This window comes from Bradyrhizobium nivariense (assembly GCF_029846695.2).
In the GTDB taxonomy this organism is placed as follows: Bacteria; Pseudomonadota; Alphaproteobacteria; order Rhizobiales; family Xanthobacteraceae; genus Bradyrhizobium.
The window spans coordinates 1-96,831 of record NZ_JARWCR020000027.1 but is presented as its reverse complement, the minus strand read 5'-3'; the positions used below and the strand labels follow the sequence as shown (position 1 = coordinate 96,831).

Sequence of the window (96,831 nt, the reverse complement as noted above, 5' to 3'; positions counted from 1 at the left end):
GCCCGCCCCCGCCGCGCAATGCGCGCGCGCCCTACCTCGTCTACGCCAGCGACGACACCGGCGACGTCGTGCTGACGTTCTTTCGCGCAAAACCCGGCTATGTCGAGAAGCTGCTGCCGATGGGCGAGAAGCGCTACGTCTCGGGCACGCTGCAGATGTATGACGGTATCCCGCAGATCGTACATCCGGACCGGGTGCTGGACGAGGAGGCGATCTCAAAACTCTCCGGCATCGATCCCGTCTATCCCTTGACGCAAGGCCTTGCGCTCGGCTCGCTCCGCCGCGCGGTCGCGCAGGCGTTGCAGAAGCTGCCGGCGCTGCCGGAATGGATCAGCCCCGAGGTGCTGCGCCGCTGCAGCTTCCCGCCGGTCGCAGAGGCGCTCACCCGCGTGCATCAGCCGGTCGAGCTCACCGACATTCTGCCTGACCAGCCGTTCTGGTCGCGCCTCGCCTTCGACGAACTCCTGGCCGGGCAACTCGCGCTCGCCCTGATTCGCGCGCAATTGCGCCGCCCGGCCGGCGTGCGCAACGCCGGCGACGGGCACCTTCGCAACAAGATCATCGATGCCCTGCCCTACGCGCTGACGTCCTCCCAGCGCGACGCGGCGGCGGCAATCGCGAGCGACCTGCAACAGCCGGTGCGCATGTTGCGCCTGCTCCAGGGCGACGTCGGCTCCGGCAAGACCGTGGTCGCGCTGCTCGCCGCCGCCGCCGTCACTGAGGTCGGCAAGCAGGCGGCGCTGATGGCCCCGACCGAAATTTTGGCGCGCCAGCACATCAAGACCATCGCTCCGCTCGCCGAGCGCGCGGGAATGCGGGTCGCGATCCTCACCGGCCGCGAAAAGGGCAAGGAGCGGCAGGAACTGCTGGCACAACTCGAAGCCGGCGAGATCGACCTGCTTGTTGGCACCCACGCGCTGATCCAGGACGACGTGATCTTTAGCGATCTCGCCCTCGCAATCGTCGACGAGCAGCACCGTTTCGGCGTGCGTGAGCGGCTGGCGCTCACCTCGAAGGGCGAGGCCGTCGACGTGCTGGTGCTGAGCGCCACGCCGATCCCGCGCACGCTGGTGCTGACCTATTTCGGCGACATGGACATCAGCGAATTGCGCGAAAAGCCGGCGGGCCGCCAGCCGATCGAAACCCGCACCATATCGATCAGCCGCCTCGACGAGGTCACCGATAGCATCGGCCGCGCGCTTCTATCAGGCAAGCTGGTCTACTGGATCTGCCCGCTGGTCGAGGAATCCGAGGCCGAGGGTACCGAGCACCTGACCAATGCGACCAAGCGTTTCGAAAGTCTGCAAAAGCGTTTCGGCGACCGCGTCGGCCTCGTCCACGGCCAGATGAAAGGCACCGAGAAGGACCGCGTCATGGGCCAGTTCGCCGCCCACGAGATCGGGCTGCTGGTCGCGACCACCGTGGTCGAGGTCGGTGTCGACGTGCCGGCGGCGACCATCATGGTGATCGAGAACGCCGAACGCTTTGGCCTCGCCCAGCTTCATCAGTTGCGCGGCCGCATCGGGCGCGGCTCGGAGGCCTCGACCTGCCTGCTGCTCTACTCCGAGCCGCTCGGCGAGATGTCGAAGGCGCGGCTGAAGGTGATCCGCGAGACCACCGACGGTTTTCGGATCGCCGAGGAAGACCTGAAGCTGCGCGGCGAAGGCGACGTGCTCGGCGTGCGCCAAAGCGGCCTGCCCGGCTACCGCATCGCCCGCTCGGAAGTGCATGGCCAGCTCATCACGCAGGCCCGCGACGAGGCGCTGCGCATCCTGAAGGACGATCCCAAGCTGAAGGGCGAGCGCGGCGAGGCGCTGCGATGCCTGCTGTATCTTTACGAGCGGGACGAGGCGATTCCGTTGATCGGGGCGGGTTAGCTGGCCGCTCTCTGTCGCCCAACCTCATAGGCCGCCACATGCGCGCGCGCCAAATTCAATAGCGGCGTGTCGATACCCAGCGCACGGGCCCGGTTGGCCATATCGCCAAGTATATGTTCCGCCTCGGTCACCGAGCCGCGCTCGATGTCCCGCAGCATCGAGGCCTTGAGCGGCGAGTTCGCCGTTGTGAAGAGCTTCCGATCGAACTCGATGAACGGCGCTCGTGGCTCAAAACCTGAGGCGCTCGCCACGGCACAGCATTCCGCAAACAGGCGGAAAATGAACTCCTCGCCGTTCGGCACGGCCAGAATGTCTCCGATGCTTGCACGCATCAGGCAGGTGATGCCGGCGAGCGTGCTCAGCTGGACAAATTTCTCCCACATGTCCTGCATGATCGATTCGCTGGCGCGCACGTCGATACCGGGGATCTCGAGCAGTGACTGCAACGCGCGCGCCCGCTCACTGATCGCCCCCTTGACCTCACCGAACACGATGGTCTGATTGGCCATGAACTGAACGACACGACCATCCGCATCGAGCCCGGCACTGACGTTCGCGAGCCCGCCGAGGACGTGCGCGGCGCCGAACCGCGCTGTCAGGGCGTCGATATGTTTCAACCCGTTGAGGATCGGCAAAATCATCGTGCTGGCGCCAACGGCCGGTGAAAACTGGCTCATCGCGTCATCGAGCGAATAGGATTTCACGCCGACGAGCACGACGTCGAACGGCTCCTTGAGATCATTCGCCAGAAGGATCTTCGGCTGCAGGGCAAAGTCGCCGTGCGGGCTCACGATCCTCAATCCATCCCGCCGCAATTGCTCCGCCCGTCCGGACCGCACCAGAAAGGTCACGTCAGCGCCCGCTCGGACCAGGCAAGCTCCGTAATAGCCTCCGAGCGCTCCCGCGCCGATCACGAGCACCCTCATTCGAACTCCCGCGTGAAATCACATGTCATGCTTCGCGCATTCAGCCATCGCCCACTTGGCAGGGCAAGCAGATTTCGCTTCAGCCCAGGCCCGCTTCAGTGCGGCGTTGACCTTCGCCCCGAATGCGCCAGCAAAAACCTGCCGTGCTCGGCTTCGGTCGCCTCGTTGGCGGGGAACATGCACTCGAGCCGCAGCTCTTCCGCAGTCACCGTCTGCGGCGTTCCGACCGTCGTGATCAGGGAGAAGTAGTCCAGCATCACCCCGTCCTTGACGAAGGACAGCGGGATCATCGGCATTGCATCAGAGGCCGACGGCGCACGCCATTCCGGCTTCACGCCGGGGTATTGCGACAACTCCCCCAGCAGTGCCTTCGTCCTGATATCAACGACGTGCCCGACCGCCTCGCGATACACCCTTGCGAGCAGTCCGCGCGCGGTCTGCGGCCAGTTCGCGATGAAGGGGCGCATGCCGTCCGGATCGAACATGAGATGCAGCAGGTTTCGTGGCGCCGGTCGCGCCGACATGTCGATGAAGCAATTGAACAGAAGCGGTGCAGCCTCGTTGGTCATCAACACGTTCCAGTACCGGTCCATGACGATGGCGGGAAACGGCTCGTGCTGACGCAGCATGCGTCGCAGAGCGCCATTGATGCTCGTCATGGCCGGCGTGTCGAGCGCGGGATCGGAATAGGACGGCGCGTAGCCGGCGGCTAGCAGCAGCTCGTTGCGTTCGCGCAAGGGCACATCGAGGGCTTGGGCAAGATCGAGCAGCATCTGGCGGCTCGGAACGCTGCGACCGCTCTCGACGAAGCTGATGTGCTTCTGCGAGACGCCGGCGTCGAAGGACAGGTCGAGCTGTGTCTTGCCGCGAATGTCCCGCCATTGACGCAGGAGCGCGCCCGCGGAGCTGGCGCGTATCTTGAGGGCGCTGGCCGTCGCTTTCATGGTCAGTCGGTCCTTCCCGTCGATCTGCGGCATCGTCAACGCGCATCGGCGGCGGTGCGCCGAGGCGCCGCCGCCGATGGCAGCAGGTTGGATTCGATCAACCGAAAGCGACCGGCCCTACGGCGCCGACCCAGTGCCGTACCTTGGTATCGTCCGTCTCGTCCATGTAGAAGAAGTGCGTCATCGTGGGATGCACCGTCTTCATCGAGGGATCATCGGGTGTCATGTCCACGACCCCGCGAAACACCTTCAGGGAGCCGGCATCCCAATATTCGGTGACGTGATGCAGCGCGGTGAAGCCGGTGTCGATGAAGGCCTTCAGATTGGCGCGGATCGCGTCGCGCCCCTTCCAATCTGCGACGCCGAGATTGCAGACGGCATCGTCCGTAAAACAGTCGAAACCCTGGCCGAAAGTCTTGTCGTCGATCTCGTGCCACATGTCGAGCAGCCATTGCGGCGGCTCCTTCTTCGTAAACACGACTTGCATATCTCTCTCCTCATGCACTGACACACGCGCGACAGGAGGCTTGATTGAATGCTTCCTGTCGGGTGGATGACCGGAAGAGTAGTCAAGCTGCGAGTTGGCTCAATTACATGCCAGGTAATAAAGCGCGTCCAGGAGGCGTCCTCTTTCCCTGGGCCCGACTTTATGGAACCCTACGGCGATGCGCCGGATCATCGTCGTTGGCAGCCAGGGTAGCGGAAAGACGAGCCTCTCCCGAAATCTCGGGCAAAAGCTCGGGCTGCCCGTGGTGCATCTCGACGTGCTCTACTGGCGGCCGGGCTGGAAGCCGTCCGACAAACCGAGCTTCCGGACACGTGTCGCTGATGCGATCGCGGGCGACGAATGGGTTGTCGACGGCAGCTTCTCGGGACTTGCCTTCGATCTCACGCTCGCGCGCGCCGACACTCTGGTCGTCATCGACCGCCCGCGCTGGCTCTGCCAGTGGCGCATTCTCCAGCGCTCCGCCTTCGATCGCCACAGGACCCGGCCTGACCTCCCGGAGGGGTGCCCCGAACAATTCGACTGGAAAATGATGCAGGAGGCGTGGCGCTACGACACCGAGCGCGCGCCTGTCATCGAGGCCGAGCGTGTGCAATATGGCGCTGACGTCCCGGTCGTACGCTTGAGACGCGATCGGGACATCCAGGGTTTTCTGGATTCGGTGCACGGCCAGTGCGCGATGGCCGTGACATAAGACCGGACGATCAGGATTTCTTCTGCGCGATACGCGCGGCGAATGCCTTCATCAGGTCTGCGTCCGCCGCCTCGCCTTTCGCGTCCTCGGCGAGATGCTCGAACCAGCGCGCAAAGCCCTCGTAGATCAGGCCGGCCGGATGATCGGGGCCGAGGAAGCCGGAAATCTCCCGCATCTCCGCAACCCAGCGATAGGCCTTCGGGATCATATCCGGCAGCGCGACTTCCAGCCGGGCCAGGACCGCGGGCTGGCTCAGTGCGAGCTCGTCACGCAGCGCATCGGCTGCGCCCGCTTTCGTTGCCGCGACCACCATCGCCGAGCCGATGCCGGCGAGGCCCTTGACGATGCCGGCGTAGGACATTTTCAAAGCCGACGCCGCTCCGACCGGGCCCTCGACGATCCGCACGTCGAGCCCGAGGTCCTTCAGCACAGCGACCTCTCCGGCATGCTCGCCGGACATGTAGAAGGCCGGGCTCTTGCCGCCGGGCTGGGGTGGGAATCCGATGATGCCGGCATCGACGAATGGCGCCTGTGCCGATCCGATGATCTCCTCGATCCTCATCACGGTATCGACGTTGACGGCATTGCAATCGACCACGACCGGCTTCTTCTCGCGCCGGACGATCAGGCCCGCCAGCCGCTCGGCGAGCGCCACGGCTTCGCCCGGCGGAACGATCGAGAGAATGATGTCGGCGTCCGCGATCGCGTCGTCCTCGGCGCCGATCATGCCGGCATCCGCCGCGCGCTTGCGTGTCGCCTCGCTCCGCCCTTTCAACGACGTCAGCACGCGCGCACCGTGCTCGCTGAGGCGGCGGGCCACCGCGCTGCCCATGGCACCGGGCGCGAGGATCGCAATGGTCTTTGACGTCGTTTTGGACATCGTGCACTCCAGGTCGGATTCCGAGCGACGCGCTCAGTTCAACCGGAGACTAGCAGAGGACGGGACGCCCGCGTGACCGGCGGCCATCCCGCAGAGGAATGGCCCTACTCCACCTTCGCAGGCTGGGGCTGGAGCGCCGAGGCGTTGGCAATGCGCGCGGCATTCGCCATGCCCGCCAGCGCGGCTGCCTTCTTCGGATCCGGCGTCGAGCCGGGCTGCACCACGCCGGCCGACATGATCAGGGTCGCGGCATCCTCGGTGCTCATGTCGACCTCGACAATCTTGCTCTTGGGCACGTAGAAGAAGAAGCCGGTGGTCGGATTCGGCGAGCACGGCAGGAACACCGAGACGTGCTCCTCCTGACCCGGCAGGCTGCGGGAGACGTCCTCGTTCGGCGATTGCGAGATCAGCACGATCGACCACATGCCCGGCGAGGGAAACTCGACCAGGCCGACTTTGCGGAAGCTCGAGCCCTTGCCCGAGAACAGCGTCTCGAACACCTGCTTCAGGCCGCGGTAGATGGCGCGCACCGCCGGAATGCGGCCGAGAAAGGTCTCGCCGACATCGACCAGCGTCCGGCCGATCAAATTGGCCGCAAGGAATCCGACCAGCGTCAGTGTGAAAAATGCGACGATCAGGCCCCAGCCGGGAACGACGTAGGGCAGATAGGTCTCGGGCCGATAGGCCAGCGGCACGAATGGCCGCACCACGCCATCAACCCAGGTGACGAACCACCAGACCAGATACAGCGTGATCGCAATCGGCCCCGTCACGATGAGGCCGGTGAGGAAATAATTGCGGAAGCGGCCGATCAGGCCAGTATGCGGCTCCGGCACGGGGTCGAGAGGCGCAGGCGCGTCGTCACGGGGGGTCATTCGGGTTCCAGGTCGGTCGCTTCATTCAAGCTAGGGTCTTCTAGCAGGTTTTGGAAGACCACGAAGCGTTCCGGCCCGCCCCTTCTGTCTATTCCACGGTCACCGATTTCGCGAGATTGCGCGGCTGGTCGACGTCGGTCCCCATGATGACCGCCGTATGATAGGCGAGCAGCTGAACGGGGACGGCATAGACCATCGGCGTGAACGCCGCCGCCATATCGGGCATGACGATGGTGACAAGGGACTCGACGGTCGCCTCCTCCGCGCCCTTGGCGTCGGTCATCAGGATGATCTTGCCGCCGCGGGCAGCGACCTCCTGCATGTTGGAGACGGTCTTTTCGAACACCCGGTCGTAGGGCGCGATGACGACGACCGGCATGGTCTCGTCGATCAGCGCGATCGGGCCGTGCTTGAGCTCCCCGGCGGCATAGCCCTCGGCGTGGATGTAGGAGATCTCCTTCAGCTTCAGCGCGCCTTCGAGCGCGAGCGGGAAGCTGGTGCCGCGGCCGAGATAGAGCACGTCACGCGACTTGGCGATCTCGCGGGCGAGCTTCTCGATCTGGAGTTCGGTGGTGAGCGCATCCGACATCAGGCGCGGAATCTCGACGAGGCCATGGACCAGCTTGGCCTCGTCCTCGTCGGACAGTTCGCCACGCGCCTTGCCGGCTGCAATTGCAAGGTTTGCCAGCACCATGAGCTGGCAGGTGAAGGCCTTGGTCGAGGCGACGCCGATCTCGGGCCCGGCCAGCGTTGGCAGCACGGTCTCGCTCTCGCGCGCGATCGTCGAGGTCGGCACGTTGACGACGGCGACCGTGTGCACGCCCTGGTCCTTGGCGTAACGCAGCGCGGCCAGCGTGTCGGCGGTCTCGCCTGATTGCGAGATGAAGATCGCGAGATCGCCCTTGCGAAGCGGCACCTCCCGGTAGCGGAATTCGGAGGCGACGTCGACCTCGACCGGCACGCGCGCAAAACGCTCGAACCAGTATTTTGCGACGAAGCCGGCGTAGCTCGCGGTGCCGCAAGCGGTGATGTTGATGCGCTGGATGTTCTTGAAGTCGAACGGAAGCTGGACCGGCAGCGAGACGCGCTCGGTCGCCATGTCGACATAGCGTGCCAGCGTGTGGCCGACCACCTCCGGCTGCTCGTGGATCTCCTTGGCCATGAAGTGGCGGTAGTTGGCCTTGTCGACCAGCGAGGTCGCGGCGGCGTGCTTGATCTTGTCGCGCTGGACGGCGTGGCCGTCCTTGTCGAAGATCGCAGCACTTTTGTGGGTCAGGACGACCCAGTCGCCGTCCTCGAGATAGCTGATGATGTCGGTGAACGGGCCGAGCGCGATGGCGTCGGAGCCAAGATACATCTCGCCGTCGCCGTAGCCGATCGCGAGCGGCGGCCCGTTGCGGGCGCCGATCATCAAATCGTCCTCGCCGGCGAAGATGAAGCCGAGCGCGAAGGCGCCGCGCAGCCGCGCCAGCGTCAGCTTCACCGCCTCGACCGGCTTGTTGCCGCGCGTGAGCAGATCGTCGACGAGATGCAGCACGATCTCGGTGTCGGTCTCGGTGTGGAACACCGTGCCCTTCTTCTGCAACTCCTCGCGCAGCTCGCGAAAATTCTCGATGATGCCGTTGTGGACCACGGCGACGCGTTCGGTCGCATGCGGATGCGCATTGTGCACGGTCGGCTTGCCGTGGGTGGCCCAGCGGGTGTGACCGATTCCGGTCGTGCCCTTGAGCGGCTCGGCTTCCAGCCGCTTCTCCAGATTCTTCAGCTTGCCCTCGGCGCGGCGGCGCGCGAGATGCTTGCCTTCGAGCGTGGCGACGCCCGCGGAGTCATAGCCGCGATATTCAAGACGTTTGAGCGAATCCACCAATTGCTCTGCAACCGGCTGGCGCCCGAGAATGCCGACAATCCCGCACATGCGGATCAATATCCCCCAAATCGTCGAAAAATCGCCTAAACGACGCGCTCGGTTTTTAGCGAAGTTCCTAAGGAACCAGATACTCAATAATTATTGCTGATTGAGACAGCACCAGCGGCAATGAGCCTCGCCTGCGTCGAACTGGCTGGCCTTAAACCGCGCGCATTAACTTGTTGTCAACAAATTTGACCAACCCTTGCGTACCGAGGAGAGAAGGCTATGAAGGGCTCATCCGACCGCAAAGGTCTGTCACCGATGTCCATGCGTGCCAGCGAGACCTCGGGTACGCACCTTGCGCATTGGCCGCCGCCCCAACGCGGCAAGGAAAGCAAGCCCGTCTTCGTCAAGCACACCGCCGGCGAACCGGCGAAGCGCGCCAAGCCGCGCGGCTGGCGCCTGACGCGTGCGATCTTCTCCGAATTCGCCGACGACGAATAGCGCCGGCTCACTTTTCCGGGTTCTTTTCAGGTTCCTTCCCCCGCGTTTTCATCTCGCGATAGCGCGCAGCGCCGCCTTCCCTGATGGTCTGTGGGCTGCGCTCCAGCGCCATGGCGTCATCGGGCACGTCGCGCGTGATCACCGAGCCCGAGCCGATATAGGCGCCGTTGCCGATTGTCACCGGCGCGACCAGCGAGGAGTTGGTGCCGACGAAGGCGCCCTGCCCGATGATCGTCTTGTGCTTGTTGAAGCCGTCATAGTTGCAGGTGATGGTGCCGGCGCCGATGTTGGAATTGGTGCCGATGGTGGCGTCTCCGATGTAGGAGAGATGGTTGACCTTGACGCCGGCCTCCAGCGTCGCGGCCTTGGTCTCCACGAAATTGCCGATGCGCGCGCCGTCGCCGAGCGAGGTGCCGGGTCGCAGCCGCGCATAGGGACCGATCGAGACGTTCCTGCCGAGCGTGGTCTGCACGATGTGCGAGAACGAGTGGACCACCGTGCCGTCGCCGATCGAAACGCCGGGGCCGATCACCACGAACGGCTCGATGGTGACGTCCTTGCCGAACACGGTGTCGGCTGCGAGATACACGGTCTCGGGCGCGATCAGCGTCACCCCGGCTTCCATCGCAGCCTTGCGCAGCCGCGTTTGCATCACGCATTCTGCCTCGGCGAGCTGCGCCTTGGTGTTGATGCCGCGCACTTCGTCCTCGCTGGTTTCGATCACCACGGCGTCCCATCCCTGTTCGCTGATAATGCCGACCGCGTCGGTCAGATAATATTCGCCCTTGGAATTCGCATTGCCGATCTTGTCGAGAATCGCGAGCGCGCGGCGCCCGTCGATCGCCATCACGCCGGCATTGCACAGGTCGATCTTGCGCTCCTCAGTGCTGGCGTCGGCCTGCTCGCGGATCGCGACCAGGCGGTCGCCCTCGACGATGAAACGGCCATAGCCGGCGGGATCGGCGGCGCGGAAGCCGAGCGCGGCAATTGCGGCACCTTTGGCGAGCGGCGCGCGCAGCCGCGCAAAGGTCTCGGCCGAGATCAGCGGCGTGTCGCCGAAGGCAATGAGCAGATCATCGACGCCGCGCGCGATGGCCGCGCGCGCCGCCAGCACCGCATGCGCGGTGCCGAGCCGCTCACCTTGCACGAAGGTCAGCACGTCGGGACGGATGCGCTTGGCTTCATCGGCCACCACTTGATGGTCGGGTCCGATCACGACCGCGAGCGAGGTGCCGGTTCCCTTGGGCGCCGCGGCGAGCACGTGGGCGAGCAGGCTCTGGTGTGCGACGGGATGCAGCACTTTCGGCAGGTGTGAGCGCATGCGTGTGCCTTCGCCGGCGGCGAGCACGATCGTGAGGCTGGAACGGGCGGTCATCGAAATCCTGTCAAATACGGCCGAATCAATTGGCGCTATGGACGGCGAGCCGCCCTCGGACCCTCCCGCCTTGCTACCCCCGCAAACGCCCGGAGTTCAAGTGCGACACGCTTTTCCTGTTAATGTTCCCTGATTGATTCGGGGAAGCCGGACAGGGGCTGGACACTTAACGTTCATGGCAAAGGATTCCGACCCACTGGCGGATGCCTTCGGCACCAAGGAGACCGGCGGGCTGTTCTCCGGACTTGTGGCCGAGGAGAGTTCGTACGATCGCGGCATGATGTGGCGGCTGGGCTCGTGGAGCGTGGCGGCGGTCGGCGCCGTGGTGATTGCCGTGTTGGCCAACCAGGCCCAGCTTGGCTGGCGACGCGACCAGGTTGCGTCCGCCGATCTCACACGCCAGGCCGAGCGGCTCCAGATGCTGACCAAGGAGAGCCAGAACGAGGCCCGCCGCCTCGCCTCCGCCATCGAGACGCTGAACACCGATCGCGACCGGCTCTATTCGCGCGTCACCGTGCTGGAGCAAGGGCTCGATTCCGTCACCGGCGCGATCGCCAAGCAGACCGCCGCGCAACCGCCGCAGGCATCCGCAGCGAAGTCGCAAGATGCGCCAGCCTTGATCGGGCCAACGGCACCCAGTGTCGCGCCTGTCGCCTCTACGCCCGCCCCAGCGAACGACAAGCCGCGCACTGAAGTCGCGAAGGATGCTCCGAAGGAAGCTGCAAATCCGAAGGAAGCTGCAAAGGAGCAGTTGATCCCGCCGCCGCAAAGCGCGGCCGCGGCCTCGCTCGTGCAGCAGTCACCGCTGACGACGTCGGCACTGCCGATGCTTCCGCTGGTGCCGTCCAAGTCGATCATGGCGCCGCCTGATCCCGCCGCATCGAAACTGATTCAACCCGATACGAGCGAGAAGGCCGCCGAGAAGAAGCCCGAGCCGACGCCCGCCCCGACTGAAGTCGCCGCAATACCCGCCAAGCCGCCGGAGGCGACGACTGACAGCGAAGCGCCTTCAATCGCAGTCCAGCAGACACGCTTTGCGATCGATCTCGGCGGCGCCAACTCGCTCGACGGCCTGCGCGCGCTCTGGCGCGGCGTAACCAAATCCCATCCTGAGATCGCAGCACTGCGCCCGATCATCATGATCAAGGAAGGCGCCACCGGCCTCGGCATGCAGCTTCGCCTGGGCGCCGGCCCGCTGGTCAACGCCGCCGCCGCCGCAAAACTCTGCGCCGGCCTTGCCGAAAACGACCGCCATTGCGAGACCACCGTGTTCGACGGCCAGCGCCTGTCGATGCGCGGCGGCCAGGAAAAGGGACAGGAAAAGGGTCAAGACAAGGGACAAGAAAAGTCTCAGGACAGGGTTCAGGAGAAGAACTCCGAGAAGAACCAGGACGCCGTGCCGCAAGCCGAGACCGCCCCGGCGCCTGCGCCGAGTGCAAAACCGGACAAGCACCGCCGCAGCTATTCCTCAAAACGCTCGTCGAAGCGCGAGGAGCCCGCGCCGGCGCCAGTGGCGCAGCCGGCCGCCCCGGCGAAGCCGGAGACCGCGTCAGCGGGATCGACGTTGTCGTCGTTCTTCAGGCGGTAGCTTACCTCGCGGCAGTTCATGCGCGTAGTGGCTGAAGGTTCTCACGCAGTCGCGAGAAACTTACACCTCCCCTGTTGCCCGCTCCCTCCATCCCGACCATATTGCGCCCATGACAAAAAAGCCCTTCCGCCTCTCGCCCTACCAGGTGCAGTTCCTGATCGTCGTCGGCTTCGCCAGCGTCGGCTATGCGCTCTATCTGCGCTACCTCGGAATCGAAAACTCGCAGGTCGGGCTCGCCTGCGACGCCGGGCTCCAGACCCTGATCTGCAAGGCGCGCTCGGTCTCGACCGTGCTGTTCAAGAATTCGGTGTTCGGCATCGTCGCGCTGGTGGTGGCGACGCTGAACCTGATGCGGCCGTCGATCGTGCTCCTGACCGTCGGCATCATCGTCGCCGGCCTCGGCATCGTGCTCTACAATGTCGTGCTGTCGGGCCTGGCGATCGGCCTGTTCATTCTTGGATTTGCTCGGCCCGCGCCCGCCACAGCGTGAGCGCGAACAGCAGATAGATCGCGCAGGTCCACAGCGACTGCCAATTGTCGCGGCCCTCGTTGACGAGCACGTACGCGGCCGACAGCGTCAGCACGCCGGCGAATACCGACTCCGCGATCGGACGCTGGCCGATCTGCGGCCGGTTCGCCATCAACAGCGCGAACGGCACCACCGCCATCGTCAGCGCGGCGTAGGGGAAGTCGCGGTAGCGCGGGTCGAACACGAAAGCGAGCGCGGTCTGCGCCGCGATCACCGCGGACGCCGCCAGCGTCAGGCCGAGCACGGCGGTGAGCTTCGACCATTTCCGGCCCTCGCGCGGACCCAGCAGATCGAGGAAGGTCGGAAGGCTGCGGCCGATCACCATCGCCTGCGCGCAGAAGATCGGCGACAGGATGCCGGCCGCGAGCAGCGTGCCCCACAGCAGCCAACCGCCGATGCCGTAGCTCTCGTAGTACACCTTGTCGGCACCGATCCCGAGCAGGGTCCCCGCCGAGGTCGCCGAGATCGCCACACCGAGCCAGGCCGAGAAGCGCGGCGTCCAGGGCCTGCGCCGCAACGTCAGGCCGGCGACCGCGAACACCAGCACGCAGAGGCCCATGCCGGCGCCCATGTACCATTTCCAGTACGGGAAATTGCTGATCGGCTCGCCCGGCGGATATTTCAGGCTGCGGCGCACCGAGTCATACAGGCCCCAATAGCCGCCGACGGTGCCTTCCAGCCTGCGCTTCCACGGCTGGTCGTAGGACTCGATCAGATTGACGCGGAATTTCTGCGCTTTCGCGAGGCCCAGGATTTCGGAGACGACCCGCGCCTGGTTGGTACGCGACGGCAGCGCGCCATCGCGCATGCGCCCTTCGCTCGGCCAGCCGGTTTCGCCGATCAGGATTTCCTTGCCGGGGAACGCCACCGCCATCCGCTCGCGGATCGCCTCGACATGGGCGGCCGCGAATTTCGCGCGCACCGGATTGTCTTCCCAATAGGGCAGGATGTGGATCGTGACGAAGTCGACGGCCTCATAGACCTCGCGATTCCTCAGCCAGAACTCCCAGACATCGGCATAAGTCACGGGCACGCTGACCTGCGCCTTCACCGAGCGGATGATGGAGACGAGGTCCGCCGTCGTCATCTCGCCGCGCAGCAGCACCTCGTTGCCGACGACGAGGCTGGTGATGATGCCGGGGAAATCCTTCGTCAGGCGGATCGCGAGCGCGGCCTGCTCAAAATTCTTGGTGCGGTTGCTGGAGAGCCAGATGCCCTGGAGCACCTTCAGCCCGCCGATCCTGGCGGCGATCGCCGGCACCTGGTCGAGGCCGTTCTCCATCGAATAGGTGCGGACGCAGTCGGTGATCTCCTTGAGCTGGCGCAGGTCCTGCTCGATCTGGTCGGCCTCGATATGGGTCCATGCGTCCAGCGGCGACTGCTCGCCGCGGAACGGCGCGTAGGAGACGCACTGGACCTTGTCGGCGGGGTCGATCGGGGCGCGCGCGAGCGTGATCGGCGTGGCAAGCCACCACCACACGGCAGCGATCGCACCCAGTGAAACGAGCAGAAGCGCCAGTGGCGTACGAAGAGAAATCGGTTCCGTCCTCCGCGAAGGGCCGTCGATTACCTGCTCGCACGCCATCTGCCAAGGGGGGGGGTGACTCCGGTACGGATCCATCCCTCCCCCTGAGGAATTTACCTGCGGCCGTTCGCCAGAGGCCTAGGATCGTGACTTTGCTGGACAAAATTCGAAATTCAGGCCATGGGATTTTGCGGGACTTTTCCGCCGCATTGGAGACCCATTTGGACGCCATCACCGGCGCGTCCGCGAGGTCCTGATGCGGACGGTCAGCGGATATATTGGGGAATTTATGCGGCAGCGGGTGTTCGAGTTACGAAATGCGGTCCTGCGGCAGTCCGCCGCCACCTTGGCCGTCTCCTCCCTTGTCATCCTGATCGGTATCGGTGCCGCCTCCGCCCAGAGCGGCACGCCCGCCCCGGACCAGAGCAAGGCAGCCGCCCAGCCCGCCGACGCCGCCAAGGATGCCGCCCAGAACCAGCGCCGCACCGACGAGTTCGCCGAAGCAGCCCAGGTCATCAGCGGCCCGGCCGGCAACCCCGAATGCGTCTGGCTCGGCCGGCGCGTGGTGCGGCTGATGTGGCGGGATGACCTCGATACCGCATTCCGCCATCTCGACCTCTACGACCGTTTCGGTTGCCCCGGCGGCCACATCCAGGCCGCCTTCCGCTGCCTGACCCGCTTCGGCGGCCAGATCGATCCCAAGGTCGCCGAGACCCTGGACAGCCGTGTGCACGCCTGCTGGATCAACCCGGCGTCGCAGCCGCAGCAGGCGGCGGCCGCGCCCTCGCAGCCCGCCGCGCCGACCGCCGGCAATGCGCAGCCGCAGCCGGCCGCGAGCCCCTCGCCGGCGGCAAGCCCGTCACCGGCGCCCCCGAAATAGCCGCGATTGTTTCAGCCTGCGTTCAGGAACGATTGGCGATAGAAGCGGTTGGCACTGCCGCGTATTTCGAAATGCCCTCATACCGTCATGAGGCCATGACAGTTGTGAAACCGCGCGGCAGAGGTATGCTCCATTTGCCGCGGACTCGGTCGGATCTCGGGGTCGGATCCGCTTCCCTGCCACCTCAGCCCCTTTTGGTTTAGCCGCGATGCGCGTTGTCGCCGCCGTTCTGTTGCTCGTGTCCGTGCTCCACGCCGGCCTCTGGGGAGTCCTGCGCGACAAGGAACCCGCGCCTGACTTCAAGGGCCTGTTGCCGAGCCTTTCCTACACTCCGTTCGAACCCGGCCATGTCGTCGACAGCAATGTCGATCCCGACAAGATTCGCGCCGACATGAAAAAGCTCTCCACCATCTCGCGTGCCATCCGCTCCTACTCGGCGACGGAAGGCAACGAGTTGGTGCCGCCAATCGCCGCCGAATTCGGCATCAAGGTCACGGTCGGCGCCTGGATCGACAAGGACCCGGATCGCAACGAGCGCGAGATCAAGGCCGCCATCGAGCTCGCCCGCAAGAACAGCAACGTCAACGGCGTCGTCGTTGGCAACGAGGTGATCTACCGGGGCGAGCAGAAGGTCGAAGACCTCATCGAGATGATCAAGAAGGTCAAGGGCGCGGTCCGCGTGCCCGTGACGACCGGTGAGATCTGGAACATCTGGCGCGACAACCCCGACCTCGGCTCCAACGTCGACTTCATCGCCGCCCACGTGCTGCCTTACTGGGAAAACTTCCGCTCGGACCAGGCGGTCGACCAGGCTGTCGACCGCTACAATTTGTTGCGTAACCTGTTCCCCGGCAAGCGCATCGTGATCGCCGAGTTCGGCTGGCCGAGCGCGGGCTACAATTTGCGCAACGCCGACCCGGGTCCGTTCCAGCAGGCCCTGACCTTGCGCAACTTCGTCAGCCGCGCCGATGCCATCGGCATGGAATACAACATCGTCGAGGCGATCGATCAGCCCTGGAAATACTTCGAGGGCGGCGTCGGTCCGTACTGGGGCATCCTCAACGCCAGCCGCGAGCCGAAATTCGCCTGGACCGGGCCGGTGGAGAATCCCGACTATTGGAAGCTGATGGGTGTAGCGCTCCTGGTCGGAATCCTGCTGTCGCTGCCGATCCTGCGGCTGGAACAGCCGACGGCGAAGCAGGCGTTCCTGCTGTCGGCCACCGCCAATGGTGTCGGCGCCTGGGCCGCCACCGTGTTCGCGTTCTGGAACGGGCACTATTTCATCTTCGGCTCGGCCTTCGCGCTCACGCTCGGCATGATCCTGCTCGTTCCCCTCGTCCTCATAGCGATGGCGCGCATCGACGAGATCGCGGCCGTCGCGTTCGGCCGGTCGCCGCAGCGGCTGCTCACGAAGGGCAAGCCGGTCGAGAGCGTTCCGGAGAATTACTTTCCAAAAGTCTCGATCCACATCCCGGCTTATTTCGAGCCGGTCGAGATGCTCAAGCAGACGCTCGATGCGCTGTCGCGGCTGAACTACCCGAACTACGAATGCGTCGTCATCATCAACAACACGCCGGATCCTGCCTTCTGGCAGCCGATCCAGGACCATTGCCGCACGCTCGGTGAACGCTTCAAGTTCATCAATGCCGAGAAGGTGCAGGGCTTCAAGGCCGGCGCGCTGCGCATCGCGATGGACCGCACCGCCGTCGATGCCGAGATCATCGGCATCCTCGATGCCGACTACGTCGTCGATCCCGACTGGCTGAAGGACCTCGTGCCGGCGTTCGCCGATGCGAGCGTCGGTCTGGTGCAGGCGCCGCAGGAGCATCGCGACGGCGATTTGTCGATCATGCACTACATCATGAACGGCGAATATGCCGGCTTCTTCGACATCGGCATGGTCCAGCGCAACGAGACCAACGCCATCATCGTGCACGGCACGATGTGCCTGATCCGCCGCGCGGCGATGGACATGGCCGGCGGCTGGTCGTCCGACACGATCTGCGAGGACTCCGATCTCGGCCTTTCGATTCAGCAGCTCGGCTGGACCACCCATTACACCAACCACCGCTACGGCCAGGGCCTGCTGCCCGATACCTACGAGGCCTTCAAGAAGCAGCGTCACCGCTGGGCCTATGGCGGCCTCCAGATCGTCAAGAAGCACTGGCGGAACTTCCTGCCCGGACGGAGCCGGCTGACGCCCGACCAGAAGCGCGAATATGGCCTCGGCTGGCTGAACTGGTTAGGTGCCGAAAGCCTCGGCGTGGTCGTGGCGCTGCTCAACCTCGTCTGGGTGCCGATCGTCGCCTTCGCCGACATCGCCATCCCCGACAAGATCTTGACGCTGCCGATCATCGGCGCCTTCATCGTCTCGCTCGCGCACTTTTTGTCGATGTACCGTGCGCGCGTCGCGATCAAGCCGGGCCAGATGCTGGGCGCCATGATCGCGGCGATGAGCGTGCAGTGGACGGTGTCGCGCGCGGTGGCGCAAGGACTGATCACCGAGCACATCGCGTTCGCGCGCACCTCCAAGGGCGGCCTGTCCCGGATGTCGATCGAGTTCCAGGCGTTCTGGGAGGCCGTGATCGGCGCCCTGCTCCTGATCGGCGCCGGCGTGCTGGTTGCCTCCAACAGCTATCGCCAGATCACCGAGATCTACATCTTCGCCGGCGTGCTGGTGCTCCAGAGCCTGCCGTTCCTGGCCGCGGTCGCCATCGCCATCCTCGAGCTCAGCCGCATCAACTCGTTCCAGTTCTGGCGCGACAGCGCGATCCGCACCGCCGAGCTGATCGGCCTCCGCCCGGTCGCGCTGCCGACCCCCGCCGGCACACCGCAGCCGTTGCCGGTGCCGAACGAGGTCCGGCGGGAGACGAGCTGAGCGCAGCGGCAAACCATCCTCGCTCTTCGGCGTGGACGACAGCTCGCCAATCGGGTTGAAAATCCCGGCTTAAGCTGCGGATACCGCGAGTAAATTCCCGCTCCTGCCGCGAGTTTCGGCAGCCGCCCCCGCTATTGACCTCAGCGCCCCATCCCCCTACACAGCGCGAGCCGAAAGCATGATCCGGAAACAGCCGGTTTTCCCCGCGACACTAGTTTGGGCGTCGCGGCAAGACATGCTTCTCGAATGTCCGAAGACGATGGCGATATCTTCAAAGCCATCAGCGGCCATGGGAGCGCGTAGCTCAGCCGGTAGAGCACGTGACTTTTAATCACGGGGTCCTGGGTTCGAGCCCCAGCGCGCTCACCACTGATAAGATCGAAAATTTCAACTTCGACATTTCGAACCAAAGATTTCGGTGAGCACACCGAAGCACTGTCCGGCGTCCGCAATTTCTGCGCTCCGGCCCTTCGGCATAGCTACTGCCAAAGGGGGCGAGTGATGTTGATCGACGCGGAGACCGGTATGCCGACCAAGATTCCAATGATGCCGTAAGAGAGTCCGAGCATCGTTGCGCTGTTCGGGCCGGAACTAGTGCCGACGCCATAGAGCACGCCGAGACAACCACAGGCCGCAGCGGTCACGATCATGTCGCGGTCGTTACGGGCTTCAATGCCCGCTCAGCACCAACGTCTTTATCGGCAGCACCAGCGCCTGGATGCGCAGCAGCATGGCGTGCACGACGCCGGTCGCGTCGACGGCGTGCAGCGCAAAGCGCTTGAGGGCGCCCGTCTCTTTCGCCTCAATCACATCGTGATTACTTGTGTAGGCATTAGCGATACAACTACTGCCAGGCGTCACGCCCTCCAGCCCGCCCTTGTAGATCGGCTCCATGAAAACGAGAATGGTGCCAGGGCGGGCGACCTGCTGCGCCTCGATCAGTTGTTCGCCACCCCTGAACTGGCCCGCCGCGATGTAGTCTTGCACGCTGGTCACCACCATCGGAATGACCGTCCACGGCTTGGAAATGCAGGTGGCTTCGGCCACCATTCCGACCTTCATCACCTGAGCCTCGATTTGCCCAAACCCGGCCATGAGAGCCCGGCGTCCCGCGCCTTCCGGGATCAGAACGCCGGCCGATCGAATCATGGGATTGACGATATCACCCGGCCTCAGCCCGAACTGCTCGACCCGCCCGTCGACACCGGCGCGAATATAGGTCTTGTCCAGATCGACCTGTGCTTCGGCCAGCGACGCCTCTGCGCTTGCCTTTTCCGCCGGCAGCAAAGCGTTCAGCCGCGTCATCGCGGATTCTCTGGAAGCGGTCGCGGCATCGAGGGCGCCTTGGCGACCCGCGACCGCGACTTGTAGCTTTTCGATGTCGCGTTGCGGAACGATGCCGGGGTTGCGCTTCTGCAACTCGCTCTTGGTGTCGAGTTCGTCCGTTGCCTGCTGCAGCGAGCCCTTGGCTTCCTGAAGCTGACCTGCCGCCTTCATAATATCGGTTTGCGCCGCCAGCATGGCGGCATCGACTTCGGCGATTTTGCGCTTGGCCGTCAGGAGCGAGGCTTCCTGCTTGGCGCTGTCGAGTCTGAAAAGCACGTCGCCTCGCTTGACAGTCGCGCTGACATCGACGTGAACCTCCGCGACCCGACCAGTGACCTCGGACACTATTGGAACGGTCCGATAGAACAACGTCGCCGATGTGGTGGACGGATGAAAGTAGAAGATCATCGTGATCAGCGAGACCGTCAGCATCAGGCAGGCGATGATGCCAAATCGCAATTCGAACCAGACCGAGTAGAGCGTGATTTCGTGCCCGAAGCGCTTGCCCTGCCGATAGCGCCGGTAGAGATAATCCGGCAGGATCGTGAAGGTGGCGCAGAGGAGAAGTTCAAGCATCGCCCGGCGCTCCCCGCTTGAGATCTTGCTCGATCCTGCTCCTGATCTCGTCCACGGCAACGCTGGTCTTCACCTCGTCTGACACGTTAGCCGCGCGAGGGGCAGCATGGTCCGGCGCTTCGGGAGCATCCGGCTCCGGTGCAACACCGGCCATTTTTTCGACTGACCCAGCGATCTTCCGCAGCGGCGTGCTGAAGTCGGGCAGGTCGATCATGGCAAGGAACAGGCCGATCACCCAGAACAAGTGGTTGTGCGTGAACAGCGCCAGCAGTCCCAGCACGGCCACTATTTCAAACTGAAACTTCTGCGACTTGTGGGCCATCCGCTCCGGCATCGTGTGCAGGTGCAAATAGAAGTTGCCGACCATCAGAACGGCGCCGACAAGAATAACGCCAACAACCACCATAATAGTATCGGTGTCACCTGGAGCGGTGATGAAGCCCGGTAGATGATGGGGCGCAGCCGGATGCAGGTCGCTCACGCACCTCTCCTCCGATTGCCGGGGCAAAGTTAAGACTGAACTTGGCGCCTGCATACTCGCATAATGAAGATACTTGGCAAGCAGGCTTTGCAGCGCCAACCTCGCAAGGGTCGGGGTCGGTAGGAGTGGGCGGACCTCACGCTAACCCCGATGGCGATCGATCTTAAAGCCCCCAGCGGACATGGGAGCGCATAGCTCAGCCGGTGGAGCACATGCATTCCCGCGTATTTTGTTCAGGAGCTCCATTGCCGTGCGTGACGCGGCATTCCAGTTGCCGTCGACGCGTCCGCTGTTGCAGCCAACACGACGAAGTTCTGCCTGTCCCAAGTGTTTTGCTTGACCCATCTTCAGCTCTCCGGAATTACGGTGACTGTCACCGTAATTTATTTCTACTGGGACGACGTCGCGGGACGGCGGCTCGCGCCTAACCTGTTGACCGGGGCACGGCCGCCTTGTGGAGGTCTGAACTTGATGGGCTAGTTCACCAGGGAAGATAGAATGTCCCGAACAGGATTAGAGCAATCACAGCTATCGACCACGCGACAGGGCTGTTGAGGTTCCGCATGGTCCGACCTTCCAATTTGGCTGCCGCCTGCCGACAATCACGGGCCACCTCGAGCAACCCCGCCCGCTCGCATTTCATCGTGGCAAGCTCGGCTTGAGCAAGACATATCCGCTCTAGCCGGCGAAACTCTTTCAGGTCTCGATCCATGCGTCCGCCCACACCAGCAGTAGGTCAACGGAGGTCAGCACAATCTAAGCGTACACTGGTCAACCTTTCCTTATCAAATGCGAATATTGCCACTTGTTCCCGACCATTGAGGGGCCGCCAGCGAGAACCGGCCGTCGCCGCAAAGTCTTGCATTGTGGCAAAAAGCCGGCCCCAGAGGATGAGTCCTGAGGCCGGAAGTTCTACGCGTCCGCTCCGAGACACTGCCCGGAGCTGGAGGCGAACGCCGCCCGATTGCCGGTTGTTCCCGGCTCTCGCGGACTGCAAAGAGGGAAAGGCCCGCCAGCGTGAACGGCGGGCCGTCCGAAGATGGCCCCTCGATAAAAGCGCTTGCTCAGCTTTGCTTTCCGTGCATGCAGGCCATGACAAACTCCCGCTTCGCGTGCCCTTGTCCCTTTGCTCTTCCGCCCGCACTCGAAAAACCACGTTCGGTAGCGAGCTGCTGGCATCTTTCCAATTTTTGAGGGTTGCGAGGCGCGCCCTGCTGAGCCTGTACAGCGCCGCCGACCAGAACCAGAGCAACGGAAGCAAATAAAATCGGCCTAATCATTCTGCGGAATCCCAACTATCACGCTGAAGTAGAGCGCGGAGCATAGCCCCGCGCCCCGGTTTCGTCACTGCCTCAGCCGACGGCGATGCGTCATCAGCCGCTGCCGGTCGCGCTTCCTGTTGGTTCTGCGGCGGCGCTTCATGCTCGCCTCGCGACGATCGTTCGAGCGAGCCCCTTCAGGTCGCCACAGATCAACCAGGCGAGGCTGATGCGGTACTTTTTCGGATTGCGGTGATAGTGCATTCAACTCGGCCAAGCACGGAGCCAGTCTTTCGGGTTGAGTGCACTGTCACGAAATTCCAAAAGAAAAAAGAAGCATTGCCGATGAACGCCGCTATGCCGATGCCAAAGCGGCAGCCCAACCCCTGTTGCGGACATGCAGGCTCGCTCGGCGCAGGATGCGCGACATGGGCCGGTTAGCTCATCTGGTAGAGCCCGGCTTACAGGCAGGATGTCGGCGGGTTCGAGCCCGTCACTGCCCACCACGCCTGCTTCTGTTCTCATAAGACGGCGGGTGCAGTCCGTAGTCTAACCCCGTGGTGTCCTAAGCTGAATTTGGGAGTGTCCTAAATTCGCTTGAAGCGGCAGCAAAAGAAAGGAACGCCAGCTCCCAAGGCTATGGAACAATCGGCTTGGCCGAGCGTCTGATTCGAAGCTTCCAGCCGAAAGGCGCCCCCCCGACTGCTGGAAGAAAACCCGTCTCATTCGGGTTGGCGGCCCCCCGGTTGGGGCCGTTTAAATTCGGCAATTAGGAAGTGAATTGCGGCCGCCTCGCAAAAATCGGCCCCAACTCCGAGGCTGGCTGGAAGCTGAGGTCGAGGCACCGGACCGTTCGAGGCTTCGCAACGGCCCAAGAATATTATGCGTCCATGACAACACGCGAGCTACCGTGCAATGGATTTACCTCCGATTTTCCGAGTGTCCTAATTTCCCGAAATGACTGTCGAGTTAGGCCAGTACCAAGTAGGACGGCCTCTCGCCGCATTTTGGGAACCGCGACCTGATCACCTGAGTTTATCAGCGGGGCGTACATGGAGATCATACCATGTGGACGCTGCTGGCACTGATCGGGACCGTGTTGATGACGATCGTCATTGTTCTCGGTCTCTTTAAAGCGGCTGGGCTAAAGCGGCTGGAAGATTTGATCCCCGCAAAGACGGATGATCGGGACCGTCTCCAAGAGGATAAAGCTCCAGGAGGATAAGGCCCCTCCAGCGGTCCTTGTCCACACCTACGACCAGCAGTAGCTCGCGACCAGCAGTAGCTCGGCGCTGTTCCGGCCTCCTACCTTTCGATAATTTGCCAGCCGCGCGGAGTGCCGCTTTGATGTCGCCATGCGGCCCCAAAAGATCACGTTCGGCGAGATGCGCGAGATGGCGTGCGCGGCGTCCTGATCTATTGCACCGACTCTTCATCTGCGCCGCCTGCGGCAGACGCGGCACCGAGGTCCGGCGGGGGCAAAGACGGCCCCGGCCATGGGGGGCTTCTGAGGTGTGGAGGCCGGGGCCGCTGGAGGTGCTCGGACCTTGGGGAAGGCCAAGCGTCCTGAGACTAGGAAAAACCGGCAATCAACACTGTTCGCTTCCGCACATTGGCTATAGGGTTCCATCGGCGGGAACTGAGTAAGCTGCAATGAAAGACATGCAGGCTCAGTTGGAAAAGCTTCGCAAGGATGCGGCAGAGTGCGCGCTGATCCGAGACCTCGCAACCGATCCGAAGAAACGAGAGCTTTTCACAAAGCTGGCTGACCACATGACTGTGCTCGCCTCAGAAGTTGAACGCGCGATCGCGGACGGGGGGAAGCGCACAGGATGAAGGCCCATGGCTGGGGGCGCCTTTTCCAGCGAGCCGATGAGGCGAGGCTGCCCTTCGGACGGTCTTTTCGGGAAGTTCGGACACTCGGAAAATCGGAGGTAAGCCCACTGCACGATCGCTCCAGCGCTGTTCTGGGCGCATGTTTAATTCCTGACTGGGGCCATTTCTGCATCGCGAAGGGGAATCAGGACACTGGATTTTTCGGTCGATTGTGAAAGGTCGGAACGTGAAAAAGCGGATCGGTTGGACAACTTGCCCCTCGATTGGCGGCAAATATGCAGTGGCCGAGCTTCTTGAAGGAGGCGTTGTCGGGAATGGCCTGATTACTTTCCCGACGAAGGAAGCGGCCCAGCAATTCATTGACTCTGGCAAGGCAGACGAGCTGGGAGCTCGCGGGGGCAAGCCCTCTGCTCCGTCGACGTGATGCCGCTAAAGCATGATCCGGAAAAGTGCGAAGCGGTTTTCCGAAAAGATCATGCTCAAACAACAACCTAAAGCGCGATGATGATTCATCCTCATCTCATCGCGCTTTAGCAATCAGATAACCCTCTCTGGCCGCAAATCGCACCAGGATTTTTCCACGAGGCCGCTCCGAAGTCACCAAGTGATTTGCTTGACCTATCCTCAGCTTTCCGGAGCTGAAACAGTAACCGGCGTGCTCAGCGGCGCTCCTCCAACTGAAACCGGCCCTATAGATTTCGACTGCCGCGCGATCCGCTTGCGCATCGCTGCGGACAGTCCGTAGCGAGCATGCGCTCTTCGAATGGAGGACGTGACGTCCGACATCATTGCACTTTGCAGCGTGTCGATCTTCGCGATGAGCGTGGACAGCTGCGAAGATATCTTCTTCACATCGACCCGTTCGTCCGTGATGCTCTGTCGCAGAGAAAGCAGCACCATCGAATCCCCCTGCAGCACAGCCGCATTTTGCTGCAATGCGTGGTTGCTCTCCTGCAGCGAAGCCGTGTGTTGCTGCTGGGCCGACTGAATATCCTTCAAGGCCGCGACAACCGGATCCGGTTTTGGCGCGGAAACCTCATGCCGCGGTAGCAGTTCAGCCAGACTGCTGACATGCAGCGATGGAAAGCCGGACGGCGATGTGTAGATGGCGGCCGAGCCATTGATGGCTAGGGCACACACCGACAGTGCCAGGACCGATTTCCGGCTGGACCGCTTGAGCGGTACTGGAGCTTCCGGGGCTGCGGGTTCGTGTGCCGCGATTGCCGCTGCAAGTGCTGCAGGGTCGAGTTGTTCGACAAGGCCTTGCGCTTCGGATGTCGTGGTCACGTGCATTGACCTCAAATGAGCGAGCAAAAGGAAGCCGACGCTGGAACGTCCTCGCGACGAGTCCTCTACGCAGCACCCGCTTACAACTGCCAAAAATTATGGGCTTTTCCGCTTAATTTCACGTTAGCGGCCTGGCCGCCTGGCATGCCCGGCCACCCCGGTCGATTACGGGGCTATGCGATGGCGATGACTCGAATGCTCAAGTGCCCATGCTCTCGCAGCTGCAAACGCCCCTCCCCCGAGGCCGGGAAGGCAATTTTTCTCCGCAGCGGATTTTCCGAAGATGGCAGAATGCCACTGTTTTGCCCGACGCGTCAAACGGCGTTTCCGCCGGATGCAAGAAGGCATTGTGCCAGCAGGACTTAGCTACTGTGCATGGGGTTGTTTTCGCATTTTTGGCCAGCGCCTGATCATGCGCCGGGTATAGGACGCCTCGTCGCTGGTGCAAAAATGTTCCAAGCGTCCCGTCCCAAAAGCCGGGAGACAACCCGCTCAAAAAGTGTAGGATTCAGCAAAACAGGAGGAGCGGCATGTTTGAGATCAACGGTTTCGACACGGCAGGCGTCGTCAGTCTCAAGCGGCTGTCCCTCACCGCCGCCCTCAAGAAAGCCAAAGAGCTGATCGCCGACGGGTGCTGGGACGTTCAGGTGGTTGATCCAGGTGGCCAAGTCTACACCTCGTTTGAGGAGCAAGCCGCTTAGTCGCGCCGCCTTCGGCGCTTTTCAGAAAGCACCCGCCCATCCGATCGCGCTTCGCGCGCTCTGGCCGTGGCGGTGATCGACATGAAAACCCCGGCGCCTGGTGGGGCGCCGGGGCGTTTTCGAAATATCAATCGGTAAAGCAATGAGGCCTTCATAGCAGCGGCCTCGACAATCGCGTGTGAACCGCTTCACACGGCTCGGCCGATCTATCCACGCCCTGTGGCTATCCGCCCCGGCCGGCGTTGGACGAGGCGTTATCGAGCCAGCGCCGCGTTGCTTCATCGCTCCAGCCGGGAACCGCGAAGCGTGCGCGGGAGTTCACTTCGGTACCAGAACGATCGACCGGAGGATGGCGTGCCGCTGCACCGCGCGCACGCGCGTGATGCACCGTTGCGGCGTTTGCAGACGCGCACAGGACGATCAAGAGGCCCACGGCCAAAACAGAGCGCATCGTATCGGCTCCAACGAGCAACCGCTCGGGCTCATGTGATACGCCGGCCGTCCCACCGCAATCCGACCCAGCTTCACAGCCAAGAGATCGAAGCGCGAACCGACGCTCCGCTCCCGCGCGTCACACCGTTGCCAATCAACTTGTTTGGGAGCACGCTCTCTCCAGGCGCGCAGACGCCGCTCAGGGAGAAAGCCATGAAGGAAACGGGCCTGGATAGTCGCCATCGGGACAAGGATGGCGCGATCAGCAAGAAGCACGGCAACACGCTGGTCGGTACCTTGCGCAAGATCTACGGCAAGGGTTTTGCGGCCGGTTATCCGGATACGACCGAACTCAGCGAGGTCTTGCATCAGTTGAACGAGACGTCCCTGAGCCAGTTGCGTCGCGATCACGACACCGGGCATCTCGGGCACAAGATCGACCACGTCCCGAAGTGACGGACTTCACGCGATCAACTTCAGGTCGTCGAACCAGCTCCGCCCTCGGCAATGATCCCGTGGAGGGGCAGTCACAACCGCCTCGCTTCTTTCGAGAGTGGAGGTGAGCCGTGAGCCGCGTTACCTTGGACGATATGGAGCGCAACACGGCCGGGTGGCGCATCCAGGATGTGGAGACGATTTGCGCCCTGCATGGCGCAAAGGCTCCCCACCGCGCGGCGGAGGCTCGCACTACAAGATTTCCAAGCCTGGAAAGGTTGAAATCCTGACTGTGCCTTTCAAGCGGCCCATTAAGCCGATATATATCAAGAAGCTGGTAGCGTTCCTGCGAGATTGAGACCACATGGACGAGCGTCCTCACTACAAGATCATCATCGAGCCGCTTTCGGAGGAAGACGGCGGCGGCTTCGTTGCGACCGTACCTGACCTTCCCGGCTGCATGTCCGACGGCGCGACCGAATTCGAAGCGGTGCAGAATGTGCAGGACGCAATCGCATGTTGGATCGAGGCTGCCGAGGAAGATCATCGTCCCATCCCCGTTCCCCCACACCTGCGACGAGCGGCGGCCGGCTAAGCTCTATCGACGACGCCATCGCGAAGAACTTCACTCGTCGCCCGATCTGTGTAGGGCCGCCGCTAGAACGGAATACCGCTAGCCGGTTTGAGCGTTTCGACGCCGCGCGCTAGGATGCCTCGTTTTACGGAGGCTCATTTGAAACAGCTCATTATCATCACCGCCATTGCACTCGCCGTGACGGCTCCCGCCCGCGCGCAGGCGCTGGTCGACCCCAACAAGGTTGCTCCCGAATATCGCGAGGCAGCCGAGAAGCGGCGGGCCGAGCAGATGCGGCAGCGCGAATGCGCGCTGAAGGCGGATCTCGAGAAGGTGCTGCCCAGGGATCGCACCGTTTATCTCAACCATTGCCTGGACACGATCGCGGCCAAGCAATAGCGGCTGATCAAGCGGTTTGACGACCTCGGCCTGCCGCCCGTCGCGGCGGACCGATCACACTTGGCTGCGCGGGCTTTTGCGAGCACCGCCAGCGCAGCGTCGGCAGAGGCAGGACCTGCCGGTGAAGTCCCGGGCGCATTCAAGCTTTCTTCAGACATTTGGGCTCACCTGACGATCCATTTCCATCAGTCATTGTCGACCGCGCATGAGTTTCGTCCAGATTCAGTGGACGCGCTGCAAGACCGTCTTCCGCGACCGCGCCGGACGGTTGCAGGACGGCTATTCCAGGCAATGTCCGAGTTGCGAGGTGGTGCTGTTCTTCGCGGAGGACTCGCCGAACCCTCAGGTCAAGCAGGCCATGAAGCGCGCGCGCAAGGCCCGCAAGGAGCAGCGCGAAACCGAAATGGCCAAGGCATCCGCGCCGCAAGCGCGTGCCAATGTTTCGCGCTCATACGCCGGACGGACGCAGCAGGCATCGGCAGAGGACGAGGACTAGCTTAGCCCCGCCGCGGCTTCCTCGGAAACAGCCTGTCGCGGATGTAACGCGAGGTCGGTGTCAGGCGGATGCCGCGCGGCTTCTGCCAGGCGGCGCGGTCGATCTCGTTCTTGTCGCCGATCGCGAGCCTGCCTTTGGCGCCCTTGGCGATGAAGATCGCGTCGCTCATCTTGCGGCCGGAGCGCTTGTTCCTGGCCGTCACTTCCTTCCAGAGGCTGATCCGGCCGAGCTTCAGCCTGGGCAGCTCTTCCTTGATCTCCCGCCGCAGGCAGTCCTTGTCGGACTCGCGCGCACGCTTGCGGCCGCCGGGGAACATCCAGAGGCCGTCCGACCGGCGTCTGACCAACAATACCTTGCCGCGCTTGGCGGCTACCAGCTTGGACGACTTCGCCATTTCCGCCGTAATCGAAAACAGAATCGAGCCAATGGTAACTTGTCTAGTCGAATAGACAAGTTCGGGACGCATCTTGATCACAGCCAGCGAGGCCGTCAGGTCTGGTGGGACACGGCAGGCCGATCGCGCCGTTCGAGGCGCGAGATCAGGCCTCGCCTGCTCTTTCTCCCGCTTTTGCCCCCGCCTCTGCCCGGTCCTCCGTCCTGATCCAGGCCATCATCATCTCCCAGGCCACGGACAGGATGATCGGCCCGATAAACAGGCCGACGATGCCGTGGGCGAGCGTGCCGCCGATCACACCGACGAAGATCACGATGGTCGGCGTGGTCAGGCCGCGCCCCATCACGAGCGGCTTCAACATGGTGTCGAGGAAGCCGACGAGGACAAGAAAGACGGTGAGCAGCAGCGCCGTGGTGACGTCCTTGGCGGTCCAGATCCAGATGATCACCGGCAGCAGCACCAGGAAGGCGCCGATCTGCACGATCGAGAGCAGCAGCACGATGAAGGCGAGCAGGCCGGCGCTCGGCACGGCGGCGAGCTTGAAGCCGATGCCGGCCAGCAGCGCCTGCACGATCGCGACGCCGATCACGCCCTGCGCCACGGCGCGGATGGTCGCGCCCGCGAGCCCCAGGAAATGCTCGCTCTGCTCGGGCACGATGCGAAACAGGAAGCCGCGGCCGGCGGCAACCAGCCGCGGCCCGTGCGGAAACAGGAATCCGGCGACGAACACCGAGACCAGGAACTGGAGCGTGCCGACGCCGGCATCGCCCGCGAGCGACAATAGCGGTCCCGCCAGCGGCTGGAGATACGGCGCCACCTCGCGCAGCACAGCGCGGATGTTGTTGTAGGCCTGCTCCCAGAGGTCGTAGAGCCAGGGACCAACGAGCGGCCACGATTTGAGCTGCTCCGGCGCCGACTGAAGCGCGAGGTCGCCGGTGCCGAGCTGGCGCGCCAGCTCGCGCACGCCGTCGACGGCACTGATGCCGAGCCAGGTCGCCGGGCCGATGACGATGCCGAGCGTGATCAGGGTCAGGATCGCCGCTGCGGTCTTGGGCCGGCCGCCGAGGATCTTGGCGACCCAGCTGAAGGCCGGGTAGAACGCGACAGCGAGTACGCCGCTCCAGGCCAGGATCGGCACGAAGGGACGGATGATCAGGAAGGTCCAGATGATCAGCAGGCCGAGCAGGCCGAGCCGGATCACGAGCTGGATGATGTCCTCGCCCGTCAGGAGCTGACGGAGACTTTTCACGGGCACGGCTTTCCTTGCGGCATTGACGCGGGTTCCGGCACTTGCGCGGTCCAGCGTTATTGCCAGCCGCGCATCCGGCGTCAAGACGACGGGGCCGGCCCGAGCCCGGCGATTAGGCGTGAAATCTAGCTGCCGGATCAGGAACGCGCTTGGACCTGTCGGCGGAGTGGCTTGGGCTGACGGGCGCGGCACATATCGGGAAAAACCTGCAAGACCTGCAACCGAAGGTCGGGTTTGGCTAACGACGATTAACCGGATTTCGGCCGACCGGTTTACGCCGATGCAAAGGCATGCACCTACGCTCCCATCGAGGTCCCCCAAACCACTTTCGGTGCAATGGCCAACAGCATCTGGACGATCGAAGAATTCACCTGCGCGGGTTGCAGCATGAACTACACCGCGACCCGCGAGGAGCACACCGAAGCGCATTCCGGCAGCTTCAAGTGCAGCATCTGTAGCGGCGTGGTGCACACATGGTCCGGCAAGCATCATTTCTTCGGCTGGGAAGCGGTAAAGACCAAGCCGCCGGTGTTCGGAAGGCGCTGGGCCGGAGCCGGATGGTAGGCTGAAACGACGTTTCTCAGCCCTAGCCTGGGAGCGAAGCGATACCGGGGACAGTCGCGCCAGATATCCCGAATGTTCTTCGCTCATCCCGGCTACGTGGCTCGTCGTAGCGCGAGCGCTTACACCCCGTCATTGCGCCCAGCGAGAACTGCGGCTTCTGGTCCGCTGCGGCAGCAGATAAACTCCCCTTCCCTGCAACTGAAGTCGATACGCAATGACCGCATCGTTCGTCCCTCAGATCGCCCTCTACCGCAATTGGCTCGCCGAGCAGCGCGGCCTCACCTTCGCCAGCTACGAGGACATGCGGCAATGGTCGGTGCGCGATCTCGACGGCTTCTGGCACAGCATCTGGGACTATTACGATCTGCAATCGCCGACGCCGTTCCAGGCCGTCATTACCGAGCGCAAGATGCCCGGCGCGGTCTGGTTTCCCGGCGCCAAGGTCAACTATGCCCGGCAGGTGTTCCGCCATGTGGACGCGGCCGACGCCGCCGGCCTGCCCGCGATCGTCAGCTGTGGAGAGGACGGCAGGCTTGGCGAGACGAGCTGGCCGGAGCTGCGGCGCAAGGCGGCTGCCCTCGCCCTGCATCTGAAAGAAAAAGGCATCAAGCCCGGCGACCGCATCGCCGCCTATCTGCCCAACATCCCCGAGACGATTATCGCATTCCTGGCGAGCGCCAGCATCGGCGCGGTCTGGAGCGTCTGCGCGCCCGACATGGCTGCGCCCGCCGTGATCGACCGCTTCAAGCAGATCGAACCGAAAGTGCTGATCGCCTGCGACGCAGTCACCTATGCCGGCCGCCGGCACGATCGCAAAGACGTCCTCGCCGAGCTGCGGCGATCGCTGCCGACGGTCGAGCACGTCATCCTGCACAGCGAGGCCGCGCCCGCAGCGCCGGACGCCCTGCTCTCCGATATCGTCGCAACGACGGGTGCTGCGATCGACGCGTTCGAGCCGGCCTGGCTGCCGTTCGATCATCCGCTCTGGATCGTCTATTCCAGCGGCACCACCGGCCTGCCGAAACCGATCGTGCACGGCCATGGCGGCATCGTCATCGTGGTGCTGGCGTTGCTGGGCCTGCACAACGATCTCGGCTGCTCCTATCACCCAAACTCGTTCGGCGAGCGCTATCACTGGTACAGCTCGACCGGCTGGATCATGTGGAATTCGCAAGTCGGCGGCCTGCTCAGCGGCACCACCTGCTGCATTTTCGACGGCAGTCCCGGCGGGCCCAAGGACAAGCCGGACTGGACCACGCTGTGGCGCTTCGTGGCACAATCGAAAGCGACCTTCTTCGGTGCGGGCGCGGCATTTTTTGCGAACTGCGCCAAGGCCGAGGTCGATCTCGCAGCCGGCGATCTCTCGCGATTGCGTTGTCTCGGCTCGACCGGCTCTCCGCTGAGCGCCGACACGCAAGCCTGGTTCAACGACCGCTTCGCGGCGCTCTCGAAGACCAACGGCAGCAAGGCGCAGGCTGATATCTGGTGGGCCAACATCTCCGGCGGCACCGATTTCGCCGGCGCCTTTATTGGCGGCAATCGCGAACTGCCGCAGACGCCGGGCGCGATGCAGTGCCGTCTGCTGGGTGCTGCCGTGGAAGCCTTCAGCGAACAGGGCCACGCCGTCACCGACGAGGTCGGCGAGCTCGTCTGCACCGAGCCGATGCCGTCGATGCCGCTCTATTTCTGGAACGACAAGGGCGATGCGTGCTATCGCGCGAGCTATTTCGAGACCTACCCGGACAATTTCGACGGCAGCGGCCGCGGGCCGGTGTGGCGGCACGGCGACTGGCTCAAGGTCAACCCGGACGGCTCCTGCATCATCTATGGACGCAGCGATGCCACCATCAACCGGCACGGCCTGCGCATGGGCACGAGCGAACTCTACTCCGCGATCGAAGCCTTGCCGGAGGTGCTCGATTCCCTCGTCGTCGATCTCGAATATCTCGGCCGTGACAGCTACATGCCGCTGTTCGTCGTGCTACGCGAAGGCGTCGCCTTCGACGGCGCGATGCAGGCGAGGATCAACAAGGCGATCGAGGCCGGCCTCTCCCGCCGATTCCTGCCCAACGAAATTTTTGCCGTCGCCGAGATTCCGCGCACGCTCTCGGGCAAGAAGCAGGAGCTGCCGATCAAGAAGCTGCTGCTCGGCCAGCCCGTCAAGAAGGTCATCAACAGGGAGGCGATGGCCAATCCCGCCTGCCTCGACTGGTATCTCGCCTTCGCGCGCGACTATCTGGCGCGGACCGAGGCTTGAGGGGAGATCGGCCCAATTGCGCCGATGCCGTTTGGACTCCGTTCACCGATCGCCGCTAGAGCAGGATGGATCTTCCGCAACGAATGCGCGCCATGGCCGATCTCAACGCCGTCCTCACCAGGCTCAACGACCGTCTGCTCCGCCTCGAGGGCGAGCTGTTCGTGCTGCGCTCGCTGGCCCGCGCGACGCTGACGGCGGGCGATGACCATGCGGCGCGGATGCGCAAGCTGGTCGAGGCCGCAAAGGTCGCGCTCGACGACGAGGCGACGCGCCCTCTCGACAAGCCGACGCGCAAATATGTCGATGCGGCGACCGCGCTGGTGGAGGAATTGCTGGTCGAGCCGACCTCGGCACGGCCGTTGTTCACCGTCATCGACGGCGGCCGCCGCGACTGAGCGATAAACGCGTCAGCACTGCGACCGGTTAGCGCCCGTACAGGCCGGGCGCACGTGCGCGATTGGGAAAGCACTGTCCGCTCGAATAATTGTAGTCGTAGCCGTCGGGACAAAGTCCGCCGCGCCCTCCGTAGGAGTCCGGGCGCCCATAAGCGCCGGGCGCGCGCGCACGGTTCGGATAGCATTCGCCGTTCGAGTAATTGTAGTCGTAGCCGTCCGGGCAGAGGCCGCCGCGACGCCGGTAGGTCGGTTCGGGGGCCGTGTAGGTGCCGGGCGCATGATAGTCGTTGGGATAGCAGCGGCCGTTCGAGTGGTTGAAATCATAGCCATCCGGACATTGCCCGCCGGGCCCCCCTCTGAATTGAACTTGCTCCACCATCGGTGCTGGCGATGCCGCAGGCGGGGTTGCAAACGCAAGCAGGCCGACCAGCGCAAGCTCGATCATGATTTCTCCTCCAAATTACAGGGACAAGCCTAGCAGGATTTGTGTCCCATGAAACGACCTGCTGATTGACGCATGACCGGGCTGAACCCTGCGTGAACCGGAATCGGCCTGCGACGACGCGCCGTACCCAAGTCCTCGCATGAGCTCGCCTTGCAAAGCCCCGCTAGACCGCCTTGGAATTTCCCGCCTTGAGCCGGCTGAGGCCGGCTTCGATGATCGCGATCTCCTCGTCGATCTGGCCGATCGGCAGGCTGAAATCGTAGCCGGACCTGCTCTTCAGATCGACCGCGAGCCGCTGTCTGTGCATCATCAGCTCGTCGAGGCCGCGCCGGTTCTTCAGTCGGACATAGATGTCGACGATCTGCTCAATCGCGCTCGGCATGGAATCGGTCCCGGCGAAAAAGCCCGCGCGGCGCACCCACGCCGGCGGGACAATTTCGGTGTCGCGGTACGCAATACAAATCCGCGACGGATTCGTCGATACGCCAGGCTGGTTGAGAACGCGTTACTGTTCGATGATTTCGTGATGCGCGGCATGAAAAAGCCGCTGGCAACTATGCCAGCGGCCAAAGCCGGGTTCGAAAACGGATCCGGAATGAAATGTCGCCAGCCCCGGTAGGGCCAGATACTAACGGCGAGGCGAATTCCTTCTGTCCGAAATGAAACATAGGAACCGTCGCATTGATGATTTGCCGTTCGGTGGTGCTCTGCGGCAACGCTAGTCCGTCACGCAAAAATACGTTCGCGGCAGCCTGCGGTAGGCGCTGTAGCGGTAGTACGGCCGGTACGCGTAGCCGCGATAGAGCGCCGGGGGCTCCTCGCCGTAATAGGCGCCGTGATAGAAATTGACGACCGGTCCTTCCGCGCAGCGATAGGTGTCCCAGGTCGGGCCGATGAAGGGCGCCACCCCAACCTCAGGCGGAACCGCTGGATATGGCGGTCCGCCGGCACGCGCCGAAGTGGTCGCGATCAGTGCCGCCAGAAGGACAAACCACGCGCTCCGCATGCGCTCGCTCCAGGCCGGTGCCATGTGCGCATGGAAGCACCGGACCGGCCGGCTCCGCAATCGCGGAATTTATCGGGCACTCTCGCCCGGTGCATTGTTGATAACCGGCGTAAACGCCGCGCGGGTGGTGACAGGGCGTCCGGACGTGTTATCGGGGATGACGCAGTTGCGAGACGGATCGGACACCCATGCGCATTACCCTCGTCGGCTCCCGCCATTTCGGCGTGACCACCCTGAACATGCTCCGGGAGCACGGTGTCCCGGTCGTGCGGATCGTAGTGGCCGACGCCGACGATCGCCTCGCCGCGACAGCCACAGCGGCGGGCATCGACGTCGTGGTCCAGGCCAATCCCAAGCTGGTGGTGGCCTCCGAGATCGCGCCCGACACCGATCTGATCGTCACCGCGCACAGCCACGCTCGGGTCGGCAGGGACGCGCTCGCCGCGGCGAAGCTGGGCGGGATCGGCTATCATCCCTCGCTGCTACCGCGCCATCGCGGCAAGGCCGCCGTGGAATGGACCATCAAGGAAGGCGATCCGATCGCCGGCGGCACGATCTATCACCTTGCCGACCGCATGGACGCCGGCGCCATCGCCGCCCAGGAGTGGTGCTTCGTCAAGAAGGGCGAGACGGCGCGGGAGCTGTGGGAGCGCGCGCTCGCCCCGCTCGGGCTCAAATTGCTGGCCGACGTGATCGACTATGCCAAGGTCCATAAGGCGCTGCCGTCCAAGACTCAGGACGAGCAGTTCGCGACCTCCGCGCCAAGTCTTTCCTGAGTCCCTCTCCTGACGTTTACCCTTAACGTGAAGGGGCGTTGATTCTGCTTCGAAAATTGCAGCCGGAAACGCAAATAAACCATTGTTTCCACAGGAACAATTTTCGATTTGGCATTGCAACAAATTTCCGTCACATTTTGTCCTAATAAACGTCAGCATATCAGACAAATTCAAGGACGGAATTCATGCGTTTTGCTCGCATTGCGGCGTTCTGTGCCGCTTCAGTTATCACCCTCGCCGCTCCCGCTTTCGCCCAGACCCCCTATGACGGCAACTGGCAGGTCACCATCGTCACCAAGAGCGGTTCTTGCGAGCCAACCGCAAGCTCCTTGCTGACGGTTGCCGACGGCAAGATCACCGCTCCCGGCGCTAACGTTTCCGGCACCATCGGCCGGGAGGGTCTTGTGAAAGTTTCGATCAATGGTGCATATGCCAACGGTCAACTCAGCGGCAACGCCGGATCGGGGAAGTGGAATGGAGCATCTGCAGGCATACCGTGCAGCGGGCGGTGGGAAGCATCGCGCCAATAGGCAATTTGGGACCGGCGTCCCAAGCCGGCGGCTACTGATCGCGGCAGCGGTTTTGTTTGCGGCGGCGATTGCCAACTCTGAGAGCAAGGCCCAGTCCGGCCCGTTCGCCCCGCTGGCCGGCAGCTGGAGCGGTTCAGGCATTGTCATCCTGGATGACGGCTCGACCGAGCGGATCCGCTGCCGGGCCAAATACGCTCCGATCGGACCGACCTTGGAGTTGTCACTGACCTGCGCCAGCGACGCCTACAAGTTCAACCTCGGCGCCAGCGTCAAGGCTGAAGGCAGCGCCATCGCGGGCAGCTGGTCCGAGGCCAGCCGCAATATCAGCGGCTCCCTTTCGGGCCGCGGCGCCGGCGGAAACTATGAGCTGCTCGCCTCCGCCGCCGGCTTCAACGCCAACATCTCGCTGAAAACGTCCGGCAACAAGCAAGTCGTCACGATGCGCGCCGACAGCCAGTTCCGCGGCGCCAACATCACGCTGTCGCGCTAAGCGGATCCGCCTAGATTTACAATCGACCCGGCGATCTCGCCGGGTCGATTTTTTATGTGCCGGGCACGAACGCCGTGACCTCGATCTCGACTTTGGCCCGGTCGTCCACGAGACCGCCGATGTAGAGCAAGGTCGAAGGCGGGAAATTGCGCCCCAGCGTTTCCTTCCAGGCCGCGCCGATGCCGGCCCCGGCTGTCTCATATTCGCTGCGGCTGGTCAGGTACCAGGTCAGGCGGACGATATGCTCGGGGCCGGCACCGGCCTCGCCCAGGAGGTTGATGATCCGCTTCAGCGCGGCTCCGACCTGCGCCGCCATGTCAGGCGCGTAATTGCCGGTCTCGTCGCCGCCGGTCTGCCCGGCCAGCACCACCCAGCGGCCCGGCCCCTCGACCACGACACCATGGGAAAATCCGCGCGGTTTTTTCCATTCCGCCGGCTGCAAGATCTGCATGAGCGAAGCCCTTCCGTTTTTTGTCCTTGTTCGCTGTTGGCTTAGCACGCTGCCCTGCATCGCTGCATCCGCAGATTTGGCCGTTGCAAACGGCGGCGATGTCGCCGATACCGACCACCCCTTCAGATTTCGCCCCCGCATCCCGCCCCAATGACCACGACACCGTCCAAGACGATGGCTGCACTGTGGATGACCGGATGGCTGTCACTGACGTTGGTGATGGCGGTCGCGGGGCGCGAGGCTGTGCGCGAGATGAACGTCTTCCAGGTGATGGAAGTGCGCTCGCTGCTCGGCCTCTGCATGCTCTATCCGATGATCCGGCGCGCCGGCGGCATCGGGACGCTCAAGACGACGCGCCTGCCTCAGCACATCGCGCGCAATCTGATCCACTATGTCTCGCAGCTCGGCTGGTTCTTTGCGCTGACGCTGATTCCAATCGGCCAAGTGGTGGCGATCGAGTTCACGATGCCGATCTGGACCGCGATCCTCGCCGCCAGCTTCCTGTCCGAGCGCATGACATCGTGGAAGATCGCCGCCATCGTGCTCGGCCTCGTCGGCGTGATCGTCATCGTGCGGCCCGCGACCGGCGAGATCAATCAGGGCCAGTTGATGGCGCTCGGCGCGGCGGTCGGCTTTGGCGTGTCCATGGCGTTGGTCAAATCGCTCACCCGTACCGAGAGTGCGCTGGCGGTCCTGTTCTGGATGCTGGTGGTGCAGTCGGTCGCAGGCTTCCTGCCGACGCTCTATGTCTGGGCCTGGCCGCCTACCCATGTCTGGGGTTGGGTCTTGATAATCTCGGTCTGCGGCACGTTCGCACATTATTGTCTCGCCAGTGCGATGCGCTATGCCGACGCGACGGTGGTGGTTCCCATGGACTTCCTGCGGGTTCCGCTGACCGCGACTGCCGGCTGGCTCTTGTATTCCGAGCGGCTCGACGCCTGGACCGTGCTCGGTGCGGCACTGATCCTGTTCGGCAACCTGCTGAATCTGAAGCCGGCCGCCCCGATTCCGGCCCGCGCGCAGTGAACCCGCGCACGGCCTCGTGCGACAAACAAAGTGGTCGAGCGTGATTTGGATCACGTTGGAGGGGCATTCCACCGTGCACATTCGGCCGCGAGGCAATGGGTTGGGCGAACGGTCGTTTTGCTAGCGCGAAACCGGGCGTGTCGTGTAAGTTCGCCGCCAATTTGTTGCCGCCCATTATTCGATTCTGTTGGGGATTTCAGATGCGCACTCTCACCCTCCTCGCTTCGCTGATGTGCATGGCGTTGTCGGTCAGCGCCGCAAAGGCCGACCGCCGCGTCGCCTTCGTCGTCGGCAACGGAGCCTACAAGAACGTCGCACAATTGCCGAACCCACCGATCGACGCCAAGGCAATGGCGGCGACGCTGCGCAATGTCGGCTTCGAGGTGATCGAAGGTTCGAACCTCTCGCGCGACCAGATGACGGAGAAGCTGCTCGATTTCGGCCGCAAGGCGCAGGGCTCCGATGTCGCGGTGTTCTATTATGCCGGTCACGGCATTGCCGTCGGCGGCTCCAACTATCTCCTGCCTGTTGACGCCGACATCAAATCGGAGATGGACGTCAAGCTCGGCGCCGCCATCAACATCGACCTGACGCTCGACCAGACCATGGGCGATGCGAAGGTCAAGCTGGTCTTCCTCGACGCCTGCCGGGACAATCCCTTTGCCGCCAAGATCAAGTCCAACTCCGCGACCCGCAGCGTCAACGTGCAGAGCGGTCTTGCCGAGATGAAGTCCGGCGAAGGCACGCTGATCGCGTTCGCCACCGGCCCGGGCCAGACCGCGCTCGACGGCCAGGAAGGCAACAACAGTCCGTTCACCCGCGCGCTGATCGACAACATCACCAAGCCCGGCATCGAGATCCAGCAGGCGATGACGTCGGTCCGCGCCCAGGTCAACGAAGAGACCCACAAGGGCCAGCTTCCCTGGGGCCACACCAACCTGATCGGCGCCGTCTACCTCAACCAGGCCCCGACGAACCAGATTGCCAACGCGGCACCGACGGCGGCGGGCAGCGTGCCTGCGGCTGCGACCTCCGGCAGCTCGGAGGGCGTCGAGCTCGAGTACTGGCGCTCGGTGAAGGAGAGCAACAAGCCGGAAGAGCTCAACGCCTACCTCTCCGCCTATCCGAACGGTCAGTTCAAGGCGCTGGCGCTGGCACGACTCGCTGCGATCAAGAGCGGCCCGTCGACCACGACCCGCAACCTCAACGCCGGTGTCGATCCCGCGACCTTCACCGACGACGCCAGCCAGCTCACCGAGGACCAGATCGGCCTCGACAAAGGCCAGCGCCGCGACGTGCAGCGCCGCCTGACCGGGCTCGGCTTCGACACCAAGGTCACCGGCGCCTTCAGTGAGGACACCCGGACGGTGCTCAAGCGCTGGCAGGCGGCCCGTGGCTATCCGTCGACCGGCTATCTCAACAAGCTCCAGCACAAGGCCCTGCTCTCCGAGATCGTGGCGACCACGCCGACGGCGAGCGACGACAGCGCGAAGCCGGCCCGGCGTGCCAGCGCCCCCTCCCAGAGCGCTCCGGCACAAAATCGCAGCGGCGGCGGCGATCCCGGCGCGGCCTTCGTAGGCGGCGTTGTCGGCGGCATGATGGGCGGCATGTTCCGCCGCTGAGACTGGCGCGTTACGAAATACAAAAGCCCGGCTCGCGCCGGGCTTTTTTGATCCCAAACCCTCATCCTGAGGAGCTTGCGCGGCAAGCGTCTCGAAGGATGACGGCGGAGCGGCTTCAGCCGGGCCTTCATGATTCGAGACGGCGTGACGCGCGTCCTCACCATGAGGATTTGGCGTCTACTTCCCCGCCGCCTTGCGCAGCGCCTCGTTGATGCGGTCCTGCCAGCCGGGGCCGCCCTCCTGGAAGAACGCCAGCACGTCCTGGTCGATCCGCAGCGTGACCTGCTCCTTGATCCCCGGCGCCACGTTCTGCTTCGGCGGCGCTATGACGACCTTGGCCGTCACCTTCTTGAACGCCGCCTCGGCCTCCGTCCTGGCATCGCCAAGCGTGCGCGGCCGCCTCGGTGGTTGATCCGCCATGTGCTAGATTCCCTCAAACAGAGCCGTCGAAAGATACCGCTCGGAAAAGGACGGCACTATAGCCAGGATGGTTTTTCCCGCAGCTTCCGGCCGTTTGCCGATCCGAAGCGCGGCCGCGATGGCAGCGCCCGAGGAGATGCCGCCCGGAATGCCTTCATGCCGCGCCAGCGCACGCGTGGTCTCGATCGCCGTCGTCGAGGTGATCTTCACGATTTCGTCGATCACGGTGCGGTCGAGGATGTCAGGGACGAAGCCTGCGCCGATGCCCTGGATCTTGTGCGGCGTGTGCTGTCCGCCGGACAGTACCGGGCTCTCCTCAGGCTCGACCGCGACCACGTGCAGCGAGGGCTTGCGCGGCTTGAGCACCTGGCCGACGCCAGTGATGGTGCCGCCGGTGCCAACGCCAGCGACGAAGACATCGATGTTGCCGCCGGTGTCATTCCAGATCTCCTCCGCTGTGGTGCGGCGGTGCACCTCGGGATTGGCGAGGTTCTTGAACTGCTGCGGCATCACCGAATTCGGCGTCGTCTTCAACAGCTCTTCGGCCGTCGCGATCGCGCCCTTCATGCCCTGTGCGGCCGGTGTCAGCACCAGCTCCGCGCCGAGAAAAGCCAGCATCTTGCGCCGTTCGATCGACATCGACTCCGGCATGACCAGCTTGAGCCTATAGCCGCGCGAGGCGGCGACGAAGGCCAGCGCGATGCCGGTATTGCCGGAGGTTGGCTCGATCAGCACGGTGTCGGGCTTGACGATGCCGGCCTTTTCCATAGCGATGATCATGGCCGCGCCGATGCGATCCTTCACGCTTGCGGCGGGATTGAAATATTCAAGTTTTGCCAAAATGGTCGCGTTCACGTCGTGCATGCCCGGCAGCCGGCGCAGGCGGACGATCGGCGTGTCGCCAAAAGCATCGACGATCGAATCGTAGATCCGGCCGCGACCGGGTTGGTGCGCTGCACCCGTGGTGGACGATGCGTCCATGATGAACTCCCTGTGACGACAAATTTGCGCTTCTATTGCAGCTCTCGCGCAGTTACGGACAGCTTGCGGCGACACGCAAGCGACATTGCGGCACATGTTAAATACGCTGCATCGCAAAATCGCGTGAGCGCTAATTATCAGAAAACCAACGCATTTGTGTTGCGACCTCGTCAACTGATTCTGCTTATGTTAGACTTACGTCTCAAAGCAGGAAGGTCACCACGATGTCAGCAGTTGCTGAAGTGTTGTCGACCGTCGCACGCAACGGCGATCCGCGTTGTAGCGCGTTGCCCACCTGTCCCGTCTGCGCCGACTCCATGGTCGCCGCCGAAGCTTCTGCGTATGTGTCCGACCACGTCATCAGCTATCTCTGGACCTGCGACAATTGCGGCTACGGCTTCGTGACCAAGCACGCCGTCAAGCAGCGCTTCCTCTGCAACTGACCTTGTGCAATTGACCTAGCGCGGGGCGATGTCGCCCCTCGCCCAGTTCTCGCGCGTACGCTGGTAGAACTCCTCGAACGTTCCCTGTGCGATCGCGTCCCTGATGCCCTGCATCAGGAACTGGTAATAAGCGATATTGATCTCGGACAGCAGCATCGCACCCAGCGTCTCGCCCGCCTTGACGAGATGGTGCAAATAGGCGCGCGCGTAGCTGCGCGCCGACGGCCAGGAGCTCTCTTCGTCAAGCGGACGCGGATCGTCGGCATGGCGCGCGTTGCGCAAATTCACCTGGCCGAAGCGTGTGAAGGCAACGCCATGCCGGCCATTGCGCGTCGGCATCACGCAATCGAACATGTCGATGCCGCGCTTGACCGCTTCGAGGATGTCGTCCGGCGTGCCGACGCCCATCAGATAGCGCGGCCGCTCCCTCGGCAGCAGCGGCGCGGTCTCGTCGATCATCGCCAGCATCACGGCCTGCGGCTCACCGACGGCCAGGCCGCCAATCGCATAGCCGTGGAAACCGATCTCGATGAGGCCTTGCGCGCTGGCATGGCGAAGCTGCGGTATGTCGCCACCCTGCACGATGCCGAACAGCATGTAGCCCTCGGGCGCGCTCTCGAAGGCGCGCTTGCTTCGCTCGGCCCAGCGCAGCGACAATTGCATCGCACGGTCGATGTCGGCGCGCTCGGCGGGCAGTCGCACGCATTCGTCCATCTGCATGGCGATGTCGGAGCCAAGCAAACGCTGCACCTCGATCGAGCGCTCCGGCGACAGCTCGACCTTGGCGCCGTCGATATGCGAACGGAACGTCACGGCGTGCTCGCTGACCTTGCGCAAATCCGCCAGCGACATCACCTGGAAGCCGCCGGAATCCGTCAGCATCGGGCCGTTCCAGCCGGTGAATTTCTGCAAGCCGCCGAGCGCCGCGATCCGCTCTGCGCCGGGACGCAGCATCAGATGATAGGTGTTGCCGAGCACGATGTCGGCACCGGCATCACGCACCTCGCGCCAGTGCATGCCCTTCATCGCGCCGGCGGTGCCGACCGGCATGAAGGCGGGCGTGCGCACCACGCCGTGCGGCGTGGTCAGGCGCCCGGTGCGCGCGGCGCCGTCGGTGGCGAGCAGTTCGAAATGATTGGGCAGACCAGTGTCAGGACGATTCATGACGGTGCTTATTGCGTGTCGGAGAAGGCCGATCAACCCGCTCAGGCGATGCTTCGGCCGGCTTATGCATCAGACTGGGACACAACGGACACGGATATTTGCGCCTGCAGCACTTGTTAAACAAAACGATACAGTGTAGTTTTATCTTGGGGGCTGGACGAGATGCCGCGGCGATGTTGCCGGCGGCGGTATGCGTGATCGCCAGCCACCGACAATGCCCTTCCCTTCAAGTTCGACCGACATGTCCAGCCGTTCGCATGGCTGGACAAGGCAGACAGGCGCCCGCCTGATCGGATTCCTGGTCCTGACGTGCAGCCTGGCGCTCGGCGCCTGCACCTCCCTGCCCCGCACGCCCTATACGGCCACTGAAGCCAGCACATCGCGCGTGCTCGATATCGACGGCCTCCGGCGCTACGCCGACGAACCCATCACGAAATTCAGCTTCGAGAAGGACACCGGCACCGCGACGAAGTCCTACCTGGCGCTGTCAGGCGGCGGTGCCGATGGCGCCTACGGCGTCGGCGTGCTCAACGGCTGGACCGCGGCCAGAAGCCGTCCCACCTTCTCGGTCGTCTCGGGCGTGAGCACCGGCGGCCTGATCGCACCCTTCGCGTATCTCGGCTCGCAATATGACGACACGCTGAAGGAGGTCTACACCAGCGGTATCGCGGAGAGCCTGTTGAGCGATCCCAGCATCATGCGCGTGCTGTTCGGATCCGGCCTGTTCGGCAACACGCGGCTGCGCGAGCTCGTCGCCCGCTATGTCGGGCCGGAGATCATGGCGCAGGTCGCGCGTGAAAACGCCAAGGGCCGGCGGCTGTTGATCGTGACGACCGATCTCGACACCCAGCGGACCGCGATCTGGGACATGGGCAAGATCGCAGCGGTCGGCTCGCCCGAGGCGCTCAAGCTGTTTCGCGACGTGATGGCAGCCTCCGCCAGCATTCCCCTGGTGTTTCCGCCGATCATGATCGACGCCGAAGGCCAGGGCCGCAGGTTTCAGGAGATGCATGTCGACGGCGGCGTGACGGCCCCGGTGCTGACGCTGCCGGAAGCCCTGCTTTTCCAGGGCAGTCGCCTGCCCGGCAATGCGAAGATGGACATCTACATCCTCGTCAACAAGAAGATCGAACGCAACTTCGAGCTCGTCTCCAACAGCACCATCGACGTCGCCTCACGCAGCCTGTCGTCGATCACACAGTCGCAGACCCGTTCGATCATCTTCTCGACCTATGATTTCGCCAAGCGCAACCGCCTGGGCTTCCATCTCTCCTATATCGCGCGCGACTATCCGGCGGCGGCCTCGGAAGGGTTCGACACCGCCTATATGCGGGCGCTGTATCAGTACGGATATGAGAAGGCGGCTTCAGGCCAGGCCTGGGCTTCGACGCTTCCGTGAGGCCCTCACGGAGGAACGAGGTCGTATCGAGACCATTGACGATGCGGCCAATTCGGCCAGATTCGCCATGACGCCCCGGCTGCTGCGCGGTATAGAGCAATGACGACTGTCAGGAACGCGCAGGAATCATTGGGCATGGGATTGACTGCGACCAGGACAAGACCCGCGGCGCCGCGGCGCGAGGTGCCGAAATCGCGCGGCGGTCGGCCGACGAAAAGTGCCGCGATCGAGCGTGATCAGCGGCTGATCGAGGTCGCCACCCGCCTGTTCCTGGATCGCGGCTTCGACGCCACCTCGCTCGATGCGGTTGCGGAAGCGGCGCGGGTGAGCAAGCCCACCGTCTATGCCCGTTACGGTGACAAGCGCGGATTGTTCGCCGCCGTGCTGAGGCGCGAGATCGCGCGCTGGCTTGCACCGCTGTCCGCTGCGGCCGAGACGCAGCTCGGCAGTGCCTCGGATATTTCGGTCGAACAGCGGCTGGTCGAGATCGGGCGCGAGATGCTGACATTCACCTGCGGTCCCGATGCTGTCGCCTTCAGCCGCATGATGACGTCGCAGGCCATCAACTTTCCCGACATCGCCAAGCTCGGCAAGGAGGAAGGCTGGCTGAAGGCCGTCGCCACCACGGCACGCTTCTTCGACCATCTGGTGGCGCAAGGCGCGCTCGACGTGGACGACACCACCATTGCAGCCGAGGTGTTTCTCGACGTCGTTGTCGGTCACAACCATCGCCTGGCGACGTTTGGAACGCCGCCGGAGATGAAGGTCGCGGAAAAGCGCATGCGCGCTGCGATCAAGCTGTTCCTGGCCGGCGCGCTGGGATCTGCGGACCGCGTCCAGAGCACTGCCAAGGGCACGCAGCGGCGACGCCCGTCGCGCTGACAATTCCGTGAGGTTGCGATCTTTTCCAAGGGGACCCGCGCCCGCGTCGTTGACCAAAACAAAACGATACGGTATGGTTTAATTACAAAGGCGATGCGGATCGCTTTTTCACCAGCCCCAAAGAGGTCCGCACCGCTCGATCGCCGCGGCGGGTACAGCCCGTCACGACGCTCAGCGGCCGACCGATGCCCAAGGTCGGCCGCAAATTCTTTACGATCATCCGGCACACTCGCTGGCCGAGGGTTTCGAGCATGACGACAGCCAAACGATGGACCTCGGGATTGCTTGCGATCGCCCTGTCCGCACTCCTCCTCGCAGCGCCCGCGCGGGCGATCGTGAGCACGGGCACGCCGACCGCGCTTCACAGCGACACAGATGGTGACAGTGAGGCCGATCGCCAAGCGGTCAGCCGCGAGATCGAGCGCTTCCACAGCTCGTCGATCTCGATCAGCCAGGCCATGGCGATTGCGGAAGCCCGCCACGCCGGTGCCACGACGGCGGATGTGAGTTTCGACGGAGCCTCCGGCGTGCCGGTCTACCGGGTGAAGACCCTGCACAACGACCGGATCTGGCGCCACACCATCAATGCCGCGACCGGCGAGCTCGTCGGCGGGGAAGCCGCCCTCCCTCTCGCCGAGCTCGATCTCGACGACCGCAGCAACCTCGTAGCGCTCGGAGCCATCAAGCACCGCCTTGCGGATGCTGTGCACGTTGCCGAACGTGCAGCCTCCGGCAAGGCGATCAGCGGCGGGCTGGTGCGCGAACGCGGCCGGCTGAATTTCGCGATCGTCGTCATCAGTGGCGACAACCTCAAGGAGGTCATCCTCGAGCCGCCGGGCGCCCGGGCCAAATAGCTGCGGCCACAATCCCGCCGAAAAGTCATTGACGGGCGCAAAACTCTCCCGCATAAGCTCCCGCCATGTTCACGACCACCAAACGCACGACTAAAACCACCACGGCCTTCGGGGTCCGGGGAGGCGTGCGCGTGTAGTCGTCGACTAGAACGCAATCCACTCTACCGAAGCCCCGCCCTCGTTGGTCCGGGGCTTTTTTGTTGTCTAAATTCTCAATTCAATGGAGGACAAAGTGAGTAACGATCCCGTCGTCGCGATTGTCGGCGTCACCGGTGCGGTGGGCGCCGAATTCATCGCCACCATGGACAAGCGCGGCTTTCGCGTCGGCAAGCTCAAGGCGCTGGCCAGCGCCCGCTCGGCCGGCAAGACGGTGTCGTTCCGCGGCAAGGACGTCGTCATCGAGGAACTGACCGAGCGCGCCTTTGATGGCGTCGACATCGCCCTGTTCTCCGCCGGCGGCAGCATTTCGAAGACGTATGCCCCGATCGCGGTCAAGGCAGGCGCCGTCGTGGTCGACAACTCCTCCGCCTTCCGGATGGACCCGAACGTGCCGCTGGTGATCCCCGAGATCAACGGCAACCGCATCCGCGACCACAAGGGCATCATCGCCAACCCGAACTGCGCCGCGATCACGGCGCTCGTGCCGCTGTGGCCGATCCATCAGAACAACCGCATCAAGCGCGTGATCATCTCGACCTACCAGGCGGCCTCCGGCGCCGGCGCTGCCGCGATGGAGGAGCTGGTCGAGTCCACCCGCGCCAGCCTCAACGGGCAGGTTTATACGCCGAAGGTGATGCCGCATCCCTACGCCTTCAACCTCTTCAACCACAACACGGCGGTCGATCCTGACACCGGCTACAACGACGAAGAGACCAAGGTCATCAACGAAACCCGCAAGATCTTCGAGGACGACAAGATCGCGATCGGCGTCACCTGCGTGCGCGTGCCGGTGCTGCGGGCTCATTGCGAGGCCATCACCTTCGAATGCGAGAAGCCGATCAGCGAGGACCAGGTCCGCGCCATCATGGCGCGAGCGCCCGGCGTCAAGATCGTCGACGACCGCGCCAGGAATTACTTCCCGATGCCGATCGACGCCTCGGGCCAGGATGACGTCCTGGTCGGCCGCATCCGCAAGGATCTCAGCGATCCCAGCGGACATTCGATCTCGATGTTCGTGGCGGCGGATCAGCTGCTCAAGGGCGCGGCGCTGAACGCGGTGCAGATCGCGGAGCTGCTGCCGCAGCGCGTGATGGCGTAAAATCCCGACCCGTCCTGAGGTGCGAGCCTGGCGGTGCAACGCACCGCCGGGTGAGCCTCGAAGGATGGACGGCCGAGATGCAGCAGTCGGGCCACCGCCCTTCGAGGCTCGCCGAAGAGGCGAGCACCTCAAGGGTGACGGTGAGAGAGTAGCGCTTACCGCTTAATCCACCGCTCGAAACAGCAGGCAGGCATCGCCATACGAATAGAACCGGTAACCGTGTGCGATCGCATGCGCATAGGCCTGCTGCATCGCCTCAAGCCCGGAGAAGGCCGACACCAGCATGAACAGCGTCGACTTCGGCAAATGGAAATTGGTCAGCAGAATATCGACGGCGCGGAAGCGATAGCCGGGGGTGATGAAGATGGCCGTCTCGGCGGCGAATGGCTCAATGGTGCCATCCTCGCTGGCTGCGCTTTCGAGCAGCCGCAATGACGTGGTGCCGACGGCGATGATCCGGCCGCCGTTCCTCCGCGCGGTGTTGAGCCGTTCGGCGGTCTCGGCCGAGATCGTGCCCCACTCGGCATGCATCTTGTGGCCTTCGGTATCGTCCACCTTCACCGGCAGGAACGTCCCTGCCCCGACATGCAGTGTGACGCGGTTGAGGCCGACGCCGCGCGCGTGCAGCGCCTGCTCCAGCGCCGGCGTGAAATGCAGGCCGGCTGTCGGCGCGGCAACGGCCCCTTCATTCGCCGCGAACATGGTCTGGTAGTCGGCGAGGTCCTGATCGTCAGGCGTGCGTTTCGAGGCGATGTAGGGCGGCAGCGGCGGGCTGCCGAGATCGGCGATGGCCTGATCCAGTGTCGGGCCGTGGAAGGAAAATGACAGCGTCACCTCGCCTTCCGCGCCCTTGGCCTCGACCTCGGCGTCGAGATGGCCGAGCAGGCAGACCTTGCCTTCGTTGCCGAAGCGGATGCGGTCGCCGGCCGTGAGCTTCTTCGCCGGCTTCACCAGCGCCTGCCAGCGCGAGCCGTCGAGGCGCTTGATCAGCGTCGCCTCGATCTTCGGCTCGGTCTCGCGGCCGATGCGGCGGCCCTTCAATTGCGCCGCGATCACCCTGGTGTCGTTGACGACGAGCTGGTCGCCCGGCTTTAGCCATTGCGGCAGCTCGGCGATGACCCGGTCGCGCAACGTGCCGTTATCGACAACCAGCATCTTCGCGGAGTCGCGCGGGCTCGCCGGGCGCAGTGCGATACGCTCGGCGGGCAGGTCGAAATCGAAGAGATCGGTGCGCATATCAGGCTCAGCGCCACACAGTCACACCTCATCCTGAGGAGCGCGGAACGCGCGTCTCGAAGGATGAAGGCCCCGCTGCTGCAGCTCGGCCTTCATGGTTCGAGACGGCGCTACGCGCCTCCTCACCATGAGGGGAAACGCCTACTCCGCGTCAGCCGCCATCCGCGCCTTGACGATCTTGTCGGGGTTCTGCACCGGCTCGCCGCGCTTGATCTTGTCGACGTTCTCCATGCCCTCGGTGACCTTGCCCCATACCGTGTACTGGTTGTCGAGGAAGCGGGCGTCGTCGAAAACGATGAAGAACTGGCTGTCGCCGGAATCAGGGCTCGCCGCACGGGCCATCGAAGTGACGCCGCGCACATGTGGCTCCTTGTTGAACTCGGCCTTCAGCTTCTTGCCGGAGCCGCCGGTGCCGGTGCCCTGCGGGCAGCCGGTCTGCGCCATGAAGCCGTCGATCACGCGATGGAACACGATGCCGTCGTAGAAGCCTTCGCGCACGAGCTCCTTGATGCGCGCGACGTGGCCGGGCGCCAGATCAGGCCGCATCTCGATGGTGACGGGCCCCTGGGTAGTCTCGAGGATCAGTGTGTTTTCGGTGGCGCTCATACTCGTCTCTCTTGTGTTGGGGGTGAAGTCTTCCGGTTGCGAAACTGGATCGCGAATGGACGCCCCGCAGCGGCGCCGGCCATCGCATCGGTAAATGGCATCGGCGTGCAGCGTTGCAATGCCTCCATCACCGCGACCCGGTATTGCAGCCGGTCATCGTCGGAGGCCTCCGCGGATTCATAGGTAATCCTCGGATGGCCCAGAATGTTTCCGGCCCGGTTAAAGCTCACGACAACGGTGATGTCGATGGGGCGGGCCCTGCCGGCCGGGGGCGGCTTCCAGCAGGTGCGCAGATGCCGGAAGATGTCCTGGATGGTGTTGACCTGCACGTCCTCGGCGGCCGCTCCGGAGACGCCGAGCAGCAGCGCCGCGGCAACCAGCAGGAACTTGCCACCGCAACGCGCCATCGTCTCTCCTATTTGATGTCGGAAGCGACCTGCACCTTCACCATCTTGTCGGGGTCGGTGACGGTGCCGCCGCTTGATCCGGGAGGCGCCTTCTTCAGCTTGTCGACGACGTCCATGCCCTGCACCACCTCACCGATCACGGTGTACTGGTTGTCGAGACTGCCGCCGTCGGCGAACATGATGAAGAACTGCGAGTTGGCGGTGTCGACGCTGTCGCCGCGCCGGGCCATCCCGACGATGCCGCGGGCAAAATGCACCTTGGAGAATTCCTGCTTCAAGTTCGGATATTTCGAGCCGCCGGTGCCGTTGAATTTCTCGCCGTCGCCGGTCTGCGCCATGAAGCCGTCCATGACGCGATGGAACGGCACGTTGTTGTAATAGCCCTCGCGCGCGAGCTGCTTGATGCGCTCGGCGTGCTGGGGCGCCAGATCGGTCCTGAGCTTGATGACGATGCGGCCCTTGGTGGTGTCGATAACGATGGCGTTGGCCTTGTCGAGGCCGGCCGGCAAGGCTTGCGCGAAGGCCGGCACCGCGAACAGAACCGCGGCAAGAACTGCGAGAATTCGGATCATGACAACTCCGGATCAGAGATGAGAGAGGAAACGCGCCGCAATCAGGCGAATTTTGCCTTGAGCTGTGCCGCGACCTGCGGCGGGACGAAGGCCGAGACGTCCCCGCCCATGGCGGCGATCTGGCGCACCAAAGTGGCGGTGATCGGGCGGACCATGGGAGAGGCCGGCAGGAAGACCGTGTGCACCTCGGGCGCCATGGCTTCGTTCATGCCCGCAAGCTGCATCTCATAGTCGAGGTCGCTGCCGTCGCGCAGGCCCCGAATCATGATGGTCGCACCGTGCTTGCGCGCCGAGGTCACCGATAGATCGTCAAATGTCACAGCTTCGAGCACGCAGCCGGCCTGGGCCGCCACCGGCCCGCAGACGTCATGAAGCATCTTCAGCCGCTCCTCGGTCGAGAACAGCGGCTTCTTACCGGGATGGACCCCGATCGCGACAACGAGCCTGTCGCACAGCGACACACTGTGCCGGACCACGTCCAGATGGCCGTTGGTGATGGGGTCGAAGGAACCTGGGTAGAAGGCAATACGCGGCATGGCCACGTCCTACCGCGCCCGGCCCGGGCCGGCAAGCCGGGCAGGTTCCTTGGCCATTTCCAGCCGGTTTTCGCCAAATGTGCCGCCGGCCATGTCGGCGATGGCCGGTTTGTTTCGTCCTCGGGGCAGCCACGAAACAAAACGGAGCGCGAACGAAACCATTTCGCCCATCCGCGAAGACGTCCGGAAACCGGCCATGGTTACTAATCCGGCCAACGAATGACGGGCCGCACACTGGGCGTAGCGGCCGCATCACAGGGGACTGTCAATGATCAAGGCTCTCTCGGCGATCGCCATCTCTGCGTGTGTTGCTGCCGCCCTCACCCTCCTGCCCGGCTTCGCCCCGACCGTCGAGGCCAGCGTGCCGCAGCCGCTTGCCAAGAGCGACCGGCTCGATATCCGCACCATCGGCAAGGACTGCTCGCAGCAGGCCTGGCCGAACTTCGAGGCGTCCTGCCTGCGCCAGGCCGGCACCAAAGCCAACATCCACGAGGCTCGCCTCGTGACCGCCGACCGCACCCCGTAGCCGGGTCTGTCAGCTTCGCGTCAGGTAACCCCAAGATAATCCCCATGGATATTTGCGACGTCCCGTCGCAGACTGCCTGATGCTCGCGCCCGTCGGAATGTCCCGTCGGGCGCGATCCCATCGGGGGTCGCCATTGTCCAGTACGCCCGCAGTCGCCTCCGGCCACCATCCTGATCCACTGCCGCTTGCCATGACCATGGGCGCCCTCGGGGTGGTCTATGGCGATATCGGCACCAGCCCCCTCTACGCCCTGAAGGAAGCCGCCAAGGCGGCCGCCCACGGCGGCACAGTGACCAACGATGCTGTTCTGGGCGTTGCCTCGCTGATCCTCTGGGCGCTGTTGCTGATCATCTCGCTGAAATATGCGCTGTTGATCCTGCGTGCGGACAACCGCGGCGAAGGCGGCATCGTCGCGCTCCTGGCGCTGCTGCACGCGCGCAACGCCCAACCCGGCACCTGGCGCGCGCATTTGCTGGTCGTCGGCCTCGTCGGCGCCGCGCTGCTGTACGGCGACGGCGCGATCACCCCGGCAATCTCGGTGCTCAGCGCCATCGAAGGCCTCAAGGTCGACGCTCCCTCGCTCGCGCCGGCCGTGGTGCCTGTCACCATCGTCATCCTGGTCGGCCTGTTCATGATGCAGAAGCAGGGCGCCGGCTTCATCGGCCGCATCTTCGGACCGGTGATGCTGGCCTGGTTCTTCGTGCTGGCCGCGCTCGGCATCCACGGCATCGTCAAGGCGCCGGCGGTGCTGGCGGCGCTCAGCCCGCTCTATGCCTTCGATTTCCTGATCCACCAGGATTTTCACATCTCCTTCGCGATCCTGGGCGCGGCCTTCCTCGCCGTGACCGGCGGCGAGGCCATGTATGCCGACATGGGGCATTTCGGACGCTTCCCGATCCGGCTGGCCTGGTTCGCCGTCTGCCTGCCCGCGCTGGTACTGAACTACTTTGGCCAGGCCGCGCTGCTGATCACCGATCCCGGCATGATCGAGAATCCGTTCTTCCAGCTCTGCCCCGACGCCCTGCACTACCCGCTGGTCGCCTTCTCCGCGGTTGCGACCGTGATCGCCTCGCAGGCGATCATCTCCGGCGTGTTCTCGCTGACGCAGCAGTCGATCCAGCTCGGCTTCCTGCCGCGCATGCAGATCCGTCACACCACGAGCGACGCGATCGGCCAGATCTACGTGCCCCTGGTGAACTGGCTGCTCGCCGCCGCAACGCTCGGCGCTGTCCTGAGCTTCGGCACTTCGGAGGCGCTGGCCGGCGCCTACGGCATCGCGGTGTCGCTACTGATGGCGATCACCACGCTGCTCGCCGCATTGGTGGCGATCCAGTGGGGCTATTCGCCGTGGCTCGTGGTGACCGTGAACGGATTCTTCTTCGTGATCGACGTGATCTTCTTCTCGGCCAACTCGATCAAGCTGTTCGAGGGCGGCTGGTTTCCGCTGCTGCTCGCGGGCTTCGTCGCCTTCCTGATGCTGACCTGGCGCAGCGGCGTGAAGCTGGTCGAGGCCGCGCGCGGAAAACTGCGCCAGCCCGAGGAGGATCTGATCGAGACCGCGGTCAACAAGTGCCGCGCCCGGCTGCCCGGCACCGCGGTGTTCCTGGCCTCCGCGCCGAACGGCGTGCCGCTCGCACTGACGCAGTTCGTCAAGCATAACCACGTGCTGCACGAGCGCGTGCTGCTGGTGACCGTCCTGATCGAGGAAGCGCCGCACATTGCCGACGAGGAGCGCGCGGAGGTGATCGAGATCATCCCTGGCATCACCCGCGTGGTCCTGCATTACGGCTTCATGCAGAACCCGACGATCTATGACGGGCTGACGCTCACCTGCCGCCAGGGCAAGCTGCCCGGCATCGACCTCTCCGACATCACCTATTACGTCGGCCGCGAAACCATCATCCCGCGCGAGGACGTCCCGGGCATGTGGGTCTGGCGCGAAACCCTGTTCGCCTTCCTCCAGCGCAACGCCGAGCGCTCTGCCGCGTTCTTCGGCGTGCCGACCAAGCAGGTGGTGGAGTTCGGGACGGAGTTGGAGATTTAGGGCGCTTACTCATAAATCTTCGTCGATGTCCGGTTCGCCCCGACACCGACCGCCTTTGTGCAACCGCAGCAAATGTCGCGGTGGGCCAATTAGCGACATAGCTCATCTTCACGTTCGTTATGGAACCGGGCTAATGACCCGACGTCAATTTAGGAAGGTACAACGAAGCAACTAGCGCATTCATTCCTCCGGCATGCCGGCTTTACGCAAGCCTTCTAAGAGGCGGGGGAATTGGTCCTTCCGAGCCGGAAGGTCCACGTAAGGATCTTGCGTCTTGAACTGGGCGATGGTTCTGGGAATGTTACCCGGCAGCGCGAGGTACCGCCTCAAACTCTCTTTTGCATCTTCATCATGTCCCGACATCGCAAGTGACGAGATCAAGCCCGACCAGGCGACCGTAGAATTGGGAATAGCTGTAACCGACCGTCTCAACAGACTATTGGCTTCGTCGTAGCGCGTGAGAAGGAAGGAAGACTTTCCCTTGATAATAAGCAGGAGGGGGATGCCGGGATCGTGGGGAAATAAGCGCAGCGCCCGATCGGCGACGTCGATCGCTTTCTCTGGCTGCCCCGCCAAAAGATAGCCGGCGGCAATTACGAAATAGGCCGGCGCAAAGCTCGGGTTCAGTTCCACCGAATGGTCGGCCTCCTCGATGGCTCCATCGGGTCGTGTGAACAGCAATACGGTCGCTTTAGCAAAATGTGCTGAATAGGAATTCGGATCGACCGCGAGCGCCCGCGCCAGCAACTCTCCGGCACGATCCCGGACTGCTGAAGGGTCGGCGTTTCGATACGATGTGAGTTCGCCACTGATCGCGACTGCAAGATTTTCGAGTGCCCGAACATTCTTGTCGTCGATCTGTAGGGCACGCTCGCAAGCCTTGATACTATCCGGCGCTTCGATTAGCGCGCGCGCCGGCCCCAATCGTAGGACGGCCGCTTGGCATTGCATGGCCAAATCGTCCGCATTCGGATCGTTCGCCCTGGTGCGCGCGACGCGGCTGGATTCGATGGTGGTGAGTTCGATCTGGAGCGCCCGGCCCAGGCGAGTGACGATCTCGTCCTGCATTTGCAGAAGGTCGATCCGGTCGGCGTCGAACTGGTCGGCCCAGAGATGCGAGCCCGTGGCAGTGTCGATAAGCTGCGCGTTTATCCGAATTCGGCTGCCGCTCTTTTGTGCGCTGCCTTCCAGCGCATAACGCACGTTTAGCTCCCTGCCGATCTGCTTTACGTTGAAGGCTTTGCCGCGAAAAGTGAATGCAGTGGTGCGGGAGACGACGAAGCTGCCGGGCAGTCGTGAAACACGCGTGGTCAGTTCCTCGGTAAGCACGTCAGCAATATAATCCTGGCCAGCGTCGCCGCTCAAATTATTGAATGGCAGCACGACGACGGACAGGCGATTGGCCTCGGCCGGCGTTGGCTGCAAATACCCCCATCGGGTAACGAACGACGCGGTCCCGAAAATGACCGCAATCAAGACGGCCAGGGCAACGACCCAAGCTCTTCGCCAATAGGCGACTGAAATGCCACCGCTCGACGTGGGGCCAGCTCTGCCCGTGACGCCATCGCCGGTGCTCAGGTCGCTGTCGACGTTGACGCTATAGACCCGGACGGGATCGGCGATGTTCTTGAGCCGTTGATCGCCTATATCTTGAACGGCAATCTTGATCTTACCTTTGACTTGCTGCCAAGCCGCTTGAGAAAGGCAAATTCCGCGAGGCGGAGCGATGCCTTCGAGACGAGCGGCGATGTTGACGCCGTCGCCGAAGATATCGTTGTCATCGACAATGATGTCCCCGACGTGAATGCCGATCCGAAGCTCCAGTCGGACTTCTTGCGGTACATCGACATTTTGCGCTGCCATGCCGCTCTGGACATCGACCGCACAAAGCGCCGCATCGACCGCGCTGGCGAACTCGACCAGCATGCCGTCTCCAGTCGTCTTGACGATGCGGCCGCGATAAGCCGCGATGCTGGGATCAATGGTAGCCTTTCTGGCCGCCTTGAGCCTAGTCAGCGTGCCTTCCTCATCGGCGCCCATGAGGCGGCTATAGCCAACGACGTCCGCCGCAAGCACTGCCGCTAACCGCCGTTCCGCGCGCGCAACGCTCAAAAGGGCCCCCAGAAGCCGGTGAATTAGCCGGAGAGATCAAAGCATGCCCGTCTAGCCACTGCTAGAGGTCGCGAAAAGAGACCTTGGCACTTCCGCTTCGGGTTCATTTTCGACGGATTCATCAGGGATTGTCGGCAGGTTGATGTCCGCTTCTGCCCGTAAGCGCCGAACCGGGGCCGAGCCAGAAGCGCTGCGTTTGGCCGGACTCCCGTGATTCAAACTCCCAAACTGGGGGCTCGAATCATGTGCTACGAACTCGCCGACTATGAATGGACTGCCATAAGGCCGATGCTGCCGAACAAGCCGCGTGGCGTTCCTCGGGTTAACGACCGTCGTGTCCTCAATGGCATCTTCTGGGTCCTCCGATCAGGAGCACCCTGGCGTGATCTGCCGGCGGCGTTGGGCCCATACACCACTTGCTACAACCGGTTCGTCCGCTGGCGGCGGGCTGGTGTCCGGGGCCGCATCATAGACGCACTTGCCGCTGCCCATGGTGCCGCTGTCCAGATGATCGACACCTCCATTGTCCGCGTGCATCAGCATGGATCCTGCATCACAAGGAACCAGCGCCAATCGATGGGAAGGTCCCGCGGCGGCTTGACGAGCAACATCCATGCGGTGGTCGATAGCAATGGTCTGCCGGTACGGCTGGCGCTGAGCCCCGGTGAGGCCCATGACGTTCGACTTGCCGGAAAACTGCTGTCTCGTCTGATATCCGGGTCAATGCTGCTTGCCGACCGTGGCTATGACGCGGACTGGATCAGGGAGCTTGCCATGAAGAAGGGCGCGTGGGCCAACATCCCGCCGAAAAGCAACCCCAGCGATCCGATCTGCTTCAGCCCCTATCTCTACCGCGCTCGCAACCAGGTCGAGCGGTTCTTCAACAGGATCAAACAATGTCGTCGGGTGGCGACGCGCTATGACAGGCTTGCTGCCAACTACCTTGCCTTCGTTCAACTCGCGTCAATCAGGCTACGGCTGCGCCTTAATGAGTCCGCATCCTAGCAAGTGGTGAGTGGCGGATAGCCAACAGCGCAGCTTGCCCTATTCGCCACTCGCTATTCCCCATTCGCGCCGTTGCCGCTCTCCGCTTCTTCCGTGATGTGCTCCACCGACACCACATGCTCGTCCTCGGCAGTGTCGAACACGATCACGCCCTGGGTCGAGCGGCCGGCCACGCGGATGCCTTCGACCGGGCAGCGGATCAGCTGGCCCTTGTCGGTGACCAGCATGATCTGGTCGGCGTCTTCCACTGGGAATGAGGCCACGAGATTGCCGTTGCGGTTGTTGACGCTCATGGCGACGATGCCTTTGCCGCCACGGCCCGTGGTGCGGTACTCGTAGGACGAGGTCCGCTTGCCGTAGCCGTTGACGGAGACGGTCAGGACGACCTGCTCCTGCGCCGACATCTCGACATAGCGCTCCTGGGCGAGCTGGAAGCTGCCGGAGGTCTCCTCGGCCTCGGCATCCACTGCCGCTTCCTCGGTCGCAGCTTCGCCGGCGACCGCACGACGCATCTTCAGGTACGCCGAACGTTCGTCCGACGAGGTCTCGACATGGCGCAGGATCGCCAGCGAGATCACCTTGTCGGCCTCGGCAAGCGCAATGCCGCGCACGCCCATCGAGGTGCGCCCGGTGAACACGCGCACGTCGGTGACGGGGAAGCGGATGCACTGGCCGCCGGCGCCGGTGAGCAATACGTCGTCACGCTCGGTGCAGATCTGCACGTCGACGATCGCCTCGTTGTCGTCGAGCTTCATCGCGATGATGCCGGAGCGGCGGACGTCGACGAAGTCGGACAGCTTGTTGCGCCGGACGTTGCCGCCCGTGGTGGCGAACATCACGTCGAGATTGCCCCAGGTGGACTCGTCCTCCGGCAGCGGCATGATGGTGGTGATGCGCTCGCCCTGCTCCAGCGGCAGGATGTTGATCAGCGCCTTGCCGCGCGCATTCGGCGCGGCCATCGGCAGGCGCCAGACCTTTATCTTGTAGACCTGGCCGCGCGAGGAGAAGAACAGCATCGGAGTATGCGTGGACGCCACGAACAGCCGGCTGACAAAATCCTCGTCGCGGGTCTGCATGCCCGCGCGGCCCTTGCCGCCGCGGCGCTGCGCCCGGTAGGCCGACAGCGGCACACGCTTGACATAGCCGGCGTGGGAGACGGTGACGACCATGTCCTCGCGCTGGATCAGGTCCTCGTCCTCGACCTCGCCTTCCTGCTCGATGATGACGGTGCGGCGCGGCGTAGCGAACTCGGCCTTCACTTCGGCGAGCTCGGACTTGATGATGCCCAGCACGCGGTCGCGCGAGCGCAGGATGTCGAGATAGTCGGCGATCTCGCCGGCGAGCTTGTCGAGCTCCTCGCGGATTTCGTCACGGCCGAGTGCGGTGAGGCGCTGCAGGCGCAGGTCGAGAATAGCCCTCGCCTGTTCCATCGACAGCCGGATCGTGCCGTCCTCGCTGATGCGGTGGCGCGGATCGTCGATCAACGTCAGCATGTCCTCGACGTCCCGGGCCGGCCAGTCGCGCGACATCAGGGTGTCGCGGGCCGTGGTCGGGTCGGGCGAGGTCCGGATGACGCGGATCATCTCGTCGATATTGGCGACCGCGATCGCCAGGCCGACCAGGATATGGGCGCGATCGCGGGCCTTGGCGAGCAGGTATTTGGTGCGCCGCGTGACGACCCGCTCACGGAAGTCGACGAAGATGGCCAGCAGGTCCTTCAGATGCATGATCCGCGGACGGCCGCTGTCGAGCGCCACCATGTTGACGCCGAAGCTCGTCTGCAGCGGCGTGAACCTGTAGAGCTGGTTCAGCACCACATCCGGCACGGCGTCGCGTTTCAACTCGATGACGACGCGGTAGCCGTCGCGATCGGATTCATCGCGCAGGTCGCCGATGCCCTCGATCTTCTTTTCCTTGACCAGCTCGGCGATGCGCTCGACCATCGTCGCCTTGTTCACCTGGTAGGGAATCTCGGTGATGATGATCGCCTCGCGCTCCTTGCGGATGGTCTCGATCGCGACCTTGCCGCGCATCACGACCGAGCCGCGGCCGAGGTGATAGGCGGCGCGGATGCCCTGCCGTCCGAGGATGACGCCGCCGGTCGGGAAATCCGGTCCCGGCACGATGTTGATGAGCTCGTCGATGGTGAGCGCGGGGTTGTCGATCAACGCGACGCAGGCGTCGATGACCTCGCCGAGATTGTGCGGCGGGATGTTGGTCGCCATGCCGACCGCGATGCCGCCGGCGCCGTTGACGAGAAGGTTCGGGAACTTGGCCGGCAGGACCGATGGTTCGGTCTCGTTGTTGTCGTAGTTCGGCTGGAAGTCGACGGTGTCCTTGTCGATGTCGGCCAGCAGAGCCAGCGCCACCTTGGTCAACCGGGCTTCGGTGTAACGATAGGCGGCCGGGGGATCGCCGTCGACTGAGCCGAAATTGCCCTGGCCGTCGATCAGCGGCACGCGCATGGAGAAGTCCTGCGCCATCCGGACCATGGCGTCGTAGATCGACTGGTCGCCATGCGGATGATATTTACCGATGACGTCGCCGACCACGCGGGCGGACTTGACGTACTTCTTGTCGGGCGTGTGCCCCTGCTCGTTCATCGAGTACAGGATGCGGCGATGCACCGGCTTGAGGCCGTCGCGGGCGTCAGGCAGCGCGCGCGCCACGATCACGCTCATGGCGTAGTCGAGATAGGACTTCTTCATCTCCTCGAAGATGGAGACGGGTCGAATATCCGAGGGTTGCGCCGGCTGGTCGCCGGGCTTGTCGTCGTCGTCAGCCAAGGGGAAATCCGGTGAGGTTTTATCTGGGAATCATATAGCGCATCGCCCCCCTGATAACCACCCTTGCGGGCTTCCGGGAAGCGCTTTTTCCGACTGTTTTTCCAGAGACTTAAGCCCTTGCGAGCCGTGTCTCGGACAGCCCCCGCACCGACCTTGCAAAATCGCCCGCAACACCTGGAAAACCGCGCCGCGAGCTTCCCCCGTCAGCGCGTTTGCCATGACGTAATCCGAGCTCAACCCAAACATGAAGCGGGCCCGGAAATCCCGAGCCCGTCCTGCCGATTAGAAAGCTTTGCTGGCGCGGCGTGAGAAGCGCCGCCCCATCCGGCCGGCGCGTCCGCGTCGTATGATACGCCACGTTCTCAGAACGGGATATCGTCGTCCATGTCGCCGTTGCGGCCACCGCCGCCGGCGGCAACAGGACGGCGCGGCGCGCTGCTGACCGGACCTGAAGAGCCGAAATCGCCGCCCGGCTCGTCGCCGAAGCTGCCGCCTGCCCCGCCGCCGCTACGACCGTCCAGCATCGTCAGCGTCGAGTTGAAGCCCTGGAGCACGACCTCGGTCGAGTACTTCTCGACACCGCTCTGGTCGGTCCATTTGCGGGTCTGGAGCGCACCCTCGACGTAAATCTTGGCGCCCTTCTTCAGGTACTGTTCGGCGACCTTGCAGAGCCCTTCATTGAAGATCACGACGCGGTGCCACTCGGTCTTTTCCTTGCGCTCGCCGGTCGCCTTGTCGCGCCACGTCTCCGAGGTCGCGACGCTCAGATTGGCGATCGGCCGCCCGTCCTGGGTGCGGCGGATCTCAGGATCCTTGCCGAGATTTCCAACCAGAATGACCTTGTTGACGCTTCCCGCCATCTCCGCTCTCCACTCCGAATGCCACTGAATCTAAGGAGGCCGGTCCGCTCCCCGCGTTCCGCCGTGCCCCTGTCGGGGCGACCCTATACGCTCGCCGAACGCTTGCGGACTTCGATCAGTCCGTCACCCCTCGGGTTATCCCCACATATAGCATCGACCTTCGGTTCGTTCCAGATTTGTTCTTTGCGAGTGACGCCGCCGAACGTATCGGGTCGATCGGCCGGTGGGGCTTGCGGAAAGACACGCGCAGGATGGAACCGGTTCGGGTTCCCGCGGAACAGCAAAACAACCTAACATTCATCAAGTTAGAGCCGGTCCGACTCGCCTGCGACTGTGGCATTTCGGAGACGGACTCCATTCCGCGATCGGACTAGGTTTTCCTCGGAATTAATTCATCTGGGCGTCGCGCCTGATCAAACCGCTTCGGGGATTTCGAGAAGCGGATGAACCTGGGGAGACTGGCAATGAACAAGATCCTGATTGGTGCAATCGGTGCAGTGGCGTTGGGCCTGTCGGCTCCCGCAAGCGCGGCGGACATGGCCGCGCGTCCCTACACCAAGGCTCCGGCGCCGATGGTCGCCACCATCTACGACTGGAGCGGCTTCTACATCGGCATCAACGGCGGCGGCGGCACCAGCCACAAGTGCTGGGACTTCGTCGGCGTCGGCGGCGCTCTGGTCGGCGAAGGCTGCCACAACTCGGTCGGCGGCACGGTCGGCGGCCAGGTCGGCTATCGCTGGCAGTCGGCCAATTGGGTGTTCGGCCTCGAAGGCCAGGGCAACTGGGCCGACTTCTCCGGCGACAACGTCGGTGTGGTGACCGGCCTGCGCAATCGCTCCAAGATCGATTCCTTCGGCCTGATCACCGGCCAGATCGGCTACGCCTGGAACAACGTGCTCGTCTACGTGAAGGGCGGCGGCGCCGTCGTCGGCGACCGCTACCGCGGCTATGACGTCGTCACCGGTCTCGAATTCGACCAGGCCAAGGAGACCCGCTGGGGCGGCACCGTGGGCGCGGGCGTCGAGTTCGGATTCGCGCCGAACTGGACGGTGGGCTTCGAGTACGATCACATCTTCCTCGGCAATCGCACCATCGGCTTCACCGGTTCGGGCAACTTCGTGCTCGCCCCGCTCGGTGCTGCCACACGCTCCGAGCGCATCGGCCAGGACGTCGATATCGGCCTGATCCGCGCAAACTATCGCTGGGGCGGTCCAGTGATTGCGAAATACTGATATCCATCTGATATCGCTCAGAAATAAAAGGCCGGCTTCGCGCCGGCCTTTTGCTGCGCACAGCCCGAATAATAGGCTTCACCCACTGCTGCATTTCCAACCTGCTGTGGCTTTTCGGGTACACAACTTGCGGCTTCACTGGTGTATGTACGACATCGGTTGGACCACAGCGTCCGATGCTCTTCCGCGCACGGAAGGCAACAACAGAAACTGGGACTGGGATTAAGTTGAAAATGAAAAAGGTTTTGTTGGCTTCGGCCTGTTTGTTCGCTCTCGCCGCCCCGGCTTCGGCCGCTGATCTCGCGGCGCGCCCCTACACCAAGGCTCCGGTGGCTGTGGCCTCGGTCTACAACTGGACCGGCTTCTACATCGGTGCCAACGCCGGTGGCGGCTCGAGCCACAATTGCTGGGATACGACCGCAGTAGCCGGCGGCGCAGTCCCCGTCACGGCTGAAGGTTGCCACAATGCGACCGGCGCCCTCGTCGGCGGCCAGATCGGCTACCGCTGGCAGTCCACCAACTGGGTGTTCGGCCTCGAAGCTCAGGGCGACTGGGCTGACCTGAAGGGCTCGAACACCAGCTCGCCCGCCGCTTTCTTCCCGCTGGTGAACAACACCAAGATCGATGCCATCGGTCTCTTCACCGGCCAAGTGGGTTATGCCTGGAACAACGTGCTCTGGTACGTGAAGGGCGGCGCGGCCGTCACCCATAACAAGTTCAGCGGCACTCTGGGCGGCGTCACGTTCGGCGAGGCGACCGACACCCGTTGGGGCGGCGCCGTCGGCACGGGCATCGAGTTCGGCTTCGCACCGAATTGGTCGGTTGCCCTCGAGTACGACCATCTGTTCATGGGCAAGCACACCGACAGCTTCACGGCGTTCGGTCTGCCCTTCCGCGCCGACAGCATCAAGCAGGACGTGGATATGGCCACCGTCCGCCTGAACTACACCTTCGGCGGCGGCGCAGTGCTCGCGAAGTACTGATCTTCGTCTCCAACGCCATCGCGTTACGAAAGGCCGGCCTTGCGCCGGCCTTTTTGTTTTCGCGCTCCGACACCGGGTTCCTGCTGCCAAGTCCCGCCAGCGCAACAACAATCCGTTGACGATTCGCAAGTCCCACTGGAAATCCTTCTCCGTTCTTCCTACGTTCGCTGACAACCCCATCGGCGCCGATCCCGGTTCCGGGCGAAGCGCGCCTATTAAGTTGGCGCGATCGCGCGCTTTTGGATTCCCTGAGGACCACCAGGATGGATGAAGTGATCAAGGCGAAGCGCCAACAACAGAACGCGGGATCAAACCTGCGCGCAATTACGATCCGTGGCGCGCGCGAGCACAACCTCAAGAACGTCGACGTCGAGATTCCCCGCGACAAGCTGGTGGTGTTCACGGGGCTATCAGGCTCCGGTAAATCCTCGCTCGCGTTCGACACCATCTACGCCGAGGGCCAGCGCCGCTACGTCGAATCGCTGTCGGCCTATGCGCGCCAGTTCCTGGAGATGATGCAGAAGCCCGACGTCGACCAGATCGACGGCCTGTCGCCGGCGATCTCGATCGAGCAGAAGACGACGTCGAAGAACCCGCGCTCCACCGTCGGCACCGTCACTGAGATCTACGACTACATGCGCCTGCTGTGGGCGCGCGTCGGCGTGCCGTATTCGCCCGCCACCGGCCTGCCGATCGAGAGCCAGACCGTCTCGCAGATGGTCGACCGCGTGCTGGTGCTGCCCGAGGGCACGCGCCTCTATCTGCTCGCGCCCGTCGTGCGCGGCCGCAAGGGCGAGTACCGCAAAGAGCTCGCCGAATGGCTCAAGAAGGGCTTTCAGCGCGTCAAGATCGACGGCGCCTTCCACGAGCTCGCGGAAGCGCCGACGCTCGACAAGAAATTCCCGCACGACATCGACGTCGTCGTCGACCGCATCGTTGTGCGCGCCGACATCGGCCAGCGCCTCGCCGAAAGCTTCGAGACCGCGCTGAAGCTCGCCGAGGGCCTCGCCGTTATCGAATTCGCTGATGCACCGGCCGCAGCAGCACCCGCGGAAGAGAAAAAGAAGACCGCAAAAATCCACGACAAGAGCGGACCCGAGCGCATGCTGTTCTCGGAAAAGTTCGCCTGCCCCGTCTCCGGCTTCACCATCCCCGAGATCGAGCCCAGGCTGTTTTCCTTCAACAATCCCTATGGCGCCTGCCCCGCCTGCGGCGGCCTCGGTGTCGAGCAGCATGTCGACGAAGACCTCGTCATCCCCGACAAGGAGCTTGCGATTGGCAAGGGCGCGATCGCGCCCTGGGCCAAATCCTCATCGCCCTATTACATTCAGACGCTGACTGCGCTCGGCAAGCACTACAAGTTCACGCTGACCACCAAATGGAAGGATCTGCCGAAGAAGACGCAGAACGCGATCCTCCATGGTTCCGGCGAGGACGAGATCAAGTTCTCCTATGAGGACGGCGTCCGCTCCTACGACACCAAAAAACCGTTCGAAGGTGTCATCACCAACATCAACCGTCGCTATCGCGAGACCGAGAGCGAATGGGCGCGCGAGGAGCTCGCGAAATATTTCCACGACGTGCCCTGCGAGGGCTGCAAGGGCTTTCGGCTCAAGCCCGAGGCGCTCTGCGTCAAGATCGGCGGCAAGCATATCGGCGATATCTCCGAGATGTCGGTGAAGGGCGCCGGCGCGTGGTTCGAGACCGTGCCCGAGGCGCTGAACACCCAGCAGAACGAGATCGCCGGCCGCATCCTCAAGGAGATCCGCGAGCGCCTCACCTTCCTGCTCGACGTCGGCCTCAACTACCTCACCCTCTCCCGCTCCTCCGGCACGCTGTCCGGCGGCGAGAGCCAGCGCATCCGCCTGGCTTCGCAGATCGGCTCGGGGTTGACCGGCGTGCTCTACGTGCTGGACGAGCCCTCGATCGGCCTGCATCAGCGTGACAACGCGCGCCTGCTCGATACGCTGAAGAGACTTCGCGACCTCGGCAACACCGTGATCGTGGTCGAGCATGACGAGGACGCGATCCTCCTGGCCGACTATGTCCTCGACATCGGCCCCGGCGCCGGCATGCATGGCGGCCACATCGTCGCCGAAGGCACGCCCACCGAGATCATGCGCAACCCGAAATCGCTGACCGGTAAATATCTCACCGGCGAGCTCGAGGTCGAGGTGCCGGAGCGGCGTCCGCCGAACCATCGCCGCACCATCAAGGTGGTCAACGCGCGCGGCAATAACCTCAAGAACGTCACGGCCGAAATTCCGCTCGGCCTGTTCACCTGCGTCACCGGCGTCTCCGGCGGCGGCAAGTCGACGCTGCTGATCGACACGCTCTACAAGGCGATCGCCCGCAAGCTCAACAACGCCAGCGAGGGCGCAGCCCCGCACGACCGCATCGAGGGCCTCGAGCACATCGACAAGATCATCGACATCGACCAGTCGCCGATCGGCCGCACGCCGCGCTCCAACCCCGCGACCTATACCGGCGCCTTCACGCCGATCCGCGAATGGTTCGCCGGCCTGCCCGAATCCAAGGCGCGCGGCTACGAGCCCGGCCGCTTCTCCTTCAACGTCAAGGGCGGCCGCTGCGAGGCCTGCCAGGGCGACGGCGTCATCAAGATCGAGATGCACTTTTTGCCGGACGTCTACGTCACCTGCGACGTCTGCAAGGGCAAGCGCTACAACCGCGAGACGCTCGAGGTCCTGTTCAAGGGCAAGAGCATCGCCGACGTGCTCGACATGACCGTCGAGGAAGCCGCCGAGTTCTTCAAGGCGGTGCCGCGCGTGCGCGAGACGTTCCAGACCCTGCATCGCGTCGGCCTCGACTACATCCATGTCGGCCAGCAGGCGACGACGCTGTCCGGCGGCGAAGCGCAGCGCGTCAAGCTGGCAAAAGAGCTGTCCAAGCGCGCCACCGGCCGCACGCTCTACATCCTGGACGAGCCGACCACCGGGCTGCATTTCCACGACGTCAAGAAGCTGTTGGAGGTGCTGCACGAGCTGGTCGCGCAGGGCAACACGGTCGTCGTCATCGAGCACAATCTCGAGGTCATCAAGACCGCAGACTGGGTCATCGACCTCGGCCCCGAAGGCGGCGACGGCGGCGGCGAGATCGTCGCGTGGGGTCCGCCCGAGGACATCGCGAAAGCGCCGCGGAGCTACACGGGCAAGTTTTTGGCGCCGGTGCTGGCGAAGGCGCGGAAGCCGAAGCGGCGACGGACGGCGAGCGAGGCGGCGGAGTAGCGCAGCCTCGCTGCTACAGTCGAAGAAGCCACGATATCTGGTCGCGATAAGCAGGTGGGAATACCACGCGGAGTGGACGATCCGACCTCGACATGTCTCGGGTCGCGTCGGCGAGTATCGCGATATAAATCCTCGCATTTGCGATGTCTCGAACGAGTGGCACGTCTGCGTGCTCCAGAACGACCGGTCCCGCAGGTAACCAAGAGAGATCGCGCAGACACTCCTCAAGCGCATCCCAATTTTCACCGAAATAGTCGGGAAAACTGAGCTGTTGCGCAATCAGGCCAAGAAGCGTCATCCTGTTGGGGATGTCCGCCGGAAGGCCGGCGCAGACAGCCGCGTTGATCGATAGATCCTCCCGACGAAATAGGAATGGTGGTTCAATTCCGCTTGCCAAGCTAACCACCGACGAATTCAATGACGGCCTCGCCTCGCGCGACGGCTTCGACAATTTGCGGCATGGCGCTCAGAAACTGGCGGACCAGCGCACGATTGTCGATGTTGCCGACGCGGACCCACAGCACGATTGGCCCCTGCCCCTTTGCGGCGCGAAGAAGCGAGAAATCGCGGTCTTTGGTCACGAGAACGGCTGAGCGAGAAATAGCTTCATTCCAAATCTCTCCGTCAGTCGCGGTCGCCATCCCGAACTCGGCGACATGAGCCGCATCGAATCCAACTCGATGCATGGCTTCTGCGAGTGCAGGTGGAAGCTGAGCATCGATCAGGTAAAGCAAGCTATTTGGCCGCTATGATCGGGTGATCAACTTGGCGCGCAGCATAGGCAAGCACCGCGTCAATATCCGCCTCTTCCAAATACGGGTAGTCCTCAAGAATGCTCTCGCGCGACTGTCCGGCAGACAGCAGCCCCAGGACGTCGGCGACCGTGATACGCAGACCGCGAATACACGGACGTCCGTGCATCCGCTCCGGATCGACCGTAATTCTTGCCAGTAGCTCCGACATCTGTCACCTCTGTGTAGTCAATATAGCATTTCCGATTGCATCTGTCAGCGTGTCGCCGACGCGCACGATGCTCGCTCCGTCCGGCAAGCCCACCCCTCCTCCATGCCCTACTTCCTCGCCATCTTCGATCTCGACGGCACGCTGGCCGACAGCTTTCCGTGGTTTTTGCGCACCATCAACGATGTTGCCGATCGCTTCGGCTTTCGCCGTGTCGCCGATGAGGATGTCGAGGGGCTGCGGCATGCTTCGACACGCGAGATCCTCAGCCGCCTCCAGGTGCCGCTGTGGAAGCTGCCGGCGATCGCGCGGCATGCGCGGCGGCTGAAGGCGGAGGCGTCGGCGGAAATTTCACTGTTCGCGGGCGTCGAGGAAATGCTGCAGACGCTGGCCGAGAACGGCGTGCAGCTTGCGCTGGTGACGTCGGATAGCGAGGCCAATGCGCGCGAGAAGCTTGGCGAGGCCGCCGCGCTGTTCGCGTATTTCGATTGCGCGGCATCGATCTTCGGCAAGCCGGCAAAATTCCGCCGGATCATCCGTCGCGCCGGCGTCGAGCCTGGCCAGGCCATTGCGATCGGCGACGAAGTCCGCGACATCGAGGCAGCGCGAGCCGTCGGGATTGCCTGCGGCGCGGTCAGTTGGGGTTATGCCGCACCGGCGGCGTTGCAGGCGCTTGCGCCCGATCACATGTTTACGCAAATGGAGGAGATCGCGGACGTGGTTTGCCGGATTCCACTCAAAGCCTGATCCGCAATCGCCACGCCCGGCCCAGGGAGACGGTGATGACACTCACGGACGCGGCCCGCCTGAAGCTCCTTGAACCGCCGGTCGGCAAGGTGCGCGTCGTCCTCGACACCGACACCTATAACGAAATCGACGATCAGTTCGCGCTGGTGCAAATGCTGCTGTCGAAGGACCGCTTCGACGTCGAGGCGATCTACGCTGCGCCGTTCTTCAATGCGCGCTCGGACAGCCCCGGCCACGGCATGGAGCTGAGCTATCAGGAAATCCTGCGCCTGCTGGAGCGCCTGAACATCGCACCGGAAGGCCTGGTTCATCGCGGCGTCACCGACTATGTCGGCCCCGGCAAGACGGCGCGGCCGGCGCCCGCCGTCGACGACCTCGTGGCCCGGGCTCGCGCGGGCTCCCCTGACAATCCGCTCTACGTCATTGCCATCGGCGCCATCAGCAATGTCGCCTCTGCACTTCTAAAAGCCCCCGACATCATCGCCCGAATCGTGGTGGTCTGGCTCGGCGGCCATGCGCTCGAATGGCCGCACACGATCGAGTTCAATCTCAAACAGGACGTCGGCGGCGCGCAGGTGCTGTTCGACAGCGGCGTGCCGCTGGTTCTGGTGCCGTGCAAGGGCGTCACCTCGCACCTTCACAGCACGGTGCCGGAGATCGAGCGCTATGTCGAACCGCACGGCAGCATCGGCGCTTTTCTCGCCATGCGCTTCAAGGAATATTCGTCCGATCATCTGGGCTGGGCCAAGGAAATCTGGGACATGGCGCCGGTCGGCTGGCTGCTGAACCCCGAATGGGCACCGAGCGTGATCATCCCGGCCCCGGTTCTCACCGATCAGATCACGTGGAGCATCGATCGCCGGCGGCATCCGATCCGCTACGTAACCTACGTGGACCGCAACCCGATCCTGCGAGATTTCTTCCTGAAGCTGAAGGCGTTTGCCGAATTGAAATAGCCGCGACGCGGCCCCTACTCCGTCCTGCGCAAAAACGCCCCGAACGCGCGCGGGCCGTCGCCGGTCTTGACCTCGCCGATCACCTTCAGCTCGGCTGCGTCGATGATATGAAGCGTGTTGCTCTCCCAGCAGGCGACGATGACGCGCTTGCCGTCCGCGGTCGCGGCGATGCCTTCGGGGTAGTCGCCGACATTGATGCGCGTCACCGGCTTGAGCGTTGCGAGATCGAACACGCTGACGGTGCCGCCATACTGGTCGGTGACGAAGCCGCGGCCCAGCGTCAGCGCTACCGCATAGGGACGCATCCCGACCGGCACGCGGCCGATCTCGCGCGCTTCGGCGATGTCGATCACCGAGACGTCGTTGGAGCCGACATTGGCGGTGTAGGCGCGCCTGCCGCCGGCATCGATGGTGACGCCGAACGGGCGGGTGCCGACCTTGATGGTCGCCTTGCGCGCACGCGTCGTCGTATCCACCACCGAGACGCTGTCGTCGTCGCGGTCGGCCGAGAGCAGCAGATGGCCGTCAGGCGTCACCGCCAGCCCTGACGGCGAGGCGCCGACCGCAATGCTGGCGGTAACGCTGCGCGAGGCCGTATCGATCACACGCACCGCCGCCGCGTACCAGTCCGCGACATAGACGGTGCGGCCATCAGGCGCGACGGCAATGCCAAGCGGCCCGCCGCCGACCTCGATCCGCCCAATAACCTGCCGCGTTGCCGCGTCGACCACCGTCACGGCCTTGGCATCCGGGCTCGTCACATAGGCAAAGCGCCCGTCCGCGCTGACGGCGACGCCCGCCGGCTTGCCGCCGATCGGGATCGTCGCAACGCTGCGCGCCGTGGCGAGATCCACGACCATCAGATCGTCGCTGAGCTGGTTGGTGACGAACGCCTCTTCGGCAGTCGCGTGCGCGATGCCAATGAGGCAAAGGCTGGCGGCGAGCGCGGCCAGAACCGGCGCCCGCACGGTCAGCTTCCGCTCTCGATCTTCTTCTTCAGCGCCTCGAGGCCGGCTTGATAGAGCCCTCTCACCGCCTTGACCGCGGCCTCGTCGCTCAGCTCCGGCGGCGGATCGTTGTTGGGAAAGCCGCGGTAGAACGCGCCGGCCCATTCCAGCGTTGAGCCCTTGCCGTCGGCACTCGGCGTCACCGTCAGCGTCGAGGAATAATTGGTCACCGGCAGCGCCTTCACGTCCACATTGGTGATCCGGTAGGAATAGGTCATCGCGGCGGCGTCGAACTTGTAGAGCTCCTCGTCGACGGTCGCTCCTCCCGTCAGCGTCAGCTTCCGCGTCGCGCCGATCTCGTTGCCCTTCTCGCCCTCGGTCTTGGTGACCGGCGGAAGCCAGCTCATGTCCTGGAAATTGCCCATCGCCGCCCACACCTTGGCCGGCGGGGCGTTGATCTCGATGGATTCGCGCGCCTTCTGCCGGGTCGGCCCATGGGCCCAAACCGGCGCAAACGCCGCCGTCAAAGCCGCCGCTCCCGCAGCCGTCAGCACCGCGGCCATGACCGTGCGCCGTCCAATGGTCACCCTCATCTCGTTTCCTCATGCGTCTCGTTGATCGTGCGCGACTTGAGGCGCGCTGCGATCACCCTAGCGCATTTTGGGGCCGAGGGGAGACCGGTTCATGGCGCCGTTACGGCGGGTGCTCGCAGACCCACAACTGCTTGCGCCGCCCGGCGGGCAAAACACCCAACGGAAGGTCAATCATACCAAACAAAAAGAATTCTCTTTATCCGTATTTCGGATTACCGTATAGACAATCATCCCAACCCGGCCGAGGGGCGGATCGCGATCGTCACGAACGCGGGATGGGATGTGGTGGACGCGGGCGGCGCCGGCGCGAAGGTGGTTTGCAGGGCGGAGCGATCCGTGAGCGAACGCCACGCGCACACGACCGGTGCAGCCTTCGTACGGCAAAATCGTGTGGTCCTGGCGCCCGGGGTCTGTGCGCCAAGGCTTGCGGTGATGTGACGGCCCGACCGGGCCCGCAGCATCAGCCATCCGCAAGGCGACGGGGGCAATAGTGCATCGCTCCCCGGGGAGATCACGACATAAGCCGTAAAACCATTGCGCAGGGAAGGCCGGATGTTTGGCTTCACCTGTATGCCGCTGTGCACCTGTTTTCAGCGCATTTCGCGCACAGCGGAGCGCGGGTGCCAGCCGGCACCCGGCCTTCCCTGCGCCCTCGGCATTTTTGAGGGCGGTGACGACAGCAAAGCTCGGGCACGACGTGCCGCGAGAATGTGAAACCGCGCGGACTAGGTGGATTGAAATATGAAGACGATTTTGCGCTCGTGCCCCGGACGCGGCGCAGCGCCCCTTCGGCGGTGCGCTGCAGAGCCGGGGCCCATGCATCAGCAGCCCGTGCGGCTTCCTGGGTCCCGGCTCTGCGCCGCACCGCTACGCGCTGCGTCGCGTCCGGGACACGAGAGCGGAGAGCCTCGGAGAGCTGGCCCCATCCTCTCCCGCGCTTCGGAGTGATCGACTCATATCCGGCTTCCGACCCATTTCGACCGATCTTTTGATTGGAACATATCCGGAACGCAATCTTCGCGAAAGCTGCATCTGAGAAACATACAGCAACAAAACCCGGCATGCGTCGCTTGGAAGCAAATTGAAACCTAAGATTGCCGGAATCGTCGTAAGAGAACGCAGCTCTGAGATAGTTTGCTGGCATGAGGCCAGCTCCCACCTCGCGACCCGGCAATGATTGGCGGACGTCCGGGACCGTAAAGCCGCGAGGAATGCGCGATGGTATCAACGTATTTCGGTTACAGCTACATCACGCGCAATCTCAAGAATTCCCTGACGCGGGTCGAACAGCAACCGGACGTGGCGCGAGAGGCCGCCTATTACAAGGCCAACATCGGCAAGGTGAAGACCGTCGACGATTTTATGAAAGACTACCGCCTGTATCATTATGCAACGAAGGCGTACGGCCTGGAAGACATGGCGTACGCCAAGGCTTTCATGAAAAAGGTGCTGGAGAGCGACCTCTCCGATGCAAACAGCTTCGTCAACAAGCTGGTCGACAAGCGTTACCGCGAGTTCGCCGCGGCATTTTCCTTCAATGGGAGTGCAACGCCGGTTGCGCAATCGGAGAACCAAACCGACGAGACGATCGGTCTGTACACGGCGACCAAGAAGAGCCAGGTCGATGCAGTTGCCAACGACTCGAACTATTACAGCGCCGAAATCGGCAAGATCAGCAGTGCAGACCAACTCCTGAACAACGACCGTCTTCGCAACTATGTCTATTCGGCATACGGTATCGATCAAAGCAAGTGGCCGGCTGACACGATCAGCCAGGTCCTGCGCAGCGATCCATCCGATCCAAACAGCTACGTCAACACCACTTTCGCGTCTCAACTGACCGGCCTCAACGCCCAGCGTGCTCAAGCCCAATCAGATGTCAGCGCCTCCAACTTGAAGATTGCCGACTACACGGCCCAACTCTCGCAACCGGGCGCTAACGTGTCCCAGTTGAACGTCCAGATCCTCGTCGAAAAATATCACCTCGAGTCATATACCAACAGCATATCCAGCCTCAGCGACCAGATAACGACGATTGGCGGGTTCGTAGACCTGGCCGGCGCGTTCGAGTTTTTGCCCGACGGGTCGCTTCCGTCTGGCGTATCCGCGCAGACTGCTGCAAATGTCTCGATCACGAAACAGAGGTTCGACGACAGCAAGTCCGCCGTCTATTCGGCGGCAAGCCCGTTGAACGAAGCTTTTGCAATCAGGCAATTCAGAACTGCCATCCTCAAGATCAATTCAGTCCAGACGTTCGTATCGACACCAGGCGTGTATGATTTTGCGCTGGGAGCCGTCGGCCTCGATCCCGGAAACGTCTCGCCGGCGACTATCAAGGCCGTGCTCGAAAGCGACATCAACGACCCCACGAGCTACGTCTATACCCTCAAGGACAATCGATATTTAGAGCTGGCACGCGCCTTCAACTTCGACGCAAAAGGCAATCTGACGACCCCCTTGGTGGCTCAGGACTCGGCTGAAGTCCTCCAGATCGCGAAGGACTACGTCATTGGAGCGGTGAAGAGCGCAAGCACGGCAACTCCCCAGCAGCAGGCCGCAGTTCGGGCACAGGCCACGAAGGATGCGTCGGGATATCAGCAAGCCATCGCCGGCATCGACAGTGTTTCCGATCTTCTCGCAAACAGGCCGATGGTCGATTTCATTCTCTTGGCCAAGGGTCTGGATCCCAAGAAGGTCAGCACCGAATTTCTCAAGAAGATCTTCAGCTCCGACCTGAACGATCCAAAGAGCTTCGCGAACACGCAGAGCGATCCTCGCTTTGCCGAAATCGTGGCGTCGTTCAATTTCGACAGCAAGGGCAACGTCGCGCGCCTCCCGATGATGGGGCCTCAGAAGCGGGATCAATTCCGGGAAACACAAGCGAACTATCTCCAGCAAAGCCTGGAGCAGCAGCAAGGCGATACGAATCCCGGCGTGCGCCTGGCGCTGTATTTCCAGCGAAAGGCGGGGGAAATCACATCCGCATACGACATCCTTGCCGACAAGGCTCTTTCGGAGGTGTTCAGGACCACCTTCGATCTGCCTGACTCGATGGCTGCGATGCCGATCGATCAGCAGGCCAAGTTCGTAGACAGATTCATGAAGATCAAGGATCTCTCCGATCCCGCGAAGGTTGCAAAGCTGTTGAACCGTTTCTCCGCCATGTATGACGTCAGAAACAGCCAGAGCACCGGCCAGGGTCAATCTCCCTTGCTCGACCTCTTTCAAGGATCGAGCTCGGGGGTAAGTCAATCCACGTTCTTGGCCATTGCCAAACTACGTTCTCACCCCTGACGACCGCTCGCCGACTAGCCCAACACCTCGAGCACCAGCTCCATGGTCATCAGCACCGGATTGTCACCACGGATCAGACGGCCCTGCGCAATGCCGCCGGTGTAATCGATCAGGCCGATATCCAGCGCAGCTTCGAGCGCACCGGAACGAACGGGCGCAATCGTGCCGGCCACTATCGCCAGCTCAGTCGCAAACGGCTCGGTCACGCCACCATGGATGAAGCGCGCGCCAATGGTCGAGCCGACGCCGCCGTGGATTTTTGCGCGCGCGATGCCGTGCCCGCGGCAAAACTCCTCGAGGCAGCCGGGAAAATCCTGGTTGGGGCGCAGGCGGAGCGCGAAGGCACGGCTGGTCGTGCGCGCGCCGGTGCTCGCGGCAGCGACCGGCCCGAACAGCTTGAAATTGGTCTCGGAGTCGGGCTCGGCGGTGAACATCGCACCATCGAGACCGAAGGCCTCGACCTCGAACGGTTCGGCGACATCAGTCTCGTCCGGCAGCATGTGGCCGCCGCTGGCGCGGCCATCGGCCTCCGTCCACAGCCCATGGCAATGAAAGAACGGCGCGCCGTCGCGCATGCCCAGCGTCATGCTGCCGAGCTTCGTGCGCGTCACGCCGCTGGGCCTGAAGGTCTCGCTGTAGAACGCGGCGTTCTCGCTGGTCTTCGACAGCGCCGGCATGACATAGGCGAACGGCCCGAGCGCGCCGCGCCCGAAGCTCAGCACGCCGCCGGCAAATCCCTCTGCGGCAAAACCGCGGCGCGCCGCCTCCAGCAACGGCAGACCTGCTTGAAGCGTGAAGGAGAAAGCGCGTCCCCTCGCCTCCACCCATTGGATACGCTCTGCGACGGGTGCGCCTGGCTGCTTGATAGTCCGCATCGCGTACGCTCAGCCCTGTGACTTGTCGAGATCGAGCAGCCCGCGCGCCTCGAGCTCGTCGCGAACCATTCGTTTTGGAATTTTGCCGTAGCCGGACTTCGGCAGCGCCTCCCAGAAGAAGAACCGCTTAGGCATTTTGTAGCGCGGCACCTTGGAGCCGAGGAACGCCGCCATCTCCGCTTCGCTCACCGGCTTCTCGCCTTCGCGCGCGACGCAGACGGCAACGCCGACCTCGCCCCAGATCGCATCCGGCACGCCGAGCACGGCGACCTCGCCGACGCAAGGATGCGTCAAGATCTTCTCCTCGATCTCGCGCGGATAGATGTTGGAGCCGCCGGAGATGTACATGTCGGAGGCGCGTCCGGTGATGTAGACGAACCCCTCCTCGTCCATGTGGCCGAGATCGCCGGTGCGGAACCAGCCGTTGCGGAACGCCTTCGCATTGGCTTCGGGATTGTCGTAGTAGCCGGCAAGCACCGCGGGGCCGATCACGCAGATCTCGCCGCTCTGGTTGGCGCCGAGTTCGCGGCCCTCGTCGTCCTGGATCGAGACCTGCATGCCGGTACGCTCGAAACCACAGGTGCCGATCTTCGCGTGCGGCCCGTCCTCGGGATCATGCAGCGCCGCCGGCAGCACCGTGATGTTGCCGGTAACCTCGCCCAGACCGAAATATTGCACGATGACCTTGCCGAGCTTCTTCAGCGCAGCCTTCTGGTCCTCGCGATACATCGGCGCACCCGCATAGATCACCTGGCGCAGCGAGGAATGATCGTATTTGTCGGCGGCGGGATGCTCGACCATCATCTTCAGAATGGTCGGCACCACGAAGAGATTGCTGACGCGATGCGCCTCGATCAGGCGGAACGCCTCGTCGATGTCGAATTTCTCCGTCGGCAGCAGCACGGTGCGCACGCCGCGCGCGGTCTGAACCAGCTGATGCACGCCGGCGCCATGCGACAGCGGTGCCACCACCAGCGAGGCATCTGTTTCCGTGACGCCGGGCGTGAGATCGGCGAGATGGTTGGTGACGACAAAACCCATCTGGCCGTGGGTGAGCACCGCAGCCTTGGAGCGGCCGGTGGTCCCCGATGTGAAGAAGAACCAGCAGGGATCGTCGTGCTCGACCGCGACGTTCCCGACCATCGTGCCGGCGCGCGACGCGACGGCATCCGCAACCGACGTCTCGGCAAATGGCGCCCGACCGTCGATGCTCCAGGTGAATTCCAGCGCGCCACCCTTCACCGCTGCGGCGTGCTCGGGAAAATCGACGTGGCACAGAAACGCCTTCGCGCCGGAGGCCTGCGCGAGATAGGCGACCTCGTCCGGCATCAGGCGGAAATTGGTCGGCACCCAGACGGCGCCGAGCCGAAACGCCGCGAACATCGAAAAGAACATCTCGTCGCCGTTCTTGGAATGGACGAGGATGCGATCGCCCTTCGTGATGCCGCGCGCCGCGAGGGCTGCCGCCAGCGCCGAGACCTGCGCGTCGATCTCGCGCCATATCCAGGATCTGTGGCCCCAGACGAAACCGGGTCGCGATCCATGCCGCCGCGCATTCTGGGTCAGCATGTGGGCGAGATTCATGACGCGGCGGGACATGCGCAGGGGCTGCATCGGGCTTCCTCTTCGACGGCGGACGGCACGCAAGCCGCCCGCTCATTGAGGCCCATTTATCGCCATAGCCAGTGCCCCTGCAAGGCCACCAGCCGCGAACCTGCCTTAAGGCTGCTTGAACGCGAACGGCGCCACCGAGATGGCCCTCTCCTTGACGCGAGCCTGCGCGCCAAAGCCGCCGCAATAGCTGCCGTGCAGATCGAAGCGGATGGTGCGCGCGGCGCCGCGCTTCATCGGCGGCGCCGCGAGCTTGTAGCTGCGGACATAGCCGTCGAACACGAGGCGCACACTGCCATCCGGCAACGCGACCAGGATGTTCATGACGCAGCCGCCGGTTCCGCAATAAGTTGTCTCGCGATCACCGCATTTGGTGTCGCGAAAATCGACGATGTAGTCGTCGCGGCCGTCGCCGGTCAGGTCGATCCTGCGCACCGTGTCCGGCGCGAAGGTCACCGCGCCGCCGCCCTGGCTCTCGCATTCCTCGTTGGCGTAGCGCACAGCCTTCTGCACGCCGGGCGGATAGTCGGCAGGATTGAACGGCTTTGCGTCGTCGGCGCGGGCAGCGATTGCGAACAGTACGAGCAGGACCATCAGGTATCGCATTCGCATTGGCCGTCAGGCGCGGCCGCGGTCGTTCAGGGAATTTTAAACATGATCGGCGCAACCTTCGTCAGTTCTCGCGTACAGAGTGCCGCATCATGGTCAAAGCGCCCGCCCTCCTCCTGTTGTCGCTGGCGCTCGCCGGATGTGCAATGGCGCCGCAAGCGCATCTGGCTTCCGATCCCGCCTTCAAGCCAGCGCGCTATGCCTGGGATGGCGCCGGCGTGGATCCCAATCACCCGCGTGCTGCCTCAGAACCAACACGGACCGCCGCCCGATCTGAGCGCAACAGGTCGCAAGCCGAGCTTCAACCCTATTCGAAGGAATGGTGGCAGGCTCAGGACGGCATCGAGGCCGAGCAGGACGCCGGGGTCAACCGTTCCCTCGTCATCTGCCAGGGCTGCCTGCGCCCGCAGCCGCAGCCCGAGGATTCCAGGCTCGCCAAAGCGACAGATTGAACCGATCGGCCTTCACCGGTCAGCGCAACGTCTGGAAACCCGCCGACCTGACCATGCGTTATGACTTCGTGCGCGAGGCCAATAGCTGGAAGATCGACGACATTAGGGGCTCCTCCGACGGCGAAGCCTGGTCGATCCACAAGATGCTGACGGATTCGCTGAAGAGCTGACCGGGAGACGACATGAGCGAAATCATCAACAACAAGGCCCATCAGCGCTATGAGCTGGAGGTCGAGGGCCATCTCGCGACCGAACATTACAAGCTCGACGGCAATGTCATCACGTTCGAGCATACGGACGTGCCGAAGGAACTCGGCGGCAAGGGCGTTGGCTCGAAGCTGGTGCAAGGCGCGCTCGATCAGGTCCGCGCGGCCGGATTGAAGCTGATCCCACAATGCCCATTCGTGAAAGCGTGGATCGAGAAGCACCCGGCGTACGCGGATCTGGTGAAGAGATGAGCGAGAGCAGACCCGCCGATCGCGCGGCGGGCCTGCTGACATCTACAGCCTATTGCCCGTGCCTCAGCATATCCTGGTCACTCAGATCCCAGTCCTGCCACAGCTGGAGGACGCCGAGGACCACCGCCACCGCTCCGAGACTCGTATGGTAGACCCGGAGAAAACCTTCACCGGAATAGCCGAGCATGTAGGGCGAGACGATGAGCCACAGCCCAACCACGATCGTTGCCACCTCCTGCCAGCGCTGCAAGGCGACATATTCAAGCTGGCTGAGCCCAAATACGACGAGGCCGATCGCGACCGTGTTCACGATTATCATCTGCTGTCCGCCGATCGGCGAGTGCTCCTGGATGGGGAACCATGGCGACGCGACAATCAGCGCGCCCAGCACCATTCCGCACCAGTCTTCCCATGTGCGATGAGTATTCAAGAAACCAAAGTCCGACATAGTACCCTCCTCCAAAAGAGGCATACGTCGGCGGCTGGCAATCATGACACTCCGAATGTCTAGCGACCTGCCGGCCGCATTCGGGCGTATGTCCTGTAGAGGACGTGGGAATCGTCGTGGAACTTGCAAGAGCGACGTCGGGGATTATTTGCGGTCGCCGCGCGATGTTCAAGCTCAGATCGCACTGCAGCTACGAGCCCCAGGCTTCTGCGCGCCTCGCACACAGTCCCCACACAGGCCTCCCAAGCCGAGCCTTCGGTCGCCGGAGCCGGCGATGTCGAGACCAGCGCGGCGGCAGCGCCACGGGGCTGATCGGGACACGCATCTTTCAGATATCTCCCCTGCGGCAACCTTCTTTGGTCGCGGCTTGGCAAGGGCGGGGTCAGGCGCCTAAAGCATGATCCGGAAAAGTGCGAAGCGGTTTTCCGAAAAGATCATGCTCAACAACAACCTAAAGCGCGATGATGATTCATCCTCATCTCATCGCGCTTTAGTTCAGACAACAGGCAGCACTTCGGAAGGACCCGGCATGGCGGCATCGGTACGCAACAACAAGGACATGAGCCGCTTCGAGCTCGATGTCGGGAGCGAGATCGCCTTCGCCAATTACCGGCTGACGTCGTCGGCCGTGATCATCACCCACACCGAGACGCCGCGTGCGCTACGCGGCCGCGGCATCGCCTCGGAGCTGGTCAAGGGCGCGCTGGACTTGATCCGCCGCGACGGAAGGAAGGTCATCGCCGGCTGCGGCTTCGTCGTCGACTATCTCGACAAGTATCCGGAGGATGCGGATCTTGTCGCATAAAGCAAAAGGGCCCGCGCGATGGCGGGCCCCTGCGGCGACCGGGCGATCGGTCAGTGCTTGATCTCGGGCGGCAGCTTGCCGCCATTGGCGGCGAGCTTGGACATCACCTGCTTGTGCAGCCAGACGTTCATGCTCGCGGAATCGTTGGTGTCGCCGCTGTAGCCGAGCTCCTTGGCGAGGTCCTTGCGCGCAGCGAGGCTGGAATCAATGTCGAGCGCCTTCATGAGGTCGACGATCGAGGTGCGCCATTCCAGCTTCTCGCCCTTGTGCGCGGCGACCGCCGCGTCGACGATCGAAGCAACGTCCACCGTTGGCGCGGACGCTGGCGCCGATGCGCCCGGCGCGGCCCCTGCGGGCGCGGTGCCCGACGGTGCGCTGCCTGCGGGCGCGGCGGAAGCTGGCTGGCTGCCGAAGATCGCGCCCATAATTTTCCCGAAAATGCTCATGTCTGCTCCCCGAAAAGGATCCGTTGGAAGGGCCTTGAGTGGCACTTATAGACGAAGTTACGTCGTTGCGCCCGCGAAGTTCCGCGAACCAACACGCAGCATCAGCTTATCTGCGGCGAAATGACGACCGAATGACATCATCGAGGTTGCACTGCGGCATCGAATCTTACCCAGGCGTGAGGGACAGGACTCGCAAATGGGCGTACGCTTGATGTTCAGCTCGCGATGCCATCCGGAATTCGCGTCTGGTCGGGATCGCGAAACTCAGAATAGCGGCCGCTTGCGCCGTTTGCCGGCGCCGGATTCGGCCGCATGGCAAGGGAGCTAGCAACCATGGCCACACTCTACCAGGGCAATGTACCCAGCATGGCCCAGACCGCGGAAGCGGCTGGACCGGTGATCCGAACCATCCAACTCTCCGATCTGCACGATGCGCTCAAGCGCGGCTGGGAAGATTTCAAGGCGGTGCCGAGCCATGCCATAATCCTCTGCGTGATCTATCCTGTGCTGGGCCTCGTGCTCGCCCGCGTGGTGATGGGCTATTCGGTGCTGCCGCTGTTGTTCCCGCTGGCCGCGGGCTTCGCGCTGGTCGGCCCGTTCGCCGCTCTCGGTCTTTATGAGCTTTCCAGTCGGCGCGAACGCTATGACGAGGCCAGCGCCTGGGATGCCATGGAGGTGCTGCGTTCGCCCTCCTTCGGCGCCATGCTCGGTCTCGGCGCGCTGCTGCTCGCCCTGTTCGTGACCTGGGTTGCGACCGCGCAGGCGATCTACGTCGCGGCGTTCGGCTATGAGGGCGCGTCCGGGATCTCGGATTTTCTGACGCGCGTTCTCACGAGCCAGCAAGGCTGGTGGCTGATCGTGGTCGGCTGCAGCACCGGCTTCCTGTTCGCGCTTGCCGCGCTCTGCATCAGCGCCGTGTCGTTCCCGTTGATGCTCGACCGTCATGCTGGCGCGTTCGAGGCGATGGTGACGTCGCTGCGCGTCGTCGCGAAGAACCCGGTGCCGATGGCGGCCTGGGGCCTGATCGTGGCGGTACTGCTGGCGCTGGGCACGATCCCGGCCTTCCTCGGCCTTGCCGTGGTGATCCCCCTGCTCGGCCATGCCACCTGGCATCTCTACCGCAAGGTGATCGTGTCCGATCCGGGCGCGCGTCCGGTGCCGCCTCCGCCGCATCGTCCGCGCAAGCCGGCCGCCGACTTCCCCGCCAACCTCTTCCCTTGGCGCAATCGGACCGACGCCTGACGATATCGTGACATGCGATCCTGCCCCCGGTTCGGGCAGGATCGCACACTGTCAAACGCCTTGCTTTGGCCGCGGTTACCATCGAGATTGCGCCCGCCGGTCAGATCACTTCACGGAATTAATTTACTCGAATGACCCCGACGATTTCTCGTCTCGCCCTCGCAGCCTTAGCCATCTCCGCGTCAATCCTATCCGCCCAGCCAGCGCTTGCCGCTGTTGCCTGTGGTTCAGGCAATTTCGACGCGTGGCTTGCGGACTTCAAAACCGACGCCGCGGCCAAAGGCGTCTCGCAACAGGCCATTTCCGCCGGGCTCGCGGGCGTGACGCTCGATCAGAGCGTGCTCAACCGCGACCGATCGCAAAAGGTCTTCACCCAGACCTTCGAGGAGTTTTCCGGCCGGATGGTGCCGCCGCGCATGCAGCGCGGCTCCAACATGATGAAGCAATACGGCTCCGTGCTGTCGCGCATCGAGCAGACCTACGGCGTGCCTGGCGAGGTGCTGGTCGCGATCTGGGGTCTCGAGACCGATTTCGGCGTCAACATCGGCAAGTTTGCGACCATCCGCTCGCTGGCGACGCTGGCCTATGACTGCCGCCGCGCCGAGCAGTTTCGCGGTGAGTTGATAGATGCGTTGCGCATCGTCCAACGCGGAGACCTCGCACCGGCCGACATGAAGGGCGCCTGGGCCGGCGAGCTCGGCCAGACCCAGTTCATGCCGTCGTCCTGGATGAAATATGCTGTCGATTTCGACGGCAATGGCAAGCGCGACCTCCTGCACAACGCACCCGACGTGCTCGCCTCCACTGCGAACTATCTCGCGGGTTATGGCTGGCAGCGCGGCAAGGACTGGCAGCCCGGCAGTCCGAATTTTACGGTGCTCCAGCAATGGAATAAGAGCGAGGTCTATTCCAGGACCGTCGCCCATTTCGCGACCCAGCTCGCGCACGCCCCTTAAATACTTGCTGACAAAACGCGTAGGGCCGATCGCCCGGCGACCGGCCCTCTCGTGGTGCGTTTACTTCATGGTGGCGTGCATCGCCTTGTTCAGATGCGCGCCGCACGCACCCATTTTGCCGTTGAGCAGCGAATCCTGCGCAGCCGCGATCTCCTTCTGCGCGACGAACTTGCCGTCACCATCGGCCATGTTCTCGATCGCGGTCTCGGTCTTCTCCAGATTGGCCGAGCTGCAGCCGCCGGCGGCGTGCTTGGCGGCCTGGGCCGGCGCGACGGCGAGTGCGATGGCGGCAATTGCGATAACCCCGAGTAACTTCGTCATGACGTTACCTTCCTTCTCTTGTTCTTGGGACAGAGCCAGCGACATTGCCGGAATCTGCGACATGACTTTCCTCCGGACGCGGCAACTTGCCGCAATAAATTCCCCGCGAGAATTGCGTGATGTTGCGCGCCGCGCAGAGGCGCATGCAAAATTTCTGATTTTCATTACACCCTTGTAATGAACTCCACACGTTCGGCGGGTGTTCACTGCACCAAGGCGACGGTTGGGGCTAATGAGGCGGGCTAACGAGGCGGGATCAGATCGTCGTGGCTTGCTGCCCTTCGTCATGTGGCGATTCTGCCAGAAGTCAGGCGAATCGCTGGCCACAGCTGCCGGAAAAAGTCCGCTAGCGTCAATATAATGAACTAATGTTCATTACTAAACCTTCCCTCTCATGCGATTCGCGCATGCGAGACTTGGGTATAGAAGCTGGTCAATCGCCTTGCGAACGACTGGAACGCAGCTTATTTCGTCTCCGACTGGAACTGGCCGAACGGCATTAACTCCGTGAATTCACGGATATTTATGGCGCTCAATTGCCTATTCCGCCTACCCTTTGGGCGGGAGTGCGCTCGCGTTAATCGTCCGTTACCAACGCTATGCACTTGGCGCTTAGCTGCATCGCAACATCGGAACTTTCGCACTGCACCACACTCACCTATATTCATTTTAACGATGAGGCTCGGGCAAGAGCTGAATCGAACTACAGGAGACTACCAATGCTGCTCTCGCTCATCCGCATGATCCAGGCTTTCCGGGACTATCAGCGCAATGTTGCCGAGCTGTCCCAGCTCAGCGATCGCGAACTGGCCGATATCGGCCTCGATCGCTCGGACATCCCGCGCGTTGCCGCCGGTCAGTATCAGGGCTGATATCGTTCAGCCCTTAACCGGACGAACCGATAGCGCCCGCCTCGTGCGGGCGTTGTCGCATCCGGGGGCAGAAAACTCGATCTCGGCGATTCCACTCGCCGCCGAAAAGCGCTACCTGTCCGCCCCATGACAGGACCCCAATCCAATTCCGTGCACGTCATCGGCGCAGGCCTTGCCGGCTCCGAAGCCGCCTGGCAGGTGGCCAAATCCGGCGTGCCCGTGGTGCTGCACGAGATGCGGCCGACCCGCATGACCGAGGCACACCGCACCGACGGGCTTGCCGAGCTCGTCTGCTCCAATTCGTTCCGCTCGGACGATGCCGCCAACAATGCCGTCGGCCTGCTGCATGCCGAGATGCGCCGCCTCGACTCGCTGATCATGCGCGCAGCCGACGCCAACCAGGTACCCGCCGGCGGCGCGCTGGCGGTCGACCGCGACGGCTTCTCGGCGGCCGTCACCAAGGCGCTGAACGATCATCCCCTGATCGAGATCGCCCGCAGCGAGGTCGCAGGCCTGCCGCCGGCCGAATGGAGCAACGTCATCGTTGCGACCGGTCCCCTCACCTCGGCGCCGCTGGCCGACGCCATCCGCGAGCTGACCGACGAGAACGCGCTCGCCTTCTTCGACGCGATCGCACCGATCGTGCACCGCGAATCCATCGACATGTCGGCGGCCTGGTTCCAGTCGCGCTACGACAAGGTCGGTCCCGGCGGCACCGGTGCCGACTACATCAACTGCGCCATGACCAAGGAGCAGTATGACGGCTTCGTCGCCGCGCTGGTCGCCGGCGAGAAGACCGAGTTCAAGGAGTGGGAAACCAACACGCCCTATTTCGACGGCTGCCTGCCGATCGAGGTCATGGCGGAACGCGGTCCCGAGACCTTGCGACATGGGCCGATGAAGCCGGTCGGCCTCACCAATCCGCACGATCCCACCACAAAAGCCTACGCGATCGTGCAGCTGCGCCAGGACAACAAGCTCGGCACGCTCTACAACATCGTCGGCTTCCAGACGAAGCTGAAATACGGCGAGCAGCAACGCATCTTCCGCACCATTCCGGGGCTGGAGAAGGCCGAATTCGCCCGCCTCGGCGGCCTGCATCGCAACACCTTCCTCAACTCGCCAAAGCTGCTCGACGGACAGTTGCGCCTGCGCGCGCAGCCGCGGCTGCGTTTTGCCGGCCAGATGACGGGCTGCGAGGGCTATGTGGAATCCGCCAGCGTCGGCCTGATCGCCGGCCTCTATGCGGCAGCCGACGCGCGCGGCGAACGGCTTGCGAGCCCGCCGGCCACGACGGCGCTCGGATCCCTGCTCGGCCACATCACCGGCGGCCATATCGAGACCATCGAGCCGGGCACGCGCTCGTTTCAGCCTATGAACATCAATTTCGGCCTGTTCCCGCCGCTCGCCAGCGCTCCGACGAAGAAGCCCGACGGAAGCCGGCTGCGCGGGAACGAAAAGACCGTGGCCAAGAAGCAAGCGATGAGTGCGCTGGCGCTCGCCGATCTCGATCGGTGGATCGCCGATCACCTGCGCATTGCCGCCGCGGCGTGAGTTTTCGATGAACCTTCCCAAAGACGACGCCGCAACACTCTCGGCGCGCTGGACCGAGGGCGTGCTGCTCAAGCGCGACGTGTTCTCGACCGTCGAGCGCGGCCGATTCCGCGACGATGGGGGTGAGGTCGACGCAGTGCTGCGCCGCCTCGACGAGGTGCCGTGGTGGTCATTCCCTTTGGCGCGCCATCTGTTCGGCCGCGAAAAGCATGCGCTGGTGCTCGCCAAGGGGCTGAACGTCGGCCCCGAGCTGCTGTGGGCCGGACGCCGCGCGCTGGTGCGCAGCTTCGTCGATGGTGTCGCGCTGCATCTGGCCAAACCGCACAGCGATCTCGCCTATTTTCGCTCGGCGAAGGCCGCGCTGCGGCGGCTGCGCCGCGCCGGCATATGCCACAATGATCTTGCCAAGGAACAGAACTGGCTGGTCGGCCGCGACGGGCGCGCCTATGTGACCGACTTCCAGCTCGCGGCCTGTTTCAACCGACGCGGCCGGCTTTACCGCATCCTGGCCTATGAAGATCTCCGGCATCTGCTCAAGCACAAGCGCTCGTACGCGCCTGAGGCACTGACGCCGCGCGAGCGCAAGATCCTGGCGAAGAAGTCGTTCGCCGCCAGCCTGTGGCTCGCTACCGGCAAGAAAGTCTATCGGGCCATCACGCGCGGCCTGTTCAACTTCACCGACCGTGAAGGCGGCGGCCGCCGGCTCGTCAACGACGCGCCGGTGCTGGCGGAACTGATCCGCAAGAACCCCGCAGTGCGCGACACCGCCATCGTCGCTTTTGCCGACCGCCGCTCGGGCGTCGGGCTCTATGCGTTCGTCGAAGCCGATCAGGCCGCGCTCGAAGGGCAATTGCGGAACGAGCTCACCGCCGCCAAGGGGCCGAAGCCACCGGAACACATCCAGGTCGTGCACGCGCTGCCACGCGACGCCGGCGGCAAGCCGCGCACAGAGATCCTGCAACTGGTCGCCATGAACCAGCTCGACCTGATCGAGCCTATGATGAAGAACGACCAGGACCGCGCCTTCCTCAAGGACATCCTGGAGCAGCGCAAGAATCTGCGAGACCGCTTCAATTTCGAGGCGGACCTGCCGGCGGGCTAGCACGGTGGACCACGCCTTGAAGCGTCCACATTGGCGATAGAGAAGCGATCGGAAAATTTGGGCTTGGCGGGGTCATGGGCACTCGGGGGGCGATGATGCATGGTGTGGTTGGCAGCCTGATCGCCGGCCTTCTGCTGCTCGCCACCACGCCCGCAATGGCCGAAGCTCCGGCCGAGCTGATCTCCAGATTCCGCCTCAAGCATGGTGAGGTCCGCGTCGTGCGCGATTCGACCCTCGACCGCATCGCCATGGACCAGGCGCGCGCGATGGCGACGAAGGACGACCTCAGTCACGACGCCCTCGGCCCGTTCAACCGCCGCGTCGCACCGGCCGGCGCAGGCCGCGCCGCCGAGAACATCGCCTACGGCTACGACAATTTCGAGAAGACGCTCGGCCAGTGGATCGATTCCTCCGGCCACCGCAAGAACCTCTTGCTGCACAACGCCTCCCGCATCGGCATCGCGAGCGCGAAAAACGCCAGCGGCAAGCGCACCTATTGGGCGATGGTGATCGCTGGTGACTACGAGCCGAAGGGCAAGGGCAAGAAGGACAAGGAGCCCCTCATTGCCGTGAAACGCGATGCCGCTCCTGCAAGCAAGCCCAAATCCAGCGGCTGTCACATCAAGCTGCTCGGCCTCTGCATCTGAGGCGAAGCTGGACGTTGCCATCTTGCTCGCATTCTTCGACGCGTCTAATTCATGCAAGAAGATCGCGAGAAGCGGAGGCGTGATGATCAACATCGAGCGAATACGTGCCGACACGCCAGCCACCTCCCGGCTTGCGTACCTGCACAATGCGGGGGCGGCTCTCATGCCTGTCCCTGTCGTCGAGGCCATGAAGCAGCATATCGACCTTGAGAGTGAGATCGGAGGCTATGCCGCGGCCGACCGTGAGTCGCGCCGACTCGAATCCATCTACGGCTCAGTGGCGCGCCTGCTGAATGCCGCGCCGGATGAGATCGCCCTCATGGAGAACGCGACGGTTGCCTGGCAGATGGCGTTCTACGCGCTTCAGTTTCGCGATGGTGACCGGATCCTGACCGCGGAGGCGGAGTACGCTGCCAATTATGTCGCGTTTCTTCAGGTCGCCAAGCGAACAGGCGTCGCGATCGACATCGTGCCGAGCGATGCCAGTGGCGAGCTCGACGTTGACGCGCTCGAACGCATGATCGATGCGCGCGTAAAACTGATTGCGATCACCTGGGTTCCGACCAATGGCGGGCTGGTCAATCCGGCAGCGGCCGTCGGCAAGATCGCGCGAGCGCGAGGCATTCCCTATCTGCTCGACGCCTGCCAGGCGGTCGGCCAGATGGCGGTCGACGTCGAGGCCGTCGGCTGTGACATGTTGTCGGCGACCGGTCGCAAATTCCTCCGCGGCCCGCGCGGCACCGGCTTTCTCTACGTCCGCCGGGCGATGTTGCAGCGGCTCGAACCGCCGATGATCGACCACTTCGCCGCGCCCTGGGTCTCCCGAGACGCTTATCGGCTCCGCGACGATGCGCGCCGTTTCGAGACCTGGGAGAACAACTACGCGGCCCGGCTCGGGCTCGGCGCGGCCGTCAACTATGCCCTCGACGTCGGGCTCGGCCCCATCGAGCAGCGCTGCCGCATGCTGGCTGACCGTCTCCGGGGTGGCCTCGCCTCCATTCGCGGCATCAGAATTCGCGACCTCGGACGCGCTCCGGGGGCCATCGTCAGCTTCACGGTGGAAGGGTACGAGGCGGAACAGGTCGTCAGCGAGGCCGTCGCAGCCGGCATCACGATCGGTGCCTCAGATCCGTCGAGCACGCGCATCGATGCCGAAATTCGCTCGCTGCCGCCGGTGGCGCGCGCCTCCCCGCATTACTACAATACGGAAGCCGAGATCGATCGGCTGATCGCCCACCTGGAAGCTTTGACGCCGCGATAGCGGCGCGCAAGAACCTGCGCGACCGAATCGAGTTCGAAGCCGATCCGCCGTCGCCCCAGCACATTGCCTTCAACCTTTCGTTGTCAGCGCCGACAGCTGGTCGGTGTCGAAGCGGGCGCGCAATTCACTGATGGCTTTCGCGTCCGGGGCTCCGCTTGCGGTCATCTTGGCCAATTCTTCGAAGTAGCGTTCGTGTCCCGGTGGAGAGACCGTCATGAGCACGCGCGCGGGCTTCTCGCTGACGTTGGTGATGTTGTGCGGGACGCCGGGGGGAATGAAGAGGTAGGTCCCCGGTGCCGCTCGGACGACTTCGTCACCGACATGCCATTCGCACTCGCCCTCCAGCATGTAGAAGGTCTCTTCCTGCACGCGATGAACGTGCCGGCCTGTGGCGAACCCTGCCGGTATCGTCCAGTCGAACATGCTGGTGTGCTTTGTATCTTCGCCGGTTACCAGGAAGGCCATCGGTTGACCGCGCAGCATAATTCCCTTGGTCTCGCCGGGCCTGCGGATGAGCGGTTTGGCGTTCATGTGACCCTCCATGGCTCGGTGCGCCTCTGCCTGAAAACCGCGCCATGGTGATCCAGCGGCTCCTGAAAGTAGTGAAGCCGTTCGGAAAACATTGCAAAAAACCTCCGAAATGTGCCCTTCTTTGGCAATGGCCATAATCCTTGAATTTGGTCCATTCCGTCTCGACGCCGATGCAGGAATCCTTTTCCACGGTGCCGAGCCGACCCCCCTCGGCCAGCGAGCCGTCCTGCTCTTGGCCCTGCTCGTGCAACGAGCCGGCGCGCCGGTGTCCAAGGAAGCCTTGATCGAGGCGGCGTGGCCTGCCCAGGCAATCGAGGACAGTAATTTGACCGTCCAAATCGCTGCTGTGCGGCGCATTTTGGCGGATATCTCTGGAGAGGCCCGCTGGATCGAGACCCTGCCGCGGCGTGGCTATCGCTATGTGGGTCCCTCCGTTACGACGTCCCATCGGGATCACGCATCCGCCGCCTCCGCAGCGCCATCGCTGATATTGCCTGACAGGCCGTCAATCGCGGTCTTGCCCTTCGCGAACCTGAGCGGTGATGCAGGGCAGGACTACTTTGCCGAAGGGATGGTCGACGACATCATCACCGGACTGTCGCGCATCAACTGGCTGTTCGTGATCGCGCGGAATTCGACGTTCATTTACAAGGGCCGTGCGGTGGACTTGAAACAGGTCGGCCGCGAGCTTGGCGTCCGGTATGTGCTGGAAGGCAGCGTCCGGAAGACCGGCACAACGGTCCGAATCACGGGTCAGTTGATCGACACGTCGACCGGCGGGCATGTGTGGGCCGAGCGCTACGATCGCCGGTCCGAGGACGTTTTCGCCCTCCAGGATGACATCGCCCTATCGGTCGTCGGCGCCATTGCGCCGAGCCTGCGGCGCGCAGAATTCAACAGGGTCAAGCGCCAACGGCCCGACAGCCTCGATGCCTATGATCTTGTCCTGCGGGCCCAGCCGGATGTCGATTCCGGAATGCCTGAGCAGGTCACGCAAGCCCTTGTGCTGCTCGCACGTTCGATCACGCTCGAGCCCACTTATGCGCTAGCGCACGGCAATGCCGCAATGTGCCACCATTGCCTGTTCCTTCGAGCCGGTTTGCAGGAGGTCAATCGGGCCGCGTCTATCCATCATGCACGGTCGGCCCTGATCCACGGACAGGATGACGCGCTTGCTCTGACCCTTGCGGCTTTTTCGATCGGCATGGATGGGCACGATCGTTCCGCAGCATTCACTGCACTCGACGCCGCACTCGCCATCAGCCCATCATCGGCGCTGACCTACATCCTCGGCAGCGTCATGCTCGGTTGGAGCGGCGAAGCCGACCGCGCCATCGAGTGGAGCGAAAGGGGCGTGCGGCTCAGTCCGTTCGATCCCTGGGCCTTTGCTGCGTTCGACGCGCAGGCCATGGGTCACTTCCACCGCGGTCGATATGAAGAAGCCTGTCGTGCGGCCTACCGGTCGGTTCAGGCCAATCCTCGACACAGCATTACCTATGTGCAACTGGCCGCGGCGCTCGCAAAGCTCGGACGTCTGGAAGAAGCGAGGGCGGCGGCCGCCCGGGTGCTCGAGTTGCACCCGACGTTCCGCTACAGCCGGCAGTTCTCAGGCGTCAACTGTTCCCCGGCGCTTGCGTCGTCCCTTGGCGAGGCGCTTCGTGCCGCCGGCCTGCCGGAATAACGGTCGCGCCAATCACGTGCAGCGCGCACTCAATCCGGATGCGCCAAGCTTCGCCATGACCTCGTCGAGATGGGCGCTGTCGCGGGTCTCGATGACGAGTTGCAGCAGCGTCGCTTTTGCCGGCAGGTCCGAGAACGTGCGCTGGTGCGAGACCTCGATGATGTTGGCGCCGGCCTCGGCCAGCAGTGCCGCGACCGCAGCCAGTTGACCGGGCCTGTCGGGGATATCGAGCGACAACTGGGTGAGCCGCCCCTCGCGCGCCAACTCGCGGGTAAGGACCGAGGCGATCAGCCGTGTGTCGATATTGCCGCCGCTCAGCACCAGCCCGACCTTCTGGCCGGCGAAGCGGGACGGGTCGGACATCAGCGCGGCGAGGCCGGCGGCGCCGGCGCCCTCTACAACCGTCTTCTCGATCGAGATCAGGGTCGCGACCGCGCGCTCGAGCTCGGCTTCATTGACGAGCGCGATGTCGTCGACGAGGCGGCGGACGATTTCGGTCGTGATCTTGCCGGGCGATTTCACCGCGATGCCTTCGGCGAGCGTGTCGCCGCGCGCGGGCAGAGTGCCGCCGTGGATGGCGTTGTACATCGAGGGATAGAGCCAGGCCTCGACGCCGAGGATCCGCAGCGACGGCTTGACCGATTTCGCGGCAATGCCGATCCCGCTGATCAGCCCGCCGCCGCCGATCGGGACCACCAGCGTATCGAGCTCCGGCACCGCGTTCAGCATCTCCAGCCCGACCGTGCCCTGCCCCGCGATGACAAGCGGATCGTCGTAAGGGTGGACGAAGATCATGCCGCGGGCTTCGCCGTGGCTGCGCGCGAAAGCGGCCGCGTCCTCGAGCGTTGCACCCGTGACCACCACCTCGGCACCGTGATGTCTGGTGTTCTCGACCTTCACCATGGGCGTGCCGACCGGCATCACGATCGTTGCGGGAACGCCGAGCCGCTTGGCGTGATAGGCAACACCCTGCGCGTGGTTACCCGCCGACATCGCGACGACGCCCCGCGCGCGCTCCTCCGGCGTCAGCGCCGTGAGGCGGTTGAGCGCCCCGCGCTCCTTGAACGAGGAGGTGAACTGGAGGTTCTCGAATTTCAGCCAGATGTCGCAGCCGCAGATATTGCTCAGCGTGCGGCTGTAGCTACAGGGCGTCTCCACGACGGCGCCGCGGATGGTCTCGGCGGCGGCATGAATGTCGCTCGGCGCGACCGGAAGGCCGCTGAGATCGGAGGACATGCTTTGGGACAACTCAGCCATGGGACAGCATAGAGCATTTGGCAGTTTGAGGCGATAAGCCAACCGCTATTTGGTAAACGCCGGGGAACGCGAGGCCCGCCACAGCGTCCACAGCGTGCGTAGCCGCGACGATTGCTGCGGCGTAAACGGATTGCGCCCTGGCTGCGACAGGCGCTTGAGGTCGGCCCGTACCTGGCTCAGCGGCAGAAACGCCGGCCGTGCCGGCGCCGGCACCTCGGCCAACAGCGACAAGGCCGTGGTCAAGTGCTGCCCGGCTTCGTCCGCGAGCTGGTCCAGGACGGCGCGCAAATTCGGCGTCTCCTTGCCGGCGAACACATCCTCCATGTTGCAATTGTGGCTCGCCAGAACCTGCTGCGGCAGGAACAATTGCCGGTGCGCCGCATCACGCGGCAAGTTCGCGATGATTTGCGCGATGCCCTGGGCCAGCCCGGCATGCCGCGCCAGATGCTCGACGGTTTCCGAAGGCGGCGCCATGATCCGGGCCGCGAGGCCGAGCAGCGCCGAACAGGTCGCGGCCAGATAGCCTTCCAGCGCCGTCACCGTCGGCATCGGGTCGTTGTAGAGATCGAACTGGTGCTCGTCGACGAGCAGCGAGAACGGCTCGACCGGCAGCTCGAAATCGCGGATTGCGCGCAACAGCTCCGCCGCCACCGGATTGCCCTCGGCACTGCCATGGGCATGGCCCGACAGCATGTCGGTCCACCATTGCAGGCGGATTTCGCCCGGCAAGGGCTGGCTCACCTGGTCGCGGACGCGGACGATCTCAACATTGAAGGCATAGAGCGCCAGCAGCGCGCGGCGCTCGGCAGCAGGCGCGAACAGGGTCGCGGCATAGCGGGAGAAGTCGTGGCTGCGTACGAGGTCAGCGCAGAAGGCGGCGGAATCGGGCGGCGGCGCGGAGCTACTCATGGCACGGCGATCAGCGCGGCCGCGACGCGGCGCCGTTCGCCGATCATGATGTTGTAGGTGCGCACGGCAGGACCGGTCTGCATCGTGTCCAGCACCACCCTCACCGCCTTCAGCGCCTGGCGCAGCCCCGGCGGCGGCAGCCAGACGCCGGTGCCAGTCCCGATGAGAAGCGTGTCGATGCTGTTGGCAGAGGTGAAGACCCGATCCAGCGAATAGCGGTCGATCTTGGCGGGATCCGTCACGTCCCAGGCCCAGATCGCGTCGGGCAGGCAGAGCAGTGAACCGCGATGCGACATGCCGGCAAAGGCGAAGCCGCCCTTGCCATAGGCTTCGATCGGCGCCGAGCGCGGGAAATGCGGTGCGTTGGGATCGCCGGCCATGAGCTTCGTCCGAATAGGCTTACCGCCCTCGCAAACGCCTGCGAGGGCATGCGGTTCGGATCATGCCTTGTTTTTCTTCGCCGGCGTAGTCGCTTCCGCCGCATCTTCACGATGTTCGCCGACACCGAGATAGATCAGGATCGGCGCCGCGATGAAGATCGAGGTGTAGGTGCCGACCAGCACCACGCCGAACATCATCACCGCGGTGAAGCTGTGGATGGCATGGCCGCCGAACAGAAGCAGCGCCAGCAGCGCCAGGGTCACGGTGAAGTGGGTGATGATCGAACGCGACAGCGTCGAATTGATGGACTCGTTGAGGAGCTGCGGCATCGGCATCTTCTTGTAGCGCCGCAGCATTTCACGGATTCGGTCGTAGATGACGACGGTGTCGTTGAGCGAATAGCCGAGAATGGTCAGAAGCGCCGCAATACTGGTCAGGTCGAAATCGACCTGGCTGATCGACATGAAGCCGATGGTCAGCACGATGTCGTGCACGTTGGCGATCATGGCGCCGAGCGCGAACTGCCACTCGAAGCGGAACCAGAGATAGATCAGGATCGAGACGATCGCCAGCATCAGGCCGAGCATGCCGTAGGCCAAGAGCTCGCCGGAGACGCGCGGACCCACGACCTCGACGCGGCGATAGTCGAAGGAATCACCGAGCGCGGTGCGGACCTTCTGCACGGCTTCCTGCTGGGCGGCGTCGCCGCCCGGCTGCTCCGCGACGCGGATCAGGACGTCCGCGGGACCGCCGATTTGCTGGATCTGGACTTCGCCCAGGCGCAGGCCATCCAGTGTCGTGCGCATCGCCGCGATGTCGGCGGTGCCGGACTTGGCCCGCACCTCGAGCAGCGTGCCGCCACGGAAGTCGATGCCGAAATTCAGGCCATGGGTGAAAAACAGCGTGATGGCGACGATCGACAGCGCCGCCGAGATCGGGAAGCTGATGCGGCGGAAGCGCGTGAAATCGAAATGCGTATCGTCAGGGACGATGCGCAGCGACGGCAGCAGGCCGAACACCGAGACCACGGTGAGGACGGCGATCAGGATGCCGAGCCCGATGAGAACGAAGTGAGTCACGGTCAGGCTCCTAGATCGGCACGCTCTGCGGCCGCTTCCACCGCACCCACCCGGCCACGATCAGCCGGGTCAGCGTGAAGGCGGTGAACACCGTGGTGATGATGCCGATGCCGAGCGTCACGGCGAAGCCGCGCACCGGGCCGGTGCCGATGTAGAACAGCACCGCAGCGGCAATGAAGGTGGTGATGTTGGAATCGAGGATGGTCGCAAGCGCCCGCTTGAAGCCGGCGTCGATCGCCGAGATCGCGTTGCGGCCGCCGCGCAATTCCTCGCGGATACGCTCGTAGATCAGCACGTTGGAATCGACCGCGATGCCGACGGTGAGCACGATGCCGGCGATGCCGGGCAGCGTCAGGGTGGCGTTGAGCAGCGACAGCAGGCCGAAGATCATGGCGACGTTGATGGCCACCGCGATGTTGGCGAACACGCCGAACAGCCGGTAGGTCACGAGCATGAAGATGATGACCAGGATCGAGCCGACATAGGCAGCGAGCTCGCCCTTCTCGATCGAGTCCTGGCCGAGGCCCGGACCGACGGTGCGCTCCTCGACCACCGTGAGCGGTGCCGGCAGCGCGCCGGCGCGCAGCAGGATCGCGAGATCGTTGGCCGATTGCACGGTGAAGCTGCCGGAGATCTGGCCCTGGCCGCCGGTGATGGGCTCGCGGATCACGGGCGCGGAGATCACCTTGTTGTCGAGCACGATCGCGAAGGGCAGCCCGACGTTCTCTTGCGTGGCCTGCGAGAACTTGCGGGCGCCTGACGTATTGAACTTGAAGCTGACGACGGGTTCACTGGTGCGCTGGTCAAAGCTCGCCTGGGCATCGGTCAGGTCGCCGCCGGCAACCAGCACCTGCTTCTTGACCACATAGGGTGTGGGCGGCGGCGACGCGCTCATCAGAAGCTCGGATTCCGGCGGCAAACCTCCCTGCTGCGCCTGATCGGGCGGCACGGAGGTATCGACCATGCGGAATTCCATCTTCGCGGTCTTGCCCAGCAATTCCTTCAGGCGGGTCGGGTCCTGCAGGCCGGGGACCTGCACCAGGATGCGGTCATTGCCCTGGCGCTGGATGACGGGCTCGACGGTGCCGAGCTCGTTGACGCGGCGTTCGACGATCTGGATCGACTGCTCGATGGTCTTGCGCATGCGGTCGAGCATCGCGGCCTGCGGGATGACGAGCCGGATCACGCCGCCCCCGGCGTCAGTCACATCCAGGTCGCGCTGACCGCTGGATCCCACCAATCCGCCCAGCGGCTGGGACAGCTCGCGCAGTTTGGCGAGCGCAGGCTGCAGGTCGGATTCCTTGGTGATCCGAACTTCGGCCGCGTCGTTGCGCACGGTGACGCCGCCGGTGAAGCCGATCTTGGCATCGCGCAGCGTCCGGCGAACGTCGTCGCGGACCTGGTCGAGCCTCTCCTTCTTCACATAATTGCCGTCGACCTCGAGCAGCAGATAGGAGCCGCCTTGGAGATCGAGGCCGAGCACGAGCCGGCGCTGCGCCCAGCCGGGCCAGGTCTTGACCTGCGCTTCGGGGAAGAAGTTCGGGACCGCGCAGAGGCACACGATCAGCGCCGTCAGGATAATCCCCAGCGCCTTCCACCGCGTGAAATACAACATCGACTGGACCTGTCAGATCAGGAGACTTGAGAGACTCGCGGAAGTGCTCACTTCGCCGCGGTGTCGTCCTTGGCGCTTTCCTTGGCGCTTTCCTTGGATTCTTTGGCCGGCTCGCCCTTGGCGCGCACGCCGGAGACCATCGAGCGCATCTGCCGCACGCGCACGCCGTCGGCGATCTCGAACTCGATCTGGTCGTCGTCGACGACCTTGGTGACCTTGCCGACGAGGCCGCCCGAGGTCACGACGGTGTCGCCGCGGCGGATGTTCTTCACCAGGTCGGCGTGGTCACGGACCTTCTTCTGCTGCGGACGCAGAATCAGGAAGTACATGATGACGAAGATCAGGGCGAACGGCAGCAGCGACATCAACATGCCGCTGGTGTCGCCGGCGCCCGCAGCCTGGGCATACGCAGGGGTAATCAGCATTCGGACGATCCTCGTGAAAACGGGGGAAAACCGGTCAGGCCCAAATGGCGACCGGTTCGGTCAAATTCGCGCGGACTATAGCGGCCATTGCCCCAATTGCAACGCTGCCAGACCGTCGATTTGGCTACCTTGCGGCGCGCGCTCAGGCCCGATAAGGCTGCATTCTCAGGAACTTCGGACATGCCCCAAAAACCAAGCAAAAGCCCGGCCGGCAAAGGCCCCCGCACCCCTGCCAGGAAGCCTGCCCGCGTCGCGGCAAAACGTCCCAAGGCAGCCTCCAAAGCAACTGCCGAGGCAGCTTCCAAGGCGACTTCCAAGGCGACTCCGGACCTCTCCCAGGGGCGCATCGTTCGCGCGCTGGAGACGATCGCGGCGCACCTCGTCGCCCAAGGCAATCCCGCCGTCGAACGCGAATCGTTCAAGCGGGCGGATGCTTTCGTCTGGCACCCGGACGGCCGCCTTGCGGCGGTGCCGCGGGTCAGCCGCGTCGAGCTGTTCCTGCTCAAGGGCGTCGACCGGGTGCGCGACATCCTGATGGAGAACACCGAGCGTTTCGCCAACGGCCTGCCCGCCAACAACGCGTTGCTCTGGGGCGCGCGCGGCATGGGCAAGTCGTCGCTGGTGAAGGCGGCGCATGCCAGCATCAATGCGGACCGCAAGGCCGCCGACAGACTGAAGCTGATCGAGATTCATCGCGAGGACATCGAGAGCCTGCCCGCGCTGATGGAGCAGCTCCGCGCCTCGTCCTTCCGCTTCATCGTGTTCTGCGACGACCTCTCCTTCGACGGCAATGATGCGTCCTACAAATCGCTCAAGGCGGTGCTCGAAGGCGGCATCGAGGGCCGACCCGAGAACGTCATCCTCTACGCCACCTCCAACCGCCGCCATCTGCTGGCGCGCGAGATGATCGAGAACGAGCGCTCGACCGCGATCAATCCCGGCGAAGCCGTCGAGGAGAAGGTCTCGCTGTCGGATCGCTTCGGCCTCTGGCTCGGCTTCCACCGCTGCAGCCAGGACGAATATCTCGCCATGGTGCGCGGCTATTGCAGCCATTTCGGCGTCAAGGTCGACGACGAGGCGCTGGAGCGCGAGGCGCTGGAATGGTCGACGACACGCGGCTCGCGCTCGGGCCGCGTCGCCTGGCAGTTCGTGCAGGAGCTCGCGGGACGGCTCGGCGTGAGACTGACGGCGACGTAGCGGTCGGATCGCAACCTGCTTGCAGCTGTTTTTCCCCGAAGGCGGGGAATCAAGGGCGCGTAGCGATAGATCGAGCTTGCTTGGCGCGGACCAAATTCCGCATCGCAGCGAAATCATGCGATGTGCCCCTTTTCGGACATGCCGAGCTAGTTGTCGATTGTCCGGCCTAGGTGCGTAGCTTGCTCTGCAGCTTTGCGAAACCATACGGGTAGCACTATCCTGCTGCACGCCGTGGCCCGCCACATACATTAGCCCAAGATTGAATTGGGCTGCGGCGTCACCATCATTGGCCAGCGGACGAATAAGACGCAGGGCCTTGGCGTAATCGCCTCTGGCGTGAGCATCGACGGCACCCTCGAATGGGCCAGCGGCCACAGGTGCGGCGAAGACTGACGCTAGAACGACGCGACGATCGTGAGCTTGAGGTTGATCGTCTGGCAACTTTGCTCTTGGTCACACTCGATTACCAATAAGCAGTCGAGAGATGGCGGTTCGATGAGCCGCAAAGCCTAGCCGTGCGACCTAACAACGGCTGGCATCGCGTTGCAGCAAGAGACGCCGGCGAACGGCACCGCAAGATGCTTTTTTCTCACTCGTCGGCGCGGGTCCGAAAATAGAATCAGTGGCACAAACTGCATACTCAACATTTCCAGCTATGAGAGTGTTGCAGTAGGTCTGCCGTGGTACCCAATCGGACTTGGGTTACCGAATGTGGCTCTTTGGTCGCAGCATTGATCTTTTTTACGACGGATCTATCCCCGTTGAATTTTACATGATGAGCCCCGGTCGCCTCGGGGGTACGCTGTCGCCGAGTTGTATTCGGAGGCGACACACCTGACGAGGCACGACATGACAGCAAGAATTGCACGGGCCGCGGCGAAAAGCGGGCGGCCAATCTCAGCACATCGACGCAGACTTGGCGTTGCGGCAATCGTGGCGCCCGCGATCTTGTTTTTTTCCCAAGCTGCGTTGGCCGATGAAAACGGCATCAGCTTCTGGATCCCCGGCCTCTTTGGGAGCCTCGCGGCCACGCCGCAGCAGCCTGGTTGGTCGCTGGCGAATATCTACTACCATACCTCCGTATCCGCCGGCGCCGATGTCGCGCGGGCGCGTGAATTCACGCTCGGCAGGGTTCCGGCCAACCTTACCGTAAACGCAAATCTGAATTTGCATGTCAACGCCACCGCCGACCTTGGCTTGGTGCTTCCGAGTTATGTATTTGCGACGCCAGTGCTCGGCGGCCAGGCGTCAGTGTCTCTCTTGGCAGCCTATGGCGTCGTCGGCACCAGCCTGGCGGGGACCTTGTCCGGCGTACTCTCGACGCCGTTCGGCAACGTTCCCTTCGCGCGGTCCGATACCATTAGCGACACGACATGGGGCTTTGGCGATCTGGCGCCGCAGTTCGCGTTGCGCTGGAACGCTGGCGTCCACAACTACATGACCTATATCACCGGCGATATCCCGGTTGGCGCTTACCAATCCGATCGCCTGTCGAACTTGGGCATTGGACACGGCGCGATCGATGCCGGCGGTGGCTACACTTATTTCAATCCGCAGACCGGGCACGAATTGTCCGGTGTGCTTGGCTTCACTTACAATTTCAAAAATACTGCCACGCAGTATCAAAGCGGCGTCGACATGCACTTCGACTGGGGTGCATCCCAATTTCTGTCGAAGCAGGTCATGGTTGGTCTGGTGGGCTATGTCTACAAGGGGCTCGGCTGTGATAGCGGTTCAGGTGACCGTGTCGGCTGCTTCCAGTCCCAGGTAGTTGGCATCGGCCCGCAAATCGGTTTCTTGTTTCCCGTTGGCGACATGCAGGGCTATCTCAATTTGAAAGCTTATGGCGAGTTCGCTGCGGAAAACCGGCCATCAGGCTGGAATACCTGGGTCACCTTCTCGATCTCGCCGCCCGCGCCCGGAGCGCCTCCGACGACAAAGCCGATCGTCAGAAAATACTAGGATCAACCAACCCGGCGGTCCACCGAACCGCCAACGTTGCTCAGCCGCGCCTACGAAGCGATCGAACGACGTCGCCGATTGCTGCGGTGCATGAGCCCGTTTTTAGGGCCACAAGCGGACATCACTAGGGTCTGTTGGGATTCATCGGGAGTTTATCACGGCTGCGGCCAGATGGATCATGGCTGCGAAGCTTTGATCGGTCTTATCTGCGCGCAACGGGATACGTTTGAATTCCTTGAGCTTGCAGAAGA

General features: G+C 63.6%; 97 protein-coding genes and 1 tRNA gene. 51 read left to right on the top strand and 47 right to left on the bottom strand.

What is annotated here, in order from left to right; translation table 11 throughout:
- On the top strand, positions 1-1,877 hold a 1,877-nt coding region (gene recG, locus QCM77_RS22570; RefSeq protein WP_279684929.1), incomplete at its 5' end, for an ATP-dependent DNA helicase RecG.
- On the opposite strand, the gene panE is transcribed toward recG, so the two are convergent.
- The 3 genes from panE to QCM77_RS22555 form a co-directional block, all read right to left on the bottom strand.
- On the bottom strand, positions 1,874-2,803 hold the full coding sequence (gene panE / locus QCM77_RS22565) for a 2-dehydropantoate 2-reductase (protein ID WP_279684927.1): 930 nt from the start codon (positions 2,801-2,803) through the stop codon (positions 1,874-1,876). The genes recG and panE overlap by 4 nt on opposite strands.
- 95 nt (positions 2,804-2,898) lie before the next feature.
- Positions 2,899-3,747 (bottom strand): helix-turn-helix domain-containing protein, encoded by an 849-nt coding sequence (locus QCM77_RS22560; RefSeq protein WP_279668131.1) that lies wholly within the window; start codon positions 3,745-3,747, stop codon positions 2,899-2,901.
- 97 nt (positions 3,748-3,844) lie between these two features.
- Entirely contained in the window at positions 3,845-4,234 is a 390-nt protein-coding gene (locus QCM77_RS22555) for a nuclear transport factor 2 family protein (RefSeq protein ID WP_279668129.1), read from the bottom strand.
- A gap of 178 nt (positions 4,235-4,412) precedes the next feature.
- Here QCM77_RS22555 and QCM77_RS22550 point away from each other — a divergent pair, with 178 nt between their 5' ends.
- Positions 4,413-4,946 carry a P-loop NTPase family protein gene (locus QCM77_RS22550; protein ID WP_279668128.1) on the top strand — a complete coding sequence of 178 codons (534 nt, stop codon included), beginning with the start codon at positions 4,413-4,415 and terminating at the stop codon, positions 4,944-4,946.
- Between the two features lie 10 nt (positions 4,947-4,956).
- Here QCM77_RS22550 and QCM77_RS22545 read toward each other — a convergent pair whose 3' ends face one another.
- The 3 genes from QCM77_RS22545 to glmS all read right to left on the bottom strand — a co-directional run bounded on the left by QCM77_RS22545 (position 4,957) and on the right by glmS (position 8,616).
- Positions 4,957-5,826: an NAD(P)-dependent oxidoreductase gene (locus QCM77_RS22545; protein ID WP_279668127.1), complete on the bottom strand. Its 870-nt coding sequence runs from the start codon at positions 5,824-5,826 to the stop codon at positions 4,957-4,959.
- A 104-nt stretch (positions 5,827-5,930) separates the two neighbouring features.
- Positions 5,931-6,701, bottom strand: coding sequence for a DUF502 domain-containing protein (locus QCM77_RS22540; protein WP_279668125.1), 771 nt, complete (start codon positions 6,699-6,701; stop codon positions 5,931-5,933).
- Between the two features lie 88 nt (positions 6,702-6,789).
- Positions 6,790-8,616, bottom strand: coding sequence for a glutamine--fructose-6-phosphate transaminase (isomerizing) (gene glmS / locus QCM77_RS22535; protein ID WP_279668123.1), 1,827 nt, complete (start codon positions 8,614-8,616; stop codon positions 6,790-6,792).
- Between the two features lie 219 nt (positions 8,617-8,835).
- On the opposite strand from glmS, the gene QCM77_RS22530 reads away from it, so the two are divergent.
- Positions 8,836-9,054 carry a hypothetical protein gene (locus tag QCM77_RS22530; RefSeq protein ID WP_279668121.1) on the top strand — a complete coding sequence of 73 codons (219 nt, stop codon included), beginning with the start codon at positions 8,836-8,838 and terminating at the stop codon, positions 9,052-9,054.
- A gap of 7 nt (positions 9,055-9,061) precedes the next feature.
- Here the strand turns inward: QCM77_RS22530 and glmU are convergent, their stop codons facing one another.
- Positions 9,062-10,429: a bifunctional UDP-N-acetylglucosamine diphosphorylase/glucosamine-1-phosphate N-acetyltransferase GlmU gene (gene glmU / locus QCM77_RS22525; protein WP_279684926.1), complete on the bottom strand. Its 1,368-nt coding sequence runs from the start codon at positions 10,427-10,429 to the stop codon at positions 9,062-9,064.
- Between the two features lie 175 nt (positions 10,430-10,604).
- Between glmU and QCM77_RS22520 the strand changes: the two genes are divergently transcribed.
- Positions 10,605-12,017, top strand: coding sequence for a hypothetical protein (locus tag QCM77_RS22520; protein WP_279684925.1), 1,413 nt, complete (start codon positions 10,605-10,607; stop codon positions 12,015-12,017).
- Between the two features lie 109 nt (positions 12,018-12,126).
- Positions 12,127-12,507, top strand: coding sequence for a hypothetical protein (locus QCM77_RS22515; protein ID WP_279684924.1), 381 nt, complete (start codon positions 12,127-12,129; stop codon positions 12,505-12,507).
- On the opposite strand, the gene QCM77_RS22510 is transcribed toward QCM77_RS22515, so the two are convergent.
- Positions 12,467-14,131: a glycoside hydrolase family 17 protein gene (locus tag QCM77_RS22510; protein WP_279684922.1), complete on the bottom strand. Its 1,665-nt coding sequence runs from the start codon at positions 14,129-14,131 to the stop codon at positions 12,467-12,469. The two genes, QCM77_RS22515 and QCM77_RS22510, sit on opposite strands and share 41 nt — an antisense overlap.
- Before the next feature lie 229 nt (positions 14,132-14,360).
- Here QCM77_RS22510 and QCM77_RS22505 point away from each other — a divergent pair, with 229 nt between their 5' ends.
- From QCM77_RS22505 to QCM77_RS22495, 3 genes are all read left to right on the top strand, one after another.
- Positions 14,361-14,951, top strand: a complete 591-nt coding sequence (locus QCM77_RS22505; protein ID WP_279684931.1) for a beta-1-3, beta-1-6-glucan biosynthesis protein — start codon at positions 14,361-14,363, stop codon at positions 14,949-14,951.
- A 208-nt stretch (positions 14,952-15,159) separates the two neighbouring features.
- Positions 15,160-17,829: a glycosyltransferase gene (locus tag QCM77_RS22500; RefSeq protein WP_279684921.1), complete on the top strand. Its 2,670-nt coding sequence runs from the start codon at positions 15,160-15,162 to the stop codon at positions 17,827-17,829.
- A gap of 293 nt (positions 17,830-18,122) precedes the next feature.
- A tRNA-Lys gene (locus QCM77_RS22495) sits at positions 18,123-18,198 on the top strand.
- Positions 18,199-18,498: 300 nt separating this feature from the next.
- Here QCM77_RS22495 and QCM77_RS22490 read toward each other — a convergent pair.
- Positions 18,499-19,731, bottom strand: coding sequence for an HlyD family secretion protein (locus QCM77_RS22490; RefSeq protein WP_279669384.1), 1,233 nt, complete (start codon positions 19,729-19,731; stop codon positions 18,499-18,501).
- Entirely contained in the window at positions 19,724-20,212 is a 489-nt protein-coding gene (locus QCM77_RS22485; RefSeq protein ID WP_279684918.1) for a hypothetical protein, read from the bottom strand. The genes QCM77_RS22490 and QCM77_RS22485 overlap by 8 nt, the downstream gene beginning before the upstream one ends.
- Positions 20,213-22,537: 2,325 nt before the next feature.
- On the opposite strand from QCM77_RS22485, the gene QCM77_RS22480 reads away from it, so the two are divergent.
- Together QCM77_RS22480 and QCM77_RS22475 are read left to right on the top strand one after the other, a co-directional pair.
- Positions 22,538-22,696: a hypothetical protein gene (locus QCM77_RS22480; protein WP_279684917.1), complete on the top strand. Its 159-nt coding sequence runs from the start codon at positions 22,538-22,540 to the stop codon at positions 22,694-22,696.
- Positions 22,697-23,124: 428 nt separating this feature from the next.
- A complete protein-coding gene (locus QCM77_RS22475) occupies positions 23,125-23,307 on the top strand; it encodes a hypothetical protein (protein WP_279684915.1) in 183 nt (60 codons plus the stop codon).
- A 624-nt stretch (positions 23,308-23,931) separates the two neighbouring features.
- Here the strand turns inward: QCM77_RS22475 and QCM77_RS22470 are convergent.
- Positions 23,932-24,600, bottom strand: coding sequence for a hypothetical protein (locus tag QCM77_RS22470; RefSeq protein WP_279684913.1), 669 nt, complete (start codon positions 24,598-24,600; stop codon positions 23,932-23,934).
- A gap of 524 nt (positions 24,601-25,124) precedes the next feature.
- Here QCM77_RS22470 and QCM77_RS22465 point away from each other — a divergent pair.
- From QCM77_RS22465 to QCM77_RS22445, 5 genes are all read left to right on the top strand, one after another.
- Positions 25,125-25,295 carry a hypothetical protein gene (locus QCM77_RS22465; RefSeq protein ID WP_279663664.1) on the top strand — a complete coding sequence of 57 codons (171 nt, stop codon included), beginning with the start codon at positions 25,125-25,127 and terminating at the stop codon, positions 25,293-25,295.
- Between the two features lie 645 nt (positions 25,296-25,940).
- Positions 25,941-26,183, top strand: coding sequence for a hypothetical protein (locus tag QCM77_RS22460; RefSeq protein ID WP_279663665.1), 243 nt, complete (start codon positions 25,941-25,943; stop codon positions 26,181-26,183).
- A gap of 343 nt (positions 26,184-26,526) precedes the next feature.
- Positions 26,527-26,757, top strand: coding sequence for a type II toxin-antitoxin system HicB family antitoxin (locus QCM77_RS22455; RefSeq protein ID WP_279663667.1), 231 nt, complete (start codon positions 26,527-26,529; stop codon positions 26,755-26,757).
- 138 nt (positions 26,758-26,895) lie between these two features.
- On the top strand, positions 26,896-27,135 hold the full coding sequence (locus tag QCM77_RS22450; protein ID WP_279663668.1) for a hypothetical protein: 240 nt from the start codon (positions 26,896-26,898) through the stop codon (positions 27,133-27,135).
- 205 nt (positions 27,136-27,340) lie between these two features.
- Complete coding sequence (locus tag QCM77_RS22445; protein ID WP_279684911.1) at positions 27,341-27,631, top strand: hypothetical protein; 291 nt, start codon at positions 27,341-27,343, stop codon at positions 27,629-27,631.
- 1 nt (position 27,632) lies between these two features.
- Here the strand turns inward: QCM77_RS22445 and QCM77_RS22440 are convergent, their stop codons facing one another.
- Together QCM77_RS22440 and QCM77_RS22435 are read right to left on the bottom strand one after the other, a co-directional pair.
- A complete protein-coding gene (locus QCM77_RS22440; protein WP_279663670.1) occupies positions 27,633-28,025 on the bottom strand; it encodes an NUDIX hydrolase in 393 nt (130 codons plus the stop codon).
- 145 nt (positions 28,026-28,170) lie between these two features.
- Positions 28,171-29,280, bottom strand: coding sequence for an AI-2E family transporter (locus QCM77_RS22435; protein WP_279684909.1), 1,110 nt, complete (start codon positions 29,278-29,280; stop codon positions 28,171-28,173).
- Positions 29,281-29,610: 330 nt separating this feature from the next.
- Between QCM77_RS22435 and QCM77_RS22430 the strand changes: the two genes are divergently transcribed.
- The 3 genes from QCM77_RS22430 (at position 29,611) to QCM77_RS22420 (ending at position 32,490) form a co-directional block, all read left to right on the top strand.
- On the top strand, positions 29,611-29,838 hold the full coding sequence (locus QCM77_RS22430) for a hypothetical protein (protein WP_279663672.1): 228 nt from the start codon (positions 29,611-29,613) through the stop codon (positions 29,836-29,838).
- 214 nt (positions 29,839-30,052) lie between these two features.
- A complete protein-coding gene (locus QCM77_RS22425) occupies positions 30,053-32,095 on the top strand; it encodes an acetoacetate--CoA ligase (RefSeq protein ID WP_279684907.1) in 2,043 nt (680 codons plus the stop codon).
- A gap of 92 nt (positions 32,096-32,187) precedes the next feature.
- Complete coding sequence (locus QCM77_RS22420) at positions 32,188-32,490, top strand: hypothetical protein (protein WP_007590765.1); 303 nt, start codon at positions 32,188-32,190, stop codon at positions 32,488-32,490.
- A 28-nt stretch (positions 32,491-32,518) separates the two neighbouring features.
- On the opposite strand, the gene QCM77_RS22415 is transcribed toward QCM77_RS22420, so the two are convergent.
- From QCM77_RS22415 to QCM77_RS22405, 3 genes are all read right to left on the bottom strand, one after another.
- On the bottom strand, positions 32,519-32,935 hold the full coding sequence (locus QCM77_RS22415; RefSeq protein ID WP_279663674.1) for a hypothetical protein: 417 nt from the start codon (positions 32,933-32,935) through the stop codon (positions 32,519-32,521).
- A 163-nt stretch (positions 32,936-33,098) separates the two neighbouring features.
- Complete coding sequence (locus tag QCM77_RS22410) at positions 33,099-33,317, bottom strand: hypothetical protein (protein WP_279663675.1); 219 nt, start codon at positions 33,315-33,317, stop codon at positions 33,099-33,101.
- Positions 33,318-33,653: 336 nt separating this feature from the next.
- Complete coding sequence (locus tag QCM77_RS22405) at positions 33,654-33,941, bottom strand: hypothetical protein (protein ID WP_279663677.1); 288 nt, start codon at positions 33,939-33,941, stop codon at positions 33,654-33,656.
- Between the two features lie 188 nt (positions 33,942-34,129).
- Here QCM77_RS22405 and QCM77_RS22400 point away from each other — a divergent pair, with 188 nt between their 5' ends.
- The 3 genes from QCM77_RS22400 (at position 34,130) to QCM77_RS22390 (ending at position 35,737) form a co-directional block, all read left to right on the top strand.
- On the top strand, positions 34,130-34,717 hold the full coding sequence (locus QCM77_RS22400) for a formyltransferase family protein (RefSeq protein WP_279663678.1): 588 nt from the start codon (positions 34,130-34,132) through the stop codon (positions 34,715-34,717).
- A gap of 185 nt (positions 34,718-34,902) precedes the next feature.
- Positions 34,903-35,247, top strand: a complete 345-nt coding sequence (locus tag QCM77_RS22395) for a hypothetical protein (RefSeq protein ID WP_007610621.1) — start codon at positions 34,903-34,905, stop codon at positions 35,245-35,247.
- Positions 35,192-35,737 (top strand): hypothetical protein, encoded by a 546-nt coding sequence (locus QCM77_RS22390; RefSeq protein ID WP_279663679.1) that lies wholly within the window; start codon positions 35,192-35,194, stop codon positions 35,735-35,737. Before QCM77_RS22395 ends, QCM77_RS22390 begins: the two co-directional genes overlap by 56 nt.
- A 52-nt stretch (positions 35,738-35,789) precedes the next feature.
- Here the strand turns inward: QCM77_RS22390 and QCM77_RS22385 are convergent, their stop codons facing one another.
- Positions 35,790-36,188, bottom strand: coding sequence for a RidA family protein (locus QCM77_RS22385; RefSeq protein ID WP_279663680.1), 399 nt, complete (start codon positions 36,186-36,188; stop codon positions 35,790-35,792).
- Between the two features lie 150 nt (positions 36,189-36,338).
- Here QCM77_RS22385 and QCM77_RS22380 point away from each other — a divergent pair, with 150 nt between their 5' ends.
- Together QCM77_RS22380 and QCM77_RS22375 are read left to right on the top strand one after the other, a co-directional pair.
- Complete coding sequence (locus QCM77_RS22380) at positions 36,339-37,214, top strand: DMT family transporter (protein ID WP_279663683.1); 876 nt, start codon at positions 36,339-36,341, stop codon at positions 37,212-37,214.
- Positions 37,215-37,414: 200 nt separating this feature from the next.
- The gene (locus tag QCM77_RS22375; protein WP_279663685.1) at positions 37,415-38,836 is read left to right on the top strand and encodes a caspase family protein; all 1,422 of its coding nucleotides are present in this window, start codon (positions 37,415-37,417) and stop codon (positions 38,834-38,836) included.
- Positions 38,837-39,013: 177 nt separating this feature from the next.
- Here QCM77_RS22375 and QCM77_RS22370 read toward each other — a convergent pair whose 3' ends face one another.
- On the bottom strand, positions 39,014-39,256 hold the full coding sequence (locus QCM77_RS22370; RefSeq protein WP_279663687.1) for a BrnA antitoxin family protein: 243 nt from the start codon (positions 39,254-39,256) through the stop codon (positions 39,014-39,016).
- Positions 39,257-39,259: 3 nt separating this feature from the next.
- A complete protein-coding gene (cysK, locus tag QCM77_RS22365; protein ID WP_279663688.1) occupies positions 39,260-40,237 on the bottom strand; it encodes a cysteine synthase A in 978 nt (325 codons plus the stop codon).
- Positions 40,238-40,461: 224 nt separating this feature from the next.
- Here cysK and QCM77_RS22360 point away from each other — a divergent pair, with 224 nt between their 5' ends.
- Entirely contained in the window at positions 40,462-40,680 is a 219-nt protein-coding gene (locus tag QCM77_RS22360; protein ID WP_279663690.1) for a hypothetical protein, read from the top strand.
- Between the two features lie 15 nt (positions 40,681-40,695).
- On the opposite strand, the gene tgt is transcribed toward QCM77_RS22360, so the two are convergent.
- Positions 40,696-41,844: a tRNA guanosine(34) transglycosylase Tgt gene (gene tgt, locus QCM77_RS22355; RefSeq protein WP_279663692.1), complete on the bottom strand. Its 1,149-nt coding sequence runs from the start codon at positions 41,842-41,844 to the stop codon at positions 40,696-40,698.
- A gap of 241 nt (positions 41,845-42,085) precedes the next feature.
- Here tgt and QCM77_RS22350 point away from each other — a divergent pair, with 241 nt between their 5' ends.
- From QCM77_RS22350 to QCM77_RS22335, 4 genes are all read left to right on the top strand, one after another.
- Entirely contained in the window at positions 42,086-43,243 is a 1,158-nt protein-coding gene (locus tag QCM77_RS22350) for a patatin-like phospholipase family protein (protein WP_279663694.1), read from the top strand.
- 135 nt (positions 43,244-43,378) lie between these two features.
- A complete protein-coding gene (locus QCM77_RS22345) occupies positions 43,379-44,125 on the top strand; it encodes a TetR/AcrR family transcriptional regulator (protein ID WP_279663695.1) in 747 nt (248 codons plus the stop codon).
- A gap of 251 nt (positions 44,126-44,376) precedes the next feature.
- Positions 44,377-44,979: a PepSY domain-containing protein gene (locus QCM77_RS22340; protein ID WP_279684905.1), complete on the top strand. Its 603-nt coding sequence runs from the start codon at positions 44,377-44,379 to the stop codon at positions 44,977-44,979.
- A gap of 220 nt (positions 44,980-45,199) precedes the next feature.
- Entirely contained in the window at positions 45,200-46,237 is a 1,038-nt protein-coding gene (locus QCM77_RS22335; protein ID WP_279663697.1) for an aspartate-semialdehyde dehydrogenase, read from the top strand.
- Between the two features lie 162 nt (positions 46,238-46,399).
- On the opposite strand, the gene queA is transcribed toward QCM77_RS22335, so the two are convergent.
- The 6 genes from queA to QCM77_RS22305 form a co-directional block, all read right to left on the bottom strand.
- Positions 46,400-47,473 (bottom strand): tRNA preQ1(34) S-adenosylmethionine ribosyltransferase-isomerase QueA, encoded by a 1,074-nt coding sequence (queA, locus tag QCM77_RS22330; RefSeq protein WP_279663699.1) that lies wholly within the window; start codon positions 47,471-47,473, stop codon positions 46,400-46,402.
- Between the two features lie 141 nt (positions 47,474-47,614).
- Positions 47,615-48,079, bottom strand: coding sequence for a peptidylprolyl isomerase (locus QCM77_RS22325; RefSeq protein ID WP_247508589.1), 465 nt, complete (start codon positions 48,077-48,079; stop codon positions 47,615-47,617).
- Entirely contained in the window at positions 48,076-48,486 is a 411-nt protein-coding gene (locus QCM77_RS22320; protein ID WP_279663702.1) for a UCP034077 family protein, read from the bottom strand. Before QCM77_RS22320 ends, QCM77_RS22325 begins: the two co-directional genes overlap by 4 nt.
- Before the next feature lie 8 nt (positions 48,487-48,494).
- Positions 48,495-49,058: a peptidylprolyl isomerase gene (locus tag QCM77_RS22315; RefSeq protein WP_279663703.1), complete on the bottom strand. Its 564-nt coding sequence runs from the start codon at positions 49,056-49,058 to the stop codon at positions 48,495-48,497.
- Positions 49,059-49,099: 41 nt separating this feature from the next.
- On the bottom strand, positions 49,100-49,594 hold the full coding sequence (coaD, locus tag QCM77_RS22310) for a pantetheine-phosphate adenylyltransferase (RefSeq protein WP_279663704.1): 495 nt from the start codon (positions 49,592-49,594) through the stop codon (positions 49,100-49,102).
- Positions 49,595-49,603: 9 nt separating this feature from the next.
- Positions 49,604-49,792, bottom strand: coding sequence for a hypothetical protein (locus tag QCM77_RS22305; RefSeq protein ID WP_279663705.1), 189 nt, complete (start codon positions 49,790-49,792; stop codon positions 49,604-49,606).
- Positions 49,793-49,862: 70 nt separating this feature from the next.
- On the opposite strand from QCM77_RS22305, the gene QCM77_RS22300 reads away from it, so the two are divergent.
- Both QCM77_RS22300 and QCM77_RS22295 read left to right on the top strand, forming a co-directional pair.
- Positions 49,863-50,120, top strand: a complete 258-nt coding sequence (locus QCM77_RS22300; RefSeq protein ID WP_279663707.1) for a hypothetical protein — start codon at positions 49,863-49,865, stop codon at positions 50,118-50,120.
- Positions 50,121-50,310: 190 nt separating this feature from the next.
- Positions 50,311-52,164, top strand: coding sequence for a potassium transporter Kup (locus tag QCM77_RS22295; RefSeq protein ID WP_279663909.1), 1,854 nt, complete (start codon positions 50,311-50,313; stop codon positions 52,162-52,164).
- A 180-nt stretch (positions 52,165-52,344) separates the two neighbouring features.
- On the opposite strand, the gene QCM77_RS22290 is transcribed toward QCM77_RS22295, so the two are convergent.
- Positions 52,345-54,276, bottom strand: a complete 1,932-nt coding sequence (locus QCM77_RS22290) for an adenylate/guanylate cyclase domain-containing protein (RefSeq protein ID WP_279663708.1) — start codon at positions 54,274-54,276, stop codon at positions 52,345-52,347.
- 243 nt (positions 54,277-54,519) lie between these two features.
- On the opposite strand from QCM77_RS22290, the gene QCM77_RS22285 reads away from it, so the two are divergent.
- Complete coding sequence (locus QCM77_RS22285; protein ID WP_279684903.1) at positions 54,520-55,281, top strand: IS5 family transposase; 762 nt, start codon at positions 54,520-54,522, stop codon at positions 55,279-55,281.
- Positions 55,282-55,334: 53 nt separating this feature from the next.
- Here the strand turns inward: QCM77_RS22285 and gyrA are convergent, their stop codons facing one another.
- Positions 55,335-58,067, bottom strand: a complete 2,733-nt coding sequence (gene gyrA / locus QCM77_RS22280) for a DNA gyrase subunit A (protein WP_279663710.1) — start codon at positions 58,065-58,067, stop codon at positions 55,335-55,337.
- Between the two features lie 362 nt (positions 58,068-58,429).
- The gene (locus QCM77_RS22275) at positions 58,430-58,927 is read right to left on the bottom strand and encodes a single-stranded DNA-binding protein (RefSeq protein ID WP_279663712.1); all 498 of its coding nucleotides are present in this window, start codon (positions 58,925-58,927) and stop codon (positions 58,430-58,432) included.
- Positions 58,928-59,391: 464 nt separating this feature from the next.
- Between QCM77_RS22275 and QCM77_RS22270 the strand changes: the two genes are divergently transcribed.
- The 3 genes from QCM77_RS22270 (at position 59,392) to uvrA (ending at position 64,387) form a co-directional block, all read left to right on the top strand.
- Positions 59,392-60,159, top strand: a complete 768-nt coding sequence (locus tag QCM77_RS22270; RefSeq protein ID WP_279663713.1) for an outer membrane protein — start codon at positions 59,392-59,394, stop codon at positions 60,157-60,159.
- A gap of 233 nt (positions 60,160-60,392) precedes the next feature.
- Entirely contained in the window at positions 60,393-61,142 is a 750-nt protein-coding gene (locus QCM77_RS22265; protein ID WP_279663714.1) for an outer membrane protein, read from the top strand.
- Positions 61,143-61,405: 263 nt separating this feature from the next.
- Entirely contained in the window at positions 61,406-64,387 is a 2,982-nt protein-coding gene (uvrA, locus tag QCM77_RS22260) for an excinuclease ABC subunit UvrA (RefSeq protein ID WP_279684901.1), read from the top strand.
- Positions 64,388-64,400: 13 nt separating this feature from the next.
- Here the strand turns inward: uvrA and QCM77_RS22255 are convergent, their stop codons facing one another.
- From QCM77_RS22255 to QCM77_RS22245, 3 genes are read right to left on the bottom strand one after another with little or no spacing between them, the layout of a single operon-like run.
- A complete protein-coding gene (locus tag QCM77_RS22255; protein ID WP_279663911.1) occupies positions 64,401-64,793 on the bottom strand; it encodes a barstar family protein in 393 nt (130 codons plus the stop codon).
- Positions 64,786-65,121, bottom strand: coding sequence for a DUF5615 family PIN-like protein (locus QCM77_RS22250; RefSeq protein ID WP_279663716.1), 336 nt, complete (start codon positions 65,119-65,121; stop codon positions 64,786-64,788). Before QCM77_RS22250 ends, QCM77_RS22255 begins: the two co-directional genes overlap by 8 nt.
- Before the next feature lies 1 nt (position 65,122).
- Complete coding sequence (locus tag QCM77_RS22245; RefSeq protein ID WP_279663717.1) at positions 65,123-65,350, bottom strand: DUF433 domain-containing protein; 228 nt, start codon at positions 65,348-65,350, stop codon at positions 65,123-65,125.
- Between the two features lie 102 nt (positions 65,351-65,452).
- Between QCM77_RS22245 and QCM77_RS22240 the strand changes: the two genes are divergently transcribed.
- Positions 65,453-66,094: an HAD-IA family hydrolase gene (locus QCM77_RS22240; RefSeq protein WP_279663718.1), complete on the top strand. Its 642-nt coding sequence runs from the start codon at positions 65,453-65,455 to the stop codon at positions 66,092-66,094.
- 35 nt (positions 66,095-66,129) lie between these two features.
- Positions 66,130-67,050 carry a nucleoside hydrolase gene (locus tag QCM77_RS22235; protein WP_279663719.1) on the top strand — a complete coding sequence of 307 codons (921 nt, stop codon included), beginning with the start codon at positions 66,130-66,132 and terminating at the stop codon, positions 67,048-67,050.
- Positions 67,051-67,064: 14 nt separating this feature from the next.
- Here the strand turns inward: QCM77_RS22235 and QCM77_RS22230 are convergent, their stop codons facing one another.
- Positions 67,065-68,018 carry a YVTN family beta-propeller repeat protein gene (locus tag QCM77_RS22230; protein ID WP_279684900.1) on the bottom strand — a complete coding sequence of 318 codons (954 nt, stop codon included), beginning with the start codon at positions 68,016-68,018 and terminating at the stop codon, positions 67,065-67,067.
- A gap of 2 nt (positions 68,019-68,020) precedes the next feature.
- Positions 68,021-68,590: an SRPBCC family protein gene (locus QCM77_RS22225; RefSeq protein ID WP_279663721.1), complete on the bottom strand. Its 570-nt coding sequence runs from the start codon at positions 68,588-68,590 to the stop codon at positions 68,021-68,023.
- A gap of 1,218 nt (positions 68,591-69,808) precedes the next feature.
- Between QCM77_RS22225 and QCM77_RS22220 the strand changes: the two genes are divergently transcribed.
- On the top strand, positions 69,809-71,884 hold the full coding sequence (locus tag QCM77_RS22220; RefSeq protein ID WP_279663722.1) for a DUF1217 domain-containing protein: 2,076 nt from the start codon (positions 69,809-69,811) through the stop codon (positions 71,882-71,884).
- Positions 71,885-71,898: 14 nt separating this feature from the next.
- Here QCM77_RS22220 and QCM77_RS22215 read toward each other — a convergent pair whose 3' ends face one another.
- From QCM77_RS22215 to QCM77_RS22205, 3 genes are all read right to left on the bottom strand, one after another.
- Entirely contained in the window at positions 71,899-72,759 is an 861-nt protein-coding gene (locus QCM77_RS22215; RefSeq protein ID WP_279663724.1) for a PCC domain-containing protein, read from the bottom strand.
- A gap of 9 nt (positions 72,760-72,768) precedes the next feature.
- The gene (locus QCM77_RS22210) at positions 72,769-74,373 is read right to left on the bottom strand and encodes an acyl-CoA synthetase (RefSeq protein WP_279663727.1); all 1,605 of its coding nucleotides are present in this window, start codon (positions 74,371-74,373) and stop codon (positions 72,769-72,771) included.
- A gap of 105 nt (positions 74,374-74,478) precedes the next feature.
- The gene (locus QCM77_RS22205) at positions 74,479-74,964 is read right to left on the bottom strand and encodes a hypothetical protein (protein WP_279663728.1); all 486 of its coding nucleotides are present in this window, start codon (positions 74,962-74,964) and stop codon (positions 74,479-74,481) included.
- Between the two features lie 107 nt (positions 74,965-75,071).
- Here QCM77_RS22205 and QCM77_RS22200 point away from each other — a divergent pair, with 107 nt between their 5' ends.
- From QCM77_RS22200 to QCM77_RS22190, 3 genes are read left to right on the top strand one after another with little or no spacing between them, the layout of a single operon-like run.
- Positions 75,072-75,431 (top strand): hypothetical protein, encoded by a 360-nt coding sequence (locus QCM77_RS22200; RefSeq protein ID WP_279663729.1) that lies wholly within the window; start codon positions 75,072-75,074, stop codon positions 75,429-75,431.
- Complete coding sequence (locus QCM77_RS22195; protein ID WP_462676349.1) at positions 75,428-75,601, top strand: hypothetical protein; 174 nt, start codon at positions 75,428-75,430, stop codon at positions 75,599-75,601. Before QCM77_RS22200 ends, QCM77_RS22195 begins: the two co-directional genes overlap by 4 nt.
- 12 nt (positions 75,602-75,613) lie before the next feature.
- On the top strand, positions 75,614-75,889 hold the full coding sequence (locus QCM77_RS22190) for a GNAT family N-acetyltransferase (RefSeq protein WP_279663730.1): 276 nt from the start codon (positions 75,614-75,616) through the stop codon (positions 75,887-75,889).
- 49 nt (positions 75,890-75,938) lie between these two features.
- Here QCM77_RS22190 and QCM77_RS22185 read toward each other — a convergent pair whose 3' ends face one another.
- Entirely contained in the window at positions 75,939-76,337 is a 399-nt protein-coding gene (locus QCM77_RS22185; protein ID WP_279663731.1) for an SPW repeat protein, read from the bottom strand.
- Positions 76,338-76,866: 529 nt separating this feature from the next.
- On the opposite strand from QCM77_RS22185, the gene QCM77_RS22180 reads away from it, so the two are divergent.
- Positions 76,867-77,142 carry a GNAT family N-acetyltransferase gene (locus QCM77_RS22180; RefSeq protein WP_279663732.1) on the top strand — a complete coding sequence of 92 codons (276 nt, stop codon included), beginning with the start codon at positions 76,867-76,869 and terminating at the stop codon, positions 77,140-77,142.
- Between the two features lie 50 nt (positions 77,143-77,192).
- Here QCM77_RS22180 and QCM77_RS22175 read toward each other — a convergent pair whose 3' ends face one another.
- Positions 77,193-77,588: a DUF3597 domain-containing protein gene (locus QCM77_RS22175; RefSeq protein WP_279663733.1), complete on the bottom strand. Its 396-nt coding sequence runs from the start codon at positions 77,586-77,588 to the stop codon at positions 77,193-77,195.
- 333 nt (positions 77,589-77,921) lie between these two features.
- On the opposite strand from QCM77_RS22175, the gene QCM77_RS22170 reads away from it, so the two are divergent.
- A complete protein-coding gene (locus QCM77_RS22170) occupies positions 77,922-78,830 on the top strand; it encodes a DUF2189 domain-containing protein (protein ID WP_279663734.1) in 909 nt (302 codons plus the stop codon).
- A 131-nt stretch (positions 78,831-78,961) separates the two neighbouring features.
- Positions 78,962-79,786, top strand: coding sequence for a lytic murein transglycosylase (locus QCM77_RS22165; protein ID WP_279663735.1), 825 nt, complete (start codon positions 78,962-78,964; stop codon positions 79,784-79,786).
- Between the two features lie 60 nt (positions 79,787-79,846).
- On the opposite strand, the gene QCM77_RS22160 is transcribed toward QCM77_RS22165, so the two are convergent.
- Complete coding sequence (locus tag QCM77_RS22160) at positions 79,847-80,170, bottom strand: hypothetical protein (protein ID WP_279663736.1); 324 nt, start codon at positions 80,168-80,170, stop codon at positions 79,847-79,849.
- A gap of 656 nt (positions 80,171-80,826) precedes the next feature.
- On the opposite strand from QCM77_RS22160, the gene QCM77_RS22155 reads away from it, so the two are divergent.
- From QCM77_RS22155 to QCM77_RS22135, 5 genes are all read left to right on the top strand, one after another.
- Positions 80,827-80,979 (top strand): DUF1127 domain-containing protein, encoded by a 153-nt coding sequence (locus QCM77_RS22155; RefSeq protein ID WP_007590701.1) that lies wholly within the window; start codon positions 80,827-80,829, stop codon positions 80,977-80,979.
- Positions 80,980-81,105: 126 nt separating this feature from the next.
- Positions 81,106-82,533, top strand: a complete 1,428-nt coding sequence (gene trmFO / locus QCM77_RS22150) for a methylenetetrahydrofolate--tRNA-(uracil(54)-C(5))-methyltransferase (FADH(2)-oxidizing) TrmFO (RefSeq protein WP_279663768.1) — start codon at positions 81,106-81,108, stop codon at positions 82,531-82,533.
- Positions 82,534-82,540: 7 nt separating this feature from the next.
- Positions 82,541-83,635, top strand: a complete 1,095-nt coding sequence (locus tag QCM77_RS22145; RefSeq protein WP_279663769.1) for a serine/threonine protein kinase — start codon at positions 82,541-82,543, stop codon at positions 83,633-83,635.
- Positions 83,636-83,709: 74 nt separating this feature from the next.
- Positions 83,710-84,282 carry a CAP domain-containing protein gene (locus QCM77_RS22140; protein WP_279663771.1) on the top strand — a complete coding sequence of 191 codons (573 nt, stop codon included), beginning with the start codon at positions 83,710-83,712 and terminating at the stop codon, positions 84,280-84,282.
- A gap of 82 nt (positions 84,283-84,364) precedes the next feature.
- Positions 84,365-85,543, top strand: coding sequence for an aminotransferase class V-fold PLP-dependent enzyme (locus tag QCM77_RS22135; protein ID WP_279663772.1), 1,179 nt, complete (start codon positions 84,365-84,367; stop codon positions 85,541-85,543).
- Between the two features lie 69 nt (positions 85,544-85,612).
- Here the strand turns inward: QCM77_RS22135 and QCM77_RS22130 are convergent, their stop codons facing one another.
- Entirely contained in the window at positions 85,613-86,074 is a 462-nt protein-coding gene (locus QCM77_RS22130; protein WP_279663773.1) for a cupin domain-containing protein, read from the bottom strand.
- A 127-nt stretch (positions 86,075-86,201) separates the two neighbouring features.
- Between QCM77_RS22130 and QCM77_RS22125 the strand changes: the two genes are divergently transcribed.
- Positions 86,202-87,755 (top strand): winged helix-turn-helix domain-containing tetratricopeptide repeat protein, encoded by a 1,554-nt coding sequence (locus QCM77_RS22125; protein WP_279684930.1) that lies wholly within the window; start codon positions 86,202-86,204, stop codon positions 87,753-87,755.
- 12 nt (positions 87,756-87,767) lie between these two features.
- Here the strand turns inward: QCM77_RS22125 and QCM77_RS22120 are convergent, their stop codons facing one another.
- Genes QCM77_RS22120 through yajC form a run of 6 tightly spaced genes read right to left on the bottom strand, consistent with a single transcriptional unit; the run spans position 87,768 to position 93,421 of the window.
- Positions 87,768-89,012, bottom strand: a complete 1,245-nt coding sequence (locus QCM77_RS22120) for a threonine ammonia-lyase (RefSeq protein WP_279663774.1) — start codon at positions 89,010-89,012, stop codon at positions 87,768-87,770.
- 45 nt (positions 89,013-89,057) lie between these two features.
- The gene (locus QCM77_RS22115) at positions 89,058-89,921 is read right to left on the bottom strand and encodes a phytoene/squalene synthase family protein (RefSeq protein ID WP_279663775.1); all 864 of its coding nucleotides are present in this window, start codon (positions 89,919-89,921) and stop codon (positions 89,058-89,060) included.
- Positions 89,918-90,301, bottom strand: coding sequence for an Mth938-like domain-containing protein (locus QCM77_RS22110; RefSeq protein ID WP_279663777.1), 384 nt, complete (start codon positions 90,299-90,301; stop codon positions 89,918-89,920). The genes QCM77_RS22115 and QCM77_RS22110 overlap by 4 nt, the downstream gene beginning before the upstream one ends.
- A gap of 60 nt (positions 90,302-90,361) precedes the next feature.
- Entirely contained in the window at positions 90,362-91,381 is a 1,020-nt protein-coding gene (gene secF / locus QCM77_RS22105; RefSeq protein WP_279663778.1) for a protein translocase subunit SecF, read from the bottom strand.
- A 10-nt stretch (positions 91,382-91,391) separates the two neighbouring features.
- Positions 91,392-92,996, bottom strand: a complete 1,605-nt coding sequence (secD, locus tag QCM77_RS22100; protein ID WP_279663779.1) for a protein translocase subunit SecD — start codon at positions 92,994-92,996, stop codon at positions 91,392-91,394.
- A 47-nt stretch (positions 92,997-93,043) separates the two neighbouring features.
- Positions 93,044-93,421 carry a preprotein translocase subunit YajC gene (gene yajC / locus QCM77_RS22095; RefSeq protein ID WP_211395658.1) on the bottom strand — a complete coding sequence of 126 codons (378 nt, stop codon included), beginning with the start codon at positions 93,419-93,421 and terminating at the stop codon, positions 93,044-93,046.
- A 180-nt stretch (positions 93,422-93,601) separates the two neighbouring features.
- Here yajC and QCM77_RS22090 point away from each other — a divergent pair, with 180 nt between their 5' ends.
- Positions 93,602-94,618, top strand: coding sequence for an ATP-binding protein (locus QCM77_RS22090; protein ID WP_279663780.1), 1,017 nt, complete (start codon positions 93,602-93,604; stop codon positions 94,616-94,618).
- 849 nt (positions 94,619-95,467) lie between these two features.
- The gene (locus QCM77_RS22085; RefSeq protein WP_279663782.1) at positions 95,468-96,580 is read left to right on the top strand and encodes a SphA family protein; all 1,113 of its coding nucleotides are present in this window, start codon (positions 95,468-95,470) and stop codon (positions 96,578-96,580) included.
- Positions 96,581-96,831: the final 251 nt, after the last annotated feature.

Coding starts and splice junctions, on each gene's coding strand:
- panE (WP_279684927.1), bottom strand. CDS start 2,803: ATGAGGGTGCTCGTGATCGGCGCGGGAGCGCTCGGAGGCTATTACGGA.
- QCM77_RS22560 (WP_279668131.1), bottom strand. CDS start 3,747: ATGAAAGCGACGGCCAGCGCCCTCAAGATACGCGCCAGCTCCGCGGGC.
- QCM77_RS22555 (WP_279668129.1), bottom strand. CDS start 4,234: ATGCAAGTCGTGTTTACGAAGAAGGAGCCGCCGCAATGGCTGCTCGAC.
- QCM77_RS22550 (WP_279668128.1), top strand. CDS start 4,413: ATGCGCCGGATCATCGTCGTTGGCAGCCAGGGTAGCGGAAAGACGAGC.
- QCM77_RS22545 (WP_279668127.1), bottom strand. CDS start 5,826: ATGTCCAAAACGACGTCAAAGACCATTGCGATCCTCGCGCCCGGTGCC.
- QCM77_RS22540 (WP_279668125.1), bottom strand. CDS start 6,701: ATGACCCCCCGTGACGACGCGCCTGCGCCTCTCGACCCCGTGCCGGAG.
- glmS (WP_279668123.1), bottom strand. CDS start 8,616: ATGTGCGGGATTGTCGGCATTCTCGGGCGCCAGCCGGTTGCAGAGCAA.
- QCM77_RS22530 (WP_279668121.1), top strand. CDS start 8,836: ATGAAGGGCTCATCCGACCGCAAAGGTCTGTCACCGATGTCCATGCGT.
- glmU (WP_279684926.1), bottom strand. CDS start 10,429: ATGACCGCCCGTTCCAGCCTCACGATCGTGCTCGCCGCCGGCGAAGGC.
- QCM77_RS22520 (WP_279684925.1), top strand. CDS start 10,605: ATGGCAAAGGATTCCGACCCACTGGCGGATGCCTTCGGCACCAAGGAG.
- QCM77_RS22515 (WP_279684924.1), top strand. CDS start 12,127: ATGACAAAAAAGCCCTTCCGCCTCTCGCCCTACCAGGTGCAGTTCCTG.
- QCM77_RS22510 (WP_279684922.1), bottom strand. CDS start 14,131: ATGGCGTGCGAGCAGGTAATCGACGGCCCTTCGCGGAGGACGGAACCG.
- QCM77_RS22505 (WP_279684931.1), top strand. CDS start 14,361: ATGCGGCAGCGGGTGTTCGAGTTACGAAATGCGGTCCTGCGGCAGTCC.
- QCM77_RS22500 (WP_279684921.1), top strand. CDS start 15,160: ATGCGCGTTGTCGCCGCCGTTCTGTTGCTCGTGTCCGTGCTCCACGCC.
- QCM77_RS22490 (WP_279669384.1), bottom strand. CDS start 19,731: ATGCTTGAACTTCTCCTCTGCGCCACCTTCACGATCCTGCCGGATTAT.
- QCM77_RS22480 (WP_279684917.1), top strand. CDS start 22,538: ATGTGGACGCTGCTGGCACTGATCGGGACCGTGTTGATGACGATCGTC.
- QCM77_RS22475 (WP_279684915.1), top strand. CDS start 23,125: ATGAAAGACATGCAGGCTCAGTTGGAAAAGCTTCGCAAGGATGCGGCA.
- QCM77_RS22470 (WP_279684913.1), bottom strand. CDS start 24,600: ATGCACGTGACCACGACATCCGAAGCGCAAGGCCTTGTCGAACAACTC.
- QCM77_RS22465 (WP_279663664.1), top strand. CDS start 25,125: ATGTTTGAGATCAACGGTTTCGACACGGCAGGCGTCGTCAGTCTCAAG.
- QCM77_RS22460 (WP_279663665.1), top strand. CDS start 25,941: ATGAAGGAAACGGGCCTGGATAGTCGCCATCGGGACAAGGATGGCGCG.
- QCM77_RS22455 (WP_279663667.1), top strand. CDS start 26,527: ATGGACGAGCGTCCTCACTACAAGATCATCATCGAGCCGCTTTCGGAG.
- QCM77_RS22445 (WP_279684911.1), top strand. CDS start 27,341: ATGAGTTTCGTCCAGATTCAGTGGACGCGCTGCAAGACCGTCTTCCGC.
- QCM77_RS22440 (WP_279663670.1), bottom strand. CDS start 28,025: ATGGCGAAGTCGTCCAAGCTGGTAGCCGCCAAGCGCGGCAAGGTATTG.
- QCM77_RS22430 (WP_279663672.1), top strand. CDS start 29,611: ATGGCCAACAGCATCTGGACGATCGAAGAATTCACCTGCGCGGGTTGC.
- QCM77_RS22425 (WP_279684907.1), top strand. CDS start 30,053: ATGACCGCATCGTTCGTCCCTCAGATCGCCCTCTACCGCAATTGGCTC.
- QCM77_RS22420 (WP_007590765.1), top strand. CDS start 32,188: ATGGCCGATCTCAACGCCGTCCTCACCAGGCTCAACGACCGTCTGCTC.
- QCM77_RS22415 (WP_279663674.1), bottom strand. CDS start 32,935: ATGATCGAGCTTGCGCTGGTCGGCCTGCTTGCGTTTGCAACCCCGCCT.
- QCM77_RS22410 (WP_279663675.1), bottom strand. CDS start 33,317: ATGCCGAGCGCGATTGAGCAGATCGTCGACATCTATGTCCGACTGAAG.
- QCM77_RS22405 (WP_279663677.1), bottom strand. CDS start 33,941: ATGCGGAGCGCGTGGTTTGTCCTTCTGGCGGCACTGATCGCGACCACT.
- QCM77_RS22400 (WP_279663678.1), top strand. CDS start 34,130: ATGCGCATTACCCTCGTCGGCTCCCGCCATTTCGGCGTGACCACCCTG.
- QCM77_RS22395 (WP_007610621.1), top strand. CDS start 34,903: ATGCGTTTTGCTCGCATTGCGGCGTTCTGTGCCGCTTCAGTTATCACC.
- QCM77_RS22390 (WP_279663679.1), top strand. CDS start 35,192: ATGGAGCATCTGCAGGCATACCGTGCAGCGGGCGGTGGGAAGCATCGC.
- QCM77_RS22385 (WP_279663680.1), bottom strand. CDS start 36,188: ATGCAGATCTTGCAGCCGGCGGAATGGAAAAAACCGCGCGGATTTTCC.
- QCM77_RS22380 (WP_279663683.1), top strand. CDS start 36,339: ATGACCACGACACCGTCCAAGACGATGGCTGCACTGTGGATGACCGGA.
- QCM77_RS22375 (WP_279663685.1), top strand. CDS start 37,415: ATGCGCACTCTCACCCTCCTCGCTTCGCTGATGTGCATGGCGTTGTCG.
- QCM77_RS22370 (WP_279663687.1), bottom strand. CDS start 39,256: ATGGCGGATCAACCACCGAGGCGGCCGCGCACGCTTGGCGATGCCAGG.
- cysK (WP_279663688.1), bottom strand. CDS start 40,237: ATGGACGCATCGTCCACCACGGGTGCAGCGCACCAACCCGGTCGCGGC.
- QCM77_RS22360 (WP_279663690.1), top strand. CDS start 40,462: ATGTCAGCAGTTGCTGAAGTGTTGTCGACCGTCGCACGCAACGGCGAT.
- tgt (WP_279663692.1), bottom strand. CDS start 41,844: ATGAATCGTCCTGACACTGGTCTGCCCAATCATTTCGAACTGCTCGCC.
- QCM77_RS22350 (WP_279663694.1), top strand. CDS start 42,086: ATGTCCAGCCGTTCGCATGGCTGGACAAGGCAGACAGGCGCCCGCCTG.
- QCM77_RS22345 (WP_279663695.1), top strand. CDS start 43,379: ATGGGATTGACTGCGACCAGGACAAGACCCGCGGCGCCGCGGCGCGAG.
- QCM77_RS22340 (WP_279684905.1), top strand. CDS start 44,377: ATGACGACAGCCAAACGATGGACCTCGGGATTGCTTGCGATCGCCCTG.
- QCM77_RS22335 (WP_279663697.1), top strand. CDS start 45,200: ATGGAGGACAAAGTGAGTAACGATCCCGTCGTCGCGATTGTCGGCGTC.
- queA (WP_279663699.1), bottom strand. CDS start 47,473: ATGCGCACCGATCTCTTCGATTTCGACCTGCCCGCCGAGCGTATCGCA.
- QCM77_RS22325 (WP_247508589.1), bottom strand. CDS start 48,079: ATGAGCGCCACCGAAAACACACTGATCCTCGAGACTACCCAGGGGCCC.
- QCM77_RS22320 (WP_279663702.1), bottom strand. CDS start 48,486: ATGGCGCGTTGCGGTGGCAAGTTCCTGCTGGTTGCCGCGGCGCTGCTG.
- QCM77_RS22315 (WP_279663703.1), bottom strand. CDS start 49,058: ATGATCCGAATTCTCGCAGTTCTTGCCGCGGTTCTGTTCGCGGTGCCG.
- coaD (WP_279663704.1), bottom strand. CDS start 49,594: ATGCCGCGTATTGCCTTCTACCCAGGTTCCTTCGACCCCATCACCAAC.
- QCM77_RS22305 (WP_279663705.1), bottom strand. CDS start 49,792: ATGGCCGGTTTCCGGACGTCTTCGCGGATGGGCGAAATGGTTTCGTTC.
- QCM77_RS22300 (WP_279663707.1), top strand. CDS start 49,863: ATGATCAAGGCTCTCTCGGCGATCGCCATCTCTGCGTGTGTTGCTGCC.
- QCM77_RS22295 (WP_279663909.1), top strand. CDS start 50,311: ATGACCATGGGCGCCCTCGGGGTGGTCTATGGCGATATCGGCACCAGC.
- QCM77_RS22285 (WP_279684903.1), top strand. CDS start 54,520: ATGTGCTACGAACTCGCCGACTATGAATGGACTGCCATAAGGCCGATG.
- QCM77_RS22275 (WP_279663712.1), bottom strand. CDS start 58,927: ATGGCGGGAAGCGTCAACAAGGTCATTCTGGTTGGAAATCTCGGCAAG.
- QCM77_RS22270 (WP_279663713.1), top strand. CDS start 59,392: ATGAACAAGATCCTGATTGGTGCAATCGGTGCAGTGGCGTTGGGCCTG.
- QCM77_RS22265 (WP_279663714.1), top strand. CDS start 60,393: ATGAAAAAGGTTTTGTTGGCTTCGGCCTGTTTGTTCGCTCTCGCCGCC.
- uvrA (WP_279684901.1), top strand. CDS start 61,406: ATGGATGAAGTGATCAAGGCGAAGCGCCAACAACAGAACGCGGGATCA.
- QCM77_RS22245 (WP_279663717.1), bottom strand. CDS start 65,350: ATGTCGGAGCTACTGGCAAGAATTACGGTCGATCCGGAGCGGATGCAC.
- QCM77_RS22240 (WP_279663718.1), top strand. CDS start 65,453: ATGCCCTACTTCCTCGCCATCTTCGATCTCGACGGCACGCTGGCCGAC.
- QCM77_RS22235 (WP_279663719.1), top strand. CDS start 66,130: ATGACACTCACGGACGCGGCCCGCCTGAAGCTCCTTGAACCGCCGGTC.
- QCM77_RS22225 (WP_279663721.1), bottom strand. CDS start 68,590: ATGAGGGTGACCATTGGACGGCGCACGGTCATGGCCGCGGTGCTGACG.
- QCM77_RS22220 (WP_279663722.1), top strand. CDS start 69,809: ATGGTATCAACGTATTTCGGTTACAGCTACATCACGCGCAATCTCAAG.
- QCM77_RS22215 (WP_279663724.1), bottom strand. CDS start 72,759: ATGCGGACTATCAAGCAGCCAGGCGCACCCGTCGCAGAGCGTATCCAA.
- QCM77_RS22210 (WP_279663727.1), bottom strand. CDS start 74,373: ATGCAGCCCCTGCGCATGTCCCGCCGCGTCATGAATCTCGCCCACATG.
- QCM77_RS22205 (WP_279663728.1), bottom strand. CDS start 74,964: ATGGTCCTGCTCGTACTGTTCGCAATCGCTGCCCGCGCCGACGACGCA.
- QCM77_RS22200 (WP_279663729.1), top strand. CDS start 75,072: ATGGTCAAAGCGCCCGCCCTCCTCCTGTTGTCGCTGGCGCTCGCCGGA.
- QCM77_RS22190 (WP_279663730.1), top strand. CDS start 75,614: ATGAGCGAAATCATCAACAACAAGGCCCATCAGCGCTATGAGCTGGAG.
- QCM77_RS22185 (WP_279663731.1), bottom strand. CDS start 76,337: ATGTCGGACTTTGGTTTCTTGAATACTCATCGCACATGGGAAGACTGG.
- QCM77_RS22180 (WP_279663732.1), top strand. CDS start 76,867: ATGGCGGCATCGGTACGCAACAACAAGGACATGAGCCGCTTCGAGCTC.
- QCM77_RS22175 (WP_279663733.1), bottom strand. CDS start 77,588: ATGAGCATTTTCGGGAAAATTATGGGCGCGATCTTCGGCAGCCAGCCA.
- QCM77_RS22170 (WP_279663734.1), top strand. CDS start 77,922: ATGGCCACACTCTACCAGGGCAATGTACCCAGCATGGCCCAGACCGCG.
- QCM77_RS22165 (WP_279663735.1), top strand. CDS start 78,962: ATGACCCCGACGATTTCTCGTCTCGCCCTCGCAGCCTTAGCCATCTCC.
- QCM77_RS22160 (WP_279663736.1), bottom strand. CDS start 80,170: ATGTCGCAGATTCCGGCAATGTCGCTGGCTCTGTCCCAAGAACAAGAG.
- QCM77_RS22155 (WP_007590701.1), top strand. CDS start 80,827: ATGCTGCTCTCGCTCATCCGCATGATCCAGGCTTTCCGGGACTATCAG.
- trmFO (WP_279663768.1), top strand. CDS start 81,106: ATGACAGGACCCCAATCCAATTCCGTGCACGTCATCGGCGCAGGCCTT.
- QCM77_RS22145 (WP_279663769.1), top strand. CDS start 82,541: ATGAACCTTCCCAAAGACGACGCCGCAACACTCTCGGCGCGCTGGACC.
- QCM77_RS22140 (WP_279663771.1), top strand. CDS start 83,710: ATGGGCACTCGGGGGGCGATGATGCATGGTGTGGTTGGCAGCCTGATC.
- QCM77_RS22135 (WP_279663772.1), top strand. CDS start 84,365: ATGATCAACATCGAGCGAATACGTGCCGACACGCCAGCCACCTCCCGG.
- QCM77_RS22130 (WP_279663773.1), bottom strand. CDS start 86,074: ATGAACGCCAAACCGCTCATCCGCAGGCCCGGCGAGACCAAGGGAATT.
- QCM77_RS22125 (WP_279684930.1), top strand. CDS start 86,202: ATGGCCATAATCCTTGAATTTGGTCCATTCCGTCTCGACGCCGATGCA.
- QCM77_RS22120 (WP_279663774.1), bottom strand. CDS start 89,012: ATGGCTGAGTTGTCCCAAAGCATGTCCTCCGATCTCAGCGGCCTTCCG.
- QCM77_RS22115 (WP_279663775.1), bottom strand. CDS start 89,921: ATGAGTAGCTCCGCGCCGCCGCCCGATTCCGCCGCCTTCTGCGCTGAC.
- QCM77_RS22110 (WP_279663777.1), bottom strand. CDS start 90,301: ATGGCCGGCGATCCCAACGCACCGCATTTCCCGCGCTCGGCGCCGATC.
- secD (WP_279663779.1), bottom strand. CDS start 92,996: ATGTTGTATTTCACGCGGTGGAAGGCGCTGGGGATTATCCTGACGGCG.
- yajC (WP_211395658.1), bottom strand. CDS start 93,421: ATGCTGATTACCCCTGCGTATGCCCAGGCTGCGGGCGCCGGCGACACC.
- QCM77_RS22090 (WP_279663780.1), top strand. CDS start 93,602: ATGCCCCAAAAACCAAGCAAAAGCCCGGCCGGCAAAGGCCCCCGCACC.
- QCM77_RS22085 (WP_279663782.1), top strand. CDS start 95,468: ATGACAGCAAGAATTGCACGGGCCGCGGCGAAAAGCGGGCGGCCAATC.